The sequence below is a fragment of the Acinetobacter chengduensis genome (genome assembly GCF_003664645.1).
Lineage (GTDB): Bacteria > Pseudomonadota > Gammaproteobacteria > Pseudomonadales > Moraxellaceae > Acinetobacter > Acinetobacter chengduensis.
This window is the reverse complement of record NZ_RCHC01000004.1, coordinates 1-115,343: the sequence shown is the minus strand read 5'-3', so window position 1 is coordinate 115,343 and position 115,343 is coordinate 1. Positions and strand designations below refer to the sequence as shown.

Genomic DNA, 115,343 nt, shown 5'->3' with positions numbered 1-115,343 from the left:
CGAGCGGGTGGATTTTTTGGTGCATGCACAGGAAGACGAACTTGATCCAGCATTGGAAAACTTACCTAAAATTCCGCGTATGACCCAAGTGAGTATACAAAAGTAACAGTTATTACTCTTTCTTCATCTTTAGGACGGCCTAAATGATGTACTACAGCGTTGGACGGCCAACTATAGAGGAATTGAAGATGAATGAATCTTATGTTTTGCCTTTGGTTGATATTTCCAAAATGCAGAGCGCAGACCTATCAGACCGTTTAGAAGTAGCCAATGCTCTGGATCAGGCTTGTAAAGATGTGGGTTTTCTTTATTTAAAAGGTGACCAGTTCAATTTTGATTTTGCACGCGCTCTAATTCTGGTGGCTCAGCGTTATTTTCAGCAAGATACTGCCACTAAAATGCAACACTATATTGGGCTATCTAAAAACCACAGTGGTTATGTGCCCATTGGTGAAGAGCAATTTTCAGGTAACAGCTATGATTTGAAAGAAGCCTATGACGTCAATTATGACTATTGTGGCGAAATGACTCAATTTCCTTTACTCGGCCCAACGCTATGGCCCAATGATGAAGTGTTTAAACAGACGGTCAGTGCTTACTACCGTCATTTGCGTGACATTAGCGAGCAGATCTTTCAAGCTTTTGCTTTAGCCCTAAATGTGGATGAGCATTTTTTTGATGCCAAAATTACTCATGCCACTAGCCAACTTCGCCTCATTCATTACCCCTATAACCCTGAAGTGAAAGATGCGGAAGGGATTGGCGCACATACAGATTATGAATGTTTTACCTTGCTATTGCCCACCGCGCCTGGCTTACAAGTGTTGAACAAGCAAGGTGAATGGATAGATATTCCTTTAATTGAAAACACTTTAGTGATGAACATTGGCGACATGATGGAAATTTTGTCGAATGGCAAATATTTAGCCACTAAACATCGAGTTAGAAAAGTGGCTGAAGAACGTTACTCTTTCCCATTATTCTGTGCTTGTAATTATGACACGGTTATTGAGCCTGTACCTTCTCATGAACCAGCTCAATATCAGCCTTTAATTGGTGGTGAACATTTATTTAACCAAACTGCGCAAACCTTCAATTATCTTAAAAAACGTGTCGCTTCTGGTGAACTCATTTTAAATAATGCTGTGCCACTGTCTTCTTTTGGTCTGTGTGAATCTATCAACGATAATCGGGGAGAAACGGTGTGAATTTATTCCAAGCCTTAGAACAGCTCCCGCCAAGCCAACATATTTCGGGTTGTATTCCGAACTATTTATATGGCGCTTTCCGCCGTAAAAGCATTACTTTTTTTAATGGCTTAACGGATGAAAAAACCATTGTGTATTGGTTTCAATCACGTAGTTTTACTATCGATCTACGTTTAAAAAAGCGCATAGGCACGCCTATTCATGAGCGCCAGGGCTGGATTGGCAATACTGAATGGGATGCTACGCAGCAATTGTTATCTTGGCAGGTTCATCCCTATTCAAATTATCAGAATCATGTTCAATGGCCAGAACCTGCCAAACTTCACGCGATTGGTAACAGCATTTTAGAATTCTCTCCAAGTAATGTGTATGTCGAAGATTGGCGTCAGCAAGCGCGTGAAGGCTTATTTTTAGGCCTACGTTTGAAGTCAGTGCTCAACGTTGAAACCGATCAATTATTACAAATGGACGGAGGTTTAATTATTTGCGGTCATCAGATGGCTTTTGCACTCAGCCGTTTACCTGAAGATCAACAAACCGTGTCCACCATAGACATGCAAACAGCATCTTCTATTGAAAATGCCGTGATTGAAAGCTTTGAAGTATCAATTGCGCTCGGTGGTAGGCATAAACATTACAGCACGACTTCTGCTCAGCAAGATCAACCGTTTAATTTTGAAAGTTTTAAAATCATTGATGAATCCCACTTAATGCAAAGCATTTTGATTGGCGGTTATGAACACCAACTCGTTTTTGAAGTGGATGTTTATGTGCCTGATTATGTATTTCAACATACTACAGATACCACCATGCAAAGCGCCGATTGGCTATTAAATGAAAAACAGCACCTGATGCATCATGCAGTAGAATGTTTATAGGAATATCATGTCGTTTTTGTATTTAGTAATTGCGATAATTGCTGAAGTAATTGCAACCTCGGCCTTAAAAGCCAGTAATGGCTTTACAGAACTTGTGCCAATTATTTTTACCATATTCGGCTATGCCATTGCCCTATTCTTTTTAGGCTTAACGTTTAAATCGATTCCAATGGGTTTGGCCTACGCCATGTGGTCTGCTGCAGGTATTGTGCTCATTTCATGTGTCGGCTGGATTGTATTTAAACAGAATCTTGACCTACCCGCCATGATTGGTTTGGCCTTTATTTTATTCGGTATTGTGATCATCAATGTTTTTTCTAAAAGCACAGAGCTTTAAAAAACAAATCTTTTTAAGGTTTTAATTATTTAATCGTTATCAATAAAAACGCTCTAATATGCGCATACATATTAGAGCGGATTTCAATGAGCTATTTAGGCCAATTCAGTTTTATAAAATACCTTTAACTAGGAAAAAACAGCCAACTACACACAGCAATACAGCAAAACATTTTTTGAGTACTGCTGGAGAGAGTGCGTGCGCTGTTTTCGCACCAAATTTGGCGGTAAAGAAACTCATCACACTAATGCCTAAAAAAGCATAGATATGAATAAAGCCAATAGTATTTGGAATTTCAACATGCTGTTGCATACCAAAAAACATAAAGCCCAATGCACCCGCAATTGCAATAGGTAAGCCACATGCTGCAGAAGTACCAACCGCTTTTTGCATCACTACGCCATTGGCTGTTAAATACGGCACAGTAATACTTCCGCCACCAATTCCAAAGATGGCTGAAGCCACACCAATACCAGAACCTGCTGCAATTTGCTTAGCTGTAGATGGTAGTTCTTTGCTTGAATCTACTGGCTTTTTTGCCCCCATAAACATGGTATAAGCCACCCACAATAAAAACACCCCGACAATCATTTGCAAATGCAAACCTGAAAGCCAGCCTGCAATACCTGCCCCTGCAAAACAGCCAATCGCCATAGGCGGTGCTAAATTTTTAAACACAGGCCAAATTACAGCACCATTTTTATGGTGTGCCATTAATGAGCTAATTGAGGTCACCACAATAGTGGCCAAGGACGTCCCAAGTGCCAAATGCATAATCACATCAGGGCTATAGCCCATTTGACTAAACACAATATATAGCAGCGGTACAATGATGGTGCCGCCGCCAACGCCAAATAGCCCTGCGGCAAAACCAGCAAATGCACCAATAATTAAGAAAGTAATGAGTTCCACGAAATAGGTACTTTTAAAGAGTTGTGTTGAAGAAGTCTGGCTGGTTTAAGCCAACTCCACTTGACCAACAGCATGATAAGCACGGTTGAAATACACCAAACTTTCTTCCTGCTGACTTTGCTTAATTGCGACCACACGGCACATAAATACACTGTGCGTACCCACTTCTTGAATTTGTTCAATCTGACAATCAAAACTGACTAAAGCATCTTTTAACACCGGCGAACTTGTTTCTAATGTGGTCCAAGAACCGAGTTTGAAACGTTCTTCGGAATTAAATTTACTTGAAGCAAATGCATTTGAAATGTGTTCATGCTGTGCACCCAATACATTCACAGACAGAACTTTATTTTCAAGAAAATGCGCATGAGAACGAGATGATTGATTCATACAAACCAGCAATGTTGGCGGTGCATCTGTCACACTGCATACTGCTGATGCTGTAAATCCATGCATGCCTGCTTTACCTTCAGTCGTAATCACATTAACTGCAGTGGTTAATAAAGACATTGCATTTCTAAAATCAGTTGCTTCAATCATCTCTTTCATCTCAATGGTATATATGGCTTGACTCATGATCATGTAAGGTTTGAGAAAACTTAAATTTCTCTTAGCCTGACATGAAATTGAGCCAGCTCAGAATTTATGCTGTCAGTTCTTGACGAACGATGGCAGCACCTGCACTTAAAGCATTCAATTTGCCTTGTGCGACTTGGCGAGATAACGGTGCCATACCACAGTTTGTTGAAGGATAAAGCTTATCTGCATCTACAAACTGTAATGCTTTGCGTAAAGTATTCGCTACTTCTTCAGGTGTTTCAACTTGATTGGTTGCAACATCAATTGCACCCACCATTACTTTCTTACCACGGATCAGTTCAATCAAATCCATAGGTACACGTGAGTTTTGGCATTCTAGCGAGATAATATCAAGTTTAGACTGTTGTAGTTTAGGGAATGACTCTTCATATTGGCGCCATTCATTACCTAAAGTCTGTTTCCAATCTGTGTTGGCTTTAATGCCATAACCATAACAAATGTGTACTGCTGTTTCACACTTCAGGCCTTCAAGCGCACGCTCTAAAGTCGGAATACCCCAATCATTGACTTCATCAAAGAATACGTTAAATGCAGGCTCATCAAACTGGATGATGTCTACACCAGCTGCTTCAAGCTCTAACGCTTCTTGGTTAAGGATTTTAGCAAATTCCAAAGCCAATTTTTCACGGCTCTTATAGTGACCATCGTAAAGCGTATCAATCATAGTCATTGGGCCTGGAAGTGCCCATTTAATTGGCTGATTGGTTTGGGTACGTAAAAATTTAGCATCATCTACAAACACAGCTTTTTTACGAGATACTTCACCAACGACTGAAGGCACGCTGGCATCGTAACGGTTACGAATACGCATTGTTTCACGTTTTTCGAAATCTACACCTTCAAGATGTTCAATAAACGTGGTTACAAAGTGCTGACGAGTTTGCTCACCGTCACTCACAATATCAATACCAGCACGAACTTGCTCATGCAAAGATAGTTTTAACGCATCACGTTTTGCTTCAAGAAGCTCTTCACCTTCTAGCTTCCATGCAGACCATAATTTTTCAGGTTCTGCCAACCAAGATGGTTTTGGTAAGCTTCCTGCTGTTGAAGTTGGGAGTAAAATAGCCATGTCTAATCTTCTATCTAAAATTCAGTTTAAAATTGTGTTTAAGCAACTTCTGTGTTTGAAATGCTAAAGTTTGCAGCCCATTCATCAAGAATGTTTTTATACGGCTGAATGAAGTTTTCTTCTGTCCATTTACCTTGCTTAACAGCCAACTGACCACGTTCAACACGGTCATACACAATACGAGTAAGTGAATAATCCTGATAGTTCAAGCTCGGTTGATACACTAGGCCTGCAGTTGCATTAGTGTTATAAATTTCAGGACGATAGATTTTTTGGAAGCTTTCCATTGTACTGATTGCACTGATCAGTTCAAAATCTGTATAGTCGCTCAGCAAGTTATTCGCAGAATAGAATGCCAATGGCGCAGTTGCATTTTCAGGTTTGAAGTAACGAACACTTAAGCCCATTTTTGCAAAGTAGTCATCAGTACGTGAATAATCATCATTGGTGTATTCCACGCCCAAGATTGGATGCACATTTGCAGTACGATAATAAGTTTTTGTAGTTGAAATACTTAAACAAATCACAGGTTGCTTTTTAAATTCAGCTTTAAACACTTCAGAGTTCACAAGGTGCTTGTACAACTTACCGTGTAAGTCACCAAAATCTTCAGGTTTTTCATTAAATTTACAACCCAGTGCAGGCAATACCACACTGAAATCATAATCACGTACGTATGATGAAAAGCTATTGCCGATCATGCCTTCAATACGTTCATTGGTTTTGTGATCGATGATTGTACTTTTTAATGTTTCGATGAATGGGAAAGTTTGACCATTACCTTCAACATCTAATTCCGCAGAAATAATATCGATTTCTAATGAATAACGATCAGCATTTGGATTATCACAGCTTGCCAAAGTATTGAAACGGTTATTAATCATTGCCAATGTACGACGCAAGTTTTCTTCACGGTGCTCACCGCGTGCCAAATTAGCAAAGTTAGTCGTTAAACGTGTATTGTTTGCTGGTTCGTAATTCTCATCAAAACGAATGCGTTTGATTGAACATTCAAATGCTTTACTCATGGAGATCGCTACCCAAATCTAAAAAAGTTAATATTTCTCAATGAGTGTATTTAAGCGTGAATAAGAACATGAGTAAAACGATATAAATTCAACTAAAGATGAAAAATACTAATGTTTAAGTTGTTTGGCTGTAAGTGCATGTAGAGCCAACACATCAGCATTTCTGAACATCTGGATATATCGATTTAATTTGATAATGACTATAAGTTGATATTTGTAAGTTTATCTTTTGAAAAAAGATGCAGTACTTTTAGATCAGTTATAAAAAAGCAGTGCACAGTCGGTGCATATTTAAAGTTGATGAAAACCGAATCACGACTTTATCGATACGATATAGATTTGAGCGAACAAAAGGCTTATTCACTATAGATATGAATAAGCCTGCCTATCATAAATTTATAAGATTAATTAGCACATAATGTCATCATCTTTCGTTTCTCGAATACAAACAAAGGCAAATAATGATACAGCTGCAGCAATACATAAATAATAACCCACTGCATATAGACCATAAGTTTCTGCTAATTTTGTTGCTATTAATGGTGCAAAAGATGCGCCTAAAATGCTACCGAAATTATAGGCTAAAGCTGATCCTGTATATCGAACAGAGACTGGAAAGATCTCTGACAAAATCGTGCCAAGCGGTCCATAGGTTAAACCCATAATACCTAAACCAAGGCACAGAAAAATTAAAACAGAAACTGCATTTTGTGCAACAAAGAAGGTGGAGAAAAACAAACCAAAAATAATTGTCAGAATACAAATCGCGATAGATGTTCTTTTTCGACCAAATTTTTCAGCCATCATTGCTGACAATGGAATACATAAGCCAAAACATAAGGTTGCAACCATTTGCATTTTCAAAAAATCGTCTCGGCTATAGCCTAATACGTTTGTCCCCCAATTCAATGCAAATACTGTCATTAAATAAAATACAACTAAGGTACAAACAGTTGCTAAAGTACCTAGTACAACCTTGCCCAAATGCGTTGATACAACGTCTTTAAAAGGGACTTTAGATGCAGTTTGTTTATTCAAAACATTTTGAAATGCTGGAGATTCATGTAATTTTAAGCGAATATATAGCCCAACAAATACTAATAATGCACTGGCAATAAATGGAATTCTCCATCCCCATGCCATAAATTCTTCATTAGATAAAAAAGCACCTAATAATAAAAATGAGCTTGCAGCAAGAATAAAGCCAATTGGAGAGCCAAGTTGCGGGAACATGCCATACCATGCACGTTTACCCTTAGGTGCATTTTCAGTTGCAAACAATACAGCCCCGCTCCACTCACCACTCAGGCCAAGCCCTTGCCCCAAACGACACAATGCCAATAATATCGGTGCAGCCACGCCAATTTGCGCATAAGTTGGTAGTAATCCAATACAAATCGTAGAAATTCCCATTAATAATAATGCAGTTACCAATGTCGCTTTACGGCCAATTCGATCTCCAAGATGCCCAAAAATTACAGCACCAATTGGACGAGCTACAAACGCAATTGAAAACGTCGCTAAAGATTGAAGTAATGCAGCACTACCGCTACTTTCTGGGAAAAACAGATGTGGGAAAACTAACACTGCTGCCGTCGCATAAATATAAAAGTCGAAAAATTCGATTGTCGTACCCACCAAACTTGCAAATAAGACCCGTGTCTTAGAGTTTGGATTATGGGGTTGTGTTTCGTGTGCTACATATTCCATGGAAAATCATCATAACTTTGAAAACGATAACAAGACATAAATCAAGCCGTTCCCATGCGTTGCAAAAATGACGGCGACTTAGATCTAAACTGAACGAAATATTTTTAAGTGATTGGTTTAATTCTTAAATGCTAAAAAGTCTTCATTTAAAATATGTACTTCAAATTCTAAAATATTTCGGTATAAATCAATTTATACAGCAAGTAATACGTGCATAAAGCGATCTTTACTCACCAAAACATGAATACAATTCACTTTTTTATTTAGATCAATAATTATCTTTATTTGTATCAATAGACATTCTGAATTTTTTAGATATGGCTGAAAAATCAATCAAAAAATAAATTAAAGTTAAATATATCAATATTTTATACTAATTTTTATATATTCAAAACTCTACTTCTTAGTGCTGTGTTTTCAATGAGATTGAAAAAAATACTCAGTCATAAATTTTTATATTTCTAGATTTTGGGCAAATTTTGAGGTCATGAAAAAGCTTCATCCTAACATTAGAATATCTCAGCATATTGAATAATTAAGAGATATTTATATTGCTAAAATATATGGTTTAGATTCAGCTCTATATAACTATGTCTAACAAACTTGAACGTCAAAAACTGACTCTCCCAGCAGGTCATGACAAACTTTTACTGCACTCTTGCTGTGCGCCATGTTCTGGCGAAGTCATGGAAACTTTAATTGAATCAGGTATCAATTTTTCAATTTTCTTTTACAACCCAAATATTCATCCTGTAAAAGAATACGAAATCCGTAAAGAAGAAAATATTCGCTTTGCAGAAAAGCACAACATTCCGTTTATAGACTGTGATTACGATACCGACAATTGGTTTGCACGAGCTAAAGGTATGGAAAATGAGCCTGAAAAAGGTATTCGCTGTACCATGTGTTTTGACATGCGCTTTGAACGCACTGCGCTTTACGCTGCAGAACATGGTTTTAGTTTGATCAGTAGTTCACTCGGCATCTCTCGCTGGAAAGATATGAAGCAAATTAATGATTGCGGACATCGTTCTGCTTCTCATTATGATGGCATCACTTATTGGGACTATAACTGGCGTAAAAATGGCGGTGCTGTGCGCATGCTCGAGATTAGTAAAAAAGAAGAATTTTATCAGCAAGAATACTGTGGCTGTGTATATTCACTCAGAGATACCAACCGCTGGCGCATGAGCCAAGGCCGTGACCGAATTAAACTGGGTGTAAAATTCTATTCAAATGCAATGGATAACGAAGACTAAATATTTAGTCTAGGCTTCCGTCGCTAAGTACCAATTTTTCCAAGAGCTGGTTCCACGCACCTCAATGGGTACGGTTGGAATCAGCTTTTCTTTTAATATTTGTGTTTGCTCGACTGCTTTGGCAAGTCGTGCCTTCACCGAATGAATACACTCACGGTCGCCAAATTCACAGCGGTCTAAACTTGTACCGCCACATGGCCCGTTGGCTAAACCTTTGGGGCAAGTTTCAGGACAAATATATAAGGTATCGCCCAAACGGCACTGTCCACAGCTTTCACATCCAACTACACCATGCTTACTGAGATATTCCGTTTTCAGTAAAGTTTTTGCAGCCCCTGCTCGCTCCCAAAATGGCGCTTTAAAAATAAATCGTCCCATGCCTTTTGCTAATTTTGAATCAAACAATGCATCATGCATTAAGTGCAATTGATGGTATTTAATGAGCTGTTTTGATGAAGGCGGACGGGAAAAAGAGCTCAATTCAGGCTGTAATTCTTTGCCAGTGTGAATCTGCCAAAGTTCATTCCATAATTTTTCAAGCGCATTCAAATCTAAATGGCGATATTGTTCTATATAACTTTCTAATAACGCTTGCTCTTCTGGCTTATGGCATGCCGATAAATCAACACCTGCAAAACCCAACTGCTTACAGATAAGGATTTGCAATGCACAACGTAGGTACACCCGCTCAGACAGACCTGCTAGCTTTTCGTCTTCTAAAACTTTCAGCATATATGGCGTAATCACAATACCCGCGACTTTATGTTTCAGCATAAATTTGGCGCGTGCCAAACTCAGTGGCATCACACACGCTAGTATTTTTTGTGCATAGTCATGCTGTGTTAAAAATGCCTTGGCTTGCTTGAGCGCGTCTATGTCATAGCCCAATTGAGTAATAATAAAATCCGCACCAGCTTTAATTTTTTTATGTAATTTTAAATATTGTGCATCTCGCTCTGCTTCCGCATATTTAAATGGATTAAATGCAACCCCTATACAGAAACCGCCCGCTTTTTTTGCCGCCATAACAGCATTGACTGATTCTAAATATCGGCTACGTTCAGCCCCATGTTGACCATCCTTATGTTCTTTTAGCTTATCACCTGTCAGCAAAAGTAAATTTTGAATATTTATGGCATGTGCTTGTTTTAAAAATAATTCAAAATCATCAATATCTCTCCCTTTTCCGGCAAAGTGCAGAACTTTTTCAACCTTCTGTGGATACAGCTTACTGGCTTCTAGCGGTGCCATATCATGGTCTGAATGCACACGATCAGCCAAAGTCATCACAGATGGATAGCCTGCAAATTGCGTCTTAACTGGAAAAATCTCATTTAATGACGTGAGATATTCCACCAAAATACAAAACTGGTTTTGCTGAAAATAGGAAGATAACGAAGACATAAAATCGTAAAAATTAAATAGATGTGTTTAGAGCATAGATATTATAGTTCCACCGCCTTAGCAATTCATATTACTTTTTCATCATTCCACAACAGGCTTGAAATAAATACGCGGTTTGAATCGTTCTAAGTTATGTATCATTTTAGGCAAAAAATTTTTATACCTAAGAGCAAACCTCAACAGTCAATATCAGCAATATTTCACAATAATCAAAGCCCTATATTTACAGAGCTTTGATTAGAAAGATTTTGGATATCCGACATGTTATGCAGTTATTTTAGCTCTTGTACCAAAGCTGGATAAATTGAGCCATCTACATCCATTTCAGTTTTATAAATGCCATTCGCAACATTAAATTTATTCACGTGATAACTCGATCCATAGAGTGAGTCAAAACCGTCACCTTTGGTGAATACTTTTTTGTTGGCGTTTAAATCTAATAAATGCGTACCACCAATAAACTGTTCATATTGTGCAGGATCGACACCAACGCGTGTGGACATAATTTTTACTGCATCGGCATGAGTTGCAGGATCATTAATGTATTTAACCGTTTTATCCCAGACTTGAATGATCTTTTTCCATTCTTCTTTATTAGCAGATAAATGCGTCATATTTACGGTTAATGTGTCATATATGAGGCCAGGCTTATCTTTAGAGCTATAAATAATTTTTGAGCCTGCAACTGCTTTGAGCGCTTGATTGGCAACAGGTTGCCATACCGCAATTGCTGAAATATCAGGGCTCGCAAATACCTGAGGCAATTCATTGGTCATGGTGTTAACCAATTTCACATCTGATGCTTTGATTTTTGCATCTTCTAGCGCTGTAGCGAGCAGCAAGTGATCGACCAAGCCCTTTTCTGTCGCAATACTTTTTGCCTTAAGATCAGTGATCGATTCAATTCCAGGTTTCGCAATAATGACATCATTACCCGCAGAGTAATCTGTCGCCATAATCATGACACCTTTGGTACCGCCAGATCCTGTGACCAAATTGTCGCCATTGGTCACCAATACGGCATCCAACTGATTCGCTGCAAACGCGGACAACGAAGCAGAATAATCAAACCATTTAAATTCCACATTCACTCCAGCTTCTTTAAGCCAGCCTTTTTCAATAGCCACTTGCCAAGCAACAAAACCCGGCCAGTCACTATAGCCAATGCTAATCGGCTTGCTTACCGTTGTAGCTTCAGCTTTAGTTTGTGGTTCAGGCACTTTTGCCTTGTTATCACAACCACTCAACAACATAGCGCCAATCACTGAAGTAGATAAAAATGCTGTTCTCATCATAGTGCGAGTTCCCCAATGGTATTGCAGTTAAACTGAGTATTGATAGTTAAAATTGAATATGCATCCAGCTTATCGCTTGGTTTAGAAACGTCATTAACAATGTTGGATGCATGCTGATCTGTATTTACAGCATGTTGCTGTTTGCCCATTTCGGCAGAAATATCTGTTTGGCTTTGTGGACGATTGAATTGGCCCATTTTTCAAGCTCCTTTGTTATTTTTCGTTTTGAGGAATAGGTGGCATGACTGCATTCATCAATTCCAAATGTCCTTTGGTCACACCTTTTAAGGCAATAAAGTGTTGGCTAATCGCTTTTAACTCTGTACTTAAGCCTTGTAAGATCATGACTTCTAAAATTTTATGATCATCTAGCTGGATGTGTAGAGAACTCACCACTTGCTCTAAAAATTGCTGTTGCAAATCCAAAAGCTGAATACGTAGCGCTGTAACACTGGCGTCATAAAGCAAGGTAAATGTGCCCACCATCACTTCATTACGTTGCTCTTGATCTGCGATTAAATGCTTATTGATCATGTCAACAATGGCTTGTGATCGGCTTTCATAATGCTGATCAACAATTTTTTGATCTAGCGCATCTACCGTTTTTTCTGGCACAGTAATACTGATACGCGCCAACTTTTGTTTTGGCATCGCATTTACCCTTTATCAGCCTGATTTTGTTTAATATAAAAACCAGCACGTGCGCTAAAAAGGTCAACCATAAATGGCTTGAACAGCTTGAGCATTTGCAACATTAAAGATAGATAAGCGTTTTTCATGCGATGCTCCTTTTAGGTATTACCAAAATAATTTTTCGTAATACCCGTTTAAATGCAGAATGCATGCCAAGTTTTTTGTGGTTGAACTAGCTATTTTTGTATTTTACTGATGAATAATTGCGCAATTTTAATGCGTATGCGCAAACTTAGGGCTTAAACATCATTTTTACTGTGCATATATAGGCAGATCTTTATATCGTTATATATACATGCAATTTCAGAGAAATTAACCTGATCGAGATTAACTGATTCAATATTGGCTACGATGTGGTAATTCACTTTAAGTTCACAAAACACTGCTGTAAGGTCATTTTAATTATGTAAAAATATTGTGCTAACACCTTGTAGTTTGCATTAGTCATATCATTAGGATGGCAACAGTTTATGAAGTATTTCGCATGTAGCACGTGTGGCAATCAGGTGTTTTTTGCCAATTCACACTGTGTAAACTGCAACACAACGCTGGGTTACAGTGCTACAGAAAAAAATATGTGTGGTTTTACCAAACATAGCGATACATTGTGGCTTGCATTAAATCCATCCATAGAAGGTAAGCGCTTTAAACCTTGCTATAACTATCAGCACCATCAAGTGTGTAACTGGGTTATTCCTGCCGAAAGTACTGAAATTTACTGTGAGTCCTGCCTACTCACGCATACGATTCCTTCATTAGACAACCCAGACCATATTGTATATTGGGCACGTTTAGAGCATGCAAAACGCCGTTTTTTATATTTAATGCAACGTTTAAATATCATGCCACGACATAAAAAGCACGATGATGACCGTTTTGGTCTACGTTTTAACTTTTTAATGCCAGTAGCAGATTTCCCCGTGATGACTGGGCATGCCAATGGGGTGATTACCCTCAATGCCAGTGAAGCAGATGTTATTTATCGTGAAACTACACGGGTGAAAATGGGTGAAAACTATCGTACATTGCTCGGGCACTTTCGTCATGAAAGTGGTCATTATTATTTTGACTTAATGCAACATTTGCATCCTGAATTAATAGATGAATTTCGAGCACTTTTTGGTGATGAGCGCCAAGACTATAGTGAAGCTCTGAAACGTCACTATAACGACGGCGCGCCACAAAACTGGGCAGACTTTTATGTCAGCTCTTATGCCAGCACACATCCTTGGGAAGACTGGGCTGAAACTTGGGCACATTATTTACACATGATGGACACCCTAGAAACAGCCTACTATGCTGGACTGGTGGTCAAAACCAATACCTCCGATTTAAATAATTTAGAACTTAAAGAGAATCCTATTGGTGCTCAGGATTTTGACCTTTTGCTTCAACACTGGATGACATTAACCTTTAATTTAAATGCGTTGAACCGTAGTATGGGCTTAGATGATGCTTACCCCTTTACGCTTTCGAGTCCTGTTTTAGATAAATTGAGATTTATTCATCATAAAATGCTGAGTATCGCACTGAATCATTAGCCTAAAAGTATAAATGAAGATCTATTATGTTAGTTTTTCTATAAGTTTGGCGCTGTGAGATATAAGCTTAAGTCATTGTTATCTAATTTATTTAGATTAAATTTATGTAGTTGTATTAATTTTTATTAAGCATAAATATCCCACTAATTATGTTCATAACATAGCTTATATATTAAAAAAAAGATCAACAAAAAGATCCTTATGGATCTTTTTGTTGTGTGCTGTATTTATTGAATATCTGTAACAAACTCTTCACGAGTGATGCGGAATTTTTTCAAATTTAACAACCAATCATTTTCTGAATTACGGCGACCTAATGCCAGTAACACCACTGATTTTAAACCTTTTTCTTTTAGGTTTAGCACTTTATCTAAGCCATCTTTATCAAAGCCTTCCATTGGCGTGGCATCAATACCAAGCTCTGCCGCAGCCGCGATAGCCATTCCAAATCCAATATGTGCCTGCTTTGCAGCATGATGATATTGCTGTTCTTGCGTCATACTGGCAAACAGTTGTTTTAAGCCTGCAACCGTCTTTGCAGTCTTTTCAGAAGATAAATTTCTTAAGGCATTCATTGCATCATAGCGTTGATCAATTTGCACATCAGAAATAGAATCCCATGCAGTAAACACCAATAAGTGTGAAGACTGAATAATTTGTGGCTGATTTAAAGCTACAGGGGAAATTTTTTCTTTAAGTTCTTGATTACTGATTGAAATAATATGAAATGGCTGTAAACCTGCAGATGTTGGTGCTAGACGTGCAGCTTCCAATATTAAATCAACATCCGATTGATCAAGTTTTTCACCCGTCATTTGCTTTGTTGCATAACGCCAATTGAGTGCTTCTAAAAGTTTCATTTTTGTATCCCTATAAAGTAAAAATAAATTAAGAATTTGAGGTGTAAGCCGTTGTTAAATAATCTTTGAGCGATTGTGTTTTGCGTCCCAGTAACATTTCTAAATCTGTACTGGACACTTCATATTGATGTTGCTGAATATCACACACCGTACCATGCGTTAAAAAAACTAAAAAATCTGGTAGACCAATACTTTGCAGTAAGTCCATGTAACTTGAGTCGTCTAAATTTTGATAATTTACCTTTTGATCTGAGATTTCAGACAGCAGATCTGCAATGTCCTGATAGCTATATGCATGGCTACCCACTAGCGAATAGATTTTATTTTCATGACCATCTTGCATAATTGCATTTGCCGTTGCTTCACCCAACTCTGCACGTGTGGCATAAGGAACTTTGCCTACACCACCAGCTAAGGCTAAACCATTGGATACGGCTTGCTCACCTATAATTTGTGGAATCGCTTCGGCATACATGGTATTACGCAAAAAAGTGTAGGTCAGGCCACTGTTTTTTAAATAATTTTCCGTTTGGAAATGACTGATCATTAAGTCTTCTACTGCTGAGGTTTGAATATTTCGAATAGCCAAGCCCGTATATAACACATGTTTAACACCTGCATATTTTGCAGCATCAATCACGTTTTTATGCTGTTCAAAACGATTTTGTTCCATGGTCGAAGTCAACAGCAATTTATCTATACCTTGAAAAGCGTGTTTTAAAGTTTCAGGCTGATCAAAATCGCCATAAATCACTTTAATGCCTTGATTCAAATAATGCTGTGCTTTACTTTGGCTTCTTGCCAAGACTGCAAATTCATTTAATGCCAAATGCTGTTGCAGATGTTGAACGACGTTTTGACCTAAGTTTCCTGTGGCGCCTGTCACCAAAATCATGTGCTGCCCTGTATTTTTTATTTCGTTGTATAAAGTTATACGGTAGGAAAAAACGAAGTTCACTATACTGTTGTATAGTGATTATTATGATCAATACCCTTAAATTCAGTTTAAGATAGGATTGAACTATGAATGATTTTATGGCGAAAGATGCAGACACCCTCAGTGAAGCAGATCAGTGCAACGTGAAGTTTATTGTTGCGCTCAAAAATGCCATGAACGTGATTAATGGCAAATGGAAACTGGCGATTGTCGCGACGATGATTAAACAACCACGTCGTTTTAATGAAATTGAGCGTTTACTACAAGGTATTAGCCCACGTATGATTTCCAAAGAGTTAAAAGAATTAGAACTAAATAATGTGGTACACAAAATTGACTGTATAGACCCTGAATCAGGGCGTACAACGACAATGTATGATTTGACAGATTCAGGACGAAAACTAGAAAAGTTAATGGTGAAAATGGCTGTTTGGGGACAAGAACATAAGGATGCATAATTTCGTTCTACATCTTTTTATAAATGCTATCTCGACAGTCGACATCTAAGAAAAGTACCACAATTTTTGCATCAATGACTTGATAGACCAAGCGATAGCCTGCTGATCTAAGTTTGACTTTATATAAGTCAACTGAGCCACTCAGTTTGTTTTTCGGGATTTTTTGGATTGTCTAAAATGGTTTCGAGTATACGAATGAACTGTTCTGCGATTTGCGGATTCAGCTTATCAAATTTTTTAAGCGCGGTTTTTGTGAAATCGAGCTCGTAGGTCATCTAGGCTTACCTTTACAGTGTCTTCCGCTTGCGCTTCTTCAGCAAGTTTCAGTAGTTCTTTGTCTTCGATCAGATCCATCAAGCGTTCATACATATCCGCAGGGACACAATAGAATGCTGGGTTGTTACGGTTTAAGATCGCGACTGCTTCACCAAAGCCGTTATTGACGACTTCCATTGGGTTCTTTTTTAGATCTGATACGCTTGCGATAAAGTGTAAATGGATAATATTGTTGGTTTTGGCGATGACTTAGATATGTAAACAATAGATAAATAATAACCAATTTAAAGACCTTTTAAAAGACCTGTTAATTGGATGTTTCAAGCATTTTTTTAAACCACTGTATATTTGTTAAAATATCATTAAATATCCAATCAGATACATCTGGGATATCATCATTTTCTTGGCTAGATGTTTTTCGAGACATCATGTCGAGCTTATGATTAACGGCATAAAGAATCTGAGATCGTTCAGATTCCTCTAAACTCTCCCACCAAGTTGGTGAAAAGGCATGATTTTCTGAATTTAAAATCATATATTGAAATAGCGTATGTTCAATTGACCTACCTGTTTCAATTGTTCTCCCTAAACTTATAATAAATGGCTCACATGAAGTATTATCTTTTATATGCCAAGCAAATACATAACCCCACCCACGTTTCATCGGTGCTGAAAAATAAGTAATCAAGTCTCTATCACTTTTAAGATCGCTTAAATCTTGCAATAAATTTCCCTGAAAATCATAATCAGGATAGATTAACGATGAAAATGCTAGATTCATTGGTGTCTCTGAATAAAAAATTAAATATAAAAACTCCCTATCAAATGACTTATTCAGAAAAGTGGCATCATAGTTTTGTTTGATTTTTATTAGTTCTTCATAACCTTTCTGATTACCAAGTAAATGCCAAGTTAAATCTTCTTGATTCTTATTGGGTATCAAAGGTATATTTTCTTTCAATGCATTGATAACCTTGTATTTTTGATAAATTTCTTTACACAAGGAGCGATAAGCATATAGAAAAACTTGTTCTGCATTTGGTTCTAGTTTTGTATTATCAATCGGCTGAAAAATTTCATTATCATGTTTCTTACAAAAGCCTTTAAAAACTGAGGCTTTATTTATCCCTATTTTTTCATATTCCAAATAGGTTTTTGTTTGATGTCTATATTTATGAGTTAGATGATATACATGTCCATCTTTGGCGATAGATGAAAGAGACTGACTATTTTGAATTGAGTGGGCATTAATAATTTTTTTATCACATTCGTCCCCAGCTCTCGGATGTAAACAAAATTGATGTCTATCCATTGAGTTTTTATTCTTCAATATCTGACCAATATCTATTTTTTCCTTAGATTCAAAGTTTACAAATTTTGATTCAGCCAAACTTTCATCTACTCCAAAATAAAAAATAGAGAATCCTTGTTTTTGTGCATTATCAAAATGCTCTAAGCCAATATCTCGGTCTATAAACATTTCACGTGTCACATTTACAATTGACTCATCTAATCCTTGAATTTTAAGATTTTCACCCTTTAAGTAATGAACACATTCTCTATAAGCACTGATTGCAGAAAATGTCTTCACCCAACAGGTTGCTCTAATATTTTTATATTTACACCATTCTAAGTTATTTTTTAAAGCTTTGACTTTGAACGTTAAGAAATAAGTTTTATTCATAAATATTATGATCAATAGGTTTTATATATTCATTTATTTTAATCAAAAAACCGCCCTTATGGACGGTCTTTTTATCTCATCTTTATCAAGCCACTGGCGCCAACGTAAACAATACTTGTCCCGTTTTCACTGTTTGCCCTTTTTCAATGGTAATGGCATCAACACGCATACGCTCAGGTGCAATAATCGGAATCTCAATCTTCATCGCTTCAATCACCGCAAGCGTTGCACCTTCTTCCACAATATCACCCGATTGACATTCAATTTTCCAAATTGAACCCGGCATGTGTGATTCAACGGCACAACCACCTTCAGGCACTTCAACACCTTCACCATCATCTACAGCATCTAGACTTTCAGACACATATTCCGTAAGCCCTGCTTCATGCCAACGCTTACGCTCTGCATCAAAATTGGCTTGTTGCACCGCTTTAAATGTCGAAATAGATTCTTGATTTTCGGTTAAGAAGTTGTTGTATTCCTTTAGGTTGAGTACACCTTCTTCAATGCGTAATTTTAAACGACCTGCTTTAAAGTCCTCACGCATGTGCATGAGTTCCGCTTCAGATACTTCATAAAACTTAATTTGGTCAAAGAAGCGTAATAACCACGGCATACCTTGTTCAAAATCAGGGTTTTTGCGGTAGCGTGACCACATTTGCGAGGTACGTCCGACAAACTGATAACCACCCGGACCTTCCATGCCATACACGCACATATACGCACCGCCGATCCCCACTGCATTTTCAGGTGTCCATGTCCGTGCAGGATTATATTTGGTGGTGACTAAACGCTGACGTGGATCAAGTGGCGTTGCCACAGGCGCACCCAAATATACATCGCCCAAGCCCATGACCAAATAACTGGCGTTATAGACCACATCTTTCACGGCTTGTTTGTCTTTTAAGCCATTAATACGACGGATAAATTCGATATTGTCCGGACACCAAGGCGCATCTGGACGCACAGTTTGCATATAACGTTCAGTCGCCAATTGCGTTTGTGAATCCTCCCAAGCCAGCGGTAAATACACCGTACGTGATGGCACTTGCATCTCGGTGACATCAGGCAGTTGTTCTTCCGCCACTTGAAGTAGACGCAATAAATCAATCTGATCAAGCTGGGTCGAGTCAAAATGGATTTGCAGTGAACGAATACCCGGTGTCAGGTCAATAATGCCTTGAATATTTTGATCTTTGACCCATTGCATCAGCGCATGAATACGGAAACGCAGGTTTAAGTCTAAAACCAATTCACCATATTCAACCAACATATAGTTGTTGCCGGCAGGACGATACACCACATCAGGCGTACCATTCTGACCTTTTAAGGTATCTAAAATGGCAGATTTTAAGGTGCTGATTTCAGGATAGAACGATTCATCAAAAGTGACTGCTTGCGTATTTTCAGCAGTTAATTGTGCATGATATTTTTCATTCAGCAATTTCGCTTGATGATAACTCACAGGTACAAATTTAACTTTATCACCTGCTTTGAGCTGACCTAATTTCCAAAGCTCAGAATTAATCACTACCGCAGGACAGACGAAACCACCCAAACTTGGACCATCTGGCCCGAGAATAATCGGCATATCACCCGTAAAGTCGATTGCACCAATTGCGTATGCATTGTCATGAATATTGGATGGATGCAGACCCGCTTCACCACCGTCCTGACGTGCCCATTCAGGTTTAGGTCCAATCAAACGAATACCGGTACGGCTCGAGTTAAAGTGAATTTCAAACTCGTTGGCAAAGAAAGTATCAATGTCGTTTTTGGTAAAGAAATCAGGCGCACCATGAGGACCATACATCACCGCAATTTCCCAAGAGTTTGAGAATGTCGGGATTTGATCTTCGCTTAATGCATTCACTTCATCGGATATAAATGCCGTGATTGGAAGCATATCGCCAATCAATAAATTACGCCCTGCATGACCGCCAAACTGACCTAAGGTAAAGGTCGCTTGTGAACCTAAATATTCAGGGACGTTTAGACCGCCTTTAATGCCGATATAAGTACGGCAACCAGTGGCGATCTTGCCACATTTCAGCACTTGACCTTTACGCACATTCACGGTTTGCCACATTGGTACAGCCACACCATCCAAAGTCGATGGCATATCGCCACCTGCAAGCACAATTTGGCTATCGCAATGGAATTTTAAGCTTGGCCCCTGTAGGGTACATTCGAGTCCTGCGGTATTCGGTGCATTGCCCAAAAGTTGGTTTGCGACATTTAAAGACAGAGGATCAATCGCACCTGATGGTGGTACACCAACATCCCAATACCCCAAACGTCCTGTGACATCTTGCACGGCGGTTTGAATACCGGCTTGTAGCACTTCAATTTTTTGAGTTTTCCACTCAAAGGTATTTAAGAAGCGTGTGGTTTGCGTGCCTGCTTTAAATACATCACAGTCGATAATGTTTTGTAGATATTCAAGATTGGTTTCAATGCCGGCAACTTGGGTTTTAGCGAGTGTATCGGTCATGGCTTGAATTGCAGAATCACGGGTCTCACTTGTCACAATGATTTTCGCAATCATCGGGTCATAGAAAGACGATACGTTTGAACCTGTTTCTACCCACGTTTCATTTCGGGCATTGGCATCAAACTCGACATGCGTTAAAAGCCCTGCACTTGGTTGAAAATTTTTGATTGGATCTTCAGCATACAAACGCACTTGAATCGAATGGCCTTTTGATTCTAAAGTTGATGTTGGTGCAACCCAATCACCACTGCCTAAGGACACCATCCATTCCACAAGATCGACACCAAAGACTTGCTCAGTGACGCCATGTTCGACTTGTAAACGGGTATTCACTTCTAAGAAATAGAATTCTTGCGTGTCGGTATCCATGACAAATTCAACAGTGCCTGCCGAACGATAATTCACCGATTGCATCAACTGAATCGCGACATTTTGGATATAAGCACGTTGCTCATCGTTTAAGTGTGGCGCAGGCGTTTCCTCAATGACTTTTTGGTTACGACGTTGCACCGAACAATCACGCTCGCCTAAAGCTAAAACTAAGCCGTTACCATCACCAAAGATTTGCACTTCGATATGACGGGCATTTTGCACAAATTTTTCTAGATATAAACCAGCATCTTTAAAGTTGGCTTGCGCTAAATAAGACACGGTTGCATAGGCATCTTTCAGCTCTTCAGCATTCCACACCAAACGCATGCCGATCCCGCCACCACCTGCGGTACTTTTGAGCATGACAGGATAACCAATCCGTTCCCCTTCAAGCACTGCTTCACCTTCATCAGCGAGTAATTGACTCCCCGGAAGTAACGGCACATTGGCTTGAATTGCCAACTCACGTGCAGTGTGTTTCAGACCAAAAGCTTTCATCTGCTCGGCATTAGGCCCTAAGAATACAATGCCTTGTGCTTCACATAGATTACAGAATTCGGCATTTTCAGAGAGGAAGCCATAACCCGGATGAATCGCTTGTGCGCCCGTTTGTTTCGCCACGTCTAAGATTTTATCGACATTGAGATAGCTTTGGCTTGCAGGTGCGTCACCAATAAAGACCGCTTCATCCGCTAAAGTCACATGCAGTGAATCACGGTCGGCTTCTGAATAGACTGCAACCGATTGAATGCCTAATTTTTTCAGGGTACGAATAACATGACACGCAATTGCACCACGGTTGGCGATGAGTACTTTATTAAACATTTTTTATACCTCGCCTTCGCGGACAATCAGTTGAATTTTAGTTGGGTTATAGGCATTACATGGGTTATTCAGTTGTGGGCAATTCGAGATCAGTACGATCAAATCCATTTCGGCTTTTATTTCGACATATTTACCCGGTGCAGAAATACCATCATCAAACTTTAAGTGACCATCGGAAGTCACTGGTACATTCATAAAAAAGTTAATATTTGGCCCAATATGGCGCACGTTTAAGCCATGCTTTTTCGCAATTGGATGTTGTGACAGTGCGATCATGAAATTGTTACGGCAACTGTGCATTGGGAATTTGTCATGGGCATAACGTACCGTGTTACTTTCACATGAACATGCACCGCCTAAAGTGTCGTGGCGACCGCAGTTGTCATCGTTGATGGTGGCGATTTGATTGCCAAAGTTGGTATACAGCGTTGTGCCTTTCTCTAAGTAAATTTGACGGTTCATCGCCAATGTATCGGTTGCGCTATAACGCTCTTCGGGATTGGATGCCGAGATAAATAGCGTATCCACCGCTTGGTTGCCTTCAAGGTCGACAATACGGAAATACTGCCCTTTTTTGACTTCGCACATCCATGCTTCACCAGCAGGACATACTTCACTGAGCACAGATTTTTCTAGGTTGACGAGTGCAGTCATGATTATTCCCCTTATGCAGTTAAAGCGTAGTAGCGATTATTATTTTGGAATGCGCGCTGATTTTGCGGGCACGAATCACGGCAGACATCGGTCTCACCTAAAGGAAGTGCTTTAAAGAGTGAGAGTTGAATATCAGCAGGTGCATATTCAGTCGAATTATCTAAGGCATGTGGTGCTGAAGATAAAAACACCAAGCAATCCATTTCAAAGCGTAGTTCAATTACTTGATCGGTATTGTCAGATGCAACATAAGACAAGTTGCCGTTGTCATCTGGTTGTACTTTTGAGAAGAGATTTAAAGTATTACTCAGATCCGTCGCAGATAAACCGAATTTGGTCATCTCTAAAAGCAAGCTGTCTTTGCCATTGCGGTACATGTCGTTACGGGCATCTTGGAAGGTTTGCGTGCCAAACTGAGTTTCAATTTGCTCTGAGGTACTTGGCGCACAAAAGGCATCATTCCAACCGTGATCATCTTTGACAATGGAAACCATTGCACGTCCAAGATCAGACGCTAAAATATGCCCTGTGCTTAAAAATGCAGTGTGTTGACCTTTGAGACTGTCTGGCATGTTATAGGCTTCAAGCTTATCTTCGCTATTCACACAAAATAGTGAAACATTGGCATTTGCGCCTAAGGATTTAAGTTGTAAAACTGCGCCACGCTGAATGCGTGCTGACCAGTGGTGTCCACCCGGTAAACGTTCAGTCCAGCGGACTTGATCTTCGTGATAAGTTATTGTGCTCATGTGCATCTATCCCAATCTTTTTACGGTTTACCTCCCGGGCTTTTATCCCTCCGTGTAGCTTGGGCTTTATAAAACCTAGCCGTGAACTCTCGGTCGCAGACCTACATGAATGTTCATGTATCGGAACCCTAGATCACTTTATGATGGTGTAGATAGATGCAAAGGCTGTGCCAATTCAGTATTACGATTTTTAAATAATGTATTACTGATAATTCTGCAGATTTTTCGAGATTTAAATCAAACACTCAACTAAAATTGCTCTAATTTTGAACCTTTTCTCTCATTATGGTTGCATCATTCCTGTGCATGCTTGTTCACAAGAACGCATATTTAAATAAAAAAGCCCAATCATAGAATTGGGCTTTTATTTCAGTCTTTATGAAAAAAATATGTAGAAGCTGTTAACTGGCTACTTTATAGAATGGCACAGAGCCATTCACAGTGGCACGGTGCATAATACGGTGCTCATCACCATAGTCAAACAATGCTTTATGTTGCGTACAACGGTTGTCCCAAATCGCTACATCACCTTCTTGCCATTTCCAGCGTAAGTGAAATTCTTCTTTTACGGCATGTTCAAATAAAAATGACAACATTGCATCACTTTCCTGTTCCGAAATCTCATTAATTCGCGTAGTGAAACCTTCATTCACAAAAAGAATTTCTGCACCTGTTTCAGGGTGTATTCGTACCACAGGATGCACCACTGGCGGATTTTTTCGGAAACTATTTTCTAGTCGTTCGCGGTCTTCTACAGTCGTGCCAAAACGCTCCAATGGAAATGATTTGCGAATATCATGTGTTGCCGTTAAGCCACGTAGTTGATGTTTCAAATCTTCACTTAATGCATTAAATGCAGCAGTACCGCTCGCCCAAAGGGTATCACCACCAAATTTTGGAATTTTAATGGCTTGTAACACACAACCTAATGGAGGTGTCTGACTAAACGTCACATCCGTATGCCAAAGATCGTTATCTCTGAGATCTTGCCTGTGGCTATCCAAAACAATCACTTCTGGCGCATCATCCATGGAAGGATAAATGGGATGGATATGTAAAGTGCCAAATGCTTTTGCTAGCTTGACTTGAGACTGTGCAGTTAGCGATTGCTTTCTAAAAAAAATCACTTGATAGTCAAGTAAAGCCTGTTTTATTTCCTGCAACAGCTCAGTATCTGCTTGGTTCAAATCCAAACCTTCAATAACTGCACCAATATTTGAATTAATGCTCTTAATTTGCAATGACATAATGACTTCTTCTTTAATCTCTCAATCTATTTACAACTGTTGGCCATACCAAGGTGCAAGCTGTTTTTGCAACCAACGTAAAAATAATTCAAAACTTACAGCCACTATCGCAATCACAATAATGCCGAGAATCACAGTATCCGTTATTAAGAACTGAGCAGCCGACTGGATCATAAAACCTATACCGCGGTCAGCAGCCACCAACTCTGCCGCAACCAAGGTTGACCAGCCCACCCCTAAGCCAATGCGTATACCTGTCAAAATATGTGGTAATGCCGTGGGTAAAATCACGTATTGTAAGACCTGAAACTTTGATGCACCTAAGGATAAAGCCGCTCGTTCACGGTTTTTTTGATGGCTAATCACACCATGCGCGCTACTAATAATAATCGGCGCTAAAATTGAAAAGAAAATAAGTAATACTTTGGTTGTCTCGCCAATACCAAACCAAATGACCAGTAGTGGTAAATATGCAAGGGGTGGTATCGGGCGGAGCAATTCTACCAGTGGATCAAATACAGCGCGCACCCATTTATTTAGCCCCATCCATAAACCCAGTGGCACACCAACAATAATGGCCACAATCAACGCACTAAATACACGACCAATGCTCTCAGCCAAATGTTGCCATAAAGTGGCTTTCATAAAACCTTGCTGACTGACTTCAATAAACTTTTGCCATACCGCGACAGGACTGGGTAAAAACAGCTCTGGAATAAGTTTTAATGCTGTAACTACAAACCAAAGTATTAAAATGCTGAGTACACTGATCATACTTATCATCAGTGGTAAATTTCTCTTCATTAAAATGATTAATGTATTGGATTGAGATGTAGCGATATTTACATGCTTTTCGCTCAGATTAGCCCTAGCTATTTTTTGAATTTGTGTATTCATATTAGGATTCCAGCGCATGTAATTTTTGCGCTTTTAAACGCTCAAACAATGTTTCACGTAACTCAATAAACTGCGAATCAGATTTAATCGCACGGATAGACTCGCCCGCACGATAGCGCTCAGCGAAATTGAGCTTCAACGTTTCTACAATTGTCCCAGGTCGTGCAGTCATAATGACTAATTGATTACTCAACAAAAGTGCTTCTTCAATATCGTGGGTAATGAGAAAGAAGCCTTTTTTCTGTTTAATCCATAAATTCAGTACAAACTCTTGCATATTTTCGCGCGTGAATGCATCTAAAGCTGCAAAAGGTTCATCTAGTAAAATAAAGGGTGCATGGCTAATCAAGGCACGGGCAATACCCACACGCTGTTTCATCCCACCAGAAAGCTCCCAAATGTTGGAATTCGCAACATGTGACAGCCCTACTGTGTCTAAAATAAATGCCACTTGTGTCTGAATCTCAGCACTTTTTAGACCTTTTAACTTTAAAGAGAACGCAACGTTTTCCGATACATTCAGCCACGGCAATAAAGCATGTTCTTGAAATACCACAGCACGTCGAGCATCTGGGCCAGTTAATACTTCTTCATCAATTTTGACTTGCCCTGCACTGAGTTGCTGAAAACCTGCCAAAATATTCAAAAGTGTCGTTTTGCCACAACCAGATTCACCAAGTACAACCGTTAGAGTCGATTCAGGTACATCTAAATTGATATTTTTCAGTACTGAAATACTTTGATCTGGAAAGGTCAAACTAATATTTTCTGCTTTTAAGATACTCATATTCATATCCTTAAGGCTGAACAAATAAGGCTGTCACATTGCTGTTATAGTCAGATTTAACTTTATCTACTTTGCCTTGAGTTTTTAAGAATGTCGCTGTATCTAAAATATTCTTGGCAAAATCTGTGCTGAAGGTCTTCGCTTGTTGTTGCTGATTTAAGTAAATATTGCCAGATAATAACAATGGAATATCTTTGGCATCTGATCCTGTTAATTGAGCAATGCTGTTAATGTAGACTGCATTAGCTTCAAATGCCTTTGGATCTTTATTGTATTCATCAATTTTCTTTAAAGATGTTTGAACAAAAGATTTTAAAAATTCAGGATTTTTTTCTTCAAAATCTTTGCGTACGACCCATACGTCAAATGTTGGTGCTCCCCATTCACCCACTTGTTTAGAATCGGTTAATACTTTACCAGTAGCACTCGCTTTACTTAAGGCTGGTTCCCATACATAGGTTGCATCAATATCACCACGTTCCCATGCTGCTGAAATTTCTGGTGGTCGCAAATTAATAATTTTGACATCTGATTCTGTCAAATTCCAATGCTTTAATGCTGAAAGTAGACTGTAGTGCGCTGTAGATACAAAAGGAACAGCTATAGTTTTGCCTTTTAGATCTTCAGGCTTTTGAATGCCAGATTGATTACTTACCACTAATGCTTCCGATGCACCAAGTTTAGCCGCTACAAAAAACACTTCAATGGGTAGATCACGGCTTGCTGCCGCAGCTAAAGGGCTTGTACCAATGTTGCCAATGCTAACATCACCAGAAGCTAAGGCATTGACTACATCTGCGCCAGTATCGAATTTTTTCCACTCAATTTGCCGTTGGCTATCTTTTTCATATTCACCCGTAGCCTGTGCAACCTTGCTTGGATCTACACCCGTTTGATAGGCAATCACGACAACTTTTTGATCTGCTTGAGAAATAGCAGCAGTAGAGTTTTCAGACGGATTTTTTTTACTTTGAAAATACACAAAGGCAACTATAGCAATGATAACTACAGCTGTAATAATTAAAGGTTTGGATTTACTGCTCATATATTTTTCAGAAATAATAATTACTGATGAATATGCTAGACAGCCTGCCTTATGATGAAAAATAAATTAATCAACAATGGTTATCACAAATTGGCATTTACCATTTCATGCAATACTTATGCATTTTTATGTCAAGCAAATGAACCGAAGAAATATGATTGATTTTTATCATTTTATCTCATTAATATATCATGGAACATACTGCGTAACCATTGATGACTCGCCTTGTGATGGCAAGACATGTGCCAATATTGTTTAACGCCATAAGTTGGAAAAGCAATTGGCGCATCAAAAATTTTGAGATTACCACGTGAGAGTAACACCTCACTCAGATAGTACGGTACTGTGGCAATGGCATCTGTATCTTGTACCACCAATCCAACTCCTAAATAACTTGGCAAGCGCATTAATATGTCACGTTTGAGCCCAAGACTCATTAATTCATTTTCAATATGGTAATGTCCCATACCTGCATCAATATCAATATGTGATTCTGCCAAATATTGCTCGGTTGTGATATGCTCGCCTGTTAAACGCGGATGGTCCTTGGCGGCAATCACCACATAGTATTGCTCGAATAATTTTTGTTGATAAAAGCCATTTTCCAAATGAGGTAAAAAACCCAAGGCTAAATCAATTTCACCATTGGCCATTTGATAACTGGTTTCTGTGGTAATTGGGCGAACATTGAGGCGAATATGTGATGCATTTTTCTTTAAATATTGCGAAATTTTAGGTAATAAAACCAAATGTGATACATCGGTCATTGCCAAGGTAAATTGCTGGTCTGAAATGGCTTGGTCAAAATCAATACTAAAATTATTGATGGCCTCGATTTTACTTAAAGCTTCGCTGATAAGTGGAAAAAGTTGCTTAGAAAGTTCCGTAGGCAACATTTCATTGCCGATACGTAAAAAAAGCGGATCGTTATAATGCTGACGTATTTTGTTTAAAATATTACTAACCGTTGGCTGACTCATGTCTAGGTGCTCTGCAGCCAAAGAAACACTTTTAAATTTATAAATATATAAAAATACACTTAATAGCTTACAGTCCAGTTCAAACACGTTAGCTTTTGTCCTCAGGTTAAATCACATTAAACAACACATCCCTGTGTTGCTAGTTTAAATAATCTGTTGAAATAGTACTGCGAATAACATGCTTTTTCTAGCATTGTTGCATTTGGTTTTAACTGAATAAACTTATCTTTTTGTACCTATTTAAAGTATTTACTCAGGTACTTAAAACACAAAAAAATGAGCTAAACAATTCATTCAAATCATTTTAAAATACATTGGGCTTTATTCTTATTTGTTGCATGTACACGAGATAATAGTCACAAACATAATAGGATAAACACGTGCTAAAAGATAAAAAATTAACCTGTTTTGATTGAGATGGGGCTTTAATTGATTCCGTCGGGGGATGGAATCAGGTTGATGAAAAGTTGATTCAACAGCATACAATAACAACGTGACCATCAATTAAAAAGGTATAAAAATTGTTTAGACACCTACCTAGAGTACTGTAACTTTCTTAAAGAAAGTTACAGGCTGTCACATCTCAGTGCAGAGCGGTTGCATTAACTACAACAATGAGTTTAAGCAATGTGAAATGCTATGCTCACAATAATCAGGCCATTTTGATTTAGTTTTGACGCGTGAAGATGTGACCAACATTAAGCCATATACTGAAGTGTATTTAAAAGCGCTAAATCATTTTGCCATCAACAGTGCGGAATGCTTAATTGTAAAAGACTCATTATTTGATGTTGAAGTCGTCAATATTGCAGGGATTGATGTCGTTGCCATTCAGGATGAATATTCAATGCATGAAGCCACTCAAATAAAGAACGTGTTAATTACTCTGTCCCTCGTTTTAAAGATCTGTTGCAGTTACTGGATGTAAATACTCATATACGCAAAGCATAAAAAAACATCTGCTTTTAAAGCAGATGTTTTTTTATTGAATATTTACTGATCGCTCAATCCATCCATTTTTAAAATCAAACTGAACTTAAGCATAAAACAACTGATCTAAATGAGCGCTGTATTATTTCGGATATTATTCATTGCATTATACACTTCAGTTTTTCCCACCAAAATCTGCTGATTAATAAAGTGATGTATTCCGTCTAAATCATCAAGTTGCTTAAAGTTATCTCGAATTATTTGGTGAATCGTAACACCATGAATGGTTTCATCTAAAGAAATCAGATTATGGAAGGTATGAATATTCTGCACACCCGAATCCTTACTGCTGGTTTTAACTAAGTGTAAATACCATGCTTTCGGATAATTATAGTGATATTTTAGATTTACTTTTTCCGCAATAATACCAATATCTACTGGCTTATTCACCAATTTTAAATACGCCACAATATCTTGATGAAGTTTCTGAATATCCACGTTTTTATACGCTTTTTGCGGTGTGGTATATTCCAACGCCGCTACACGAACTACAGAACCTGCTTGCATCAGCTCATTTAAGTATAAAGAAGCATGGTTTTGTGAGCCACTGCGGATTTTTTTAGCAATGTCATCACGTGTAAGTGGACGATTACTTTGTTCTAACCAATTCAAAATAGTTTGTAATTGGCTTTGAGGTTTCACCGCTTCATTTAAGCTAATAGTATCTGCACCCGATTTTCCTGTAAAATAGATGCCATGCTCCACACCCCAGTTGCGAATAAGGTGCCGAATTTTAAAGTAATCAAATTGCTTTAAAGTATCGCTCACTTCATAAGCTTCCATACGTAAATGCATAGATTGTTGCTGCGTTTGCTGTGACAAAATTGCTAATACTTCTTTAAAGATCAGTTCTTGATCCGAAAAACTGATATTGAATTCATTAATATGGCAGTACGCACCACGATCAGATTGGTATAGGTAGTTTTCTTCAACCGCTTCATTAATGGAATGATCCAAACGTTGTGTACTAAATTCGACTTTTCCGTAGCCTTCTTGGTTCGCACGTTCCAAAATTTCTTTAAAATTTGCACCCTCTTTAAAATGTAAGGCTGCCTGTACAACCGCATACATTTTATTTAAGTTTTTAGGGTAAATATTTGGTGTTTTAGATTGGTCTGAAAACTGAATATCCGCATTTTCCGCGGCATCATGTAATGCATTTTTAGCAACACGTTCTGTACAACCTGCTAAATCTACAATTTGGTGAATTGCTGTATCCCACGGCATCGGTGCAGTATGGTTTAAAAACCACTCTTGAAGCAGACTATTTACATTAATATTCGGTTTAATAATATGTACCAGCTCATTTTTATCAAATGAACACAGAAGCTCTAAAAAGTTAAGTAAATCATACTGATTAGAAAAATGAGAAGCTAATTTAGGGTATAACTGCATAAATTCGCTGTCTGCATTTTGGTTTAAGTTTTCCCAAATCACATCAACAGATATACGCACCCGTTCACGTAAGTTCTGAAATGCATTTTTTTCGACTTGGCGAATGCGTTCACGTGTGAGGCCTAGGCTTTGCCCCACCTGCTCTAGAGTCTGCCCCACTACACCATCGATGCCACAGCGTGCTTTAATAATGGTGACCGAGCGCTCTTCTGCATGTTTAAGAAATGCCTCTAAATCACGATTAATAAAATCATCCATTTCAAAGGACGTTAAATTACTCGCATCATCTATCATGAAATAACCACTTTCATAAGCTTGAGAAAGTAGATCTTTCGTTTTATCAAAGGCATTCGTCACATCAAGCAATTGCATGATAATTGAGGCTTTGATGGAGTCTGCAGGTTGGCTATTCACTTTGGTGTTAAATGCATGATGCATCACCACATTCATCATGAACTTGAGGTCAATACTTTCATTTTCAATATTTAACCAAACACCCAGTTTATCTAAAAACTTAATCTGATCAGATGAAAAACGTGCCTTGGATAATTTTAGTGCACCAAGTTCTGGATAATCCAACACAGAGTTATTCACGGCTTTTACATCAAGTAATTTACGTAATTTATTGCAAATTTTTTCTCGACGTTGCTGGCAGAACCATTCAAATTGATTTAAATCTTGTGGAATTTGATCAATTAATTGACTGGTTAAATACAGTTGCTGCGAGCTGAGATTGCCCATAAAAAAGCTTTCTAGCCATTGAGCTGGTTGAGTCGCATTTTTTTGAATATTGACCGATGCAGGAATTAACTGCAAATTCACCACTGTATTGGCTAAGTTTTGTAGCTTATTACTACCATCATTTAAAATTTTTAGCTTTTGCATTTTTTTAGCTGTAAAAATGCTTTTTGGATAAATATGGTCAATATGCGTACGCACAAGCTGACTGTCTGGAAAAACCAATAACAACAAGGCTTTAACCTCATTATCCTTGCCATATCTTAATTGACATAAATTCTGTACGTCTTCTTCATTAAAACTGAGAGCCTTATCTTTCTCAAGCATCGCTTTTTTCACCGCTTCATATGGGAAGGCGGTAGATGATTTCCCAATCGCTTTACGAATATGTAAAAGTAGGCTCTCCAAATTGCTCGACCAAATCCCTTTTTTGAGCAGACTTTCAATCAACCAACGTTTCATTAATTGAATATCATTGCTGTCAATTTTGATTTTTGCTTTGTCATCTTCTAAATTGGTGCAATATTTATGATACACAAAATATACGATAGGCAGTATGGCAACATCATGGATCAGCGCTTTATGATCAAAACCAAATTCTTTAAGTAATTCTGAACTACTAAGAAATGCGAGTTTAATTTGTTCCCAATTATTTTCCATCACCCGCATATTATCTTTATTAAAGTTTGATAATTTAAAACTTAAATTATTTACTTCAGATAACATCAGTCCAGCACGTAAAATCAAATCTTTGCTAAATTCAAATTCAGTATTTTCTTCAATTTCTTTTAAAAGTTCATTAATTTCATCTCGTGCATTCAGTTTCGACCACTGCGTCACAGCAAAAGAAAGTAATAAATCTGAATATGATAATGGTGTACCGCCACTGTTCATTCGGATAAAAATATTTAAAACTTTTTCTAAGTTTTGTTCTTTTTCTTCATACGCAAAAATTAAATTTTGCATATTTAATGTACTAATTAAATGTGTTATTTTTTTTGGAATATTCAGCTTTTCAACTTTTTCTGGGTGCTGAGCATATTCAGGATATGTCCCCATAAATTGAGTAATATCCATCAAAATTGGGTAAAACTTGCCATGTGCAGATCCAGGTTCTACGCCATCCAGCATTTCACTGACTAAAATCCAATATTGTTGTTCATTTTTTACGCTGGCTTCTTCTTCAGTTAAAAACTTAAAGTCATAAAGTGCATTATGATCAGGATCACCTTGGCCCAATACATTAAAATACAAAAACATTTCTTTAGTTTTATGACCAACTTGTACCGTATATGATCCACGCAATGCAATATTTAAGGAGGTAATACGTTGTTGGCCATCTAGTACAGCAATATGGTCTTTTTGAGGAATATTGTCATAGACACTACATAAATAATTATTTTTCTCGTCAAAATTTTGCATAAATTGATAAAATTTAAACTCATTAACTTTATCTTCTTTAACTTTCCAAAATAAAAATGTTCCGAAGGGATAACCCTGCATCATCGAATCAAATAATTGACAGATTTGCTCTGGCTTCCATACAAATTCACGTTGAATAGCGGGCAAAATGTATTTTTTATCTTTAACTTCCAATAATAAATTATTAATCGTTCCTACTGATTGATACATATTGCCCTCTGTTCATTTCTTAAATAAGCCTTCTAAATTCGGCTTTGATTTATTTAATTTAAGCTAATATGATGATTTATTTTAATAAAAAACTCAACTTTCGTTTTAAAAGTATTCATATCATCATTTTTCTTCTTCAATACTGCATCAGTTAAGAAGAACTAATTAATACAATAGATAAAATAAATAATTTGCCTCATTTAATAATTTAAACCAGTACTTCACTATATAATCGATGCCGTTAAATACAATAAGTTCATTTCTAGCCATATAAAAAAAGCCCGAATGATTCGGGCTTTTTTATATGTAATGAAACAGTTTAATTAAGCTGTTTTCATGCTACCTGTTTCTTCAAACTGTGCATGCCAAGACAAAGCTTCATGTAATAAATGTGGCGTTTGTCCACCATGTGTACAGGCACGCTCAAAATAACTCAATAGTGCTTCACGATAGTCCGGATGTGCACAGCACTCAATGACTTTACGCGCACGTTCACGTGGTGCAAGTCCACGTAAATCTGCCAAACCTTGTTCAGTGACCAATACATCAACATCGTGTTCAGTATGATCAGTATGGCTGACCATTGGCACTACAGATGAAATTGCACCATTTTTTGCGATGGATTTTGTCACAAAAATTGCAATATGCGCATGGCGAGTAAAATCGCCTGAGCCACCAATGCCATTCATCATTTTGGTTCCGGTCACATGCGTCGAGTTCACGTTGCCGTAAATGTCAAACTCAAGTGCCGTGTTAATCGCAATAATACCTAGTCTACGAATAATTTCAGGGTTATTTGAAATTTCTTGCGGGCGTAAAACGATCTTGTCTTTGTATTGATCAAAATTTTGCATCACTTTCTGAGCGCAAGGTTCTGACAATGTCATCGAACAACCCGAAGCAAAGGTCATTTTCCCTGAATCAATCAATTGGAACGTACAATCTTGTAAAACTTCTGAGTACATTTCTAAATTTTTAAAATTAGAATGTTCAAAGCCTGCAAATACTGCATTGGCAATAGAACCAACACCAGACTGTAATGGCCCTAGATTTTCAGGCAAGCGACTTTGTGCAACTTCATTTTCAAAAAAATGAATCAGGTGCTGTGCAATTGACAATGTATCTGTATCAGGCTCATCCATACCAAACTGCGTATCAGGCAAATCGTTAATGACAATGGCAGCAATTTTTTCTGGATTAACATTAATTCCAATTGTACCAATACGATCACCCGCTTGAGTGAGTGGGATTGGGCCACGATTTGGGCGCGCTTTTGGTAAATAAATATCGTGCACACCTTCCAGCACTGGATTGATCGTATTATCAATTTCGATAATCACCTGATCTGCCATTTCTACAAAGTTGGCTGAATTACCACAAGAACCAGTTGGAATAATTTGGCCATCTTCCGTAATTGCAGTTGCAGCAATCACCGCAACATTAATCGCGGGTAAATTATGATGCCGAATATTATCTGCCATTTCAGATAAATGCTGATCGATATACATCACTTCACCATTATTAATGGCCTTACGTAATGTAGGATCTGCCTGATAAGGATAGCGTCGTTGAATTGCTTTGGCCTGACTTAATCGACCATCAATACTATTACCTAAACTCGCACCTGTTGCCAAAGTAATTCTTAAAGGATGAGCAACCGCATGATCTGCCAAAGCGAGAGGAACTGTTTTTGCCTCACCTGCACCACCAAAACCACTTAAACCAACGACCGAGCCGTCTTTAATTAATTCAATCGCTTGTTGCGCAGACATAACTTTGTCGCGAAGGGAGAATAAGCGAATGCGATCTAAACCGTTCATAATAAAAATCTCATAATAAACATTATTTATTCGACCACCCCAGCGAACTGAGACGGTGTTACAGCTTGCTTATCTAAAAATTTAAAACGATGATCAATTAAACTTAGATCAGTTCAATTGCAATCGCAGTCGCTTCACCACCACCAATACAAAGTGCAGCGATGCCTTTTTTGCCACCTGTACGTTTTAAAGCATGCATGAGTGTCACAATAATTCGTGAACCAGATGAGCCCAATGGATGACCTAAAGCACATGCGCCACCATTCACATTCACTTTTGCTTCATCTAAATTAAAGCCGTCAATTGCAAGCATCGTCACCATAGCAAAAGCTTCGTTGACTTCCCAAAGATCGACCTCTTCCGCTGTCCAGTTAGCTTTTTGTAAGGCTTTTTCAATTGCCCCTACAGGTGCAATGGTAAATTCTGAGGGGTGTTGTGAGTTTGTCGCGTATGCAACAACTTTAGCCATTGGCTTTAAACCACGTGCAGATGCAGTTTCTTCAGATGTAATCAGCAGTGCTGAAGCACCGTCTGAAATTGAACTGGCATTGGCCGCTGTAATTGTGCCGTCTTTTTTAAATGCTGGACGCAAAGTTGGAATTTTTTCTGGTTTAGCACTTAAAGGCTGTTCATCCGTGTCTACAACCACATCACCTTTACGTGATTTTACGGTAACAGGTGCAATTTCAGCCTTGAAATAGCCACTATTTACAGCCGTTACCGCTTTACTCAGCGACTGAATTGCAAACGCATCTTGTTGTCCACGTGTATAGCCTTTTTTATCCGCCATTTCTTGTGCAAGAATACCCATAGAAAGGCCTGTTTCAGCATCTTCTAAGCCTTCTTGGAACATGTGATCGGTAGTTTTGCCATGACCCATACGGTAGCCAGAACGTGCTTTTTCAAGTAAGTACGGCGCATTCGACATAGACTCCATACCACCTGCAACCACAATTTGTGCAGATCCTGCTTTAATCGCATCGGCTGCTTGCATCACAGCTTTCATGCCTGAACCACAAATTTTATTAATCGTGGTCGCGCCTGTTGAGTCGGGTAAACCTGCAAGACGCATTGCTTGACGTGCTGGGCCTTGTTTTAAACCGGCAGGTAAAACACAACCAAAGATCACTTCGTCAATGTCCGTCACTTGTAAGCCTGAACGCTCTACCGTGGTTTGAATTGCAACAGCGCCTAATTCGGGTGCTGTACATGATGAAAGTGAACCCTGAAAACCACCCATCGCTGTACGAACGCCATCAACAATAACAATCATTTTTATACCATCCTGTATTTATACATCTTGTTTACCCTAAGAAGATTAAACTCTTCTTAGGGCTTTTCCATCTATAATCGTAAACAATGTTTTAATTATGCTTGTGCAGTAAAGTAGTCCTGCGGTAATTGCATAATTAAATCAGCACCTGCGTAAATACGCTCAGCACGTGCTGCTAAGTCTGGTAACACTTTTGCTACGTAGTAGTCTGCCAATACCAATTTATGTTGATAGAACGGCTCTGCTTTCACGCGAGCAGCTTCATGAATACGCGCAAACATATAAACAAAGCTGAGTAAGCCTACAACATGTAAATAATCGACAGCGACAGCATTGCTAAAGTTCGGGTTTGATTTCGATTGTTCAACCACAAATTGTGTTAATGCTTCAACTTTTCCACATACATTGACTACAGCTTGTTTGAGCGTTGAATCAGGCATAGTGTTGCTAAATTCTAAAATTTCAGCCATGTATTCTGCAACAAATGCACCTGAACACTTGATAGTTTTACGCCCAATTAAATCAATGGCTTGTACACCATTGGTACCTTCATAGATTTGTGCAATACGTAAGTCACGAATACACTGTTCCATACCCCATTCACGAATATAACCGTGTCCACCAAAGCACATTTGAGCTTCTAAAGTGGCTTGTAATGCAGTATCAGTTAAATAGGCTTTAGCAATTGGTGTAAGCAGTGCAACACGGTCATTAGCTTTACGAACAGCCTCAGCATCGGTTGAATATTTGGTAATATCTAGTTGTTGGCCCACATAGACTGCAAATGCACGTGATGCTTCATTGTTAGCACGTACATTAAGAAGCATACGGCGTACATCGCCATGAACTAAAATTGAATCTGCTGGTTTCTCTGGGCTTTGTACACCTGTTGCTGCACGACCTTGTAAACGATCTGTCGCATATTGCGCTGCATTTTGATAGGCATATTCTGAAGCGCCAATCCCCTGAATACCCATAGACAAACGTTCATAATTCATCATCACGAACATGCCCGCAAGGCCTTCATTTTCTTTGCCGACCATGTAGCCTTTCGCACCGTCAAAGTTCATGACACACGTTGCAGAGCCTTTAATGCCCATCTTATGTTCAATAGAGCCTGCGCCTACAGCATTACGTTCACCTAGTGTACCGTCAGCATTCACCAAAAATTTAGGCACAATAAACAATGAAATACCACGAGAACCTGCTGGTGCATTAGGTGTTTTGGCCAAGACTAAGTGAATAATATTTTCACACAGATCATGCTCACCGCTGGTGATAAAAATTTTAGTCCCAGTAATATTGTATGAACCATCATCATTTGGTTCAGCTTTGGTCTTAATAATCCCTAAATCTGTACCAGAGTGAGGCTCTGTTAAACACATCGTACCAGACCATTCACCTGTATAAAATTTTGGCAAATAGGTTTCTTTTTGTTCTTGTGAAGCACGGTCATTAATGGCCATACCTGCACCCACAGTTAACAGTGGATACAGCATAAATGATGGATTGGTACTCCAAATCATTTCATCTGCCAATACTGTCAGCATTTTTGGCATGCCTTGACCACCCCATTCTTCTGGAGCACCTAGACCAACCCAACCACCTTGCGCAAACTGATTAAACGCATCTTTAAAACCTTCCGGTGTTTTTACTTCACCTAGGTTAAATTGCGCACCACCTGATTCATCAGCACTACGGTTAAGGTCTAAAATGACATTTTTAGAAAATTTAGCCATTTCCTCTAAAATTGCGTTGGCCGTAGCAACATCTAAGTGAGCTAAATTTTCGTTGGCTTGCCAAAACTCATCAGCTTTAAATACATCATTTAAAATGAAGTCCATGTCTTTGAGTGGTGCATTATAAATTGGCATTAAACAATCCTTAATTTATTAGGTGCTGATGCTAGGCTTCAGCTTTTTGCAAATAACATTCAATGATAAGAAAGCTTTGGGCTTTTCTTTGCTTAAAATTTAAATTTCTGAGAGCGGTGCGGTCAGATAAATTGATCTGAAACAGTCATTAAAACGTGCTAAGACAATAAAATAATTTATTTTAAAATGGAATTTTATTTATAAAATATGACCTCAAGGGTTCAGTTTCCTTGACATTAAGCTTTGATACTACAAGATTGTTCACATATTCTTGATATTTGTTTTAAACGGCTATTTTTAATTCAAAATAAGATACTCTGCACGACCTTAGTGTTATTTTAGTCAGTATTGAATCGCCGTAACCTTCTATCACATTCTCCATTGATGTATTTGGAATAAAAATGACTACAGTACGCCAACAAAATTTTCTACAACGCAAAGAGAAAATTTTAGCGATGGCCGAAACGTTATTGCTAGATAACAATCAGGACATTACCTTAAGTGAGCTCGCCTGCGAGTTAGATATTGCTAAGGGCACGATTTACAAACATTTTAAAAGTAAAAATCAGCTGTATTTGGAATTAATTATTTTAAATGAGCAGCGTTTGCTAGAGATTTCCAAAAAATATAATCACGATATTAAAACCTACGTATCACAATATATGCTCTACAATATGCTCAACTCCAATCGAACTATTCTGTTGCATGTGATTGAAGAGCGCCTAACCAATAATGAACGTAAACTGAAAGACTTATTTGAAGAGCTTTATCATATTCGTGAACAACGAATACTCGAAATCAAAGATTTATTTGCAAATCATCTTAAAGAAACCAATAGCATGATGTCGATTCGTGACTATTTATCTTATATTTGGACGGTTACTTACGGCGCTTCACTTTTATTAAATTCGACGCACTATCAAAAATCGATAGGTTCACGTGAGCGTTTAATTAAACTCTATGTTAATCAAGCACTCATGACACCAGATAAAATCGCCAGCCCAAGTCATACTTAAGAACTTAAACTGCACGTTGCATGATGAGCTTTCACTATTGAAAATTTAATCATGCACCATATAAGGCCCAGTTGAACTGGGCTTTTTAAAACTCTGATATTTTAGTTTATGCCACTTGCACAGCAGGAAAACCATCTTCAGCCAAAGTCTCTAAAATTTTTTGTTGCGGTGCTGTACTTTCAATCTCCACAATTTTAGTTGCAACATCAATCTGAACAGTTGCATTAGGGTCAAGGTCTTTAATCGTTGCTGTTACACTACGGGCACATCCGCCACAGGTCATTGCATCTATACGTAGTTTCATTGTCTTTAACTCCTGAATATTTATCGCAATATTTAAAGCTATTACGACCATATTGATTAATGTAAAGCTTCCCATTGAGTGAAGGTCAAGCCTTTAATGAATACCAAGCTCAATTTTATTTAAAATTTCACATTCAGCTTGCTGATTCCCAGCACAGCAATTGACGGACTGCTGTAGGTTATCCACCATGGCTTGTAAGTCTGCAATTTTTTGCTTTAAAGCTAAAATATGTTTTTGAGTTAAAGCTTTCACTTCGGCACTTTGTCGGTCATTATTTTTCCAAAGTTCCAAAAGCTCTTTCATTTGCTCTGTAGAAAATCCAAGTTCTCTGGCATGTCGAATAAAATGCAAAGTTTTTAGGTCGTCTTCGCTATACATTCGATAACCCGCATCGCTACGTTTAGACGCAGGCAATACGCCAATGTCTTCATAATAGCGAATCATTTTTGCAGAAATACCTGAGCTTTTAGCAGCTTGTCCAATATTCATCTTAAGGCTCCAATCTCACTCTATTTATACCACAAGCCTTCACTACTTTATTTTTGCTGGCTGATAACGTTTTAAACGTAAGGCATTACTAATCACAAATACTGAAGACAATGCCATTGCTCCGGCAGCAAACATAGGTGAAAGTAAAATTCCAAAAAATGGATATAACAGCCCTGCCGCCACGGGAATTAAGGCAACATTATAAATAAAAGCCCAAAATAGATTTTGGCGGATGTTGTTCATGGTAGCTGTACTCAAGCCAATTGCTGTTGGCACGGCTTGTAAATTACCAGACATCAATACAACATCGGCGGCTTCAATCGCAATATCAGTTCCTGTACCAATCGCTAAACCGACATTCGCCTGTGCTAACGCGGGTGCATCATTAATACCATCACCAACAAATGCTGTACTGCCATATTCGGCTTGGAGCTGTTTAACTGCTTTAACTTTTTCATCAGGCAACACCTCTGCAATCACATTATCAATCTGGAGCTGTTTAGCAATTGCCTGCGCGGTATGCAAGTTATCGCCTGTGATCATAGCCACTTTTAAGCCTTGCGCATGTAAAGCACGAATTGCACTAAAAGTCGTTTCTTTAATTGGATCTGCTACAGCAATAATGGCAGCAAGTTGTTGGTCAATGGCTACATAAAGTGGTGTTTTACCCTGCTCACCTAAATGCTGTGCCGTGGTCGAAAATACATCTGTATTTAAGCCCAAATCATGCATTAAACGCGCAGCACCAATATGAATCTGTTGTCCTTCTAACTCTGCACGAATACCTGCACCTGTAATCGAATTAAACTGTGTGACTTCCAAAAATTCGAGCTTTAAGTCTTGAGCTGCTTGCACAATTGCGTATACAATTGGATGCTCGGATTTTGCTTCTACAGAGGCTACTAACTTTAAAACCTCATGCTCATTAAAGCCATCCACGACCTGAAAATCTGTGAGTTTAGGTTTACCTTCAGTGAGCGTACCTGTTTTATCCACTGCAACTACTTTGGTTTCTTTCAGTTGCTGTAAGGCCTCGCCTTTACGGAATAAAACACCTAATTCGGCACTACGTCCTGTACCCACCATAATCGACATTGGTGTTGCTAAACCCATAGCACATGGACAAGCAATAATTAGCACAGCCACAGCATTAACTAAAGCATAGCTTAAGCTCGGTTCAGGCCCCACAAAATACCAAGCCGCAAAAGTGAGTACTGCTAGCAACATAACTGCAGGCACAAACCATAAAGTAACTTTATCCACTAAGGTCTGAATCGGAAGTTTTGAGCCCTGTGCTTGTTCGACCATCTGAATAATTTGTGACAGTACTGAGTCTTGCCCCACAGATGTTGCTTTTATTGTTAAGTTACCATTTTGATTGATGGTCCCTCCAACAACTTGTTGCCCAGCTACTTTTTCAACCGCTAAAGGCTCACCGCTAATCATGGACTCATCAATATAACTTGTACCCGCAATAACCTCGCCATCTACAGGCACTTTTTCACCGGGGCGAACCTCAAGCACCATACCAGACTGAACTTGCTCTATTGGCAATTCAATATAAGTACCTTGTTGCATCACACGTGCAGTTTTGGCTTGTATGCCCATTAAATATTGTATGGCTTGCGATGTTTTACCTTTAGCTTTGGCTTCTAAATAACGCCCCAATAAAATGAGCACAATAATAACCGCAGCCGATTCAAAATAAACATGTACCGTACCTTGTGGCAATATCTGAGGCATAAACAATGCGATACACGAAAATAAATATGCAGAGAATGTTCCAACAGCCACCAAAGAGTTCATATCTGGCGCTAAGCGCAATAATGCAGGAACCCCATGCTGATAAAAACGGCGCCCGGGTAATACTAAGACCAAACTGGTTAAAACAAACTGAATATACCAGCTATTTTGTAGGCCAATTGCACCATGAATCCAATGATGAAACGCTGGAATGAGATGACTTCCCATTTCCAATATAAATACGGGAATGACCAATATTAAAGCAATCATCAGATCTCGTTTAAGCTCTAACAATTCTTGCTGTTTTTTTTCTGTACGTGTTTTATCTAACACTTGAGCAAGGCGTGCTTCAAAACCTGCTTTTTTAACTGCATGAATTAATGCTTCGGGTTGACCGCCGTACACAAAAGCTTTTTCACTTGCTAAGTTCACGGTTGCATTCGTTACACCATCAACTTTCATTAAGGCCTTTTCTACCCGTGCAACACATGACGCACAGGTCATTCCAGTCAGGTCTAACTCAATGGGTTGACTAGCAACTGTATACCCTGCCTTTTCAATCGCACGATTTAAGGTCTGGATATTTAGCGAACCCACAGCTTCTACTGTGGCTTTTTCAGTGGCCAAATTTACAGCGCTATGCAGTACACCATCTACTTTGTTAAGCGCTTTTTCCACCCGTGCGACACAAGATGCACAAGTCATTCCTTCAATAGGAATATCGAATTGTTGAGTAACAATATTAAATCCACTACGTTCAACGGCCTGTACCACACAATTCAGCTCAATGGGTTGTGTACTTATAATAGTGGCTTGTTCAGTGGCTAAATTGACCGTAGCATGCTGTATATGCTCAATTTTATTTAATGCTTTTTCGACTCTTACAGCACACGAGGCACAAGTCATCCCCTCAATATCTACGGTGAGTTTATATTGTTCTACGTCGTTTTCAGGTCTTGTAGTCGACATATTTCATGCCTCATAACTTACTCAATTGATGCCTATAGCTTAAACATTGCCATATTGGTAAGGTCAAGCATAAACAATAAAAAACAGGCGCATTCGCCTGTTTTTTTATTGTGCCAATTTAGCAAAAGCTAAAATTAGAGCATCTTAGTCAGCAGAAATATCTTCAAACAACACTGAAGATAAATAGCGCTCGCCGCCGTCTGGTAAAATCACCACAATGTTTTTACCCGCGTTCTCAGGACGTGCAGCCAATTTTGCAGCTGCAGCCATCGCAGCACCACTCGAAATACCCACTAAAATACCTTCATGTGTCGCTGTTTTACGCGCCCACTCAATAGCTTCTGCGCTTTCGATTGCAATCACTTCATCGACTAAATTTAGATCAAGGTTTTTAGGAATGAAGTTCGCACCAATGCCTTGAATTTTGTGTGGCCCTGGCGTTAATGTTTCTCCTCGTTTTGCTTGACCAATAATTGGCGACTCAGCTGGCTCAACAGCCACCGAATAAATCGGCTGATTTTTTACTTGTTCAAAGTAACGTGAAATCCCTGTAATCGTACCACCCGTACCCACGCCTGAAACTAAAATATCGACTTTACCACCAGTTGCTTCCCAAATTTCTGGGCCAGTGGTTAATTCATGAATTTTAGGATTTGCGGGGTTTTCAAATTGCTGTGGCAAATAATAGGTTTCTGGGTGTTCTGCAACTAAGCGCTCAGCTTCTTCAATTGCGCCTTTCATACCTTTTGCAGGCTCGGTTAATACCAAATTTGCACCAAAAGATTTTAAAACTTTACGGCGTTCAATACTCATGCTGGCTGGCATCGTTAGAGTAATATCATAGCCTTTAGCTGCTGCGACAAAAGCCAAAGCAATACCTGTATTGCCACTGGTCGGCTCTACAATATGCATGCCTGCTTTTAATAGGCCTTTTTCTTCGGCATCTGCAATTAAAGCTGCACCTACACGGCATTTCACAGAAAATGCAGGATTACGGCTTTCCACTTTTGCCAAAACCGTTGCACCCGACTGAATCGCACGATTAATCCGTACCAACGGTGTATTACCAATGGCTTCTGCGTTATTGCTATAAACAGCAACACCTAAATTAGTAGGTACTGGAAAAGCACTATCTGTTGTCATGAGAATTCCCTTAGTTTTATACATCACTCAATCTTAAGCATCATAACGCCAATTTTAAAGTGCTGTATATTTTTTGCATAAAATGCATCAATTTGTGCTAAATTTTTAAATATCCTGTATATTCGTTATCCGATGTAATAAATGAATGCATCTTTTTGATACATATAATTTTTATTGATATTTATTTTCACTAAAAACCATTAATTATTGGCATTTTTTTACAGCACCTACGTCAGATAACCGTATACTAATTCCACGCAAAACCTACATGGATACTTTGAAATGAATACGGATCTAGAAATCACCAGTTTGCGTGATTCTGCAGATATCGTCGTCGGTGTTCTAAAATCCTTAGCGAACACAGACCGGCTACTTATATTATGTCATTTAGCGCAAGATGAACTGAACGTTTCACAAATCGAGCAAATGACTGACATCTGCCAGCCTACTTTATCGCAACAACTCATGATGTTACGTAAAAGCGATGTTGTGAATACACGACGAGACGGTAAGCAAATTTACTATTCCATTAAAGATGAAAATTTGATTACCGTACTTAAAACCTTACAGGATTTATATTGCACCGCACCTGAGGTTTAAAAAAGAATACTTGGCTGACAGTACCTAAAAACAATTCTTCATTGACAGCCAATAGCCAGACTTTTCCTTCCTTATATAAGCTCTCTCAATTTATTACAAAATAAGAATTTCAGCACAGCGCCCAATTGGATTAGCTTTATCTAGATCTTTTAAAAATGATCTCTCAAAATTTTGTCAGGACTTCTTAGCATTTTTTATGCATAATATATATTAAATTGTGATTTAGAATTTTTATGTCAGATTTAAAACAGCGCGTCTTAGGTTTTTTTCCTGCTTGGCAATGGCTACAGGATTATCATTCTGAAAAATTTAAATCTGACCTATTGGCCGCCTTGATTGTGATTGCCATGCTGGTTCCTCAAGGTATGGCCTATGCCATGCTTGCAGGTTTACCACCCATCATGGGCTTATATGCCAGCATGCTCCCCATGATTATTTATGCCATGACTGGCAGTAGCTCAACTTTATCCATTGGCCCTGTCGCCATTATTTCGATGATGACTTTTGCGACCCTCAATCCTTTATTTGAGGCTGGTTCACCCGTCTATATTGATGCCGCAATGTTATTGGCTGTGATGGTTGGGGTCATTTCCTTTTTATTGGGCATATTTCGCTTTGGTTTCTTAATTCAGCTCATCAGCCATCCAGTTATCAAAAGTTTTATTATTGCTTCTGCTTTAATTATTGCTTTGGGTCAAATCAAATTTTTAGTCGATGTTCCCCTTAATGGCAATAACATTCCACAATTTATTCAAAGTGCTTGGCAATATTTATCTTTAAGCCATGTGTTTTCTTTATGCTTTGGCGTAGTGGCTATTTTATTTTTAATTTATGTACCCAAATTGCTTAACAGCCAAGCAGTGCAAGGTAGAATTGGCTCGACTAACTTTTTAATTAAAGCCTTGCCATTAATGCTCGTGGTCATCTCAATTGCGCTCACCATCGGTTTTGGCTTAAGCGCTTATGGCCTTAAAACTGTGGGGGAAATTCCCTCTGGCTTTCCCCCTTTACACATGCCATTTTGGACATGGGATTTGGTGCTTAAATTACTTCCTGGCGCAACCATGATTGCCATGATCAGCTTTGTTGAGTCTTTGTCTATTGCACAGGCAACAGCTTTACAACAACGTAGTCACCTCAACAGTAACCAAGAACTAGTTGCGTTGGGCCTTGCAAACTTAAGTGCAGGGTTAAGCTCAGCCTTTCCCGTAACGGGCAGTTTATCTCGTACAGTGGTAAATGCCGATGCTGGTGCCAAAACGCCGATGGCTGGGGTTTTATCCTCAATTTTTATTATTATCGTCACGCTGTACTTTACAAGCTTTTTTAAAGACCTTCCTTTGGTTATTTTGGCGGCAACCATTATTGTATCTATCTGGAAATTGGTCGACTTCAAACCTTTTTTTGATACTTGGCGCTATTCACGTGCAGATGGTATTGCCATGTGGATCACGTTCTTAGGCGTAGTGATTATTGATATTTCAACAGGCTTAATGATTGGTATCATTTCTACTTTTATTCTGATGCTTTGGCGCATTAGTCGACCACACATGGCCGTTATTGGATTGGTCGAAGGTACGCAACATTTTAGAAATATACAGCGCCATCATGTGGTCACTACGGCAGATATTTTGTCTGTACGTATTGATGAAAGTCTAACCTTTTTAAATGCGAACGCTTTAAAGGGATTTTTGATTAATGAAATTAGCCAACACGCTGAGCTACAACATGTGATTTTGAACTGCTCAAGTGTAAGTAGTATTGATTACAGTGCATTAGAGATGCTTGAAGATATTAATGCTGAACTGGCTAAGCTCAATATCCGTTTGCATTTTTCAGAGGTTAAAGGCCCTGTGATGGATAAACTGCAACAATCTAAATTGCTTAAGCATTTAAGTGGCCAAATTTATTTAACTCACTTTAAAGCAATTCAAAGCCTTTCACCTAAAATACTGGAATACCAAATCTAAATAATCAAAAAGCCTCATTTTTATGAGGCTTTCTCATGGTTAAACTCGATATTTTATTCGAAATCCAATGTATTTTTTTAAAAAATGAATTTTTAAATCAATCATTTAATTTTTATATTTATTTTTCTCACAAGCGAATAATTTTTTCAGTATAAAATAGGCGCCTAATTTTCATCATTTTGTCATTGTAATTCTGACAAGGCTCTCCTATGTTCACTGCTTTTACGCGTTTGAGTTTAGTAACCCGAATTATTATCGCTATCATTTTGGGCGTATTGGTTGCTGTGTTTTTTCCAAATGCTGCCCCTTATTTAAGTATGCTTGGTGACTTGTTCATCAAAGCATTAAAATCTGTTGCTCCAATTCTTGTATTTGTTTTGGTATTAGCTTCCATTGCAAACTTTAAAGTCGGCAGTAGCAATGCATACATTAAACCAATTATGTTGATGTATGGCATCGGTATGTTCTTAGCTGCGCTTAGTGCTGTTATTGTCAGTATTTTGTACCCAAGCACACTATTCTTAAATATTCCGCCACAAGCTGATTTAGCACCGCCAGGAAGCCTTGTAGAAATTATGAAAAACTTGTTACTGAGTTTCGTTGCAAACCCAGTAACTGCAATTTCTGAAGCAAACTTTATTGGTATTTTGGCATGGGCTGTGGCTCTAGGGATCGCATTCCGTCATGCTGCAGATACTACTCGCACGTTCCTTACGGATGCTGCCAATGCAGTCAACAGCGTGATTCGTTTAGTAATTAACTTTGCTCCTGTGGGTATTTTTGGCTTAGTTGCTGTGACATTTGCAGATGCAGGCTTAAGTACGCTTGCAAGCTATGCGCATTTGTTAGCCGTGCTTATTGGAACAATGTTTTTTGTGGCTTTAGTCATTAACCCAATTATGGTGGCATTTGTAACACGCGCAAATCCCTATCCATTGGTATTTCAATGCTTGCGTGAAAGCGGTATTACAGCATTCTTTACGCGTAGTTCAGCAGCCAATATTCCGGTGAACTTAGATTTAGCAAAACGCCTTGGTGTACCTGAATCGACTGCAAGTGTTGCTATTCCATTAGGTGCTGCCATTAACATGGCGGGGGCTTCTGTTACCATTACTGTTCTTACCCTTGCAACTGTAAATACTTTAGGTATTAATGTTGACTTTACAACCATGCTAATTTTATCTGTATTAGCCACTGTTTCTGCATGTGGTGCATCAGGTGTTGCTGGTGGTTCATTATTATTAATTCCAGTTGCATGTGGCTTATTTGGTATTACATCAGATGTTGCCATGCAAGTCGTTGCAATTGGTATGGTAATTAGCGTTTTACAAGACTCTACCGAAACAGCGTTAAACTCTTCGACTGACGTATTATTTACTGCAGCCGTAGACCGTGGTTTAAAGTAATATACTTTTTCGTATATAAAATGCGCTGTTTATTATGCCATTTAAAACTTTACCAGCTTGGGTACAACTCGGCGCTTTCTTTCTTGCTTTAAATGCAGGCATGATCAACGTTATAGGCTTGGTCACTGTCCTGCATCAATCTGTCTCTCACATGACAGGCAATGTCAGCATGCTTGCGCAAGCCATTATAGAATGGCAGCCAGAGCATGTATTGTACTTAGCGCTTGTTGTCCTTTGTTATGTGATTGGCTCACTTTATAGTGGGCTCATCTTAGGAAATAGCCACTTTCGCTTAGGGCGCCTTTATGGGGTTCCCTTAAGCTTAGTGGCTTTTTTTATATTAATTTGCTGGATACTGACACCTTATTTTCCACGTTATGCACTGCTATGGGCTTGTGTGGCTATGGGCGTACAAAATGCTATGGTCAGCCACTATAAAGGCACGATTATTCGCACCACACATTTATCAGGCGTACTAACTGATTTAGGTTTAGCACTGGGCTATAGGCTTCGTGGTCTGCCTTTAGAAAAACGCAGAATATTACTGCATGTACTCATCTTAATGGGCTTCTTTTTAGGCGGGATAGTTGCTTCTTTGCTTTATCCTTTATTAAACTTAAATACATTCCTAATCCCTGCAGCCCTAAGTATTTGCATGAGCGCTGTGTACTGGGTCATTTATTTACGCTATCGGCACATTCAACATTAGTTTGGACTTTTTTCATGGTTAAAAATGCATTACAAGCACAGCTACTCAAAGCTGGTTTGGTCGACAAACAAAAGGCAAAAAAACTGTCAAAGCAAGCAGCTCACGAAAAACGTACTGGCGACAGCAATGAAGCTGAAATGAAAGCTAAAATTGCACAAGAGCAGCAGGAAAAGCAAGCGCGTGACCAAGCGATTGAGCAAGAGAAAAAAGCCCTACTACAAGAGAAAGAACTCAAAGCAGCCATTGTGCAAATGATCAATCAACATAAAATTGGTCAAACAGATGGCGATTCCGTGTATCAGTTTATTGATCAAAATAAAATTAAAAAGGTTTATATCAATCAACAAATTTATAATGCCTTGGTTGCAGGCAGTCTGGTGGTTGCTAAAGACAACGACAGCTACGCATTTTTACCTAAGCCATTAGCTGACCGTATGAACAGCAAAATGGAAGGATTTATTATTGTGAATAATTCTGAGAAGAATGAACAAATCACAGAAGAAGAAGATCCATACGCAGCATACGTCATTCCAGATGATTTAATGTGGTAAATCTTCCAGTAAACTGCATAAAAAAAGCCCCAGTTCTTTAGGCATGGGGCTTTTTTTATGCCTTGCATCGGAACTTAGTCCGCCAATAAATCTACAAGTACTTGATCCACTTTCTCCGCTTGTTGCAGGTTTGTTTTCCAAATACATTGGCTTGCTTGCATGGCTTGAGCAAAACTTGAATCGTCATACACAATCGTATTTAAAAACCGCATCCTAGGGATATTGTCTAAAAGCTGGTTGGCTTGTTGAATGGCTTGCAGTTCGGTGTGCATCGGTATTTTATTCAGCAATACATACACGCGAAGTTGTGGGTTGGACTGCTTCATCGCAATGGCTAGCTCGACCATCTCATTTAGCAGTTGTAAATCTTGCTCGTCTATTCCTGTTGGAATAATCATTTTATCAGCATGCTTAAGCACAGAGCGTAGCGCTTTACTATCGTGCCCATCAATATCAACCACAATACTGTCATACTGCTTTTTTAAATGTTGAATTCTTTGATCTAAAGTCGAGGCATCATTTTCTGTAACATCTAGGTGCTCAAAGGCAAGGTTTTTATCATGTTGAAGTGCCCATTCAAAATGATCAGTCGTTAAATCTGCATCTAACAGCACAGTACGATGGGTTGGTTTTAAATATTCACACAAATGCATTGCAAGAGTAGTTTTACCAGCACTCGCCTTTAAACTGGTAATGACATAAATATTTGTCATTATTTTTCCACCTTTATTTATTTTCATACTAGAGCCAGCAGATGGCATGATCATTTGTTTTATTTCTATATTTTCGTGTTACAGCATTCAAAAGTGAATCTGATTGACTGGTCATTCATCTTGTTTAATTGGTTTATTTACTACATTAAAAGATTCATTTTCTTAAGATAACAACGCCAATCTATACAGTGTTTAAATCCGTCTTGGCTGTAGTTACAACTGCCATAAGTAGCTCAATTTCAGTTAATATAGACTGGTAACTTAGCGAATAAAGGTGGCGGTAGGATGTTAAAGTGGTTTGAAAAGTTGGTAGATCCCTATCCAACAAAAGGTTTGAATGAACCCTTACCCACTACTTTCTTTGCCTTTGTATGGAAAGCTGCAGATGGTGTAAAACGCTATTTATTGCTTTTAGTGTTGTGTACCGCAGGTGCTGCCAGCTTTGAAGCATTGCTGTATGCCAAAATTGGCGATTTGGTCAATTGGCTGAGTCAAAGCCAGCCTGACACATTTATGGCAAATCACCAGCAAAACTTGATTATCTTGACCAGCATTTTATTAGCCAATGTGTTCTTTTCTAGTTTACAAACCATTGTAAAACATCAAATGCTTTATAGTAGCTTTCCCATGCGATTGCGCTGGCGCTTCCACAACCTTTTATTGCAACAAAGCCTCGATTTTTTCCACAATGATTTTGCTGGTCGGTTATCTGCAAAAGTCATGCAAACTGCATTAGCCGTACGCGAATTTTGGATTATTTTAGGCGACATGCTGGCCTATGTTTTAATTTATTTCGTCACCGTTAGCTTAGTATTTGCGGCTATTTCACCAATGCTCCTGATTCCGCTCATGCTGTGGTTGGTGCTGTTTATTGCTTCAGCAGCTTACTTTATTCCCAGACTCAGCAAAATATCTAATAAACAAGCCGATGCCCGTGCGGTAATGACCGGCCGAGTTACAGACGCCTATACCAATATTCAAACTGTCAAACTCTTTGCGCATGCAGGCCGTGAAAGCCAATATGCCAAAAGCTCTATGCAAGAATTTATGGTAACAGTGTTTAAACAAATGCGTTTAGGCGCTCGCTATTCTATTAGTATTAGCATTTTAAACATTGTGCTTTACGGTGGTGTAATTGGTACAGCCGTGTATTTGTGGTTACAAGGCCAAGCCGAACTTGGCGTAATTGCAGCTGCAACTGCCATGATTTTAAAACTCAGCAGTATTGCAGAATTTATTATGTGGCAAACTTCTGCACTGTTTGAAAATGTCGGAACCATTCAAGATGGTATGAAAACCTTAGGGCGCCGTATTAGCATCCAAGACAAAGATAATGCACAAGATTTACAAGTCCCACGTGGTGAAATCAAATTTGAAAATTTAAGCTTTGCTTATAATGATAAAAAAGTGATTGATCAACTTAATCTGACCATTCAACCGGGTGAAAAAATCGGTATTGTCGGTCGCTCTGGTGCAGGTAAATCGACGCTTATTCAATTACTTTTACACTTTTACTCTATTAACGAAGGTCGTATTTCGATTGATGGCCAAAATATAGAAGATGTAACTCAAGACAGCTTAAGAAAAAATATTGCGCTTGTAACTCAAGATACTTCGCTATTGCATCGAACCGTTGAAGAAAATATTAAATACGGCCGACCTGATGCATCTAATGAAGAAATGTTTGAAGCCGTACGTAAAGCTAAAGCTGAAGAGTTTATTCCTCAATTGGTCGATTTACGTGGCCAAAAAGGCTATGACGCTTTTGTTGGTGAACGCGGTGTAAAACTTTCTGGCGGACAGCGCCAACGTATTGCAATTGCACGGGTATTTTTAAAAGATGCGCCTATTTTAATTTTAGATGAAGCCACCAGTGCATTAGACTCTGAAGTTGAAGCTGCAATTCAATCGAGTTTAGATGACTTAATGCAAGGTAAAACCGTCATTGCAATTGCACATCGCCTATCCACCATTGCACAAATGGATCGTTTAATTGTGCTTGACCAAGGGCGCATTGCAGAACAAGGCACACATGATGAACTGGTGGCTTTAAATGGCATTTATGCACATTTATGGCAACGTCAAACAGGTGGTTTTTTACTTGAGCAGTCTTAAGTGATAACTACTCATCTATGTTGTAAATAAGGAAATTTTAAGCAATGCTGTATTTGGAAGATATAAAAATTGGCGATCGTTTCATCAGCCGTGAATATGAAATGACACTTGCAGAGATTAAACAATTCGCACAGGCCTACGATCCGCAGCCCTTTCATACCGATGAAGCACTTGCAGATCAGCACCCAATTTTTCAAGGCATTGCAGCCAGTGGATGGCATACAGCAGCAGTCACTATGCGTTTATGGACAGAATGTTTTCCTATTGCGGATGGATTGATTGGTTCTGAAACGAGTATCCGTTGGCCACGTCCTACTAGACCGGGCGATAAAATCCATGTGGAAGTCGAAATTGTTGCCATTACACCATCTCGCAGTAAACCTGACCGTGCCATTGTGACTTATATCACGCAAGCACTGAATCAAGCACAGGATGTCGTCTATATTTCCAACACAAAAATTGTGGTATTTAAAAAAGAAAAACTTTAAATTCAATAGATCAGATTCATTGTTTTGGCGCTTTTTGGGGCCCAACCACCTGAATGTAAATTGTCCAACAATTTTAATGGGCTTATATAGGATTTCATGCCAATATAAGTCCGAATATAAAAATATAAAATGATTGCAATGGATCGCGCATGAAAACAAACGCCACACGTCAAGATCAAGGTATACCAGGTGTTTATGGCTTACTTCTTTTAGATGTTGTTTCTCGCTGGGGTTACAATGACCAAACCCTATTTTCGCCATTTGACCTCAATAGCGAACAACTTGCAGATCCTGATTATCGCATTCCCACAGCTGTTGCCAATCAATTGATTCAACATGCCTTACGATTAACTGGTGAACCAACATTGGGTTATCACCTCGGCAATCAAATGCGTATCTCAATTCATGGTTTTATTGGCTATGCCATTATGACTGCAGAAAGTATTACCGATGCCCTCATATTGGCAAATCGTTTTATACAACTACGTTTACCGTTTTTACAGTTATTTTTTTCTACCTTTGGCAACAAAGCCACCATACAATTACAAACCGATATTGAGCTTGAGCCAATACGTTCAGAAATCTCAATTGCACTCATGTTTGGCCTCATTAGCATGGGTAAAGCCATTACAGGCGTAGAGGATTCTGCGGGGGAAATTGATTTTGATTTTCCACAACCTGAAGGTTTTGAACGCTTCATGGCTAAGTATCCAAATCATACCTTCCGTTTCGATCAACCTCATCTGCTCCTGAGTTTTAACAAAAGTTATTTAACGAATAAGCTGGTGAATGCTGATCCAATCGCCAGCCAAATTGCGATTAATCAATGTGAGGCTGAACTTTCTGCTTTAGGTGAGCGCCATCGAATTGCTATGCGCGTACGTGATATTTTAACCAATTCAGAGCAACATTATTTAAGTATTGAAGCCGTTGCTGAACGCTTATTTATGTCGGATCGAACGCTAAAACGCCAATTAGCTGCTGAAGGCACTTCATTTTCGACCTTAGTGGATGAAGTTCGCTATCGTCATGCCACATCTTTGTTGTCTCGTACTGACTTTACCTTAGAGCAAATCGCAGATGAGCTTGGCTATAGCGACGTTGCAAATTTTAGTCGTGCCTTTAAGCGTTGGAGTGGCCGTAGCCCAAGTAACTGGCGTAAAGACCCTTATTTATAATTCTGACTGATTATGGCTTTTTTTTTTAACTAAAAGCATGTATAAACATGCAAAAATGACTTTCACAGCTTTAAGGAGTTATCCATGAATCATCCTTCAGAACTAAAATATGCACGTACACACGAATGGGTGCGTATTGAAGGTGATCTTGTTGTAACGGGTATTTCAGACCACGCGCAAGACGCATTAGGTGATTTAGTTTATGTTGAAGCGCCTGAAGTAGGTCAAAAAATTATTGCTGGTGAACAAGCGGGCGTGGTTGAGTCGGTAAAAACGGCATCTGATATTCATGCACCTATCACGGGTACTGTTGTAGAAGTTAACCCAGATTTAGAAGATGATCCTGATTTTGTCAATGATTCACCTTATGACAAAGGTTGGATTTATAAAATCAAACCAGACAATATGGCAGATATTGAAGCTTTACTTAGTAGTGCGGATTATGAAGCAGGTCTTTAATTTGATTTTTTAAATTCGAAACCTTATAAAATCAGCCATCTGGCTGATTTTATTTTCTGTGTAATAGTTAAAAATAAAAGTTTATCCAATAAATACCCTAGAAAGAATAAAAGCACGATTTTCGTCGTGCCTTTTGAGTAATGCTTAATATAAAAATTACAGTCGATTAAGACGCTTGCTCATCTTCTAAAGACTCTTCTTCTTTGCTTTCACTCAGCATACTAAAGCTAGAAGTTGATTCTAATGCTGGATTTGCACGGCTACTTTTGAGCTTAATTTGCAAACGTAGCTCATTGGTCGAATCGGCATTTCTAAGTGCTTCATCATAAGAAATTGCACCTTCATTATACAAATCAAATAATGCCTGATCGAACGTCTGCATACCAAGTTCACGTGACCTTGCCATAATGCCTTTTAGCTCATGGAATTCACCTTTTAAAATCAAGTCCGAAATTAAAGGCGTGTTCAACATAATTTCAACAGCAGCACGGCGCCCTTTACCATCTTCAGTACGAATTAAGCGCTGCGAAATAATCGCCTTCATATTAGAAGACAAATCCATAAGCAACTGATTTCGACGTTCTTCTGGGAAGAAGTTGATAATACGATCGAGTGTTTGGTTGGCATTATTGGCATGTAAAGTACCTAAACATAAATGCCCTGTTTCAGCAAAAGCAATTGCATGTTCCATAGTTTCCGTGTCGCGAATCTCACCAATTAAAATAACGTCAGGTGCTTGGCGTAAGGTATTTTTCAAGGCGTTATGCCAAGAATGACAATCCACCCCCACTTCACGGTGAGTAATCATCGATTTCTTATGTTTATGTACATATTCAACAGGATCTTCAACCGTAATAATATGACCTGCTGAATTTTCATTTCGATGGTCAATCATTGCTGCCAAAGATGTCGATTTACCAGAACCAGTACCACCCACAACCAGTACTAATCCACGTTTTTCCATAATCACATGCTTAAGTGATTCTGGTAGCTTTAGCTGTGTAAAAGTTGGAATTTCATTGGTAATGGTACGAATCACCATCCCAACGTGCAATTGCTGCTGAAAGACATTCACACGGAAACGCGAAACTTCTGGAACGCTAATTGCGAAGTTACATTCAAGTTCTGCATCAAATTCTTTGCGTTGCTTTTCATTCATTAAGCTATAGGCAAAAAGCTTGGTTTTGTCTGGTGTTAAGGCTTGTTGACCAAAAGGTTTCATTAAACCTTGATGCTTAATACTTGGTGGAAAATCCGCCGTAATAAATAAGTCAGATCCCCCGTACTCAACAACTTTGGTTAGCATGTGGAACATTAAGCGACGTGCTTCTTCAAGCAACTCAGCTGAGTACATAGTGGATTTCCCCAAAATTGAACAGCAATAGGTCTATAAAAAGTAAGACCTACTTCATGATTATTTTTAATTGGATAATTGTGCATGCTTTTTACATCACACTCAATTATAAGCATCTAATTTTAAAACATTTTCTTATAAAAAATGTGTAGTGATTCATGTTTATATGAAAAATTTTGAATTTTTACGTTTTATGATAATTTTTTAAACAACATAAAAAATGGCCAAGTTCTACACATGGCCATTTAAAACAGTCATAAATCTTAGTATTGATCTCAATTAAGCACTACGTTTTAAGCTTTGCGTGCGTAATTGCGCTGCAACTTCATTTAAAAGTTGATCAGTTTTAGTCCAACCCAAGCAACCATCTGTCACAGATTGACCATACGTCATCTGGTCAGAAATTTTCTGTGCACCATCAACCAAGAAGCTTTCTAACATCACACCGCGCACATTGCTTAACTGACGCTCCAATACAATCGTACGTAATACTTCAGGTTGTAGCATCGGGTCTTTTCGGCTGTTACCATGACTACAATCAATTACTAAAGCAGGCATTTCAGTTTTAATTTTCGCTTGGATTTTTTCAATTTCATCCAAAGCATAATTTGGGCCAGTATTTGAACCACGTAAGATTAAATGTGCCTTAGGATTACCCTGTGACGCAATAATACTTGGCAAGCCAGACTGGCTCAATCCCATGAATTGATGTGGATTTGATGCAGATTGAATGGCATCTAAAGCAATTTGAATAGAACCATCTGTGCCATTTTTGAAGCCAATACTGTAAGGCTGATGGCTTGAAATTTCACGGTGAATTTGCGATTCACTGGTACGTGCGCCAATTGCACCCCATGCCAATAAATCATCAAAATAAGCTGTCGCCATCGGACTTAAAATTTCAGATGCAATAGGTAAACCCATCTCTATAATTTGGAGGTAAAGTTCACGCGATTTTTGCAGACCTAGCTGCATATCTGAAGAATTATCTAAATTTGGATCATAGAGAAAACCTTTCCAGCCCACTGTAGTACGTGGTTTTTCTATGTATGCACGCATTACAAGGAAGATTTGGTCTTGAACCTGTGCCTGAATTTTTTTAAGTTTTTCTGCGTATTCGAGTGCTGCAACAGGATCATGAATTGAACATGGGCCAGTAATGACCATTAAACGGTGATCTTTGCCTTCTAGTATATTTTGTATTGTTTGGCGCTGTGCCACAATTTGAGTAGCTAATGTCGCACTCAGTGGTAATTGTGCTTTGAGCTGGTGCGGTAAACTTAATGCCGTTTCTGTTGTAACAGTTTTTTCTAATGTGATATTTAAAGCGTTCATTGGTCTTTCCTATGGACTGTGTACAAAACAGTCCGATCTTTTATTTGAGCGTTATGGGTCTAATGGATTGCTGGCTGAGTGTCATAAACTGACTAAAGTAAAACCAATATGAGCTGCTAAAATATGAATAGTTAAATGTCATCATGGCGAATCTTCCAAAAGTGTTATAAAAAATCGAGATATAAAAAAACCTGATCAGGGTTGCCGATCAGGTATAAACTTGGTGGGCAACCATTTTCCGTGCCCGAACGCGTTCAGGCAATTATCTAAATTGCCAAAAATAATAGTAAGCGTTTGAGATTAATGGTTGCTTTAACATCTTGATTTCATCAAAAGGTATCTGTCTGAAAATCAAAATACGCTGTATTCAATGCTTTGACAATAGCTTTATGTAAAATTATTGCTAAATATTTACACTATTTATTGCACAAACGCATATTTAGGCACTATTTATACTTCAGCTCGTATTTTCAAGATTTAGATGATTTTCCAAACCATTCTAGATGCATGAAAACCCATATTCATCTTAGCCCCCATACCTTTCTATATATTTAGCCTAAAAAAAGCATCAACCCAAGCACTTTGAATTGATGCCTTTCTATATCATTTCAGCTTATCCAGCGTTTAGATTTAACCAAATAAATTTTGCAAACGCGCTTTGGCTTTACCTGCATAATGTTTTGCTTCAGCCTTCCAATCATTTGGAAGTGAGCATTTTGCTAAACGCACCCACACACTTGCAAACTGCTTCATAAAGCTGGCTTCGTTGTAGTGAATACCGTACTCAGCGCATAAAGCTTTAATTTTTGGTGCGACTTCTGCATAACGATTGGCTGGCATATCTGGAAATAAATGATGCTCAATCTGATGGCTTAAGTTGCCACTTAAGATATGCAACCACTGCGTGCCCGTAAAATTGCTAGAACCACGGATTTGGCGTAAATACCACTCAGCACGTGTTTCATTATCTGTATTATCCATTTCAAAAGTTTCAGCATCTTCAGTGAAATGTCCATTAAAAATAACCGCAGATGCCCATAAGCTACGAATCACATTGGCTACTGCATTACCTGCAAATACTGGAAGTGCATTAGGCCCTGCAATGAGTGGGAAAAATACATAATCTTTTAGAATTTGGCGTTTCATTTTTTTACGCACGTCTGCTGCTTCTTCCCAAACTTGAGCCCAAGTTTTGGTTTTATACGCAATCACATCTTCTAAATGTAAGCGTTGGATCCCTACATACCATTCAAAAAACACCATCAGTTGAATTGCAAGTGGAATATTAAACAAAAAACGGGGTTCCCATTTTTGCGAATCACTGACTCGAATCAGTCCATAGCCAACGTCATGATCCATACCGACAATATTGGTATAGGTATGGTGCACGTAGTTATGTGTGTATTTCCAATCATCACCAGTGGACATGGTATCCCAATCATAATTGACACCATTTAAACTTGGATCATTCAGCCAATCAAATTGACCGTGCATGACGTTATGGCCCAGTTCCATATTCTCAACGATTTTAGAAATACCCAATAACCCTGTACCTACTAGCCATACTGGCGGTACCCAGCCTGCAAACATGAGCATGCCACGAGATGCAATTTCGCTGTAACGAACAAAGTTACGAATTTTATAGATATATTGCGCATCTTTCTCATTGAGGCTTTCCATCACTTCACGACGGATGGCCTCAACTTTTGCACCAAATTCTTCAACTTGCTCTGTGCTTAAATAGTGAGACTTACTATTTTCATTAAAAAATACGGGTTTATTCATTTTTATTACTCCCCTTAATGCATTATAAGTTAATGACAACTGGACTGACGGCCTGAGAAATACACAATTTAATTTGTGTGTTATTGCCTTGGTCAATTTCTCCAGTTAACACATTACGTACAGCACCTTGAACTTTAGTACATGAACAAGTATTACAGATGCCAATACGACAGCCATGTGCAGGTTTTAAGCCCGCTTTTTCTGCACTTTCTAGCAAGCTTGCATCCGCCATAAAAGTTTGCTGAGCCCGTGCAAAAGTCACTGGTTGTGCATCTAAGGTTGGATCGATGCTTAACTGAAAATATTCAGTTTTCAGCTGGTTTTGTAATTCACGTGATTCATAAAGTGCATGTAAATCTTGCATCATGCCTGAAGCGCCACATGCATAGCAGGCACGGTTTTCATAATCTGGCACCATGTGCTTAAGTAATTCTTCACTAAAATGCAATTTAGTTTTGCTGGTATCAACCAAATGATAGCTAAAGTGATCAAACTGTTGATGCAGGCTTTCAATTTCATGATGATAAGCACAATCACGGCTAAAGTAGATCATCTCAATGGATTGATTCTGCTTTAGTGCTTGCTTAAGTAATGAATAAATAGCAGTAATGCCACTTCCCGATGCGATGAATAGCAAAGGCTGTGTAGTTTGCGTATTTAAAGTAAATTCACCTTGAACTTGTGAAAGCTCAATCACTGAATGAATAGGTAGTGCAGCCAAAGCATTTGAAACTAAGCCTTGTTGTTTTACCGCAATATGAATGCCATATTCATCAATATGAATAATGCTATAACTTCTTTGCTGACGTACGCCTTTTACCACAACGGTGACTAAAAGCGACTGTCCTGCCTGAAATTGAGTGGCATCAAAATTATGGTTTGGGCGCAATATAAACTCATGAAAATTTGGACTTAAAGTACGCTTTGAAACAAGCTCCGCTTTGACCTTTTTCCATGCCCATGTTGGATGAAATTTTTCTGCAACAAAGTCAACAAAATCTTCGCGAACCCATTCAGGTGTATAGACTGCTGTGTTCATATTGCCCCCTGTAATATTATTAATATACATTTGTTCTTTTATTGCTGGATACAATATAGTTGTTCGAAAAATTGGACTATGTCATTTCAGGTCAAATCAGGTCTTTTTCACTCATTTTATTATTTTTGTCTAACAATTTAGATAAAAAACCAAGCCGAAGCTTGGTTTTTAATTTTGACTAAATTACTAAGATTTAAGCTTATTCTGCAAAATTAACTACTGAACGAATAGATTTCCCTTCGTGCATTAAATCAAATGCTTCGTTAATTTTATCTAGGCCCATGGTATGGGTCACAAATGGCTCAAGTTGAATGTCACCAGTCATTGCTTCTTCTACCATACCTGGCAATTGTGAACGACCTTTTACGCCACCAAAAGCAGTTCCTTTCCAAGAACGGCCAGTCACCAATTGGAATGGGCGCGTTGAGATTTCTTGACCCGCGCCCGCCACACCAATAATAATCGATTGACCCCAGCCACGGTGTGCACATTCAAGTGCAGAACGCATTACATTGGTATTGCCAATACATTCAAATGAATGATCTACGCCCCAGCCTGTCATTTCTACAATCACTTCTTGTACAGGACGATCGTGCTCTTTTGGATTTACAAAATCCGTTGCACCGAACTCTTCAGCCAGTTTGAATTTTTCTGGATTGGTATCTACTGCAATAATACGGCCCGCTTTCGCCTTTTTAGCGCCTTGTACCACAGCAAGACCAATACCACCTAAACCAAATACAGCAACTGTGTCGCCTTCTTGCACTTTGGCTGTATTTTTAACTGCACCTAAACCTGTGGTTACGCCACAACCCAGTAGACAAACATGCTCATGATTTGCTTCTGGATTAATTTTTGCCAAAGATACTTCAGCAACAACCGTATATTCAGAGAAGGTTGAACAGCCCATATAATGGTAAATTGGTTGACCATTATAAGAGAAACGAGTTGTACCGTCTGGCATTAAACCCTTACCTTGAGTTGCACGTACAGCAACGCATAGGTTGGTTTTACCCGATTTACAGAATAAGCATTCACCGCACTCTGCTGTATAAAGTGGAATCACATGATCACCCGGTTGAACACTAGTTACACCTTCACCCACCTGCACAACAACACCAGCGCCTTCATGACCTAAAACGGCAGGAAAAACGCCTTCTGGATCATCACCAGACAAAGTAAAAGCGTCTGTATGGCAGACGCCTGTATGACTAATTTTAACCAATACTTCACCAGCTTGAGGCGGTGCAACATCAATTTCCACAATTTGTAAAGGTTGACCTGGCCCAAATGCAACAGCAGCACGTGATTTCATAAGGATAACTTCCTGTAGAGGCTAAATTAACAGATGAGCTACAGTAACCGCTTTTTATTCACAGAAGCAACCTTTAACATGATGATATTCTGATCATAAAATTTATAGCGAAATAAATCATTTATGTATAAATGCTTAATGCTAAAGCCCATTACACTTTCCATCATGCTGTTACCATTAGCGGGGTGTAGTTTACCTATGAATCAATCGGCAAAAGATAAACCGATTTCTGTTGCATCAACACATTGGTTCAATGATGAAAATAGCGCTGTGGCACTATCAAAAGGGCAAACTGCATTTTTACCATTAGATGATGCTTTTATGAGTATTGCCTCTCGAATACATCTCATTCGAAACGCTAAAAATCATATTGATTTGCAATACTATATTTGGAAAGATGATTTTATTGGCCATATGATGCTGCAAGAATTATTAAGAGCAGCAGATCGTGGGGTAAAAGTTCGCTTATTAATTGATGATCAAAATGGTACTCAGCTAGATGACACGCTAAAAGTACTGGCATTACATCCTAATTTTTCGATTAAGATATTTAACCCTTATAAATATCGTCATTTTCGTGCGATTGACTATGCCTTCCGCTTAAAGCATGTTAATCACCGTATGCACAATAAATTAATTATAGCCGATGGTGCTATTGCAGTAACAGGTGGTCGCAATATTAGTCGTGAATACTTCGATGCGAGTGAAAATTTTCAGTTTACCGACTTAGATATTTTGTTTTATGGTACCGCCGTACAAGAAGCCAATACCGTTTTTCAACAATTTTGGAACGATGATCTAAGTTACGGCGTACCACAGCTTTTAGGAGAAAGTTCTACAGAAGATTTGCGTGAATTAAGACGTCTTTATGAACTTGATGCTGTTCATAAAAATAATGTGGAAAATAGAATTGAATATGCACAAAAGATCCTATCGAAGAATTTAGAACAAAAACAAATTCGATGGGCACCTGCCCACTTTATCGCAGATAACCCAAATAAAATTCGTGGAGAAGCTCAAGGTCAGCAACTGATCTATAAGCAAATTCAACAGTCAATGGGCATTCCCAAACAGAATATGGAATTGGTATCGGCCTATTTTGTACCAACACAAAAAGGAACAGACTATTTAAGTGCTTTAGCGCAGAACAAGGTAAAAGTTCGGGTGTTGACTAATTCTTTAGCGGCCAATGATGTGGCCATCGTGCACTCTTTTTACCAAAAATACCGTCAAGATTTACTCAAAAATGGCGTAAAAATGTATGAATTTAAACCCTATATCGAGCGTAATAAACGTACATGGTATGAAGTGATGACAGGTAATATTATTCCAGCCAAAGGTAAAAATGCATCGAGCTTACATGCAAAGTTCTTTGATATTGATGGAATGGTGTTTATTGGTTCATTTAATTTTGATCCACGTTCAGCAAATTTGAATACTGAAGTTGGTTTAGTTGTTGAGTCCGAACAACTGCAAAACGAAATTTCAGCTTCTTTAGATCATTATCTTCCGCATATTGCCTATGAAGTCAAACTCGATCAAAACAATAATTTAATTTGGTTAGAACAAAAAAATGATGGTTCCATTAAAGAATGGAAACACGAACCTGAAACAACCACATTACAAAGATTGAGTATGAAATGGGTATCTTACTTGCCTATTGAATGGTTAATGTAATTACAAATGAATGGCAAATTTAACTTAATTTGATAAAAACTGCATATTCACAGCTGTGCTCTAAACAAAGCCAAGCCATTTAAATTTTTTATGAATGAAATATACTGAAATCCTGCTTGTTTCAAAGCATTCTGATGCTCATCAATAGACATATAAAGCTCATTATTTTGCATCGCATCAGGCGCAAAAATATGGTCGCATACAAAATAACTGCTCTGTTTATGCATAAGCTTTTTGATGACTTGATGAAATTGAACCGCATGATGTTTATGACGGAGTTCATGTAAGGCTTGATGGATAATGATAATGTCAAAACCACTTAGAGATTTTTGGATAGAATCTGTTTCTATATTGCAGGATCTATTTTGCTGTTGCCCTAAAATATTCAGCAATGTATTTTCCCAACGTTCTTCTTTAAAATCTCCAGTTATAAATTGGATTCGTTTAAGTTCTACAGCAGACAGTTTTGCTTTTGCCAAAGTATGCATGGCTTCTGAGAAATCAAAGACTGTATAATGAATATTCGGGCAATGTTTTAGTAAATGCGTCGCAAGATAACCTGGCCCTGATCCGAGTTCAAGAATATGCCCTTTAGGCGCATGCTGGCGAATATAAAAAGCATAATCTTCAAATATTTCGTAACGCCACGGGCGTTTTATATTGACTTCATTGGTCCATTGTACAGCATCGGCTTCATTTCTCAGGTCTATAGGGCTTAAAACATCTTTCACGACTGAACACCTTCCTCATGGCCATTGAATGCTGACTGATATTTAAATGTTTATTCTTTATACAAAATAAAGATCAGTCTATGCAATTGTTTTACAGCTATATTGCATTGCTTTAAAATTGTATTTTTCCAGTACCCGCAATTATTGCGCTTCTCCCTGCTATGCAATTTTTTGATTTAAGTCGCCAGTTTAATTTAAGTGACATTTTAACGCCGAATAAGACTTTAAACGACTTAGAAAAGCAAGAATGGATGCTCTCGAAAGTTCGTGTTGAGCATGATTGCCTATCTGATAATGAGCTGATCGAAGGCCAAGCTGTTTTAAAGTCGAGCCAAAATATTCAGATTGAATTGGAATGGCTCATTCAAGACACAGGTTATGAACTGCAAGTGTTGTTTAAAGGTATTGAAACAGCGGCTTCAAGTGAAACACTGGTGTTAGTGAAAGGTGCACAGTTGATTGATGCGGATGAACAGCAATTGTCTGCTCAAGCACTCAGCCTCTGGATTGACGGTACTTTACTGCCTATGATGCCCAACATTCGTAAAGACATTAAAGCCCGTTTAAATCTATGGGATTATGTTGAATATGACGGCTAATAATGTATTAAACAGCTTGACCTATTTCTTGTTCTTTTAGGCATGTTGCCAAAACATCGTAAACTTTTTTCTCGATGCACTGCGCCACATTAAAACGCATAAATTGACGTGCATTTTTGGCTTGGCTAAAAGAATTGCCGGGAGCAAGTATAATACCGCTGGCCAAACAGCGTTTAGACAATTCCGCAGCATCAATATGCGCAGGCAACTGACACCATAGAAAAATCCCTGCCTTGGGCATCGATACGGGATGGATATCCAAGAATGCCAATTGTTTCACAGTGGCTGTCATGTGTTTTTGCAATTGTTTCTTAATCCATTCAATATGTCGAGCATAGCTACTATCCATCACACTTTGGTAAATAATTTCGGCATTTAAATGGCTGGTATTAAAATGTGTCGCAATGTTCAAATCAATAAGCTGATCAATCATATTTTCTTGCGCGATGATGTAACCACAGCGTACAGCAGCAGATAGCGTTTTGGTAAAACTACCGATCTGTATTACCTGTTTTAGACCCAATAAGGTTAAATAGCGCGGCGCATGAAAATATTCCAGTTCTGCAAAAATGTCATCCTCAACAATCATTAAGCTATTTTGTTCAGCCAATTTAGCGATCTCAAAAGCTGTTTGTATAGATAGCGTTGCACCCGTTGGATTATGAATACCTGAATTGGTTAAATAGAGTTTAGGGTGAAACTGTAATGCTTGCTTGAATGTGTCTATCTCTGGGCCATGCTGACCAAAAGGTACTGCAATGCAATGTAGCCCATGTGCCTTAGCCAAGGCTCTAAAATTAAAGTAGCAAGGGTCATCAATAATGATCGTGTCACCAGCTTGCAATAAATTCCTAAAAATCAAATTAATAGAATGGGTCGCAGAATCAGTGATTAAAATCTGCTGTAGATTTAAATGCACATCGTAAGCTTCACGTTTACGTGCGATATAACGCCTTAAATCAGCATGTCCATGTGGCGTAGAATAATCCAATAAAAAATGATTTTCCGATTTAGCAACATGTTTGAGTGCTTTACGAATTGTTTGCTCGGGTAGCCATTCTTTAGGAAGCCAGCCACAGCCAGGTTTCAGCATATTGTCATGTGCATCTAGGGATTGGCGTGAAATCCACAATGGGTCTACTTCTCGGCTATATTCAATCGCCTGCTCAGCCATTAGTGTATGTGTGGCCGAACTTTTACAAATATAATAGCCAGCCCCAACACGAGACTCTAATACGCCTTGGCTCACCAGCCTCGCATAGGCTTCCACAATGGTTGAAACTGAACAATCTAGCTGGTTGGCAAATTGACGTACGGAAGGCACACGGCTTCCTTCAAGCAGTATTTTTTGATCAATCAGCGTAGTAATTTGCTGCATTGCCCACTCAATTTTTGTCATATTCCTTTTCCAGCCTTGAATTTTTAATATTCGTTCATTGTGCTAAATCTATAAAAACACGCGCTTCAATGCAAATTGTATGGGTCTTTATGGCATAACAGTTACTTTAAATTGTACTGGACTGTATGTGTTTTATCTCAATCTAATCAATTAAATTTTGCTGATCTACTTTGGCTTAAAAGAAGCAAGGCAAACATGCAAATTAAAATTAAACACCTGCAAACAGGATGGTTGCACGGCTTTATCGGTGTCGCTATTTTTGCAGGGTCTATGCCTGCAACTCGGGTTGCTGTAGAAGGTTTTAGTCCTGAGTTTTTAACTGGGGCACGTGCCTGTATAGCAGCAATTTTGGCATTCATTTTATTGTGTTTGCTTAAACAGCCTAAACCGTCCCTAAAGCAACTTAAATCTTTATGTATTGTGTCTGCTGGCGTTGTCATTGGTTTTCCATTATTCACTGCATTAGCTTTACAAACGCAGACCGCAGCAAATTCACTCATTTTTGTAGCATTACTTCCCTTAGCAACTGCATTTTTTGCAGTAATTCGTGCAAAGGAAATGCCTAAGTCTTCATTTTGGTTATACGCAGGCATTGGGAGCGCTTTAGTGACTTTCTTCATGCTATGGCAATCTGGTACATACGGCGTTTCACGCAGTGATCTTTATATGATTATCGCAGTATTGCTGTGTGGTTTAGGCTACGCCGAAGGTGGCGTGCTCTCTCGAACCGTGGGAGGATGGCAGGTCATCTGTTGGGCACTCATTATTGCTCTTCCACTCATGCTTCCGATTTGTTGGTTGTATTTACCCAGCAGTTTTCAACAGATTCCTACATCGGCCTATCTGGGGTTGGCATACGTCTCTATTTTTAGCATGCTGATTGGTTTTTTCTTTTGGTATAAAGGCTTGGCTTTAGGTGGAATTGCTAAAATTGGCCAAATTCAGCTGATTCAACCGTTTATTGGATTAATGCTTTGTGCATTTCTGTTGAATGAGCAAATTAGTCTTTTGATGATCGTCATATCTTTAGCCGTTATGGGCTGTGTGGTGATGGCAAAAAAACATGCTTAAAATGCATCGTTAATTTATATAAAAAACAATAGCATGACTGACCAATGCAATTGCTTTGTTCAGTCAATAAACTGTTTTAAATTTTTGATAAATTAAAATCAAACACAAAATAATTAACCAAAATAATAAAAAAGGAAAAAATTATGAATGCTCAAACTTGGCACCAAATAAAAACCGTTGTTTCACATGCTCAACGCGTTGCGATGCATTGTTCCATTGCTACTGTTGATGTAAATATGCAACCCAGTATTACACCCATTGGTACGATATTTTTGCATGAAAAAGACTACTCTGGCTTTTTCTTTGATACGTATTCTGAAACTCTGGAACAAAACTTAGTACTTCATCCACAAGCTTGCATACAAGCAATTAACAGTGGCAAACTGTTTTGGCTAAGTTCGTTGCTGAAAGGTCAATTTTCAGACTACCCAGGTGTACGTTTGTACGTGACTATTGGCGAGAAAAGATTAGCAACTGATGAAGAACTAAATTTAGTGCAGCAACGTATCCGCATGTTGAAATGGACCAAAGGAGCTCAGCTCATTTGGAATGATTTTAATCAAATCCGTGAGTTTCAAGTGCACACTTATAAATGGGTTGAATATCCTCACATGATGCCCTGACAAAACCATCATTCAGTTAAGAACTCAGTTTAAAACTTACGATTAATAAGTTTATTTCAAATAGTTGTTATTTAAATAATCTTGATTCGACTCATTTTTGCTATAGTTCAAATAAAGCCAACATCTTTAAATAATTGTCTATACGCTTCTGCCTTTTTTTCCAGTGCTAATGGATAAGCTCTGGAAGATGACGGCATTCTGTATAGCCTAACAGTCCGATCTGCAAAAAATGTCTCAACTGCTTGTCCAATTTGCGGTTTGTCAGTTCCTTCAGGCATAGACAGCATTAAAGTATCTGTCGCTTTATCGCCTGTGGTCATAATATTTTGGCAATTGGGCATCTGCTCCAACATGTTTTGAATGTTCGATGCTTGATGGATTTGTAAAAATTTATCCGATGCATTGCCTTTTAAACGAATCACTTGATACGCCGTATCAAAAATAGCAATGCCTGTATGGATTAAAAAATCACGAATCTGCTGTTCTTTAAAAGTTTTATCCGCTGTATTTAAAAAATAGTTTTTATCTTGAAAAAAGCATAGCCCAAATATTTTCCACATATCATTTTGAAAGTTTGGATAGTAAAAATCCATTTTCCATCGATTCTTAGGTGGTGGAAAACTACCAAGCATGAGCAATTTTGCATTTTTAGGCAAAAAAGGTTCCAGTGGGTGAGTTTCAATACAATGTTCAGAATCAGACATAAATTAGATAAATATCCTATAGAAAGTTGTTATTTTAAATGGCCTGAAAGATTTTCTCTGCAACCTGAGAACCCCAAATTTGATACACCTCTTTGCTGGGGTGAAAACCGTCTTCAGCCATACTCAAATTGAGGGCTCTATATTGTGCTAAATCATATTCAATTAACTGCATATTAGGGTGTAGCTGAACCCACGCTTTGAGTTTTTGATTCATTTGTGCAGCATATTGTCCAAAGAGCCAGCCGAGTGGATTTGGAAGTGCAGGAAATTCATTCATCGGTGGCACACCTGTGACGATCATCAATTTAGGGCTAAATTTTGATTCAATCAATGCATACAGTTGCTTCTGTTTAGCGATCCACTGCTTTGCACCCATAAATTGAGTTACATCGTTTACCCCAACAGATGTAATCACCACATCATAAGGCGCATTTTGCAACTTTTCTATGTTCTGCATTATTTTACTGCTGTTATCACCAGATTTAGCATGCAAACACCAGTTCACGCTAAAGTGCTTTTCTAATATGTGTAAAATTGCACCTAATAAAGCGTCTTGCTGGGTTTCAACGCCCACACCTGCAGCAGCTGAGTCACCCACAATTAACAGTGATAATTTTGGGCCAGTCCCTTGCTGACCTTGGCGTTCGCCCGTGGCTTCAGGTAACCGTGGTGTATTTTTTTTAACCTTTAGACCTTGTACTACAATGGCTGGGAGCAAAGCTAAAGTGGCTACGCGTAAGAACATAATACCGGCCTATACAAAAGTGTGGATGCTTAAATTATTGACATCTATTATGGCATAAGTGTCTATTTATACTTTAGATATTTATCTAGTTCAGCCTGAAATACAAATGAAGCTTTGAGCACTCTAGCTTGTGAATCCTTGTGGAACAAAGCCGAATTAAGTCTTTCAAAACTGAGGCTTGGGTGTGTGTTCAATACAACGAAAAGTTAAATTAATTCTTGCACCTATGCTACGTTTGGTGGTCGGTAAATGATGGAGCCAATGACTTTGTGTCGTCCCTTTCATTAAAAGTAAGCTCCCATGCGCTAATTGTATTTCTACTTTTTCATGGCTCAATTTATGCTTAAATAAAAAACGTCGACTTTCCCCTAAACTAAGCGATGCAATAGTACCGTGTTGTTTAAGGTCTTTTTCGGCATCGCTGTGCCAAGCCATACCTTCACTGCCATTATGATATAAATTTAATAGACATGAATTAAAACGTTCGCCACTTTGTGCCTCTACAATTGCTTTAAGTTCTAACAGCACATCTGTCCAAGGGAGCGCTTTTTTCTCTATACCAGAATAAGTATAAGAATATTCAGCATCGCCGTACCAAGCAACTTTACGTTTCGTTTGTATGCGTCGGCCAAAAATCATGGCTTGATCGTGTTGCCAATCAATCTCATTCAATAAAACTCTAAAATACGCATCTGCATATTCAGTACTTAAAACTTCACCTAAGTATTCAACGTATCCATCATAAGGCAATAAATTAGAATGGGGTTCAGCTGTGCGGTATGAGTCAAAATTAAATTCTGCCTGCTGGCCTGTATTTAAGCTTTTCATGTTATCGATTCATGGGTTTTTACCCCTTCCCAGCCAATGATTGCTGTTTTACGCGACGCGCCCCAACGGTATTCCCCCATAATACCTGTAGCACGGATTACTCGATGGCATGGAATTAAAAATGCAATCGGATTACGACCAATCGCTGTACCCACAGCTCGACTTGCTGTCGGTTGTTGGATCTGCTGTGCAATATTGCCATAGGTACTTAGTTGACCCATCGGAATTTTGAGTAAACTGGCCCATACTTTTAACTGAAATGCCGTGCCTTTTAAATGTAATTTAATTTGAGCCAAACTCTGATCTTGGCTAAAAATACCCAAAGCATCCTGTTGAAATTGATCTGATTGCGCAATGAATGTGGCCTTTGGAAATGCCTGCTGAAGTTCTAATAATGCAAAATTTTGATCAGATTCAAATGCCATCCAACACACGCCTTTATGTGTCGATGCAATAATGATTTCACCAAAAGGGGTCGCAGAAAATTGATAATGAATGACTAAGTTTTGCCCTTGGTTTTTATACTCAGCAGGTGTCATACCTTCAATCTGAATAAACAAATCATGCAAACGACTTGGGCTAGAGAGTCCTGTGTCATATACAGCGCCTGTTAAAGAATGCTGATGCAAGACAGACTTTGCATGCTCTACACTAATATATTGCAAGAATTTTTTTGGGCTCACGCCAACCCATTGTTTAAACTGTTTTTGAAAATGAATTGGACTAACATGCACAGCAGTGGCAATCTGCTCTAAACTTGGTTGCTCTCTAAAATTTTGATGGATATAGTTAATCGCGTCTGCAATACGGTCATATTGAATCGTTTGTGCAGAATTTTCATCATTCATCGCATTTGTCTCTTTCACTCGCCTTATATTGGCATCAGAACATATTCTGTCTAAAGAAAAAATCTGAATCTTGTGTTTCTATGACGAATTGAGTTTTTGAGTTTAAGGCAGGCATATACGTCAATATTAATTTTAAGCGTAGCCTACACTTTCATTATCTATGATTTATCGGTGCATACATAAAAAAAGCACCTCTATGGGTACTTTTTATTTTAAGCTTGATGGCTAAGGCGTTTAACCAAGTTTGTTGACAATTTTCAAAGGTAAAACTTTCATTGCTAAACCTAGTGGTAGCCATGGCCATTTTGGCACATAAGCTTTAACAGGTGCTTTTTCAATTTCAGCTGCCAATAAACGTGAACCTGTTTTTTCATCCACTTCAAAAGGTAATTTTTTCGCACCTTCATTAATTTCTGTACGAATATAACCAGGAAAAATCGTAGTGACTTTAATTGGAGTATTAATTAGCTCAGCACGAATTCCTTCAGCCAAAGCCGCTACACCTGCCTTACTTGCGCCGTATGCAGTTAAATGTTTAGGCATACCACGCATCGCACTCATTGAAGAGATCACCACCAAGTGCCCTGAATTTTGTGCACGAAAAATTTCAACCGCCGCTTCACATTGCGCCAATGCAGAAATGAAGTTGGTTTCTACCGTTGCACGGTTAATATCGAAATTACCTTTACCAATACGACGGCCATCGCCAACACCAGCATTCACAATCACACGGTCAATGCTACCAAAATCCGCTTTAAATGCGCGAAACACTTCAAATACTTGATCATAGTTGGTTACATCAAGCGTTTTAGCAATCACTTGAATGCCATATTGGCTTTCTAATTCTTGCTTTAATGTTTCTAAACGCTCTAAGCGACGTGCGCAAATTGCAAGGTTGTAGCCCTTTTGTGCAAATTCACGTGCCATACCTGCACCAATTCCTGAACTTGCACCTGTAATTAAAATTGTTTTTGCCATGATCATTCCCTAAATTATTATATCTCTGACATGAGTGCTTAAATCCAAGTCAGTAAGTTTGAGTCTACTGTTTTAATAAAATGATGTTCATTTAAACTCAATAGCTGTGGTTCATTACCCACTAAGCGTAAGGTAGTCATACTCGCATTGGCAATTGCCCAATTCAGTGCGAAGGTTTTTTCAGGGCTTAGACCTAAAATTTTACCTACAGCCACTGAAATGACACCACCTGAGGTAAAGACCACAGCATAACGTGGTTTAGACTCTGCCAACTGACCACATAAATTAGCCAATGCCGTTTCTACACGATTTTTAAAATCTGGCCATGACTCATCATAATCATGATGAAAATCTCCGCCTGTCCAGCGCTCAATAGCACCTTCAAAAATTTTAGATAAATACGCACGTGGATTTGCATGCTTGACTACATCGGCTTTAAGCAAATGAGGTTCATTAAAGCGGGGCTCGTAGCGTGAAAATACTTGTTGATGATTAAATTCGTTCCAAGCTGAATCCGTGATGATCTCACTTTCAGGGAAACTTTCATCTAAACACAGATGTGCCGTCTGTTGATGACGTTGCATTGAAGCTGCAACTACTAATGGGGCTTCTTTTAAAATATCATTAAAATAATGCCCAAGCACAATGGCTTGTTGCTCACCATTGGGTGAAAGCTTGTCATAGCTTTCTGCACCAAATGAAGCTTGCCCGTGACGGACTAAATAAATCGTGGTCATTTGCCTAAAATATCCTTCATTTTTTCAATATATTTTTGTGCCACGTCATTGGCTTCAATTTTTTGCATGCCAATCAACTTTAATGCACGAATATGTAAGGCATGTATGACGACCCAAAAATCCTTAAATGCTGGATTATTGGTTTGCTTATGATAATAGCGGTAATAAATTTGTTGTGCGATAACCGCCAAACGGAAAATACCGAATACTTCGTAAAAAGCCCAATTTTCAGTTTGTAAGCCAGTTTTTTCCAAGTAATAATCAACCACTTCTTTACGAGTAAACATACCTTTTAGGTTAGTCGGCTGACGGCGCGTCGCTTTAAAAATGGCATTATCACCTGCTTCTACCCAATATGCTAAAGCAGAACCTAAATCCATCAATGGATCGCCCAGCGTTGCCATTTCCCAATCGAGTACCCCAATCACTTGGGTTGGATTGTTTGGATCTAAAATAACATTATCAAAACGCCAGTCATTATGAATGACGCAGGTTTTAGAATCGGCTGGAATATTGTCTTTAAGCCAATTACGTACATATTTAAATGATGGAACATTAAGTGTTTTTGCTTTGTCGTAACGCTTGTCCCAACCTTCAACTTGACGGCGACAGTATCCGTCGCCCTTGCCTATTTTTTCTAAATCTGTGCCTTCATACGGCACTTGATGTAGTTCAATTAATTTATCTATCACATTGATACATAATTCACGAACTTGGCTTTCATCAAAGTTTAGTTCTTTGGGTAAGTTAGCACGCGGAATAATACCTTCAACGCGCTTCATAACGTAGAAGTCGCAACCGATAATCGATTCGTCCTGACACAGTGCAACCATTTCTGGCAATACAGGATAAAACTCAGACAAAGCCCTTTGTACGTGATATTCACGTGCCATGTCGTGTGCTGATTTGGCTTTGGTACCTTTAGGCGGACGACGTAAAATCAAGTCTTCATTGCTATATTTTAAACGGTACGTCCAATTTGAAGCACCACCTGAATATTGAGTTACTTCCACCGGACCAGAAATTTCTGCACCATGCTCAATCAGCCAATTGCCTACGGCACGTACATCCAGCTCTTCTCCCTCGCGAACTGAACCACCTACATCAATCACTGACATGATTTTCTTCCTAATTTTGAATCGATTACACGCTTAAAATTTATTTTCAATCTGTTTATAACATGGTCTATGTAATGTGCGCCATGTTATAAACATTTCTTCTCATTTGATTATTTTTTTCGTCGGCTACTATAACCACGTTTTGCCAACTCTAATTTTGCAATCATACCTTTATGTACTTCATCTGGCCCATCGGCTAAACGCAATGAACGCGCTTGAGCAAAGAAAGCTGTGAGTGGTGTATCACGTGAAACACCAGCACCACCATGAATCTGCATTGCCATATCGACGACTTTTTCTAATACACTTGGCGCAACCACTTTAATTGCAGAAATTTCTGTAAGCGCGGCCATGTTACCCATAGTGTCCATTTTATAGGCTGTATACAGCGTAAGTAAACGTGCTTGATCAATTGCAACACGTGCTTCTGCAACGCGTTCTAAATTACCACCGAGTTTTAAAATCTCTTTACCAAAAGCAGTACGGCTCATACCACGGTCAATCATGAGCTCTAATGATTTTTCAGCAGCGCCAATACAACGCATACAATGGTGTATACGACCTGGGCCTAAACGACCTTGCGCAATTTCAAAACCCTGACCTGCGCCACCAATAAAGTTAGCAACAGGCACACGCACATGATCAAAACTCACTTCACCATGGCCATGCGGTGCATCATAGTCACCCAATACAGGCAACATACGTTCGATTTTCACACCTGCAGTATCAATTGGTACAAGTACCATTGAATGTTGATGGTGGCGGTCTTTGCTTTCGTCTGGTGTATGAGCCATAAAAATAATAATTTTGGCATTTGGATCACCTAAACCTGACGACCACCATTTGCGCCCATTGAGTACAATTTCGTCACCATCAATCACAGCCGTTGCTTGCATATTTGTGGCATCACTTGAAGCCACAGCAGGTTCCGTCATACAAAAAACTGAACGGATTTTTCCCTCTAGCAAAGGTTTCAGCCACTGATCTTTTTGCGCTTCTGTACCATAACGCCAAATTAATTCCATGTTGCCACTGTCTGGCGCATTGCAATTAAATACGATGGGTGCAATTAAGCTACGCCCAGACAGTTCTGCAATGTGTGCATATTCTTGTACAGATAAACCTTGGCCTAATTTTTCACAAGGTAAAAACATGTTCCATAAATTAGCGACTTTTGCCTTATTTTTAAGTACTTCAAGTTGTGCTGGCCATTGCCATTTGGTCCAATCTCCACCTTGGTTTAGCTCATGAACTTCATGCCAAAATTCAGTTTCTACGGGCTCAATCTCTTCTTGAATAAATCTTTTTGTTCTTTCCACATAGTCTTGTGCGCGTGCTGATAGTTCAAACATGGCATGATCCCTTTTCAATATTATGTTTAATGCTTTACAACAACATAGCGCAAATTCTATTATGAATAAAATGATTTAATTCCATAGCAAAATATGAATATGATGCATAGTAAAAAAAGTATAGATATGAGTTCTTTTCATCGTATTGATATGAATTTATATCCTTTATTTATAGCGATTTATGAGCAACAAAGTATTTCTAAAGCAGCTCTGCTCATTTGCATTACACAATCTGCAGCAAGTCATGCTTTGCAACGACTTCGAACACATTTAAAAGACGATTTATTTGTGCGGACAGGCAGTAAAATGCTACCTACGCCTTTTGCTGAGCAAATTTATCCTGAGATCAAAGAAGCTTTGTTTAGTATTCAAAAAATATCCCACCAAAATCAAAAATTTGATTCAAGCCAATTACAGACTTTAAAAATCGCCGTACATGATGAAATTGAACCTTTGATTTTTCCTAAGCTTGTCGCCCACTTTCAGCAAAGCCATTTTAATATTCAATTTTCTAGTATTAAATTAGACCGTAAGAATATTGTGGCAGATCTAGCCTCACAACAAGTCGATTTTGTAATTGACTTAGAACAAAATTTTGGTGATAAAATTCAGTTTCATTGCTTACAACAGGATCATTTTGTTGCCTGCTCACAACAAAAAAGCATGAATAAAGATGAATATATATCGGCCGAACATATTGGTGTTTCTTCTCGACGTACAGGTACTTTAGTTGAAGATATTTTTTTGAACCGCAAAAGATTATCTCGTAATATTCGTTTACGTTGCCAGCATTATTCAACTGCTCTACAAATTTTAGAAATGCAGCCTCAAGCTGTTTTAACGATTCCACAAAATATTCTTTCGCATTTACAAATGCATGAATCTTTGAATGTTTTTAAAGTACCTGTTGAATTACCTTTAATGAGTCTAGGGATTTTTTGGCATAAAGATCTAGAAATGAATGCTCGGCACAATTTTTTACTTGATGAAATTTTTCAAATTTTTGCTTAGGCTATTTATTAGATGTTAGCACATATTTGCTTAGGCTATTTTAATATTTATCATGTGACAAGTAATTTGAATAAAGCGTTATTCGATATTGTGAGTATTTTCTAATCTATTGTTTTATTTGTTATTAGGTGAATAATTAAGCATTATGAATTGGCACTTTCATTTATAATTCAACTCAGTTTTAGCGCTGTTTTTCTTTATATTTGTAGTGCGTATATCTCCTATTTATGATGCTTTCTCAATTATCTTCAGGCTGGCTCATTGCTTTAGGCATGCTGCTTTGTCTTATTCTGCTGTATCTACTTCGTAAGCTTTCTCAGTTTCTCACAGAATTATTTAAGCCATTTAAAAAAGGTAAACGCTATTGGTGCCGTGTCGTACATGTGAGTGATGGTGATACCCTCACCTGCACGCGCTTTAACTTACGTCGCTCTGAAACTAAATTGCGTTTTGCCTATGTTGATGCACCTGAATCCAAACAAAGTTTTGGTAAAGAGTCACAGCAAATGGTTAAGAAAATGGTGTACCGCAAGCTAGTACGCGTTGAAATTACCGATGTTGACCGCTATGGCCGTTGTGTCGGATTTATCCGTCGATATGGTAAAAACATTAACCAAGAATTGGTTAAGCTCGGTGGCGCATGGGTATATGAAGAATATATTCGTAATCCAAGCCAAAAACAGCAATGGTTAGCACTGCAACAACAAGCGAAAAAACAGAAAAAAGGACTTTGGAAAAATCCCAATGCCATGCGCCCAAGCACTTATAGAAAGCAAAGTAAATAAAGCTCGGCTTTTTTAGCCCTCATCACTTTATCTATAGAATCTATAGACATTTTATTTCCTAAAATTTTCTTATTGAATTTAGAATGAATTCGTAAAGCTGTATGGTATCTTTTTCATGCAAACTTGAAGTTTTGATATTATTGCCATTAAAACGACTATCTACATAAAGCTATATAGCTGGATCTAACGCATTTTGAACTGTACTAGCATGGTCGCTATATACCGTTTTGACCTTGCATAGGCGCTTGTGACAACCACTCTTGCCCTGTGAGTAGATCACCGCCAGTTTCATTTTTATTGCCCTTGCGGATAGTTTTAAAGCTTATAGTGGTAAGACTATAAATTCCACGTTCTTTGAGATTGCTTTTCATTGTAGTGATTAAGTCGGCTTGAGGATTTAACAATTCTTCTGCCTCTGAACTCATTTTTACTGATGGGTAGCCAGATAAATCAAAAGGGACAGTATTTTTACTTTTTCGGTATTCTTTTCCATCATCTTGAATAAATCCATTGGCGATACAAACCCCTTTTTCTTTTGGGATACTGTTATTTGATCTAGTGCAAGGGCATTTAAAAATCTCGATTCACTGCCTTGTGAGATTGAACACTCCTAAAAATCTGCACGTTCACTACAGTTAATTTTAGATAAAACAGTCTTAATTTAAAGCTTGAATATTAAACTTGATCGGCGTAAAGTTTCATTAATTTAGTTACCCTAGTTAACCAAAATGAATTCCCATTTAGGTTTCCGCTCTTCTTTATTGCGTTCATCACGCATGATTTGTGACGAAATCAATACCCTTTTATTGCCCTACCAGCTGAATTATTCATTATGGCAAGTCATGTTTGTTATACATGAAAAACAAAGTTGTACATCCATAGACATTGCAACTTACCTTAATGTATCAAAACCGTCTATTACCAAACGCACGCTAATATTGAGCCAATTGGGTGTTCTTACACAACTAGAAACCCAAGACAAACGCCAAAAGAAATTAGCACTCAGTGATTCAGGCCTTGCACTTTATCAAAGCTGTGCTGCTGTCATCGATGAGTTTGAAGATAGCATGATTCAACAATTTGACCGTGAAGACATTTTACGTAGCACAGCAATGCTAAATATTCTGATTGATAAGCTCTCAACAAAAAACCTCGGGAAGTGATCATGCCTAATTCAGCCCCCTTATGGACCAAAAATTTTATTTTAGTGAGCGCTATTAACTTTCAATTGGTTCTCACTTTTTATCTGTTAGTCGTGGTTATTGTTGGTTATGCAGTTACAGAATTAGGTGCAAGTACAGCTCAAGCAGGTTTAGTCTCGGGCCTATTTATTGTAGGTACTTTAGTCGGACGCTTACTCGTTGGGCAGTTTTTAGAACGTTTTGGTCGAAAAATTACATTGCTAGTCGGTTTACTCGGCTTTTTACTATTTTCCTGCCTCTACTTTATTCGTTTTGACATTGGCATGTTACTTTTTGTACGCTTTATGCATGGTTTTATGATGGGGATTGCATCGTCCGTATTAGGAACAATCATAGCGCAAATATTGCCTGCTTCACGCCGTGGTGAAGGTATTGGTTATTACAGTATGAGCAGTACTTTAGGTACAGCTATTGGCCCCTTCCTTGCGATTTGGATGATGCTAAATATTGGTTATCATGCCATTTTTGTTGTTTCAAGCGTAATTGCTCTAAGCTGTTTAGTGGTTGCTTTATTTATTCAAGTCGCCAATATCATGCCTGCTAAAGTGTCTAAATTGAATGAAGCCCAAGCAATAGATAAGCAGCAGAATTTTATTTCTCGTTTTATTGAGCCTAAAGCCTTGCCCATTTCCATGATTATGCTTTTAGCATCTATCTGTTATTCAGGTGTACTATCTTTTATTAATTTTTATGCCAAGGAAATTAATTTAGTCGAAGCTGCATCTTTCTTCTTTTTAATGTATGCGATTGCTATTTTAATTTCACGTCCTATTACTGGTCCACTGATGGATCGTAAAGGTGCAAATGTAATTATGTATCCTGCATTTATGATTATGGGCGGTGCACTATTTATTTTAAGCATTGCGCACAGTGCATGGATGTTGCTCCTTTGTGCGGCTTTACTTGGCTTTGGTTATGGCAATATCCAATCCATTTGCCAAACCATTGCAGTAAAAAGTTGTAGTATTGAACGGATGGGGTTTGCAACCTCTACCTTCTTTATTTTCTTAGATGCTGGTTTGGGTTTTGGGCCGTACTTTCTTGGAAAATTACTCGATCACTTAGGCTATTCACAGCTCTATCTATATAGTGCTTATGCAGCCTTTGCCTGCATTGTGGCTTATTATTTTGTGTATGGTCGACATCAGCGTACTCAAGTTATTTCAGCTTAAATGATGTTTGTAATTGAGTTTTCCTATCGCTTATTAAACTTGAGGTATAAAAAAATCCCCCATTAATTGGGGGATTTTTTATCTAAATACAGTATTTGTGCCAAAGCCAGATTTATTGAAATACTTTAAAGCGTGTAGCATCATCAATATAGCCTTTATCTTTGGCTTCACCTTCAACAGAACCAAAAACGAGTTGCGCACGTAATTTCCAATGTGCAGGAATGCCCCACTCTGCATGAACTTGCTCATCTACAATAGGGTTGTAATGTTGCAAAGACGCTCCTAAACCTTCCGTATGTAAAGCTGTCCATACTGCAAATTGTGCAATTGCAGTAGAGTGTTCTGCCCAAATTGGGAAGTTTTCTGCATAAGATGGGAACTTCGCTTGTAAGCCTTCTACCGTCTCTACATCTTCAAAAAATAAAACTGTACCTATACCTGCTGCAAAGGTAGCCATTTTAGCGGTGGTTTTAGCCGCACTTTCTTCGTCTTTTGCATAGGCTTTTAAAGCATCTGCAACAAAGCCCCAAAATTTTTCGTGCTGTGCATTCAACAAAATCACTGCGCGTGAAGACTGAGAATTAAATGAAGACGGACTTTGCTTGATAGTGTTTTGAATCAAATCAGTTAAATATTCAGGTGTTTGCGCTACATTTTTGCCAATTGCATATATGGTGCGACGTTTTGTAATTAAATCTAAAAACTGATTTGACATCTATTTTTTCCTTTTGAACAGATTAGAAAGTGAAGTAAGCCGAGATTCATTGAAATGATATAAAAAGCTCAGCTGAACGGCATATTATTGGACCTAACATTATGCAAAAATAGTTCCATTTACTATCATGTTTTGCCAAAATTTTAACCAGTTGTTCAAATTTTTACGCATATTTTCTTATATTTAAATGTCTAAATCGGATATATACGTAAAAAAAGCCCCTTACGAATGGAGAGGCTTTTTAAAATTTGTCAAATTCCTTCAGTGCGTATCAACGCAAAATACAATACTTAGAAATTTGCTTGTAATACTTTTGCCGAAACTTTATTTTTCCACAAATCACGAAGTGTTGGTAGGTAGAATTTTTCGCCTAATTCTATGAGTTCAGCATCGATTAAACCGTGTACTTCATGCATAAACAGATAATCAAGCTCAACTGTCGACAACATTGGCTGTGATTTAGAGAAGTCTTTACGCTTTTGTTGTGCTTGTTTCACAAGGTTATCTGCATAGTTGCGGTCTTTGTATTGAGCAATCGCATTCAAGCGTAATTCAATTACACCCCAACCACTTAACAATAATTTAAAGGTTTCAAAATCAGCCGTAGTCGACTCCCAAGACATCTCTTCCAAGTTTTCATTTTCAGGCAATACAGGAAGCATAAGCTCCATAACACTTGGAAAAATTTTCTTGAAATTTAAAACAAATTTAACAGGGTGCTCACCAGGATAATCCTTAAATTGAACTTTCTTTTTTACATCTGTTAAATAAATATCAAACATTTAAACAACCTTTAATTAAAACACTGTTTTTTATATTTTATTTTTGAATTACACCATCAAATGTAAAACTTAAATAAAGCTCAAAACAGAAACAAGCCAGCATTTTATCAAGTATAGGGATTTATTCAATGCTCACTAGAATATTAAAGATACGTTGCTACCCCGTAACATATATGTACTCGTTAGCTAACTTAAGCATAGTTTAAAGTGCTTAAATGAGTTCTTCGAGCATTTTATATCTCAAGCTTTTTCTCTATTCTCTTTCTTCACAGAACTTAAGAAAATTTATCAGTGAAGTACCAATCATCCACTCAATTAAGCATATAAAAATAAGTAGGATATAAACCTGCTTATACATCTACTTTTATACCGCTATTTGTGGCCTGTTACTTTGGTTAATCTCTACAGACACATGCACAATTTCTTCATGTACAGACAGCGCTTGACGGACTTCATCTGCACTGATGTTTTGAGTACCTTGATTTAATGAAAGAATGCAAGAAAATTTGCCCCTCCCCACCTTCCATACATGAAGATCCGTAATCACAATTTGATGATCTAAATCTTCAATCACTTCTTGAATTTCTTGAACGACGGGATGCTCCATTTCAGCATCAAGCAAAGTTTTTCCTGTTTCACGAATGAGTCCCCAAGACCAATGAGCCACTAAACATGCACCGACAATTCCCAGTACCGCATCCAAAAAATCCCAACCAAAATACTTCGCGACAATCAATGCAATGACGGCCAAAACAGATGTTACTGCATCAGCTACAACATGTAAAAACGCTGCTTTTTGGTTTAAATCATGATGATGATACTCATCTTCAGCATGGTGATGATGTGCATGGCCGTGATCGTGCTCATGATGGTGATGGTTGTGCCCACTATCATGCAATAACCAAGCGCAGACAAAGTTAACCACTAAACCAATGACTGCAATAGATATCGCTTCGTTATAATGAATATTTACAGGATTAAAAATACGCTCTATAGATTGTGCGCCCATCAATAACGCAACTACCATGAGTAAAATTGCACTCGAATATCCCGCTAAAATTTCTATCTTCCATGTACCAAAACAAAAACGCTGATCTTGCGAATATTTACGCGCCATACGATATGCAAAGTAAGCCAACCCCAAAGCCAACATGTGTGAACTCATGTGCCAACCATCTGCCAGCAAAGCCATTGAATTAAAATACCAGCCACCAAAAACTTCAAAGACCATCATCACACCCGTCAGGATCGTGGCAATTAAAATTTTCTTTTGCGCTAAGGGGTTTCCCTCATCAAATTGATGAGTATGGTTACTTTTCACATTATTTAGATATTGCATTTTTTTGGCTACAAATATACTCCCCCATAGTATATTTAATTCAAAAATAATTTCTATCCCTCGTGATAATTTATAGATAAAAAATCGCTGATCATTCAGTTTCATGAGTGTCGAATGCAATGCATACCTAATGGGGTCGGATATTCAAAACTTGATTTATTAACTAGATTGAATTTAATTTTTTAGTCATTGAAACATTTCAATTTGGTTTGATGTAAAGACTCAATTCTCTATTTCGACTCTCTGTGGCTGCTTACAGACTTTGTTTAAAGTCTAATAAGTATGCCGAATAGATCAGATAGCACCACACCCTATATAGATGATGCTCATGACACATAGCACTCCAGACACACCATTTTTAAGATCAAAATACAAATGCCATCATTCCACTAAGGAAGAACGCCAAGCCTTGGAAAGATCTGTAAGCAAGGTCTATAGAGGAATGAGTTATTGAAAATAATCAAAGGGCAAACAATTTTTTCTAGTCAGGTGAATGAGATTCACGCGCCTGTCGCTGTATTGAATAAGCATACATAAATAGGTCACGCTCAAATTCTTACTTGGACTTAGCTCAACTAAGATTGCTGCGTCTTTCAAAGCTTTGTGTAACCAAGCCTTTTGGAACTGAGTAAAAATGATTTATGAAACAAATCTATTAAAAAAAGAATTTATATATTTTCATCAAAAATATTGAATAGTTAAATAAATTTTATAAATGCATTTAAAGTCAATTGATTAATTTTAATCAATAGAAAGCCTTTCTTAAAAAACCAAATTCCTTGCGCGAATTGACAATTTTAGCTGTTTAATATGCTAAGAATCACTTAAATATTAATTGGATAATACTCTCGTATTACAGAGAAATGACTTTTTTCATTTCACATTTAATTTTATAAATCATAGAGGGTATGTATCATGAAACTTAACAAACTAATTCTTGTTGCTTCTTTATCTTTAGCGCTTCCTGTGGCGGCTTTAGCTGCACCAACAGTGACTTTCCAAGGTGAAGTAACTGATCAAACGTGTAAAGCATCTATTAATGGTCAGACTGATTCTACTGTTTTATTACCTACAGTACCATCTGCTGAATTATCAGCTGCAGGTATGAAAACAGGCTTAACACCTTTTTCAATCAGTGTTGAAGACTGCCAAGTTGACACAGCAGACGTTGAAATTGCCACTAAATTCTTAGGCCATAACGTGACTGCTACAGGCAACTTAGGAAACATTGCAGAAGCAAATGCAGCGCAAAACGTTTCTATTCAGCTAACAACTGATGCTGCAGGCCAAACACCAGTAGAACTTAACGGCGTAACCGCAGTAAATGGTCTAGTTTTAAACGCTGGTGAAACATCTGCAACACATCAGTTCGGCGCGCAATACTATGCTGAAGATGCAGCAACAGCGGGTGCTGTAACAGCAGTAGCTGAGTACACTTTAAGCTACAACTAAGAATAATAAAAAGAAAAAGGCTTAAAGCCAAAATTCACTAGCCAATCCTTACGCTGCTATTGCTTTTACTTCAGTAGCAGCGTTTTTTTCATCAGCACGAGTAAGCATTCATGAAGTCTAAAAACAACGTATTATTCTCCATCAGCGCTTTGGCGCTTAGCTTTTCAGTCCTCTTCAGTGCAACAGCCCAAGCGTCTGTTGTCATGACAGGAACTCGTGTCATTTTTCCCGCTGGGCAAAATGAAAAAACTGTACATTTGCAAAATAAAGACAGTAATCCAAATATCGTTCAGGTTTGGCTGGACAATGGTGATGAGTCTTCGACACCCGATACTGCAAATGCGCCTATTATGGCAAGTCCGCAAATTTTCAAAACTGCGCCTAATCAAGGGCAAATGGTTCGCCTAATTTTTACTGAAGATAAATCTGCTTTACCGCAAGATCGGGAAAGTATCTTTTATATGAATTTTTCTGAAATTCCTGCGACTAAAAGTACAGATGCTGACAAAAATAAATTAATGGTGGTCTTTAAAAACCGCGTCAAGGTGTTGTACAGACCAGAACGCTTAGCTTATCCATCACATGAGATGGGCAAGCATATTCAGTATCAATGGGTTGGAAACGGTGCAAATTCTAAAATTCAGTTGCATAACAACAGTCCTTATTATGCAAGCTTTGCTGACCTAAGTATTACTAGCGCTGGCAAAAGCACAGTGATCCAAAAAAATAAAATGATTGCACCCTTCAGTTCTGCTGAATGGCCTGTATTTATGCAAAACATTAACACAGCGAATGCAAAAATAAGTCTGAATTTAATTAATGACTATGGCATTGCGGTCGCAAATGAATTAAGTCCTAAACAGGAGTAATGCCACCATGCGTTCAATGCCATGCGTTTATTCAAATTTCTTGCCTCAGCTTCCTATTCTGCTCGGTCTTGTCAGCGTTGTTCCTGTACTTAGCTATGCGAATACCACAACAACTATACCTGCATCCCTACAGACAGAAACTCAGGCTTCCACGCAACAACAAGATGAGCTGATTTTCGACAGCGCATTTTTCCGTGGCTCAAAAATGAATCAAAAAGCATTGCAACGCTTAAGTGAAGGCAGTGACATCACTCCCGGCATTTATAAAGCTGATATCTATGTGAATAATCAGTTCATCGAAAATGCCAGCGTACGCTTTATTGAAACTGATGCACATCAGGTACAGCCGTGTTTTCGAATTGAGCAACTCCAAAATGCTTCTATTTTAACTCAGAATGCACCAGCTGACCGTTGCGGTACGCTTGAGAGCTTAGTCGGCGCTGGTAGTAGCCAATTCGATTTAGCACGCCTGCGCCTAGATTTAAGTATTCCACAAAGTTTAATCAAGCAAATACCACGTGGCTATGTGCCACCTGCCCAACTTAACAGTGGTGAAAGCATTGGATTCGTTAACTATTATGCCAATTACTATCACAATAATTTTGACAGCCTTGGCCAAAGCTATCAAAAAGATTCTGCTTATGTATCACTCAATGGTGGCGTGAACTTTGGCAACTGGCAATTTCGCCAGCAATCCAGCCTAAGTAGCAACGATGCTCATACCGAATGGAATAACATTCGTAGTTATGTCAAACGCCCAATTGCATCTATTCAAAGTGAATTTTCTGCAGGACAGCTGACATCTTCAGGTCGCTTTTTTTCAGGCCTCAGCTATAACGGTGTAAACCTCAGCACAGATGACCGTATGCTACCTGACTCTATGCGTGGCTACGCGCCTGTAGTTCAAGGCACGGCCAAAACTACCGCCAAAGTTTCTATTTTTCAAAATGGTCGTGAACTGTATCAAACTACGGTAGCACCTGGCCCATTTAGAATTTCGGATCTATACCCAACTAGCTATAACGGCGATTTGAATGTGGTGGTTACTGAAGCTGATGGTAGTCGCTCTGAATTCCGTATTCCCTTTTCAGCTGTACCCGAATCCGTTCGTCAGGGTGCGTTTAAATATAATATTGATATCGGTCGTACCCGTGGTATTGGGGAAGATACAGATTTTACCAATATCACTACACAATATGGCTTAAATAATGCGATTACGCTCAACAATGGTCTGCGTATCGCTGAAGGCTATCAAGCAGCAATGCTCGGCACTGCCTATACCAATCAGCTAGGCGCTTTTGGTACAGAAATGACATATTCGCACGCCAAAGTTCCCAACGAAGGTAATGTTCAAGGTTGGATGTTCGGTGCAAACTACAGCAAAACTTTTCAGTCGACAGATACAACTGTCGCTTTAGCGGGTTACCGTTTTTCAACTGAAGGCTACCGAGACTTATCTGACGTTATTGCACTACGTGATTCTGTTCATGATGGCAGTTCATATCAGTCTGCAACCTACAAAGAACAATCCCGCGCAACAGTAATGCTAAATCAGTCTTTTGGGGATTTAGGCATGGTGTATGTATCGGGCTCAGCATCTAGCTACCGTGATGACAAACCAGATGATTACCAATTTCAGCTCGGCTATGGCAAAACTTTCAACAATGGTGTGAGCCTGAATCTCTCAGCATCACGCCAAAAAACAGCTGCCCTAAATTATGCTGACACTGCAATTGGGAAGTTCAACAAGGACTTTAAAAACGACAATGAAACAACATTTGGACTTTCTGTCAGCATACCACTACAAAAAACCAAATTCGCACGCGACCTGCTACTAAACTATAACGGTAGCTCAGATCAAAATAGCTATCAAGCGAGCCTACAAGGCGATATTGAAGCCGTTAAAGACTTAAGTTATAGCGTAGGTGTCAGCTATGATGACCAATCCAATGTCAATGTATGGAATGCTGGCCTAAATAAACGTTTCAACTATGCGAGCACAGCACTTACAGCCTCTAAAGGTGACCAATACTGGCAAGCTTCTGCCAACATTCAAGGTGCTTTGGCGATTCATAGTGGCGGTCTAACTTTTGGACCATATTTAAGTGAAACATTTGCGCTGATTGAAGCTAAAGATGCTCATGGTGCTCATGTATTAAATGCGCAAGGTACCAAAATTAACAAATCAGGTTTTGCACTGGTTCCTGCCCTAACCCCTTATCGTTACAACACTATTGCACTGAACCCTGAAGGCATGTCGGCAAAAACAGAATTGCAAGTAGGTGACGCAAAAATTGCGCCATACGCTGGCGCTGCAGTCAAAGTTAATTTTTCGACTCGTCAGGGCCATGCCATGCTCATCCAAAGCAAATTAGAAAATGGTATTGCTATTCCTTTAGGTGCAGAAGTCATGAATACTGAAAACGAAAGCATTGGTATTGCAGGACAAAACGGACAGATTTATTTAAGAGCGACTAATACTACTGGAAAAGTCTATGTAAGTTGGGGCGATGAAGCCGAAGATCGCTGTTCTATTGACTATCAAATTCCTCAAGATCAAATAAATGAACCGCTTGTACGTTTAAATGAAATTTGCAAAATTGAGAACTAAAATATGAAACAGCTATTCAAATTATTCCTACTGCTGATATCTATCATTGTAGCAACAGCATCACATGCGCGATGCGAGCGAACCTACACAGCGCTGAATGCGTCGGATTCTTATGCAACACCTTTAAATTTTGGCGCCTTAAATTTAAGTTCAGCTTATCTTCAGCCTGTAGGTACAGTACTCGGTCATACGGTTGTGCCACCTTCACATCGCGGTATTGCACCCTCTACAGTCATTTGGACTTGTGACGAGGCAGATTTAGCAAATGCCTATTTTTTGGTGGCAACCAATGGCGATGAACCTTTTGGTGGCCACGTCGAAGTTGGTGTAGCTGATGGTTTAGCTGGTGTTTATGCAACATGGTGGCAATATGTTGGCTTAAAACAATCTATGGATAACGTCGTATTTTCACGTTATTGGAAACGCTTGGATATCAAAAACTACAATTTGGTCAATGGCAGAGCAGAAATACGCTTAATGGATATTCCACCCTTGGAGGCCACTTTATATAAAGTGAGCTCATTGCCTTATTATAGTCGTGGTTCATTTTGTAATACCAACATGATTAAAAGCGGAACTTATCAACGTGGTCTACTGTCAAATTCGACGGCTTCATATACATCCTGCAATCAGCCGAGTGCGTATATCCAGCTCGGTGGTAACAGCAATGTCACCTTTTATGGCTGGACACCAGATAAAGAAGGTGCAGATTCCAATAGTAGCTTTAACTTCTGGGCTGGTTTCGGTATTGGTTATGGTCTAAATACAAGCTCATCGACCTTAACTCAAGCTCAAACTTGTGTAGCGCGTAATGCAACACCAACCGTCAACTTTCCATCTATTGCAGCGGCACAACTCCGAAGTGGTGCAACAGCCGAAGCTCAATTTAATGTAGAAATTGAATGTAGTAATACGGCAGTTTCAGGCACTGCAACGGACCAAGTCGCTATTGGCTTTCAACCATCAAATTCAGCCTATGTAAATGCACAAAATTTAAACTTGACCAATGCTAATGGCTCTAGTAATTATTTAATTTCAGATGATTATACAAATACTCAATCTGCTAAAGGCGTAGGTATTAAATTGCAAAATGCCAATACACAGACTGATATGCTTTTTTTAAATCAATATGCTATCAGTGGCGGTGGTCAATCTGCAGGTTGGTATCCAGTTTTAGATGGTAATCCATCTCAAACAGGTTCACAGCAAGCGGGCTATACCAGCTATATGCAGCAATACCGAGCTATTTTGCAAAAGTTGCCCAATGAAGATCCAAAACCAGGAAAAGTCAAAGCATCCGCAACTGTAGTGGTGAAAGTCCAATGAATAAATTCATTCAATTTTCTATGATATTTATCCCTGCGCTTTGTTGCGCGGGGATTTCTCATGCTGGTTTACTGGCATCTGCAACCCGCGTGATTTACCAACAAAATAGTAATGAAAAAAGTCTGATATTGGCGAATACCAATAGCTACCCTGTTTTGACACAGATATGGGTGGATGATGGACACACTGGGCCAGAATTTCAAAATTCGCCATTTGCAGTACTTCCGCCCGTATTTAAATTATCGGCTAAGGAAAATAAAGGCATCCGCATTATTTATAACGGTATGACACTTCCAGCAGATCGTGAGTCACTGTATTGGCTGAATTTATACGAAATTCCTGCTGTTAAAAAAGATAATCCAGCAAATGAATATTTGAATCTGGCCATGAACACCCAAATGAAGATTTTCTATCGACCTGAGGGTTTAAAAGACTACAACGTAGATGAACTGCAACAACAAGTGCAACAAACACTCATTCACAATGAAAAAGCTTTAAAATTAGAACTAAAAAATCCGACACCGTATTATTTAAACTTTACCAATTTAAGCATTTCTAATGATCAGGCTGTTTCTAAAATTGCTCATGAAGAAGATAACATTTTAGCGCCATTTTCAACCAAAGCTTATACACTACAAAATTTACATTACCCTGAATCACCTACCAATATTTTGAAATATCAGTTAATTGATGATTCAGGAAATTCTCATCACTATTCAACCATTCTCAAATAGCTCAAGTTTTATTTTTGATTATGCAGGTCACGCCAGCGCATTGGGCTATGGCCTGTCCATGTTTTAAATCCGCGATTGAATGACGTCTGTTCTTGATAGCCCAACAGATTTGAAATCTCAATAATGCTTTTATCACTCTGACTCAAATATTCTTGAGCTAAATTCAAACGTACATTGTTGAGTAAATCTTGAAATGTGACGCCTTGCTCTTTGAGCATACTTTGCAATGAACGTGAGCTCAGATTTAAATATTCCGCAACAGTACCAATCTTTGGATCTTGAAGATTAATTGATTTTATAATTGCCTGATTCACATTTTCTAAAAATGTTGAATTTTTGGGCATTTTCTTCATCATTTCTTCTGCCTGCTTTTTGAGTAACTCAAATAAAACAGGATCTTCACTACTAAGTGGCATTTCAATCACATGTTTACATATATGAAATGAAGTGAGTTCAGCATCAAAAATAACAGGACAACCAAAATATTCTTCGTATTTACGCGTATTTTTAGGTTTTGGGATCGCTAAAGTCACGCGATTAAACACGTTCGTGTTTTCCCCCGTAATTTGCTTCACTCTTTGAAAAATAATGCCTACTTGAAGTTCTTCAGAAATTGCTGTTTCACGCACAAAAATATTGGCACGGTAATAAGCAGGTTTGCCCCAAGAAATAATAATTTCATCATCTGAGAAATAAACCTCTTTATACATATAGTCATACCAAATCGAAATATACTGAATTGGCATGCCAATATAACTAGATAGGTTTTTACATGAAGTTGCAAGATAAGCGCTAATACCTATATAGCTGGCATTACTTAATGATGCGATATCTAAACCTAAACCATCTTGTTTATATTGTTGATCTACATACTTTAGTTTTTTAAACCATCTGTTTAATGGTATTCGATCATCAATATGATAAATATGTTTTACTGGAGATCTTAAATGATTTTTCTCACAAAAAAAATCTAACAAGTGTGCCATACCGCTACCCACACTTTTGGTTTTTAGAAATGATTTCATTCATTTCCCCCTGAATTTCATTACAAGCATTGCTCTAAGATTTTTAATTGATAAAAATCCTTCTGGCGTCAAGCTCCACATAAACCCTTAATTATTTTATGGATTTATGAAGCGATATTTTGACTAATGAAACTATTATAATAAAAAACAGATTATTATTAAATAAATTTAATAAAATTAAACAATTAAGTAATTTTTATTTACTTTTCTCTCTTGCTTTTTCTGTATAATTTTTCTCTATTTCAACTTACTAAAGTTGCAATTTTTGTATACAAATTAACCTTATATTTGCATTATTTTTCATCTATATTTTTACCACTTATCGAAAAAATCACGCATCTTAACGACCTGAAACTCAATAATTTTTTATTCCACTTTTCACGAAATAGCTAATTCACGCAACTTATAGATAGATTATAGAAATTTAATAGCAAAAAAAATGGACGTGAAAAACTCTTAAATTAATAAAAATTTAAGATAAAAATACACTAATTTGTATTCTTAAAACCACTTAAAATAATAATAAATATATTACATTTAATACCAATTAAATATATGAATTAATAAAAATTAAATAATTTTTTAATCAAAAAAATATCAAAAGTTCAATTTATTCTCTATATATCTATATTATTTCACCAACATAATAATCATATTCTAATGATTTTAAATAAAATATTTATTTTATTGTGAAAGATTATATTTCACCTTTCCCGACACAGATAAAGCTATCACTTTAGTCTTTGATTAGGCTTCTGTTGAGGAAAACATTTATACAGAGTAAGCAATATTATTTGGGTATTTTTACCAAATAATTTAAATTATGACTGAATGAGCTACTTTAAATTTGCAACAAATAGTATAAAGATAATAAATTCAAAAATCTTATTTTTATAAAACCTTAGAATTCTATAACTATAAGTTTTATCCCCATAATCTGCTTATCTAATTTTAATATCTCCACTAGGGGTTGTTATATATACTGTATCAGCAATACCAATCCATGCATCATACATTATATTTGATGATTTTTTGTATGCAATAAGTACATTAAAGTTTTCGTAAAATGACATCCTCAATCCCAAAATATTTTCATCACTTTTCTTTGAAATTTGATAAAAAAACACCTTTGGATTTCGTCCAAATATATCTTCTCCTTCAACTTCTTTAGTTATTTTTTCAACTATAAATTGGTTGAATTTTTTTGAATTTTCATCATTGTAAAGTAATGATTCAAAATATACTTTTATTTCCCCATCAAAATTCTGCTTAAAGTGATGCCTGTAAAGCCCATAAGCAATTGTTTCAAATATATCAGATAATCTCTTTAAATCTGGAGTACCAAAAATAATACTATTGTGATGATCTATTTTTATCTCTTTCAGCTTCCCTTTGTTTATAAATAGTTCCCTGATTTGCTTACCAGCACTCCTTACCAAAGTTCTAGAAACCTTACCTCTAAGATGTTGAGAACCTATTTCATTATTAAAAAAATAAGATGCCAAAAAAACTAATAGAAATTCATCTTCACCAGATTTAGAATTATTATGCTTTCTACAAGATGGTACTTTGATTAAGTTTTTCCTTAAATCTTGACCAATATCTTTAATTTCAGGAAAAATACACTTTGGTGGAACATGCTCACTCGTATTTCCAATCCCACTGCACATATAGCATTGTTCTATAATTAAGTGCTTCATTACTACTCCAATTATTCTATAATATGAAATATACTTTTTATAATTAACTCTAGATCAAGTTGATCAAACATCAAATTTTTATACATATATTATGATTTTGTACATAAATCCTATTATATTCTTAAAAAAAATAAGGGCTGATTACTCAGCCCTTACTTTTGACTCAATTTAATTTATTTCTCAATAAATTAGCTTAGTTGAGCAGCAGCAATTTTCTTAGTATCAACGTCTTTAGAAGCGTCAGTGTACGCTTCCATTTTGTCAAAGCTTAAGTATTGGTAGATGTCAGCAGACATACTATCAATTTGAGCAGCATATTCTTGGTACTCAGCTGGAGTTGGTAATTTACCAAGTACAGCAGCAACAGAAGCAAGCTCAGCAGAAGCTAAGTAAACGTTAGCACCTTGACCTAGACGGTTCGGGAAGTTACGAGTAGAAGTCGAAACACAAGTTGTGTTCGGAGCTACACGTGCTTGGTTACCCATACATAATGAACAACCTGGCATTTCTGTACGAGCGCCAGCTTTACCATAGATGTTATAGAAACCTTCGTCCATTAATTGACGTTCGTCCATACGAGTTGGAGGAGCCAACCATAGACGAGTAGATAAAGAACCACCAGGAACTTTGTCTAAAAGTTTACCAGCTGCACGGAAGTGACCGATGTTAGTCATACATGAACCAACGAATACTTCGTCAATTTTCACGCCTTGAACGTCAGATAACAATTTCGCGTCATCTGGGTCATTTGGACAGCAAAGAACTGGCTCAGTGATTGTTGCAAGGTCGATTTCATACACTTTAGTGTATTCAGCGTCAGCATCAGCTTTAAGAAGTGATGGGTTAGCCAACCATTTTTCCATGTTTTCAACACGGCGCGCCATAGTACGAGCATCGCCATAACCTTCAGAAATCATCCATTTCAACATTGTAATGTTTGATTTAAGGTATTCAGCAACTTTCTCTTCAGAAAGAGTAATCGCACAACCAGCAGCAGAACGTTCAGCAGAAGCGTCAGAAAGTTCGAATGCTTGTTCAACAGTAAGGTCAGTTTCCATTTCTGTTAAGTCGATTTCTAGAATACGACCAGAGAAGATGTTTTTCTTACCTTTCTTCTCTACAGTTAAGTCGCCTTCTTGGATCGCTACATAAGGAATCGCATGTACTAGGTCACGTAGAGTGATACCAGGTTGCATTTTACCTTTGAATTTCACAAGAACAGATTCAGGCATGTCTAATGGCATAACACCAGTTGCCGCAGCGAATGCTACAAGACCAGAACCCGCTGGGAATGAAATACCAATTGGGAAACGAGTATGTGAGTCACCACCAGTACCTACAGTATCTGGAAGAAGCATACGGTTTAACCAAGAGTGAATAATACCGTCACCTGGGCGTAAAGACACACCACCACGGTTCATGATGAAATCAGGAAGCGTGTGTTGCATTTGAACGTCAACTGGTTTTGGATACGCAGCTGTGTGACAGAAAGATTGCATTACTAGGTCCGCAGAGAAACCTAAGCAAGCTAAGTCTTTAAGTTCGTCACGAGTCATCGGACCAGTTGTATCTTGAGAACCAACAGTCGTCATTTTAGGTTCGCAGTAAGTACCTGGACGAACACCTTGGCCTTCAGGAAGACCACAAGCACGACCTACCATTTTCTGAGCTAAAGAGAAGCCTTTGCCAGAGTTTTCAGGTTGTACTGGAGTACGGAACAATTCAGATGGAGCAAGACCTAGAGCTTCACGCGCTTTAGTAGTCAAACCACGACCAACGATTAAGTTGATACGACCACCAGCACGTACTTCGTCTAGAAGAACTGGAGTTTTAAGTTCAGATTCAGCGATTTGCGCGCCATCTTTGAACGCAGTAACTTTAGCAGCAGCGTGATCGATCTTAAGAACGATTTCGTCGCCCATGTTCATGTTCGCAACGTCGATTTCAACTGGTAATGCACCAGCATCTTCCATTGTGTTGAAGAAAATCGGAGCGATTTTAGAACCTAAGCAGTAACCACCGTCTTTTTTGTTCGGGATGTGAGCAATTTCGTCACCGAAGAACCAAAGTACAGAGTTAGTTGCAGATTTACGAGAAGAACCAGTACCAACAACGTCACCAACATAAGCAACTTGGTTGCCTTTCGCAACAAGTTCTTTAATTTGGTTTAATGGACCAACTTCACCTGGTTTTTCAGGGTTAATACCATCACGTTCGTTTTTCAACATTGCATTTGCGTGCAATGGAATATCTGGACGGCTCCAAGCGTCTTGTGCAGGTGACAAGTCGTCTGTGTTTGTTTCGCCAGTTACTTTGAAAACTGTAAGTTTGATTTCTTCAGGAACGTCTTTACGGCTAGTGAACCATTCAGCGTCAGCCCAAGATTGCATAACTGCTTGTGCATTTGCATTACCCGCTTTTGCTTTATCAGCAACGTCATGGAACGCATCAAATACAAGAAGAGTTTTCTTAAGTGCATCCGCTGCAAGTTCTGCAAGCTCTGCATCATCAAGAAGAGCAACTAAAGGAGCAACGTTATAACCACCAAGCATAGTACCTAGTAGGTAAACCGCACGTTCTTTAGTTACAAGTGGAGAAGTCGCTTCACCTTTAGCCAAAGCAGCTAAAAAAGCAGCCTTAACGTAAGCAGCTTGGTCAACACCTGCAGGAACACGATTTTCAAGCAAATCAACTAAGAATGCTTCTTCGCCCGCTGGTGGATTTTTTAATAATTCAACTAATGCAGCTGTTTGAGCGTCATCAAGTGGCTTCGGTGGGACTCCGAGTGCGGCACGTTCTTCAACGTGTTGGCGGTAAGCTTCTAGCACGGTGTTATTCCTCTTTTTTAAAAAATTACTCGCGAATTCCTGCTTTGTATAAAGCTTCACAAGCAATATGGACTTCTAAATTTTACTAAAATTCCAGTTAAAAGTTAATGCAACTAAAGTGTTTCTTTGTGATGCCCATTATTTTGTAAATAAATGGTGCTGGTTTTGTTTAATCCACAATCAAATTCAACACTTATTGCATGCTTTTTACGCAAATATTAACTTTGAAATGAAATTCACCCCGTAAAAAAAGGCAACTAAATGTTGCCTATCTTTTTTAAGCATGGATATTACACCTTAGTGTACTGTAGTTAAGGAAATATATTGATTTAATTCTGTACGGTTGCCACTAAATTTAATTTGGCATTGGTCTTCAAATAAGCCACAGTGCTGATTACTTGCAAAGGAAATGTCTACTTCACAGCGCTGTATTCCCTGTTCAACATTAGATTTAAAATAAACCTTATCGCCTATACTGAGTACATAGTTTAGGCGCCCAATAATTACAACACCCTGTTCATCTTCTAAAAGTAAATCTGCATGGTTCATATAGCCAACAACATCCATTTGCTACTCCTTCTAATGCGGACCCTTAAAATCATTATTCATTAAAAAGATAAGCTTTTCTATATTTCAGAAATAGGATTTGTGACAATTTGTGATCATCTTATGCTTAGGCTATTTGTAGTTTTCGTAATTAATGCCAATAAAAAACCGCTCAAATGCGAGCGGTTTTTTGGTCAAACTACAACTTAAAATGGTTTGTAATCTGGCATTTCATCATGCGGTGTTGCAATACATTTTTCTGTAAACTCAGCACGAATTTTTTCGCGTGAAGCTTCTACATCATTTTTAATGGCATCTTCAGGCAAAGCATATACTTCATCAATAATGCTGATCAAAAACTTTTTCGTCGTTTCATCTTCAATTTTTTCAGCATGTTCTACAGCTTTGTCTTTTTCAATCGAATTTTGACGATCTAACATTACCGTACGTGCAGCATTACCCACACTACGACAGTAACCATGCCATTGCTCTTCAGGTGTTAATGGTTTCTTTTCAGCACAGCCAGCCAAAGCCACCAAAACAGATAAAGCGAGTAACTTTTTCATGAATTTCTCCTTACGACAGGCAATATAAAAGATCGCTTGGCTTTTGTCATGTAAATAATGAGTGCATTCCACCAAACAAAAAGCCCTTTCGGGCTTTTTGAAGACTTTCACTTAACCACAAGTGGCTGCCGTAATTTTTTGAGTATTTGGATCAATCGTTACGGTTACACGCTCTACACGGTAATCCATAGTAACTGGTTGCCCTGGTTTTACCATGCGGACAATTTGAGCTTTACTTAAGGCTTTAATTTGATCTTCAGAAAGTTTGGCCTGCCCAACTAAACGTTGTGCGTCTTCAGCTGAACAAGTGGACTGACTCGACCTAAACAGTGCCCATTCTTCAACAACGCTGCCATTCGCTAAATGGCAATATCCAACCTGACCATGACCTTCATTACGTATTTCAAGCTTTCCGCCCTGATCCACACAATATTGGCTTGCAGGATTAGTCATCCCCACTTTTGGCACTGTGCTTTGGTTATTAGGCGTCGCACAACCTACAAGCCCAGCCACCATCAAACTTATCCAAACAATATTTTTCATTGATTTGTCCTTCATTTTTCTTTCATCTCTAACTTAACAGTTATTTCAAGGCTAAATCTGCTTTGTTGCAAAGCTTACACAACTCTATAAAAAACATTGAAAAACAGCGCTTAATTTACCGAATGAATATCCAGCTCTTCATTCGTCGCCAAAACCACAGAAGATAGAATAGGCACACCTAAAATGATTGGCATTGCAAAAATCCAAAGAATAACCGTCGCACCTGGATTAAAGAAGAAATGAATGGCGATTGCTGTAAATAACAGTACAAACAATAAAATCATTGCAAATCTTAGCGTAAATTTAGTTGACATAGTCCTGAACTCAAATAAAAAAGTACTGCCTTTCAATATACACATACTTTTAGTATGGCTTTATCGATTTTCAATGAGTATTTGCCCTTTACTATTGATTATTCTCATCTTAAAGCCAGTATTAAAGCTCATCCATAGCCTCAATATGCTTTATTTTAAACGTCCTAAATTGACGTGCTATTGATTTTTAAGGCTTTTAAAATTTGAAAATCGAACTAAGCAAGCCTTATGCTAAAAAGAGAAATTTCTTCAAACACGCCTCGTAGCGTAGGAGCAAATATGTCAAAAAAACTGCCGATTTATTTTTCGGATCAGGCTTGGTCGTCTTTACAACAGCTTATGGGCGAACATGGCAAGCCGAGTCCAACGATTAATGCTTTGCTCGAACAGCAAGATCCTAACGATGCGTTCTTGCAATCAAATCTAAACATACAAGCTATCAAACGTACATCCAACATTCAACTTCCTGTAGCACTAGAACGAATCCCTGCTGGGCCTGCTTTTGCTAACAAAGATGTCTTTGAAAAAGCTTTAGACCTAAATGATTATTTGGTGCTTAATCCATTAGCTACCTTTATTGCACATGTAGACAGTGAATCACTACTGAATGCAGGCTTTGAAATTAACGACACCTTTTTAGTGGATCGCAGTTTAGAAGCCAAGCATGGTGACATTGTGGTGGCGCTCATAGATAACCGCGAAATCACCTTAAAGCGCCTTATGATTAGTGCAAAAATGTCGAAAGATGAAATTGCAGATATTTTTGGCGATCCCGAGAGAGTCCTACCTAAAATGTGGTTAAAAGCAGAAAATCCTGCTTATGCGCATATTATCCCAGAAGACTCACAAACCATTAGCATTCAAGGCGTAGTAACGTTCAATCTTAAACAGCTCTATAAACGTCTGTAAACGATAGAGCTTACCTATGAAAGCCGAAAATAAAATATTTGCGTTAGTCGACGTGAACAATTGTTACGTCAGCTGTGAACGTGTGTTTAATCCAAAATTAAATAATGTACCTGTTGTTGTGCTCTCCAACAATGATGGCTGTGTGGTGTCGCGTAGCGCAGAAGCCAAAGCTTTGGGCATTAAAATGGCTGTACCTGTATTTCAGATTCAAGACTTAATTCAACAACACAATGTGCAAGTACTCTCGAGTAATTACGGTTTATATACCGAAATGTCTAAACGTTTTATGAACATCTTAGGGCAGTTTGTGAGTGAAGATGAACGTGAAATTTATTCGATTGATGAATGCTTTTTAGATTTTACAGCCTATGAAAGTTTATTTGACCTCACTGAATATGGGCAAAAAATTATTCAAACTGTAAACAAATGGTTGGGGATTCCCTGCTGCATTGGTATTGGACGCTCAAAGACTGAAGCAAAAATAGCGAATCATATTGCTAAGCAAAAGACTCACTTAAATGGTGTTTGTAATTTAGTCACTATGGATCCTTGCTCCTCAGAACAACTACTGGCCCAAATGCCTGTAAATGAGATTTGGGGGATTGGACGTAAGCACCACAAATCCTTAAATCAGCTGAGTATTTTTAGTGTTTTAGATTTAATTGAAAGCAATCCCAAAGATATACGCAGGCTGTTTAGCGTCGTTATGGAAAAAACGGTGCGTGAACTGCAAGGTATATCTTGCATAGACATCGAACAGGACGTGCCATCTAAACATCAGATTATTAGCAGTCGCTCTTATGGACAACCCATCTATGAACTTGAAGATATTAAAGCATCCATACGGCTTTATATTGCTCGTGCTGTCACACGCTTAAGAGAAGATCAGTCCTTATGCCGTATGGTGGGTGTATTTATTCAAACTGGACGCTTTGGCAATAGTGAAAAATACGCACCTTATATCGCTATTACACTCAATGAACATACCGATGATTTGCTTAGCATTACACAAGCAGCAACGTACGCAACAGAACACATATTTAAAGCGGGCTTTAAATATAAAAAAGCAGGCGTGGTTTTATTGGAGTTACAGCCCAAGCAAAACTTTGTGCCTGATTTATTTTGTGATCAAGCACATCGCCAAGACCGTGCCAAACTGTCCGATACGCTAGATCATATTCATAAAAGATTTGGCCACCACTTTGTTTCTATTGGTCTCACCCAAGATGATGCTGCCACATGGCGTATGAAACAAAACCATTGCTCTCCTGCTTATTTAAGCAACTGGAATGAACTCTTAAGGGTCAAATAGTCTTTAAAGATATCTGAAAAATTACACCTCAAAGACAATTGTGATGATTAACACTAAAATCAAAATAGCTTGACAGCGACAAAATAATTGCCAGCTGTAAAGCCACTATCAGGAAATTGGTCTCATCTAAATAATCAATACATTAGAAAACATGGGTCTACAGAGCAGGACGACATTAACAATGAGTGATAATTTCAGTTTTTTGGCTAATTGCCTCAACTATTTTCTTGATAGAATATAGGAGCTGACCTAAAAGTACGTTCTTTGATGTTAGCACCACCAAAACCATCGGATATTTGGCATTTGGAATTGCGGTTAATACCACTTTGCCATTATTAGCATCCAAAGTTAAGCTTTGACAACCTTCCAAATTCATCTCACCCATAAAAGCCTGCACCATCGCCAATATAGAACTGCTCACTGCAGCCAATTTACCTGCATTCTCAATACGCTTTTTAGAGGCTGAAGTGAGTTCAAAACCGTCAGTAGAACACAACATGGTAAATTCAACTTCTGAAATGTCTCTCAGCAATGCATGAAGATGGCCATGAGCATATTCTACAAGCGCCTCTGGTGCTTGACGATTCAATTGATGAGCTAACATACTTTTACCTTAAATATTTAAATTGAAAATCGAACTTCTGCGTTGGCAATCAATGCTTCAATAAGTAAAAGCACATCATTTTTTTCACGGGCATCAATAAAGAAAAGCGGATAATTCACATCTTTATTCTTTTGTTCCCACTCTCTGTATATTGAAGCGGTATAAGGAGATTTCACATCTAAATGGGTAATGCCAATAATGATATTGTCGCTCACCGGTTTAAAACGTTCTAAATAAAAGTTGAGTTGCTCAATAGGATTGGCCAGACTATTATCAATTAAAATGATCGTGCCCAATGCACCATTGCATATCGTATTCCAAATAAAATCAAAGCGTTCTTGGCCTGGTGTGCCATATAAACCAACCTTGGTGCCATCGTCTAAAATTAACTCCCCATAATCAATGCCTACGGTGGTGAACATTTTAGTATGCGATGCTGTATCCGTATTCATCGCCTCAGTAGAAACCACGTCTACATTAGATAATGATTTAATCGCTTCGCTTTTACCCGCACCCATGGTTCCCGCAAATACAACTTTATACTGCTGTAAAATCATAAACTTTCACTATAAACCTAGCTTTGCACGTAGACTGCTGAAAAAACTACGCACTTTACTTACTTCTTGAATTTCTACAGATACAGCGACAGCATCAAGCGACTCTGTAACTGAAATTTCTTCCATCATTTGAGCAATATCACAGGCATATAGATAACGATGTATCGTATGTACACTGATATTGGTTTTTTCATGGATATACGCCACAGTACAGCCTTTACTTAAATAGGCCGATATTTTGAGTAGCTCAGTGCGCTGTTTTAATAAAGATGGCTGTGGCCAGTGTTGCAATTTATAGGCATTGCCATAGTTGGGGACATGGTCTGGCGCATGATCCCAAATAAACTGCCAAATTCCATGGCTCAGTTCTTTACGTTGAAAATATTTCTTAAACTGCACCACCGTATTCAGATTTGCTGGCACAATATCAAAATGACCTTCTGCGATGAAATTAAACTCAGGGTTTTGGTAAAACTCTTTATTTTTCAAGTCAAAACAAGCCATGATATTTTGATTATTCTCAAGCACAAAATGGCGGATACCTGCATATTCTTCATGCACCTTATGGAAGGCATTTGCCAGCGCTTGATGAGAAATTTTTTTAGGTACTCGGTGCTCATTTTCAAAGCCTAGAGTTGAAGCTGTCTGTGCAATAACAGCCATATTCACTTTATCTAAAGCTTGTTCTATCCAATCATATAAAGTTTCTGGCGACTTTACTGGCAGATAGAGTGTTTCATCAATTAATTCACCTGAACAATCGTGATTTTTCTTTAATTTTAAAATCTGTATATTGGATTTACTTATTTTCTCAACATGATCAATATCTGCAAAATCATCATTAATTAACAATAGTTGCAATCTTGTATCAGTGATATGTGTCCATTGAATCTGATATTGATTGAAAAAATGAGAGTATATGATGTTTTTTAAATCATTGATGGTGGAGAGACTTAAACCAAATATAGAAATATAAATTGATTTATTCATGATGATTCATTTCATATATTTTAGAAAATAAGGTTACTACCTGAGTAATAACCTTATTTTTATGACATTAAGAGAAATCTAACTCTTTTTCAAAGTGTTTTAGCTCGTGGCGTGCCATCGCTAAATTTGCTTTACTGCGATCTAATACAAGATACAGGAACAATGTTTCATTTGAGTCCAATGGACGGATCAAATGGTATTGTTTACCCAGTGTAATTAGAATATCTTCAATAGAATCATTGAGATTAAGTGCACGAGCAACTTTACGCTTAGCGCGGATAACTTCTGTGTTACCAGCAGCTGCCAATTCTAAATCAATTGTGTTATTGCCTTGAGTAGCGAGTGCTAAACCGCTTTCGCTATCAACGAGTGCGCTTGCAATAAAACCATCAATTTCCAATAGTAAATCTAAAGAAACTTTAGCCATTTTTCATTCCCCAATTATGATTGGATAATTTCTTATGAACATAAATTATCACATAAAAATTAGCACCATCATTTAGAGCAAGCATTGGCAAATTGTATCTTTTCAACATCATAAAAAAGCTAAAAAAATGATCGTTTTATCTAGGCTAAATGAGTCATCAATTCCAATCTATTCAGCAATAAAAAATGTTGCTTAATATAAAAGCGAATTGATCTTTTCGCCTCGACATTATTCAAAAAAAAGGTTAACTAGCTTACTGTTTTTTATTTTAGCGTCTTAATCCAAATCGACTTATCCAAACACCACATCATCAATCCATATTGACAAAAACAGACACCACGACTGGCATTTAATACCAAATTGACCAGAAATAAATCATAAATTCCTTTTAAAAACAGTATATTTTGCCTGTTTTTTATTTAGCTATTGGCATAAATGACCATTAAATAACACACTATCGCTGTTTGATTCCATAAGAAGATTGATTGAATAGCATATCTATCTCCTACAAACGCTCTCATCAAGGAGCTAGATTATGAACAAAATCGCTGTTTTGTAATCACTATAAAGCCTCTATACTTTAATGAATAATTTCATGAAATGTATTTCAAGCTCACATGTCCGATTTACAGCTCTCACTCAGCGACTATCTATCAGCAGTTCAAGAAGTCATCAAACTGACTTTTGATGATGCCGTATGGGTTAAGGCAGAGATTCGTAATTTAAACATCAAAGGCGGTCATTACTACTTAGAACTGGCAGAAAAAGATCCAGATAGCGACAAAGTGATCGCCAGCTGTAAAGCCACCATCTGGAAATTTACAGCCTCAAAAATTGTTGGTACTTTTGAAAAAGAAAGTGGCATCGAACTTAGTCGTGATTTGAATGTGCTTATTAAGGTTCGTGCCCGATTTGATCCGCAATATGGCTTTTCCGTTAATGTAGAAGAAATTGACTCTAGCTTTACGCTGGGTGACTTAGCCAAACGCTATCAACAAATCGTGGTTAAATTAACAGAAGAAGGTCTGATTGAACGTAATACACGATTAGCTTCCCCATTTGATATTCAGCGCGTGTTGGTTATTGCACCCGAAAATGCAGCAGGCTTAGGCGACTTTAAAAAAGATGCCGATGCGCTATCGAAGGCCCAAGTCTGTGAATTTATTTACCATTATGCGACCTTTCAAGGAAATACAGCACCACAAAGCATTCGAGATGCTTTGGCTTTAGGGTTAAGGCAATGGGCGAGCCAATACGACACTGCTCCCGATTTAATCGTAATTATTCGCGGTGGCGGTGCGGTGAATGATTTAGCCTATTTAAATGACTATGACTTGGCAGCTTTACTTTGTAAACGTAGTGTTCCTATTTGGGTCGGCATCGGTCATGAAAAAGACCGTACAATTTTAGATGAAATTGCGCATCGTTCTTTTGATACGCCAAGTAAAGTAATCGCTGGTATTCGAAACCATATTGTAGAGCGCGTACAAGAAGTGAATGAATACCTACAAAGTATTCAACTCATGTCACAACAGCACATTAGCCTCTATCAAAGCCAAAATGACCAATTATTAACCCTAATTCAAACGCTTGCACAAAGCCAGCTACAAGATGCTAACAAGCAACTCACGCAGCTCATTGGCTTGACTGAAAACTATGCCAACCAGCAACTGAAATTTGCCAAACATCAAGTTGAAGCATTAATGCGTGAAGCCCTACTTCAAAACCCACGCACTGTGCTTTCTAAAGGTTTTGCCGTTATTCGCCAAGATGGTCACAGTATTAGTCGCGTTGAACAACTTCAGGCCTCACAGCCTATTCAAATTGAACTTCAGGATGGCATTGTAGATGCCGAACTGAGCCATATTCACCCGCATACGGGAGTATTACTATGAGTAATGAATCAATCAGCTTTAAGCAAGGCTATGATGTTTTAAAGAAAAATGCTGAATTGCTTGAATCGCAACAAGAGCCAGATATTGATAATTTGATGAAAATTGTTGAAGAATCTATGCAAGCTTATAAAGCTTGTAAATCACGTGTAGACGCCGTTCAAAATGCACTCAATGAAACGTTCAAAGAATAAAGTATGTAAACGGCGTACATACACTGCAAAATAAAAAAGTAATCCTAGGATTACTTTTTTAAATCTATTTTGCTTGAATTAACGAGCCCCTAAAAACTCAAATGGTTTAGTCACTTTGAATGAATCATTGGCTTTGCCAGCATATACTTTGGCTTGATCTGCACCCAGCTCCAGCTTCTTAGCTTGACCATCTTTAAAGTTAATATCTTTTAAATCCACCCAAAAGACATTTGGTGAAACAGCCGACTCAAAGAAATACAAACCACGCTTGTGATCTACAACGGTACGCCAGCGAGTAGATGAAATATTTGGTTCTTCTTCTGTATTTAAACCAAAAGGTACCGAAACATTTCGAATCACGCTAAATACGCCTGCCAAAGAATGTTTTTGATCTGCATTTTTTGGAATAGCGTTGGTATAGAACGATGCACGAGCAAAACGGTCAGCCGCACGGTTTGTTCCTGGTAGCATGGTTGTGCCACCAATTTGTTGCCAATATGTGTTGAGCGCCAATTGCTGGTCAAAGGTAGGTGAATTGGTCATCACTTGATACTTGCGGTTATGATGAATGACCTGCTTACCATTAATATATTCAATAATGGCACTGTCACCTGTTTTATCTGAAATTGATAAATGGAGTGTCGCTAAGCGATTTTCACCCGGCACTTGATCTGATACGACCACAAAAGGTTCTTTTTCTAAAAACTTGATCGCTTCATCTACCGAGCTAAAATTATCCAATACATATTGAGCCCATAGCGAAATACTTAAGGTTGCTTTAGTATTTTTTTGCACTGCCGGATATTCAGACTCTACCAGCCACAATAAATTTGCCATCAGGCCTTTTTCATTGACGCCATCAGTCGTAGCAATATCATAGCCCGTTGCAACCACACTGCCGTATTTTGAAGTCCATTGCACAGATTTTGGACCTGCCAAACCGCTACGCTTAACGTCACTTGGTAAAATCCATAGGTTTGTGCCGACATCACTTTTCCAATCCATTGAACGGGCCGTCATGACCTCATTATCGCCATGAAAAATAACACGCGTACATGCCGAAGCCATTTCAGCAGCCAACATCAATCCTGCTGCAAATAACACTTTTTGTAATGCTTTATTCATGAAAAACCTCTATTTAAAAAATTGGTAAATTTATGCCCACTACAGGTCCGTGTTCTTTAATATCCCACTTGAAATCACCACTTGTATAATCTTGCTCAAAATAACGGTAGCCCCCACGAATATTCAAGTGGCGGTTAAATACAGGAATACGGTAACCGACATAAGCCTGTACAGAACGGGTATCTTCGACCCCAAAAGTGATCTCTGAAGCAAAATTCCATGCTGAGTCAAGGTTATATTTAAAGCGTGCACCCCAAAAAAACTCATCCCAATCTGTAGAAGCTCTAATCTTATGATTCAACGCACCAAGCGTTGCACTCGCATCTGTATGATGCATACCTACAGTGGGCTCAACGATGAATTTAGCATATTGGTCTTTGGTCTGTTCTGGCGATACATAGGCCTGATAATAAATACCGTAACTAATTTGGTCTAACTTAGTGTCTAAAGCCAAAGGGATATGCAAAACCTGCTTATCTTGAGAAGTTTTCACATATTGACGATCCGCATAAATCCCCCACTTGCCTTTGCTCAAATCCAAATGTGCCATATAAGATTTATCCAACTCTTTTAAAGTGTCTTTAAAAGGCTGTTCAACTTCATAGGAAATAGGACCTTTGCTAATATCACCATCAATATCCGCGGCAAAAACATAAAGATTCAGATTAAGTTTAGTCTTTCCTTTAAATGTATCAGAAAACTCATTAGCAGTTGCTGATTGACTCGCGATTAGTGCTAGACCCACTGAAAAGTTTATTAAAGTTTTCAAGTACATTTTATTATCCTAATGTGTTCTGTCTCATTTTTAGCATACTTTTGTCAGTTTCTACTATTAAATTGTGTCAATCTATTCGTCAATATTTATAAACTTTACATTTCTATCATCATAGACTAAATCACTTTGGTCAATTTAACCCAATCAATCAAAAATAAATGCCACATGATTTAATTTTCGCACCATTTAAAATGCACTCAGATAAAAAACGCCTAAATGGTTTTTACATTTAGGCGGATATTTTTGACTTCCAAAACAGATAGAACTAAAAGCGCCAGTTCTTGAACCATAATTTAGAATTAAATGGATTTAGTAATAAATACTCATAAGCAACTGTAAATAAAGATATTAGACACAGCTGACACTTCGCACTAACAATATGTAGTTGTCTACAAGTGCAAATCAACAGTCTACATATCAGTCTACATTTTTTATTCGCATATAAAGGTTGGATCTTTAAAAAACATAGCTGACTACTTGTTAGAAAATTTGATTCATCTAAGAGAGAACTAACTAAAAAATCAAAAACTCTCAAGTGAGGGCTTTTACTTATTATGGCCAAGTATCACTTAATCGCTTTGCATCAGTTGCGTGTTCATCAGCTCATTGCACCACTGTTCTATATTCATTGACGCATTTTTCGAGTACGGATAAGCATTTGGTGCCAAATGAGGAATGAAATTTCCTATTTTATTTGATATATGTTCTATCTTTTATAAATGTGATGTGCGTCACAAAATTATAAATTAAACCATCATTATTCAAATTTTATAGGCTTAGATATAATCGTTATATCAATTTCATAAAATTACATAATAATAAAATTGTTATAAACCTGTAATTAAAAATAAATATTTTATATATTAATTTCAACTACTAAAAATATTATTAAACATCAATTAACCTATTTTAATGAAAGTTAACATACTAAAAATTCAAATAAATATTTTATGTGCTAATAATAATATCCGTCCACTCACAATGTGTTTGGATTTCTTTTTAATTAATTGAGGTACATCAAAATGACTAATATTTCTGAAAAGAATCAAGAAAATCGTGAAAATCAACAACCTGGTCAACAGCAACAGCAAAATGACCAGCAACGACAACATAACCAACAAAACAATCAGCAAGGTCAGCAACAACAGCAGCAAAACGACCAACAACGACAACATAACCAACAAAATGATCACTCTGGTCAGCAACAACAGCAAAATGACCAGCAACGTCAACAAAACCAACAGAATGATCAACAACGTCATCAACAGCGCTAATTCATATTCTGAAAAACTCGCACCATCTCATTTAATCTATTAATCAAACTAAGAGCTTCTTATATTTAAGATGTTCTTTAGTTTGATGCAATTGGAGATCATCATGACTATTAATGACCATCAAAATGAAAACCCAATCAAACGTGATTGGCAAAAAGAATATTCAAATCGTCCGTATTATCAAGATATTCACCGTGAAATACCTGATGTAGATTATGACAGGGATTTTCGTTCAGCATATGAATTGGGTTTAAATGCTCGTAATGAGCGTGGTGATAATGCCCGTTTTGAAGATTCAGAAAGCGATCTAAAAGTTAAATGGGAAGAGCTCAAAGCCGAGTCTCGACTTAAATGGGAACAAGCGAAGCATGCTGTAAAAGACGCTTGGGACAAAATTTAATTTTGTATCCCTAGCATTGCAAAGGACTTTTAATAAATCTAGATTATAAGAATTATAATTAAATAGAGCTTGAAATGGATTTCATTAGAGTCTTGTTGCATGACACTACGCTCAGCTTTGCTTTGGAGATTGTTCTTCGTTGCATTGTGATGTATGTCTTGATTATTTTAGTTTTAAGATTTTCAGGCAAACGTGGTGTCAGGCAACTTTCAATTTTTGAAATAGCAATTATTTTAAGTCTAGGCTCCGCTGCTGGCGATCCTATGTTTTACGATGATGTTCCTTTAATACATGCTGTTATCGTCTTTACCGTTATCCTCCTCCTATATCGTTTCACTACATATCTGATGATGAAATCTGATGTAATCGAAACAGTATTGGAAGGCCGTCCTATGTATATTGTCAGAAACGGATTACTTATTGTTGAGGATATAAAACAAGAAAAATATTCATACGATGAATTTTTTGCAGAAATGAGGCAACAGAAAATAGAGCACCTTGGTCAAGTGAAGTATGCATTACTTGAAACTGACGGTTGTTTGAGTGTGCTCCCATACTCAAAGGAAAATATTAAATGGGGACTACCCATATTTCCTGATGACTATAAACAAGCAGAAGAATTAATTGTTAATCACCATTATTCATGCATGTTATGTGGTCAAACTCAATTACTTAGCTCTCTTGATGTTCAATGTTCACGCTGTAATTGTAAGCGCTGGGCTGAATCAAAATTAGATTGTGAGCATTAAAAAAACCGCCCGAAGGCGGTCTATTTATTACTTCAACAATCTGTATCGCTCATGCGGTAGTGTTTTAAGTTCAAACATGTGGTCGTAGTCATAGTTTGGCATGGTGAATCCGCATTTTTTACTCACGCTGGATATAGCACTACTCATAGAAAACATATTGTCATGGAGCATGCTCACCAGTGCTGGATTGAGTTTGGCCAATGCCGGGCTATGTGTATACCACCATGCCTGAAAGAATCGAGCATGTACGCACAGCATTTCTAGTGATTGTTTTTCATCTATATAGATGTTCCCTTTTGACTTGATTTCTAGAGTCTCTAGATAATTTACAGCATCTTGGAAGTGAATGGCTAACAGATCGCTATAGCGTGTAATGCGGAAGTGTTTGTTATGGCGTGACCACATTTCTGCATGAAGTTTACGTTCGCCATGAGCACGTCGGTCGACGATTTCTTTGAGTTCAGCTTGTTGCTCTGAGTTGATTTTTACTCGAGTGTCGATTTGCTGTTGCAGAACTTCTTTTTCCAGTACGTCGAGTACCCATTTGCGGAATTCTTTGGCGACTGGTGTTCGGGCAAACATGGCTATGAGATGTGCCCCACGTAGTGAGAAAATACGCATACCCAAATTGGGTAACTGGGGATTTTCTATAACCTGTGTCATTTTTGATGTAAATTCATCAGCTTTACGATTATAAATTTTACTAACAGCATTTTCCTGCTTATACCCTAAAGCATGGGCAAGCTCAGTAGATGTAATCCAAACAACTTGTTCATCATTATGTTGTACTGGATGAAATTGTATTGCATTAAATGATAGACTGTTCATATCAATTTTTTCTCGAAGAAGATTGGTAACTCGCCCCAAGATCCGCCAAGATTATTTGGGGCGTTTTTATTTAAAATAATGTCCACTGGACATATTGCAAATATATATGTCCACTTGATACCATGTCAACAGGATTTTTCAGGACAATGTCATGGGTAAACATTTAGGCGTTGCTTACAATTTACGCTTGCCACAAGAATTAAAAGATAAAATTGCAGAGTCAGCTAAGGAGCTGAATCGCTCTATGAATGCGGATATTGTTGCAAGATTAGAAGATAGTTTTTTATTAAATGACAGTTCGGCTCCTACAAATGCTGATGTAAAAGTCCTTCATTTAAAGAGTGGGAAAAGACGTGTTATTTTTGGAAAACTTTTAAATAACCTTAGCCTAGACTACACACAAGAACTTGATCAACTTCGTGACGATATTCATCTTGCTCTTGAGGTATTAAGTGGTTCTTCTTTTTGGAATTCATTAAAGTTTTTAGGTAAAGATGTTTTAGTCTACAAAGGCGATAATCATATAGATGTTGTAGATAACGGTAAAAGTAGCTTAGGTTGGTTAACTGTCGAAGATCATTATGTTGTTAAAGATAGTAGCAATGATTTAATTTAGCGTATCATTCCAATCTAATATTTCTGAATAAATTATTAATAATTTATATTTTTTATTAAAATTAAGTTGCTAATTTTAAAATATTTAATATAATCCCATCATGTTCTAAAAGAGAGATACCGCCTACCTATTTGAGTATTTATACTCATGGAGCTTGTCTCTAACTATTTTGCGGCTCATGCTGTACACGTACAGCCACAACCCGCGAAAGCGCGCATTCGGGGCGACACCCGAATGCGCGAAAGCAGAAGGTTAAATTGTTGATCACTCTCATCCAATGAATAACGGCGACACCCTAGTACAATTCCGTCCTAGGGCTATTCAAAGGAGCATATTATATGCAAAAAAATTTAGAACACGATCAACAAGCATCTAGTGAATTACAGAAGAAGGAACTAAAGAGAAAATATCGATGGGCAGTTTTTAAAGGGTGTCTTACTCTAGCGAAATTGCTGTACAAGGCATGTAAATTTCTTTTTTTTGACGATGAAACTGTAGAGTAACTAGATGTCCTTTTGTTTTTTTGGAGAGTCACTATGATTGCTAAAGCATTAAGATTAATACGTCAATTTCATGAGTTGGATCGTACTCAAGCTGCTGAGAAATTAGGATTCACAAAAGAATTTCTTATAGCTATAGAAAGCGGTAAAAAGCCCATAGATCAGTCACTTCTTAAAAAGTATTCTAATACTTTCGATATTCCAGTGTCATCTTTGTCTTTTTTTATCATTGAAACTAACAAATCAAATAAAGACAAAACAATTTCAGCAGTCGCGAAAGAAAAAATGGCTGGAAAAATTCTACAAATTCTTGAATGGTCTATTAATAAAAATGATTCAAAAAAATTCCAAGCCTAAACTTGTAACTAAGAATAAATCATATAGCATTCAAGATAGTGCTCTCTATATGATAAAAACTAAAAAACACTTAGCACGAGTACTTTTGATTGATGTAGAAAAACTTAAAAATATTAAAGATATTTGTACACAATATAATGTTTTTTCCACAAATGGAAAATCAAATAAGCTAAGAGAAATCCAAACACCTATCAATGTGTTAGAAACAATACATAACAGAATTGCAAGCCTATTATGTAGAATTAAAACACCTGACTTCCTTCATTCTGGAAAAAAGAATCACTCCAATATTTCTAATGCAAAAGTTCATTTAGGAGAAAATTTAAAAATTCTAACTATAGATATTGAAAAATTTTTTCCATCTACTGCATCTAAAAAAATATATGAGTTTTTCCTATATGGAATGAAATGCAACAAAACTGTATCTAAAATACTAACACAGCTTTGTACATACAACGAGTGCCTACCTACAGGTAGTCGCATTAGTATGCCTCTTGCATATTTTTCAAATATGTTAATGTTTCAAGAAATGGCATTATTAGCTAGCAAACATCAAATAAATATGACAGTTTATGTTGATGATATAACATTTTCTGGATCTAATATTTCTACATTATTTTATAAACTAGTTAAGAAAATCACAATACGCCATCAGCATTCAATTAACGATGATAAAACAAGATTCTATACTGAATATCAACCTAAATTGATAACTGGTGCAATATTAAAAGGAAATTCGTTATTAATTAGAAATAAACATCATAAAGAACTTTATGAGTTTAAGGAATTATATTCTTTTACTAAAGATAATAATCCCACACAACTTTCGGAAGTTCGCAACAAGCTGATTGGTAAATTGTATTCATGTGGGGTAATTAACGTAAAATATAAAAGCGAAGCTAAGGTATATCAGAATTATCTATAAGTAAGCGCCCTTAGGCGCTTTCTTCTACAAGTTTAGGAGTTTTTGGTTTTCTCGGAACTATAATTTATGCAACCTTATGTATTTCATCAATATCCTGTTCTTTGATATTCTCTAACTTAAAAGCATATTTATAAAAGTCATTCCTGAATATACTTGCATCAGCACACCTCTCAACATACTTAAGACATAGAAATGCAGCGGCTAAACAAATAGCATGTAATGCAACAATGATAAAAATACTTAAGAGCATTCCTTTGTCGTAAAAGCTTAGTATCCAATCCATATACTTCTGGGCTTTATAAAAAGGGATCAACCCTACAAAGGCAAAAGCTATATACCCAAAAAGTGCTAGCACAATCGTGTACCACTTAGCCCTAGCTTTAAACTCTTTTAAAGTACCGTCTTCATCCCTTTCACGTTTCAACCTATTCCTTACTTTTACGTATTCGCCTACCCACAGATCTGCATTTTCATACTTGGTAAAGAATTTAGCCTCACTATATGTAAGAGCTTCATTGTTAAAAAGTGATTTGGCTAGCCTATCCTTATACAAAGTTGAACGCATTTCTAGCTGAGATGATTCAAACTCATCTGCTAGTTTCAACGCCTCTGCTTTACTCTCTTTTGAATGTTTTAGATGCGCTAATCTATTGTTCAAATGCGCCAAAAATATCGGTACAACGAGAACTGCCAACAACCCACCAATTTTTATTAAAGTTTCCATTATCATGTTTTTATAAAATAAATGTTTGATTTAGGACTATTTTAAGGTTTTGTCAACCAACTTTTAAGACTCAAACTCGGATTTGTCAACTAAACCCTTATTCATACGACTTTCTAACTAGATTCATTGAGTAAATAAACTGAGAGTTGCTAGACTTCAGCTAATGTTTTGACTTTAAAATAATTTATGAAATTTTTACTCATTTTAGTTTTTGGGTTCACTTCTATCCAAGTTTATGCAAAAAAATGTGCTGACTTTAGTACACAGCAACAAGCACAGAAGTGGTATGAACAACGTAAAAAATCAGGGCAATCAGGCTGGAAAAGTTTAGACCGCGACGGCGATGGTCAAGCGTGTGATTGCTTGCTGAGTGGAAATGGGAAGAAGAGGAAGTAAAGTTGAAATCTCCTGTAGATAAATTAAGCCTAAATTATTTGCGGTAATTTTTTAATTTTCAACTTGTTAAAGGCAAAAAAAAGTATATTATTCAAGAACTTTATATAAATACAAACTGTAGGGGGAGCTTATGTCAAGCAATTTTAAAAAAGAGTTAAATGCAGAGTTTGACTCACTGAAAAAAAATATAGAAAAACCAAATATTTTATTAGTTGGCGGTACTGGTGTGGGTAAAAGCTCTTTACTCAATTTATGCTTTGGTGAAGATATAGCAACTGCTGGTGTGGGGAAACCAATAACACAGCATATAAATATGTACACATCACCCAATATTCCTATAGTTCTTTTTGATAGTAAGGGATATGAAATTGGCTCTGAGCAAGAGTTACAGTTCCAAAATGAAGTTATTGAGCTATGTACAGCTTCCCAAGATAAAATTAGCAATAAACCTCATTTAGTATGGTATTGCATACAAACTATAGGTTCACGCATCACCGATTTTGATATTAAAACTATTAATAAAATAATATCTTCAAATATTCCAATTTCGATTGTTTTAACTAAGGCTGATTTAGTTAGTGATGATGATGCAAAGTTGTTAAAAGAAGCAATTTTAAAAGAGTTTTCAAATATTCAAATTTTTGAAACAACAATTAAAGACAACTTAAATGGAATGGATTTGGATAAACTTATTGCATGGAGCATTAATGAGTTACCAAATGCATTAAAGACTGCATTTATTTCTGCTCAAAAAGCAAGCTTAAAGGAAAAAAGAGAGCATGCAAAAAATGCCATCATTCAGCACACAACTTTAGCTTTTGCAACAGGATTTGCTCCAATTCCTGCTTCTAGCGCCCCCCTTTTATTAGCTAATCAATCAAAGTTATTAGCTCGAATTTTGTATATCTATAATCTAGATCGTGCTGTAGATAGTGTATCTGCAATTATTCAAACAGCTATAGCATCATCTTTACCAATGGCTGGAAAATATATAGTAAGTCAAATCTTAAAATTCTTCCCTGGGGTTGGAACAGCTTTAGGAGGCACAATTAATGGTTCTGTAGCAGCATCTATAACTACTGCATTTGGTTTTGCTGTTTCAGAAGCTTGCGCTAAAGTGATCGAATTAGGATTGGATAATTTTGATAACAACACATTTATGCAAAATTTTGATGAAAACCTAATGAAAATCTTTATGGAGTATTTAAAGCAAGCAAAAGGAAATAAAAATGACTGATACTAATTATAATATTGCAATTATTGGGCAAACTGGGGTTGGGAAAAGCAGTTTAATCAACTATTTATTTGGTGATAAGGTAGCTAAATCTGGTGTCGGTCGACCAGTTACTACCAATGGCTTTCATGAAATTAATCATAAAATTAAAGATATGCAGGTAAAAATATATGATTCTTGGGGGTTAGAAGTTGGCAAAGAAGAACAGTGGTTTAAAGAGCTGAATAATGAACTGAAAAACAGAGGTATTGACAAACCAGCATCAGATTGGTTCCACTCAATTTTTTACTGTATTGCTGCTGCTGGAGGCCGAATACAAGATGCTGACTGTAAGATTATTAAAAAACTTATTAGCGAAGATTATAAAGTTAGTGTGGTTCTTACAAAAGCAGACTCTTTAACCGAGGATGAGGAAGCCGAATTTATTAAAGTCATAAGTAATGAGCTAGGAAATAATATTGCAATCATTCCAGTATGCAGTGAGCATAAAAAAACACGTGGAGGGGAAATATTCCCTTTTGGTAAAGAGGAAATTGAAAAGCAATCATTAGTTGACTTAGTAGACTCTTTGGTACTCCGTATACCAGAGCACTGTAAGAACTTAATGCTTACTAAATTAAAAACTTGGAAAGTAAATATAGACGAAGAAATCAAAAAAGAACTTGGTTTTTTCGGTGTCAACTCATCTGAAATGCAAAATAAACTATCAGCGTCATCTAAAGATATTGTCGAAAGCATCAATAAAAAAGGCAATGATGCTGAGAAAAGTGCACTGCATCACTATAATTTTATTGCGCAACAACTTGGAAATCAGATAAAAGTTCATGCGAAACATAAAGACATAAAAATTGATGGTCATAAGGAAACTGATTTTGACTGGAAAATGATTCCGTTCTTACCTTTTATATTAGTTGCACTCCCATTTGCTATGCCTTTCATGAGAAAAGGTGACTTCGCGAAAATGCAAGATGAAATCCAGAAATTTAGTGCTCAAGTAGAAAATATGATTAACAGCAGAACCCATGATTTAGAATTGTCATTACAAAGTATCAAGGAAAAAATATCTAAAGACTTGCTTTAAGTAATTGTAAAAAATTAATGCTTATAAAAAATCCCTCACTTGAGGGATTTTTCTTATTATGGCCGAGCGTCACTTAATCGTTTTTCATCATTTGCGTGTTCATCAGCTCATTTCAATTTCCTTTAGATATAAAGCATTACACGGCGCTATTTTTTAGAAAAACGTATCTGCAGACACGTTAAAGCGTTCGGATAGCGCCTTAATGTGGCGAATATTCAACTGACGTTTACCGCTTAAAATTTCTGAAATGACCGATTGAGTTGCAACTTCTGCTAAATCAGATTGCCCTAATCCGTGTTGCTCCATCAAAAAAGCTAAAGCCGCCCGACCATCACCTTTAGGCATTGGTAAGTGCTCACTCTCATAAGCAGAAACTAAGTCACCAAGTTGATGAATAAGCCCCATGAGAGGATTTGATTCATCATCACCAACCGTATCCAAAAGGTCATCCAATGCTTCAACCAATGTATTGAAATCATCTTCATTTTCAGGCTTGCTGAGTAATGGTGCAACATAATGCCAGTGATCTACTGCCTGTTTAATCATTGCATTCATATTAACCCTCCTTCCAGTGACCTTTGTCATATTCTTTATGGGACAAGACATAACGAATGTATACGCGCTTTGCCTGATACATTACGACCGCTATTAACCGTATCTTATTTCCGCCAATATCAAATACATGCAACTTTCCGACTTTATCTACAGCGGGAAAGAGTAGCTTCATTTCAGCAAAATCTTTAGGATCATTGGCTTTCATAATTCGGTACCAGCCATCCAATGCTGTCTCAGCCTGTGGCCACTTATTCTTTGCTTCTATGATTCGAGCGTGGGTGATCACATGCATACTAATTATCGCATTTTGCTATAAAACAAGTATAGCCAATTTATCGCATTTTGCAATAAAACAATCTTATTTTCCACACCACCAGTTATGACAACTTTTTATACGCGTTAGCCAATTTGATGTTATAGCTATTCTTTGCGTATTCGACGCCGTTATAGCCACGTGCAAAGGATTTCCAGTCTTTATTCTTCAGAGCATTCACCAAGCCATTCACTTTGATATAGCGACACATTGCTTCAAGTTGTGAAGCCTCATTTTTATACATAGCATTTACAAAGGCCTGTAATGATTCATAGCCAAGCACTTTCCAGTGATAACCCATCACCTGTCCAATGCCCCATGATGCAGACTCTAATGCAGATGCACGATGGTATTGTGCTGCAGCATTTAAACGCCCGTGTTGGGCTGAATATAATCCATAGCCACCAGCCTTTTTACTACATAAATCTGGTCGCTTAATCATCATTTGATCTGCAATCATTACATGGCCATTCGCAATTAAGCGCTGTCGCATCACATGACGTTCAAATAGAATCACTGGAGTGCCATCAGCATTAAAGCCTGAGCCTTTGCATTCTACTTCGATCACTGCACGTAATACGGCGCTTTCAACGCCTAATTTTTTGGCTTGATCTTCAATTTGGGATGGGATTAATTTTTTACTCATTTCACTTTCCTTTAGACATAAAAAAAGCGCCTTATGGCGCGCACAGACAATAAAAAACCGACCTCGTATTGGGTCGGCTTAAGCTTTAATTGCTGATACTAATTCAGGGGATTTCCATGCAAGTATCATTAATATGATGATGAGTGTTACTTTCCAGAAACCATATTTATCCATGATTGCCTCTACAAATTTAATAATCACTGTTATACTTTCAGGCATAGATACATTTCCTCTTTGCTCGCTCTGTAGATTGGAAAAAATAAAACCCCGATGCTTCCAACGTCGGGGTTTTTCTTTAGGCATAAAAAACACCTTTCGGTGCATAGAAAATAAAAAAACGACCTCTTATTGGGTCAGATTAAGCCTTGATTGCTGAAATAATTTCAGGCAGTTTCCAAATTAGAATTGGGATAGAAAATAAAACC

At 37.8% G+C, this 115,343-nt stretch carries 113 protein-coding genes, 1 pseudogene and 1 riboswitch (1 of these 115 running past the window's edge); of the genes and pseudogenes, 44 read left to right on the top strand and 70 right to left on the bottom strand.

The genetic code is table 11. The annotated features are described in order from the left end of the window. The 4 genes from D9K81_RS04955 to D9K81_RS04940 all read left to right on the top strand — a co-directional run. On the top strand, positions 1-106 hold the final stretch of the coding sequence (locus D9K81_RS04955) for an ABC transporter ATP-binding protein (RefSeq protein ID WP_120374068.1). The gene continues 776 nt to the left of window position 1, outside the view; the window shows 106 of its 882 coding nt (coding positions 777-882); its start codon lies beyond the left edge, outside the window; the stop codon is at positions 104-106. A gap of 82 nt (positions 107-188) precedes the next feature. After that, positions 189-1,208 carry an isopenicillin N synthase family dioxygenase gene (locus D9K81_RS04950; RefSeq protein WP_120374067.1) on the top strand — a complete coding sequence of 340 codons (1,020 nt, stop codon included), beginning with the start codon at positions 189-191 and terminating at the stop codon, positions 1,206-1,208. Next, complete coding sequence (locus D9K81_RS04945; protein ID WP_120374066.1) at positions 1,205-2,086, top strand: hypothetical protein; 882 nt, start codon at positions 1,205-1,207, stop codon at positions 2,084-2,086. The genes D9K81_RS04950 and D9K81_RS04945 overlap by 4 nt, the downstream gene beginning before the upstream one ends. Positions 2,087-2,093: 7 nt before the next feature. After that, positions 2,094-2,423, top strand: coding sequence for a DMT family transporter (locus D9K81_RS04940; protein ID WP_120374065.1), 330 nt, complete (start codon positions 2,094-2,096; stop codon positions 2,421-2,423). A gap of 111 nt (positions 2,424-2,534) precedes the next feature. On the opposite strand, the gene D9K81_RS04935 is transcribed toward D9K81_RS04940, so the two are convergent. The 5 genes from D9K81_RS04935 to D9K81_RS04915 form a co-directional block, all read right to left on the bottom strand. Next, positions 2,535-3,335 (bottom strand): sulfite exporter TauE/SafE family protein, encoded by an 801-nt coding sequence (locus D9K81_RS04935; RefSeq protein ID WP_120374064.1) that lies wholly within the window; start codon positions 3,333-3,335, stop codon positions 2,535-2,537. Positions 3,336-3,380: 45 nt separating this feature from the next. Next, positions 3,381-3,875 (bottom strand): flavin reductase, encoded by a 495-nt coding sequence (locus tag D9K81_RS04930; RefSeq protein WP_120374171.1) that lies wholly within the window; start codon positions 3,873-3,875, stop codon positions 3,381-3,383. Positions 3,876-3,978: 103 nt separating this feature from the next. Then, positions 3,979-5,007, bottom strand: a complete 1,029-nt coding sequence (locus D9K81_RS04925) for a methionine synthase (RefSeq protein WP_120374063.1) — start codon at positions 5,005-5,007, stop codon at positions 3,979-3,981. 38 nt (positions 5,008-5,045) lie between these two features. Further along, positions 5,046-6,035 carry a putative oxygenase MesX gene (locus D9K81_RS04920; protein ID WP_120374062.1) on the bottom strand — a complete coding sequence of 330 codons (990 nt, stop codon included), beginning with the start codon at positions 6,033-6,035 and terminating at the stop codon, positions 5,046-5,048. A 408-nt stretch (positions 6,036-6,443) separates the two neighbouring features. Beyond that, positions 6,444-7,745, bottom strand: a complete 1,302-nt coding sequence (locus tag D9K81_RS04915) for an MFS transporter (protein ID WP_120374061.1) — start codon at positions 7,743-7,745, stop codon at positions 6,444-6,446. A 590-nt stretch (positions 7,746-8,335) separates the two neighbouring features. On the opposite strand from D9K81_RS04915, the gene D9K81_RS04910 reads away from it, so the two are divergent. After that, positions 8,336-9,004, top strand: coding sequence for an epoxyqueuosine reductase QueH (locus tag D9K81_RS04910; protein ID WP_120374060.1), 669 nt, complete (start codon positions 8,336-8,338; stop codon positions 9,002-9,004). Positions 9,005-9,013: 9 nt separating this feature from the next. Here the strand turns inward: D9K81_RS04910 and D9K81_RS04905 are convergent, their stop codons facing one another. The 5 genes from D9K81_RS04905 to D9K81_RS18760 form a co-directional block, all read right to left on the bottom strand. Then, positions 9,014-10,408 carry a methylenetetrahydrofolate reductase C-terminal domain-containing protein gene (locus D9K81_RS04905; RefSeq protein ID WP_120374059.1) on the bottom strand — a complete coding sequence of 465 codons (1,395 nt, stop codon included), beginning with the start codon at positions 10,406-10,408 and terminating at the stop codon, positions 9,014-9,016. 272 nt (positions 10,409-10,680) lie between these two features. Next, complete coding sequence (locus D9K81_RS04900) at positions 10,681-11,703, bottom strand: ABC transporter substrate-binding protein (RefSeq protein WP_120374058.1); 1,023 nt, start codon at positions 11,701-11,703, stop codon at positions 10,681-10,683. Continuing rightward, positions 11,700-11,900, bottom strand: coding sequence for a hypothetical protein (locus tag D9K81_RS04895; protein WP_120374057.1), 201 nt, complete (start codon positions 11,898-11,900; stop codon positions 11,700-11,702). Before D9K81_RS04895 ends, D9K81_RS04900 begins: the two co-directional genes overlap by 4 nt. A 16-nt stretch (positions 11,901-11,916) precedes the next feature. Then, complete coding sequence (locus D9K81_RS04890; RefSeq protein WP_120374056.1) at positions 11,917-12,354, bottom strand: CopG family ribbon-helix-helix protein; 438 nt, start codon at positions 12,352-12,354, stop codon at positions 11,917-11,919. A 5-nt stretch (positions 12,355-12,359) separates the two neighbouring features. Next, positions 12,360-12,482, bottom strand: coding sequence for a hypothetical protein (locus D9K81_RS18760; RefSeq protein ID WP_265091329.1), 123 nt, complete (start codon positions 12,480-12,482; stop codon positions 12,360-12,362). 384 nt (positions 12,483-12,866) lie between these two features. Here D9K81_RS18760 and D9K81_RS04885 point away from each other — a divergent pair, with 384 nt between their 5' ends. Then, positions 12,867-13,937 (top strand): zinc-binding metallopeptidase family protein, encoded by a 1,071-nt coding sequence (locus D9K81_RS04885; protein ID WP_120374055.1) that lies wholly within the window; start codon positions 12,867-12,869, stop codon positions 13,935-13,937. 227 nt (positions 13,938-14,164) lie between these two features. Here the strand turns inward: D9K81_RS04885 and D9K81_RS04880 are convergent, their stop codons facing one another. Both D9K81_RS04880 and D9K81_RS04875 read right to left on the bottom strand, forming a co-directional pair. After that, on the bottom strand, positions 14,165-14,797 hold the full coding sequence (locus D9K81_RS04880; RefSeq protein WP_120374054.1) for a nitroreductase family protein: 633 nt from the start codon (positions 14,795-14,797) through the stop codon (positions 14,165-14,167). 28 nt (positions 14,798-14,825) lie between these two features. Further along, positions 14,826-15,692 (bottom strand): SDR family oxidoreductase, encoded by an 867-nt coding sequence (locus D9K81_RS04875; RefSeq protein WP_120374053.1) that lies wholly within the window; start codon positions 15,690-15,692, stop codon positions 14,826-14,828. A 128-nt stretch (positions 15,693-15,820) separates the two neighbouring features. Between D9K81_RS04875 and D9K81_RS04870 the strand changes: the two genes are divergently transcribed. Further along, positions 15,821-16,192, top strand: a complete 372-nt coding sequence (locus D9K81_RS04870) for a winged helix-turn-helix transcriptional regulator (protein ID WP_198488400.1) — start codon at positions 15,821-15,823, stop codon at positions 16,190-16,192. Between the two features lie 7 nt (positions 16,193-16,199). On the opposite strand, the pseudogene D9K81_RS18645 reads toward D9K81_RS04870, so the two are convergent. The 11 genes and pseudogenes from D9K81_RS18645 to D9K81_RS04815 form a co-directional block, all read right to left on the bottom strand. Then, positions 16,200-16,467 (bottom strand): annotated as a pseudogene (locus D9K81_RS18645) (type II toxin-antitoxin system RelE family toxin). Next, positions 16,430-16,645: a type II toxin-antitoxin system Phd/YefM family antitoxin gene (locus D9K81_RS04860; RefSeq protein ID WP_198488401.1), complete on the bottom strand. Its 216-nt coding sequence runs from the start codon at positions 16,643-16,645 to the stop codon at positions 16,430-16,432. The pseudogene D9K81_RS18645 and the gene D9K81_RS04860 overlap by 38 nt, the downstream one beginning before the upstream one ends. Before the next feature lie 130 nt (positions 16,646-16,775). Beyond that, entirely contained in the window at positions 16,776-18,152 is a 1,377-nt protein-coding gene (locus D9K81_RS04855) for a hypothetical protein (protein ID WP_120374051.1), read from the bottom strand. Between the two features lie 85 nt (positions 18,153-18,237). Next, positions 18,238-21,843, bottom strand: coding sequence for an urea carboxylase (uca, locus tag D9K81_RS04850; RefSeq protein ID WP_121523142.1), 3,606 nt, complete (start codon positions 21,841-21,843; stop codon positions 18,238-18,240). 3 nt (positions 21,844-21,846) lie between these two features. Continuing rightward, positions 21,847-22,497, bottom strand: coding sequence for an urea amidolyase associated protein UAAP2 (locus tag D9K81_RS04845; protein WP_120374049.1), 651 nt, complete (start codon positions 22,495-22,497; stop codon positions 21,847-21,849). Positions 22,498-22,508: 11 nt separating this feature from the next. Beyond that, positions 22,509-23,246: an urea amidolyase associated protein UAAP1 gene (locus D9K81_RS04840; protein ID WP_120374048.1), complete on the bottom strand. Its 738-nt coding sequence runs from the start codon at positions 23,244-23,246 to the stop codon at positions 22,509-22,511. A gap of 29 nt (positions 23,247-23,275) precedes the next feature. Beyond that, a riboswitch (guanidine-I (ykkC/yxkD leader) is annotated at positions 23,276-23,389 on the bottom strand. 258 nt (positions 23,390-23,647) lie between these two features. Beyond that, positions 23,648-24,493 (bottom strand): taurine dioxygenase, encoded by an 846-nt coding sequence (tauD, locus tag D9K81_RS04835; RefSeq protein ID WP_120374047.1) that lies wholly within the window; start codon positions 24,491-24,493, stop codon positions 23,648-23,650. Positions 24,494-24,523: 30 nt separating this feature from the next. Beyond that, positions 24,524-25,390 carry a taurine ABC transporter permease TauC gene (tauC, locus tag D9K81_RS04830; protein WP_120374046.1) on the bottom strand — a complete coding sequence of 289 codons (867 nt, stop codon included), beginning with the start codon at positions 25,388-25,390 and terminating at the stop codon, positions 24,524-24,526. Between the two features lies 1 nt (position 25,391). After that, entirely contained in the window at positions 25,392-26,177 is a 786-nt protein-coding gene (locus D9K81_RS04825) for a taurine ABC transporter ATP-binding protein (RefSeq protein WP_120374045.1), read from the bottom strand. Between the two features lie 10 nt (positions 26,178-26,187). Then, positions 26,188-27,222: a taurine ABC transporter substrate-binding protein gene (tauA, locus tag D9K81_RS04820; RefSeq protein WP_120374044.1), complete on the bottom strand. Its 1,035-nt coding sequence runs from the start codon at positions 27,220-27,222 to the stop codon at positions 26,188-26,190. 173 nt (positions 27,223-27,395) lie between these two features. Beyond that, on the bottom strand, positions 27,396-28,289 hold the full coding sequence (locus D9K81_RS04815) for a LysR family transcriptional regulator (protein ID WP_120374043.1): 894 nt from the start codon (positions 28,287-28,289) through the stop codon (positions 27,396-27,398). A 586-nt stretch (positions 28,290-28,875) separates the two neighbouring features. Between D9K81_RS04815 and D9K81_RS18835 the strand changes: the two genes are divergently transcribed. Then, a complete protein-coding gene (locus tag D9K81_RS18835; protein ID WP_407923620.1) occupies positions 28,876-29,130 on the top strand; it encodes an HAD hydrolase-like protein in 255 nt (84 codons plus the stop codon). A gap of 128 nt (positions 29,131-29,258) precedes the next feature. Here the strand turns inward: D9K81_RS18835 and D9K81_RS04805 are convergent, their stop codons facing one another. From D9K81_RS04805 to D9K81_RS04790, 4 genes are all read right to left on the bottom strand, one after another. Then, a complete protein-coding gene (locus tag D9K81_RS04805; protein ID WP_120374042.1) occupies positions 29,259-32,957 on the bottom strand; it encodes a GmrSD restriction endonuclease domain-containing protein in 3,699 nt (1,232 codons plus the stop codon). A 323-nt stretch (positions 32,958-33,280) separates the two neighbouring features. Then, positions 33,281-34,777 (bottom strand): acetyl-CoA hydrolase/transferase family protein, encoded by a 1,497-nt coding sequence (locus D9K81_RS04800; protein WP_171406875.1) that lies wholly within the window; start codon positions 34,775-34,777, stop codon positions 33,281-33,283. Between the two features lie 103 nt (positions 34,778-34,880). Further along, positions 34,881-36,056 carry a thiolase family protein gene (locus D9K81_RS04795; RefSeq protein ID WP_120374040.1) on the bottom strand — a complete coding sequence of 392 codons (1,176 nt, stop codon included), beginning with the start codon at positions 36,054-36,056 and terminating at the stop codon, positions 34,881-34,883. A gap of 89 nt (positions 36,057-36,145) precedes the next feature. After that, the gene (locus D9K81_RS04790) at positions 36,146-37,924 is read right to left on the bottom strand and encodes an acyl-CoA dehydrogenase C-terminal domain-containing protein (RefSeq protein WP_121523140.1); all 1,779 of its coding nucleotides are present in this window, start codon (positions 37,922-37,924) and stop codon (positions 36,146-36,148) included. Positions 37,925-38,325: 401 nt separating this feature from the next. Between D9K81_RS04790 and D9K81_RS04785 the strand changes: the two genes are divergently transcribed. Then, a complete protein-coding gene (locus D9K81_RS04785; protein ID WP_120374038.1) occupies positions 38,326-38,940 on the top strand; it encodes a TetR/AcrR family transcriptional regulator in 615 nt (204 codons plus the stop codon). A 106-nt stretch (positions 38,941-39,046) separates the two neighbouring features. Here D9K81_RS04785 and D9K81_RS04780 read toward each other — a convergent pair whose 3' ends face one another. The 4 genes from D9K81_RS04780 to cysK all read right to left on the bottom strand — a co-directional run bounded on the left by D9K81_RS04780 (position 39,047) and on the right by cysK (position 43,588). Next, the gene (locus D9K81_RS04780) at positions 39,047-39,244 is read right to left on the bottom strand and encodes a heavy-metal-associated domain-containing protein (protein WP_120374037.1); all 198 of its coding nucleotides are present in this window, start codon (positions 39,242-39,244) and stop codon (positions 39,047-39,049) included. 93 nt (positions 39,245-39,337) lie between these two features. Further along, positions 39,338-39,733, bottom strand: coding sequence for a Cu(I)-responsive transcriptional regulator (gene cueR / locus D9K81_RS04775; RefSeq protein WP_120374036.1), 396 nt, complete (start codon positions 39,731-39,733; stop codon positions 39,338-39,340). A gap of 42 nt (positions 39,734-39,775) precedes the next feature. Continuing rightward, positions 39,776-42,445 (bottom strand): heavy metal translocating P-type ATPase, encoded by a 2,670-nt coding sequence (locus tag D9K81_RS04770; RefSeq protein ID WP_121523138.1) that lies wholly within the window; start codon positions 42,443-42,445, stop codon positions 39,776-39,778. Between the two features lie 144 nt (positions 42,446-42,589). After that, positions 42,590-43,588, bottom strand: coding sequence for a cysteine synthase A (gene cysK, locus D9K81_RS04765; protein ID WP_120374034.1), 999 nt, complete (start codon positions 43,586-43,588; stop codon positions 42,590-42,592). Between the two features lie 282 nt (positions 43,589-43,870). Between cysK and D9K81_RS04760 the strand changes: the two genes are divergently transcribed. The 5 genes from D9K81_RS04760 to D9K81_RS04740 all read left to right on the top strand — a co-directional run bounded on the left by D9K81_RS04760 (position 43,871) and on the right by D9K81_RS04740 (position 48,824). Continuing rightward, the gene (locus D9K81_RS04760; protein WP_120374033.1) at positions 43,871-44,188 is read left to right on the top strand and encodes an ArsR/SmtB family transcription factor; all 318 of its coding nucleotides are present in this window, start codon (positions 43,871-43,873) and stop codon (positions 44,186-44,188) included. Positions 44,189-44,421: 233 nt separating this feature from the next. Next, a complete protein-coding gene (locus D9K81_RS04755) occupies positions 44,422-46,158 on the top strand; it encodes a SulP family inorganic anion transporter (protein WP_120374032.1) in 1,737 nt (578 codons plus the stop codon). A 209-nt stretch (positions 46,159-46,367) separates the two neighbouring features. Then, positions 46,368-47,564: a serine/threonine transporter SstT gene (gene sstT, locus D9K81_RS04750; protein ID WP_120374031.1), complete on the top strand. Its 1,197-nt coding sequence runs from the start codon at positions 46,368-46,370 to the stop codon at positions 47,562-47,564. 34 nt (positions 47,565-47,598) lie between these two features. After that, the gene (locus D9K81_RS04745; protein WP_120374030.1) at positions 47,599-48,273 is read left to right on the top strand and encodes a YoaK family protein; all 675 of its coding nucleotides are present in this window, start codon (positions 47,599-47,601) and stop codon (positions 48,271-48,273) included. A gap of 14 nt (positions 48,274-48,287) precedes the next feature. Next, the gene (locus tag D9K81_RS04740; protein ID WP_121523136.1) at positions 48,288-48,824 is read left to right on the top strand and encodes a DUF2058 domain-containing protein; all 537 of its coding nucleotides are present in this window, start codon (positions 48,288-48,290) and stop codon (positions 48,822-48,824) included. Positions 48,825-48,898: 74 nt separating this feature from the next. On the opposite strand, the gene D9K81_RS04735 is transcribed toward D9K81_RS04740, so the two are convergent. After that, positions 48,899-49,537, bottom strand: a complete 639-nt coding sequence (locus D9K81_RS04735; protein WP_171406874.1) for a nucleotide-binding protein — start codon at positions 49,535-49,537, stop codon at positions 48,899-48,901. 285 nt (positions 49,538-49,822) lie between these two features. On the opposite strand from D9K81_RS04735, the gene D9K81_RS04730 reads away from it, so the two are divergent. The 4 genes from D9K81_RS04730 (at position 49,823) to gcvH (ending at position 53,777) form a co-directional block, all read left to right on the top strand. Continuing rightward, the gene (locus tag D9K81_RS04730; RefSeq protein ID WP_120374027.1) at positions 49,823-51,652 is read left to right on the top strand and encodes an ABC transporter ATP-binding protein; all 1,830 of its coding nucleotides are present in this window, start codon (positions 49,823-49,825) and stop codon (positions 51,650-51,652) included. 44 nt (positions 51,653-51,696) lie between these two features. After that, complete coding sequence (locus tag D9K81_RS04725; RefSeq protein WP_120374026.1) at positions 51,697-52,140, top strand: MaoC family dehydratase; 444 nt, start codon at positions 51,697-51,699, stop codon at positions 52,138-52,140. A gap of 149 nt (positions 52,141-52,289) precedes the next feature. Beyond that, entirely contained in the window at positions 52,290-53,318 is a 1,029-nt protein-coding gene (locus tag D9K81_RS04720) for an AraC family transcriptional regulator (RefSeq protein WP_120374025.1), read from the top strand. Between the two features lie 84 nt (positions 53,319-53,402). Then, on the top strand, positions 53,403-53,777 hold the full coding sequence (gene gcvH / locus D9K81_RS04715) for a glycine cleavage system protein GcvH (RefSeq protein ID WP_120374024.1): 375 nt from the start codon (positions 53,403-53,405) through the stop codon (positions 53,775-53,777). A 166-nt stretch (positions 53,778-53,943) separates the two neighbouring features. Here gcvH and D9K81_RS04710 read toward each other — a convergent pair whose 3' ends face one another. The 5 genes from D9K81_RS04710 to D9K81_RS04690 all read right to left on the bottom strand — a co-directional run bounded on the left by D9K81_RS04710 (position 53,944) and on the right by D9K81_RS04690 (position 60,605). Then, on the bottom strand, positions 53,944-55,131 hold the full coding sequence (locus D9K81_RS04710; RefSeq protein ID WP_120374023.1) for a PilT/PilU family type 4a pilus ATPase: 1,188 nt from the start codon (positions 55,129-55,131) through the stop codon (positions 53,944-53,946). A gap of 279 nt (positions 55,132-55,410) precedes the next feature. After that, complete coding sequence (locus D9K81_RS04705) at positions 55,411-56,466, bottom strand: 3-deoxy-7-phosphoheptulonate synthase (RefSeq protein ID WP_120374022.1); 1,056 nt, start codon at positions 56,464-56,466, stop codon at positions 55,411-55,413. A gap of 630 nt (positions 56,467-57,096) precedes the next feature. Then, positions 57,097-58,251 (bottom strand): fatty acid desaturase family protein, encoded by a 1,155-nt coding sequence (locus D9K81_RS04700; protein ID WP_120374021.1) that lies wholly within the window; start codon positions 58,249-58,251, stop codon positions 57,097-57,099. A 22-nt stretch (positions 58,252-58,273) separates the two neighbouring features. Continuing rightward, the gene (locus D9K81_RS04695) at positions 58,274-59,290 is read right to left on the bottom strand and encodes a flavin reductase family protein (protein WP_120374020.1); all 1,017 of its coding nucleotides are present in this window, start codon (positions 59,288-59,290) and stop codon (positions 58,274-58,276) included. 199 nt (positions 59,291-59,489) lie between these two features. Continuing rightward, complete coding sequence (locus tag D9K81_RS04690; protein WP_120374019.1) at positions 59,490-60,605, bottom strand: S-(hydroxymethyl)glutathione dehydrogenase/class III alcohol dehydrogenase; 1,116 nt, start codon at positions 60,603-60,605, stop codon at positions 59,490-59,492. 123 nt (positions 60,606-60,728) lie between these two features. Between D9K81_RS04690 and D9K81_RS04685 the strand changes: the two genes are divergently transcribed. Continuing rightward, complete coding sequence (locus tag D9K81_RS04685) at positions 60,729-62,282, top strand: phospholipase D family protein (protein ID WP_198488403.1); 1,554 nt, start codon at positions 60,729-60,731, stop codon at positions 62,280-62,282. Between the two features lie 47 nt (positions 62,283-62,329). On the opposite strand, the gene D9K81_RS04680 is transcribed toward D9K81_RS04685, so the two are convergent. Continuing rightward, the gene (locus tag D9K81_RS04680) at positions 62,330-63,013 is read right to left on the bottom strand and encodes a class I SAM-dependent methyltransferase (RefSeq protein WP_120374017.1); all 684 of its coding nucleotides are present in this window, start codon (positions 63,011-63,013) and stop codon (positions 62,330-62,332) included. Between the two features lie 161 nt (positions 63,014-63,174). Between D9K81_RS04680 and D9K81_RS04675 the strand changes: the two genes are divergently transcribed. Then, positions 63,175-63,612 carry a hypothetical protein gene (locus D9K81_RS04675; protein WP_120374016.1) on the top strand — a complete coding sequence of 146 codons (438 nt, stop codon included), beginning with the start codon at positions 63,175-63,177 and terminating at the stop codon, positions 63,610-63,612. Positions 63,613-63,619: 7 nt separating this feature from the next. Here D9K81_RS04675 and D9K81_RS04670 read toward each other — a convergent pair whose 3' ends face one another. Further along, positions 63,620-65,011, bottom strand: a complete 1,392-nt coding sequence (locus D9K81_RS04670; RefSeq protein ID WP_120374015.1) for an aminotransferase-like domain-containing protein — start codon at positions 65,009-65,011, stop codon at positions 63,620-63,622. 207 nt (positions 65,012-65,218) lie between these two features. Between D9K81_RS04670 and D9K81_RS04665 the strand changes: the two genes are divergently transcribed. Both D9K81_RS04665 and D9K81_RS04660 read left to right on the top strand, forming a co-directional pair. Continuing rightward, entirely contained in the window at positions 65,219-66,082 is an 864-nt protein-coding gene (locus tag D9K81_RS04665) for a DMT family transporter (protein ID WP_120374169.1), read from the top strand. Between the two features lie 140 nt (positions 66,083-66,222). Then, positions 66,223-66,705 carry a pyridoxamine 5'-phosphate oxidase family protein gene (locus D9K81_RS04660; protein ID WP_171406882.1) on the top strand — a complete coding sequence of 161 codons (483 nt, stop codon included), beginning with the start codon at positions 66,223-66,225 and terminating at the stop codon, positions 66,703-66,705. A gap of 107 nt (positions 66,706-66,812) precedes the next feature. Here D9K81_RS04660 and D9K81_RS04655 read toward each other — a convergent pair whose 3' ends face one another. From D9K81_RS04655 to D9K81_RS04620, 8 genes are all read right to left on the bottom strand, one after another. After that, the gene (locus D9K81_RS04655; RefSeq protein WP_120374013.1) at positions 66,813-67,409 is read right to left on the bottom strand and encodes a uracil-DNA glycosylase family protein; all 597 of its coding nucleotides are present in this window, start codon (positions 67,407-67,409) and stop codon (positions 66,813-66,815) included. A gap of 34 nt (positions 67,410-67,443) precedes the next feature. Next, a complete protein-coding gene (locus D9K81_RS04650; protein WP_120374012.1) occupies positions 67,444-68,154 on the bottom strand; it encodes an SGNH/GDSL hydrolase family protein in 711 nt (236 codons plus the stop codon). A gap of 165 nt (positions 68,155-68,319) precedes the next feature. Further along, complete coding sequence (locus D9K81_RS04645; RefSeq protein ID WP_120374011.1) at positions 68,320-68,982, bottom strand: alpha-ketoglutarate-dependent dioxygenase AlkB family protein; 663 nt, start codon at positions 68,980-68,982, stop codon at positions 68,320-68,322. Further along, entirely contained in the window at positions 68,979-69,830 is an 852-nt protein-coding gene (locus tag D9K81_RS04640) for a bifunctional transcriptional activator/DNA repair enzyme AdaA (protein ID WP_120374010.1), read from the bottom strand. The genes D9K81_RS04645 and D9K81_RS04640 overlap by 4 nt, the downstream gene beginning before the upstream one ends. A 234-nt stretch (positions 69,831-70,064) precedes the next feature. Continuing rightward, positions 70,065-70,808 (bottom strand): SDR family oxidoreductase, encoded by a 744-nt coding sequence (locus tag D9K81_RS04635; protein ID WP_120374009.1) that lies wholly within the window; start codon positions 70,806-70,808, stop codon positions 70,065-70,067. 38 nt (positions 70,809-70,846) lie between these two features. Next, positions 70,847-71,545, bottom strand: a complete 699-nt coding sequence (locus tag D9K81_RS04630; protein ID WP_120374008.1) for a histidine phosphatase family protein — start codon at positions 71,543-71,545, stop codon at positions 70,847-70,849. Then, positions 71,542-72,663 carry a phosphotransferase family protein gene (locus tag D9K81_RS04625; protein WP_120374007.1) on the bottom strand — a complete coding sequence of 374 codons (1,122 nt, stop codon included), beginning with the start codon at positions 72,661-72,663 and terminating at the stop codon, positions 71,542-71,544. Before D9K81_RS04625 ends, D9K81_RS04630 begins: the two co-directional genes overlap by 4 nt. 110 nt (positions 72,664-72,773) lie before the next feature. Next, complete coding sequence (locus D9K81_RS04620) at positions 72,774-74,015, bottom strand: acyl-CoA dehydrogenase family protein (protein ID WP_120374006.1); 1,242 nt, start codon at positions 74,013-74,015, stop codon at positions 72,774-72,776. Between the two features lie 93 nt (positions 74,016-74,108). On the opposite strand from D9K81_RS04620, the gene D9K81_RS04615 reads away from it, so the two are divergent. Together D9K81_RS04615 and D9K81_RS04610 are read left to right on the top strand one after the other, a co-directional pair. Further along, the gene (locus D9K81_RS04615; protein WP_120374005.1) at positions 74,109-75,026 is read left to right on the top strand and encodes a LysR family transcriptional regulator; all 918 of its coding nucleotides are present in this window, start codon (positions 74,109-74,111) and stop codon (positions 75,024-75,026) included. A gap of 230 nt (positions 75,027-75,256) precedes the next feature. Beyond that, positions 75,257-75,811 (top strand): thermonuclease family protein, encoded by a 555-nt coding sequence (locus D9K81_RS04610; protein ID WP_120374168.1) that lies wholly within the window; start codon positions 75,257-75,259, stop codon positions 75,809-75,811. Positions 75,812-76,026: 215 nt separating this feature from the next. Here the strand turns inward: D9K81_RS04610 and D9K81_RS18390 are convergent, their stop codons facing one another. Further along, the gene (locus D9K81_RS18390) at positions 76,027-76,353 is read right to left on the bottom strand and encodes a T6SS immunity protein Tli4 family protein (RefSeq protein WP_228199820.1); all 327 of its coding nucleotides are present in this window, start codon (positions 76,351-76,353) and stop codon (positions 76,027-76,029) included. A gap of 186 nt (positions 76,354-76,539) precedes the next feature. On the opposite strand from D9K81_RS18390, the gene D9K81_RS04600 reads away from it, so the two are divergent. Together D9K81_RS04600 and D9K81_RS04595 are read left to right on the top strand one after the other, a co-directional pair. Then, positions 76,540-76,974, top strand: a complete 435-nt coding sequence (locus D9K81_RS04600) for a MarR family transcriptional regulator (protein WP_171406872.1) — start codon at positions 76,540-76,542, stop codon at positions 76,972-76,974. 2 nt (positions 76,975-76,976) lie between these two features. Further along, a complete protein-coding gene (locus D9K81_RS04595) occupies positions 76,977-78,185 on the top strand; it encodes an MFS transporter (protein ID WP_120374003.1) in 1,209 nt (402 codons plus the stop codon). Positions 78,186-78,297: 112 nt separating this feature from the next. Here the strand turns inward: D9K81_RS04595 and D9K81_RS04590 are convergent, their stop codons facing one another. The 3 genes from D9K81_RS04590 to dmeF all read right to left on the bottom strand — a co-directional run bounded on the left by D9K81_RS04590 (position 78,298) and on the right by dmeF (position 81,021). Beyond that, positions 78,298-78,900, bottom strand: a complete 603-nt coding sequence (locus D9K81_RS04590) for a nitroreductase family protein (protein ID WP_120374002.1) — start codon at positions 78,898-78,900, stop codon at positions 78,298-78,300. A 290-nt stretch (positions 78,901-79,190) separates the two neighbouring features. Continuing rightward, positions 79,191-79,682 carry a hypothetical protein gene (locus D9K81_RS04585; protein WP_120374001.1) on the bottom strand — a complete coding sequence of 164 codons (492 nt, stop codon included), beginning with the start codon at positions 79,680-79,682 and terminating at the stop codon, positions 79,191-79,193. A gap of 364 nt (positions 79,683-80,046) precedes the next feature. Then, the gene (gene dmeF / locus D9K81_RS04580) at positions 80,047-81,021 is read right to left on the bottom strand and encodes a CDF family Co(II)/Ni(II) efflux transporter DmeF (RefSeq protein ID WP_120374166.1); all 975 of its coding nucleotides are present in this window, start codon (positions 81,019-81,021) and stop codon (positions 80,047-80,049) included. Between the two features lie 915 nt (positions 81,022-81,936). Between dmeF and D9K81_RS04575 the strand changes: the two genes are divergently transcribed. From D9K81_RS04575 to D9K81_RS04555, 5 genes are all read left to right on the top strand, one after another. Beyond that, positions 81,937-82,473 (top strand): fimbrial protein, encoded by a 537-nt coding sequence (locus D9K81_RS04575; RefSeq protein ID WP_120374000.1) that lies wholly within the window; start codon positions 81,937-81,939, stop codon positions 82,471-82,473. A 110-nt stretch (positions 82,474-82,583) separates the two neighbouring features. Next, positions 82,584-83,342 carry a fimbrial biogenesis chaperone gene (locus D9K81_RS04570; protein WP_120373999.1) on the top strand — a complete coding sequence of 253 codons (759 nt, stop codon included), beginning with the start codon at positions 82,584-82,586 and terminating at the stop codon, positions 83,340-83,342. 7 nt (positions 83,343-83,349) lie between these two features. Next, complete coding sequence (locus D9K81_RS04565; protein ID WP_120373998.1) at positions 83,350-85,953, top strand: fimbria/pilus outer membrane usher protein; 2,604 nt, start codon at positions 83,350-83,352, stop codon at positions 85,951-85,953. Positions 85,954-85,956: 3 nt separating this feature from the next. Beyond that, complete coding sequence (locus D9K81_RS04560; RefSeq protein WP_120373997.1) at positions 85,957-87,279, top strand: fimbrial protein; 1,323 nt, start codon at positions 85,957-85,959, stop codon at positions 87,277-87,279. After that, the gene (locus tag D9K81_RS04555) at positions 87,276-88,013 is read left to right on the top strand and encodes a fimbrial biogenesis chaperone (RefSeq protein ID WP_120373996.1); all 738 of its coding nucleotides are present in this window, start codon (positions 87,276-87,278) and stop codon (positions 88,011-88,013) included. Before D9K81_RS04560 ends, D9K81_RS04555 begins: the two co-directional genes overlap by 4 nt. Positions 88,014-88,021: 8 nt before the next feature. Here D9K81_RS04555 and D9K81_RS04550 read toward each other — a convergent pair whose 3' ends face one another. From D9K81_RS04550 to D9K81_RS04520, 7 genes are all read right to left on the bottom strand, one after another. Beyond that, complete coding sequence (locus D9K81_RS04550) at positions 88,022-89,038, bottom strand: helix-turn-helix domain-containing protein (protein ID WP_121523134.1); 1,017 nt, start codon at positions 89,036-89,038, stop codon at positions 88,022-88,024. A 941-nt stretch (positions 89,039-89,979) separates the two neighbouring features. Continuing rightward, complete coding sequence (locus D9K81_RS04545) at positions 89,980-90,738, bottom strand: hypothetical protein (RefSeq protein ID WP_120373994.1); 759 nt, start codon at positions 90,736-90,738, stop codon at positions 89,980-89,982. Between the two features lie 188 nt (positions 90,739-90,926). Further along, on the bottom strand, positions 90,927-93,566 hold the full coding sequence (locus D9K81_RS04540) for a bifunctional aconitate hydratase 2/2-methylisocitrate dehydratase (RefSeq protein WP_120373993.1): 2,640 nt from the start codon (positions 93,564-93,566) through the stop codon (positions 90,927-90,929). A gap of 297 nt (positions 93,567-93,863) precedes the next feature. Further along, positions 93,864-94,133, bottom strand: a complete 270-nt coding sequence (locus D9K81_RS04535; protein ID WP_120373992.1) for a hypothetical protein — start codon at positions 94,131-94,133, stop codon at positions 93,864-93,866. 185 nt (positions 94,134-94,318) lie between these two features. Next, positions 94,319-94,678 carry a hypothetical protein gene (locus tag D9K81_RS04530; RefSeq protein ID WP_120373991.1) on the bottom strand — a complete coding sequence of 120 codons (360 nt, stop codon included), beginning with the start codon at positions 94,676-94,678 and terminating at the stop codon, positions 94,319-94,321. Between the two features lie 111 nt (positions 94,679-94,789). Beyond that, positions 94,790-95,194, bottom strand: a complete 405-nt coding sequence (locus tag D9K81_RS04525; protein ID WP_407923621.1) for an I78 family peptidase inhibitor — start codon at positions 95,192-95,194, stop codon at positions 94,790-94,792. A gap of 137 nt (positions 95,195-95,331) precedes the next feature. Next, the gene (locus D9K81_RS04520; protein WP_121523132.1) at positions 95,332-95,535 is read right to left on the bottom strand and encodes a hypothetical protein; all 204 of its coding nucleotides are present in this window, start codon (positions 95,533-95,535) and stop codon (positions 95,332-95,334) included. Between the two features lie 279 nt (positions 95,536-95,814). On the opposite strand from D9K81_RS04520, the gene D9K81_RS04515 reads away from it, so the two are divergent. Together D9K81_RS04515 and D9K81_RS04510 are read left to right on the top strand one after the other, a co-directional pair. Beyond that, a complete protein-coding gene (locus tag D9K81_RS04515; RefSeq protein ID WP_120373988.1) occupies positions 95,815-96,444 on the top strand; it encodes a LexA family protein in 630 nt (209 codons plus the stop codon). A 16-nt stretch (positions 96,445-96,460) separates the two neighbouring features. Then, on the top strand, positions 96,461-97,756 hold the full coding sequence (locus D9K81_RS04510) for a Y-family DNA polymerase (protein WP_120373987.1): 1,296 nt from the start codon (positions 96,461-96,463) through the stop codon (positions 97,754-97,756). Between the two features lie 175 nt (positions 97,757-97,931). On the opposite strand, the gene D9K81_RS04505 is transcribed toward D9K81_RS04510, so the two are convergent. The 4 genes from D9K81_RS04505 to D9K81_RS04490 form a co-directional block, all read right to left on the bottom strand. Beyond that, positions 97,932-98,360, bottom strand: a complete 429-nt coding sequence (locus tag D9K81_RS04505; RefSeq protein WP_120373986.1) for a roadblock/LC7 domain-containing protein — start codon at positions 98,358-98,360, stop codon at positions 97,932-97,934. A gap of 17 nt (positions 98,361-98,377) precedes the next feature. Then, positions 98,378-98,917 (bottom strand): GTP-binding protein, encoded by a 540-nt coding sequence (locus D9K81_RS04500; RefSeq protein ID WP_120373985.1) that lies wholly within the window; start codon positions 98,915-98,917, stop codon positions 98,378-98,380. A 9-nt stretch (positions 98,918-98,926) separates the two neighbouring features. After that, positions 98,927-99,907 (bottom strand): hypothetical protein, encoded by a 981-nt coding sequence (locus D9K81_RS04495; protein ID WP_121523130.1) that lies wholly within the window; start codon positions 99,905-99,907, stop codon positions 98,927-98,929. Positions 99,908-99,974: 67 nt separating this feature from the next. Beyond that, complete coding sequence (locus D9K81_RS04490; protein ID WP_120373983.1) at positions 99,975-100,334, bottom strand: roadblock/LC7 domain-containing protein; 360 nt, start codon at positions 100,332-100,334, stop codon at positions 99,975-99,977. A 617-nt stretch (positions 100,335-100,951) separates the two neighbouring features. On the opposite strand from D9K81_RS04490, the gene xseA reads away from it, so the two are divergent. Next, entirely contained in the window at positions 100,952-102,229 is a 1,278-nt protein-coding gene (gene xseA, locus D9K81_RS04485; RefSeq protein ID WP_120373982.1) for an exodeoxyribonuclease VII large subunit, read from the top strand. Beyond that, positions 102,226-102,420, top strand: coding sequence for an exodeoxyribonuclease VII small subunit (gene xseB / locus D9K81_RS04480; RefSeq protein ID WP_106984856.1), 195 nt, complete (start codon positions 102,226-102,228; stop codon positions 102,418-102,420). The genes xseA and xseB overlap by 4 nt, the downstream gene beginning before the upstream one ends. Positions 102,421-102,498: 78 nt before the next feature. On the opposite strand, the gene D9K81_RS04475 is transcribed toward xseB, so the two are convergent. Then, a complete protein-coding gene (locus D9K81_RS04475; RefSeq protein WP_120373981.1) occupies positions 102,499-103,545 on the bottom strand; it encodes a linear amide C-N hydrolase in 1,047 nt (348 codons plus the stop codon). 13 nt (positions 103,546-103,558) lie between these two features. After that, positions 103,559-104,320 carry a hypothetical protein gene (locus tag D9K81_RS04470; RefSeq protein ID WP_120373980.1) on the bottom strand — a complete coding sequence of 254 codons (762 nt, stop codon included), beginning with the start codon at positions 104,318-104,320 and terminating at the stop codon, positions 103,559-103,561. A 1,022-nt stretch (positions 104,321-105,342) separates the two neighbouring features. Here D9K81_RS04470 and D9K81_RS04465 point away from each other — a divergent pair. The 3 genes from D9K81_RS04465 to D9K81_RS04455 all read left to right on the top strand — a co-directional run bounded on the left by D9K81_RS04465 (position 105,343) and on the right by D9K81_RS04455 (position 106,743). Continuing rightward, positions 105,343-105,594, top strand: a complete 252-nt coding sequence (locus tag D9K81_RS04465) for a hypothetical protein (RefSeq protein WP_120373979.1) — start codon at positions 105,343-105,345, stop codon at positions 105,592-105,594. Positions 105,595-105,697: 103 nt separating this feature from the next. Beyond that, positions 105,698-105,994 (top strand): hypothetical protein, encoded by a 297-nt coding sequence (locus D9K81_RS04460; RefSeq protein ID WP_120373978.1) that lies wholly within the window; start codon positions 105,698-105,700, stop codon positions 105,992-105,994. Between the two features lie 74 nt (positions 105,995-106,068). Beyond that, positions 106,069-106,743 carry a DUF421 domain-containing protein gene (locus tag D9K81_RS04455; protein WP_120373977.1) on the top strand — a complete coding sequence of 225 codons (675 nt, stop codon included), beginning with the start codon at positions 106,069-106,071 and terminating at the stop codon, positions 106,741-106,743. A gap of 27 nt (positions 106,744-106,770) precedes the next feature. Here D9K81_RS04455 and D9K81_RS04450 read toward each other — a convergent pair whose 3' ends face one another. Continuing rightward, complete coding sequence (locus D9K81_RS04450) at positions 106,771-107,571, bottom strand: BRO-N domain-containing protein (protein WP_120373976.1); 801 nt, start codon at positions 107,569-107,571, stop codon at positions 106,771-106,773. Between the two features lie 151 nt (positions 107,572-107,722). On the opposite strand from D9K81_RS04450, the gene D9K81_RS18830 reads away from it, so the two are divergent. The 3 genes from D9K81_RS18830 (at position 107,723) to D9K81_RS04435 (ending at position 109,969) form a co-directional block, all read left to right on the top strand. Then, the gene (locus D9K81_RS18830; protein WP_120373975.1) at positions 107,723-108,187 is read left to right on the top strand and encodes an Arc family DNA-binding protein; all 465 of its coding nucleotides are present in this window, start codon (positions 107,723-107,725) and stop codon (positions 108,185-108,187) included. 536 nt (positions 108,188-108,723) lie between these two features. Next, positions 108,724-109,044: a helix-turn-helix domain-containing protein gene (locus tag D9K81_RS04440; protein WP_120373974.1), complete on the top strand. Its 321-nt coding sequence runs from the start codon at positions 108,724-108,726 to the stop codon at positions 109,042-109,044. Next, on the top strand, positions 109,019-109,969 hold the full coding sequence (locus D9K81_RS04435) for a reverse transcriptase family protein (protein WP_120373973.1): 951 nt from the start codon (positions 109,019-109,021) through the stop codon (positions 109,967-109,969). Before D9K81_RS04440 ends, D9K81_RS04435 begins: the two co-directional genes overlap by 26 nt. Before the next feature lie 64 nt (positions 109,970-110,033). Here the strand turns inward: D9K81_RS04435 and D9K81_RS04430 are convergent, their stop codons facing one another. After that, the gene (locus tag D9K81_RS04430; RefSeq protein ID WP_120373972.1) at positions 110,034-110,693 is read right to left on the bottom strand and encodes a hypothetical protein; all 660 of its coding nucleotides are present in this window, start codon (positions 110,691-110,693) and stop codon (positions 110,034-110,036) included. Between the two features lie 186 nt (positions 110,694-110,879). On the opposite strand from D9K81_RS04430, the gene D9K81_RS04425 reads away from it, so the two are divergent. The 3 genes from D9K81_RS04425 (at position 110,880) to D9K81_RS18640 (ending at position 113,404) form a co-directional block, all read left to right on the top strand. Continuing rightward, a complete protein-coding gene (locus D9K81_RS04425; protein ID WP_120373971.1) occupies positions 110,880-111,089 on the top strand; it encodes an excalibur calcium-binding domain-containing protein in 210 nt (69 codons plus the stop codon). Between the two features lie 130 nt (positions 111,090-111,219). Further along, complete coding sequence (locus tag D9K81_RS04420; protein WP_120373970.1) at positions 111,220-112,326, top strand: GTPase; 1,107 nt, start codon at positions 111,220-111,222, stop codon at positions 112,324-112,326. Further along, a complete protein-coding gene (locus tag D9K81_RS18640; RefSeq protein WP_228199819.1) occupies positions 112,319-113,404 on the top strand; it encodes a GTPase in 1,086 nt (361 codons plus the stop codon). The genes D9K81_RS04420 and D9K81_RS18640 overlap by 8 nt, the downstream gene beginning before the upstream one ends. Positions 113,405-113,557: 153 nt before the next feature. On the opposite strand, the gene D9K81_RS04410 is transcribed toward D9K81_RS18640, so the two are convergent. The 4 genes from D9K81_RS04410 to D9K81_RS04395 form a co-directional block, all read right to left on the bottom strand. After that, positions 113,558-113,959, bottom strand: coding sequence for a helix-turn-helix domain-containing protein (locus D9K81_RS04410; RefSeq protein WP_120373969.1), 402 nt, complete (start codon positions 113,957-113,959; stop codon positions 113,558-113,560). A 1-nt stretch (position 113,960) separates the two neighbouring features. Continuing rightward, entirely contained in the window at positions 113,961-114,251 is a 291-nt protein-coding gene (locus D9K81_RS04405) for a type II toxin-antitoxin system HigB family toxin (protein WP_117007098.1), read from the bottom strand. Positions 114,252-114,336: 85 nt separating this feature from the next. Further along, positions 114,337-114,918: an N-acetylmuramidase family protein gene (locus tag D9K81_RS04400; protein WP_121523128.1), complete on the bottom strand. Its 582-nt coding sequence runs from the start codon at positions 114,916-114,918 to the stop codon at positions 114,337-114,339. A gap of 78 nt (positions 114,919-114,996) precedes the next feature. After that, entirely contained in the window at positions 114,997-115,221 is a 225-nt protein-coding gene (locus D9K81_RS04395; RefSeq protein WP_120376196.1) for a hypothetical protein, read from the bottom strand. Positions 115,222-115,343 lie beyond the last annotated feature (122 nt).

Excerpts from the sequence above, each read along its gene's own strand:
- D9K81_RS04950 (WP_120374067.1), top strand. The coding sequence starts at position 189 with ATGAATGAATCTTATGTTTTGCCTTTGGTTGATATTTCCAAAATGCAG.
- D9K81_RS04940 (WP_120374065.1), top strand. The coding sequence starts at position 2,094 with ATGTCGTTTTTGTATTTAGTAATTGCGATAATTGCTGAAGTAATTGCA.
- D9K81_RS04930 (WP_120374171.1), bottom strand. The coding sequence starts at position 3,875 with ATGATTGAAGCAACTGATTTTAGAAATGCAATGTCTTTATTAACCACT.
- D9K81_RS04925 (WP_120374063.1), bottom strand. The coding sequence starts at position 5,007 with ATGGCTATTTTACTCCCAACTTCAACAGCAGGAAGCTTACCAAAACCA.
- D9K81_RS04920 (WP_120374062.1), bottom strand. The coding sequence starts at position 6,035 with ATGAGTAAAGCATTTGAATGTTCAATCAAACGCATTCGTTTTGATGAG.
- D9K81_RS04915 (WP_120374061.1), bottom strand. The coding sequence starts at position 7,745 with ATGGAATATGTAGCACACGAAACACAACCCCATAATCCAAACTCTAAG.
- D9K81_RS04910 (WP_120374060.1), top strand. The coding sequence starts at position 8,336 with ATGTCTAACAAACTTGAACGTCAAAAACTGACTCTCCCAGCAGGTCAT.
- D9K81_RS04905 (WP_120374059.1), bottom strand. The coding sequence starts at position 10,408 with ATGTCTTCGTTATCTTCCTATTTTCAGCAAAACCAGTTTTGTATTTTG.
- D9K81_RS04900 (WP_120374058.1), bottom strand. The coding sequence starts at position 11,703 with ATGATGAGAACAGCATTTTTATCTACTTCAGTGATTGGCGCTATGTTG.
- D9K81_RS04895 (WP_120374057.1), bottom strand. The coding sequence starts at position 11,900 with ATGGGCCAATTCAATCGTCCACAAAGCCAAACAGATATTTCTGCCGAA.
- D9K81_RS04890 (WP_120374056.1), bottom strand. The coding sequence starts at position 12,354 with ATGCCAAAACAAAAGTTGGCGCGTATCAGTATTACTGTGCCAGAAAAA.
- D9K81_RS18760 (WP_265091329.1), bottom strand. The coding sequence starts at position 12,482 with ATGAAAAACGCTTATCTATCTTTAATGTTGCAAATGCTCAAGCTGTTC.
- D9K81_RS04885 (WP_120374055.1), top strand. The coding sequence starts at position 12,867 with ATGAAGTATTTCGCATGTAGCACGTGTGGCAATCAGGTGTTTTTTGCC.
- D9K81_RS04880 (WP_120374054.1), bottom strand. The coding sequence starts at position 14,797 with ATGAAACTTTTAGAAGCACTCAATTGGCGTTATGCAACAAAGCAAATG.
- D9K81_RS04875 (WP_120374053.1), bottom strand. The coding sequence starts at position 15,692 with ATGATTTTGGTGACAGGCGCCACAGGAAACTTAGGTCAAAACGTCGTT.
- D9K81_RS04870 (WP_198488400.1), top strand. The coding sequence starts at position 15,821 with ATGAATGATTTTATGGCGAAAGATGCAGACACCCTCAGTGAAGCAGAT.
- D9K81_RS04860 (WP_198488401.1), bottom strand. The coding sequence starts at position 16,645 with ATGGAAGTCGTCAATAACGGCTTTGGTGAAGCAGTCGCGATCTTAAAC.
- D9K81_RS04855 (WP_120374051.1), bottom strand. The coding sequence starts at position 18,152 with ATGAATAAAACTTATTTCTTAACGTTCAAAGTCAAAGCTTTAAAAAAT.
- uca (WP_121523142.1), bottom strand. The coding sequence starts at position 21,843 with ATGTTTAATAAAGTACTCATCGCCAACCGTGGTGCAATTGCGTGTCAT.
- D9K81_RS04845 (WP_120374049.1), bottom strand. The coding sequence starts at position 22,497 with ATGACTGCACTCGTCAACCTAGAAAAATCTGTGCTCAGTGAAGTATGT.
- D9K81_RS04840 (WP_120374048.1), bottom strand. The coding sequence starts at position 23,246 with ATGAGCACAATAACTTATCACGAAGATCAAGTCCGCTGGACTGAACGT.
- tauD (WP_120374047.1), bottom strand. The coding sequence starts at position 24,493 with ATGTCATTGCAAATTAAGAGCATTAATTCAAATATTGGTGCAGTTATT.
- tauC (WP_120374046.1), bottom strand. The coding sequence starts at position 25,390 with ATGAATACACAAATTCAAAAAATAGCTAGGGCTAATCTGAGCGAAAAG.
- D9K81_RS04825 (WP_120374045.1), bottom strand. The coding sequence starts at position 26,177 with ATGAGTATCTTAAAAGCAGAAAATATTAGTTTGACCTTTCCAGATCAA.
- tauA (WP_120374044.1), bottom strand. The coding sequence starts at position 27,222 with ATGAGCAGTAAATCCAAACCTTTAATTATTACAGCTGTAGTTATCATT.
- D9K81_RS04805 (WP_120374042.1), bottom strand. The coding sequence starts at position 32,957 with ATGTATCAATCAGTAGGAACGATTAATAATTTATTATTGGAAGTTAAA.
- D9K81_RS04800 (WP_171406875.1), bottom strand. The coding sequence starts at position 34,777 with ATGAACGGTTTAGATCGCATTCGCTTATTCTCCCTTCGCGACAAAGTT.
- D9K81_RS04790 (WP_121523140.1), bottom strand. The coding sequence starts at position 37,924 with ATGCCAATTTATAATGCACCACTCAAAGACATGGACTTCATTTTAAAT.
- D9K81_RS04785 (WP_120374038.1), top strand. The coding sequence starts at position 38,326 with ATGACTACAGTACGCCAACAAAATTTTCTACAACGCAAAGAGAAAATT.
- D9K81_RS04780 (WP_120374037.1), bottom strand. The coding sequence starts at position 39,244 with ATGAAACTACGTATAGATGCAATGACCTGTGGCGGATGTGCCCGTAGT.
- cueR (WP_120374036.1), bottom strand. The coding sequence starts at position 39,733 with ATGAATATTGGACAAGCTGCTAAAAGCTCAGGTATTTCTGCAAAAATG.
- D9K81_RS04770 (WP_121523138.1), bottom strand. The coding sequence starts at position 42,445 with ATGTCGACTACAAGACCTGAAAACGACGTAGAACAATATAAACTCACC.
- cysK (WP_120374034.1), bottom strand. The coding sequence starts at position 43,588 with ATGACAACAGATAGTGCTTTTCCAGTACCTACTAATTTAGGTGTTGCT.
- D9K81_RS04760 (WP_120374033.1), top strand. The coding sequence starts at position 43,871 with ATGAATACGGATCTAGAAATCACCAGTTTGCGTGATTCTGCAGATATC.
- D9K81_RS04755 (WP_120374032.1), top strand. The coding sequence starts at position 44,422 with ATGTCAGATTTAAAACAGCGCGTCTTAGGTTTTTTTCCTGCTTGGCAA.
- sstT (WP_120374031.1), top strand. The coding sequence starts at position 46,368 with ATGTTCACTGCTTTTACGCGTTTGAGTTTAGTAACCCGAATTATTATC.
- D9K81_RS04745 (WP_120374030.1), top strand. The coding sequence starts at position 47,599 with ATGCCATTTAAAACTTTACCAGCTTGGGTACAACTCGGCGCTTTCTTT.
- D9K81_RS04740 (WP_121523136.1), top strand. The coding sequence starts at position 48,288 with ATGGTTAAAAATGCATTACAAGCACAGCTACTCAAAGCTGGTTTGGTC.
- D9K81_RS04735 (WP_171406874.1), bottom strand. The coding sequence starts at position 49,537 with ATGACAAATATTTATGTCATTACCAGTTTAAAGGCGAGTGCTGGTAAA.
- D9K81_RS04730 (WP_120374027.1), top strand. The coding sequence starts at position 49,823 with ATGTTAAAGTGGTTTGAAAAGTTGGTAGATCCCTATCCAACAAAAGGT.
- D9K81_RS04725 (WP_120374026.1), top strand. The coding sequence starts at position 51,697 with ATGCTGTATTTGGAAGATATAAAAATTGGCGATCGTTTCATCAGCCGT.
- D9K81_RS04720 (WP_120374025.1), top strand. The coding sequence starts at position 52,290 with ATGAAAACAAACGCCACACGTCAAGATCAAGGTATACCAGGTGTTTAT.
- gcvH (WP_120374024.1), top strand. The coding sequence starts at position 53,403 with ATGAATCATCCTTCAGAACTAAAATATGCACGTACACACGAATGGGTG.
- D9K81_RS04710 (WP_120374023.1), bottom strand. The coding sequence starts at position 55,131 with ATGTACTCAGCTGAGTTGCTTGAAGAAGCACGTCGCTTAATGTTCCAC.
- D9K81_RS04705 (WP_120374022.1), bottom strand. The coding sequence starts at position 56,466 with ATGAACGCTTTAAATATCACATTAGAAAAAACTGTTACAACAGAAACG.
- D9K81_RS04700 (WP_120374021.1), bottom strand. The coding sequence starts at position 58,251 with ATGAATAAACCCGTATTTTTTAATGAAAATAGTAAGTCTCACTATTTA.
- D9K81_RS04695 (WP_120374020.1), bottom strand. The coding sequence starts at position 59,290 with ATGAACACAGCAGTCTATACACCTGAATGGGTTCGCGAAGATTTTGTT.
- D9K81_RS04690 (WP_120374019.1), bottom strand. The coding sequence starts at position 60,605 with ATGAAATCACGTGCTGCTGTTGCATTTGGGCCAGGTCAACCTTTACAA.
- D9K81_RS04685 (WP_198488403.1), top strand. The coding sequence starts at position 60,729 with ATGTATAAATGCTTAATGCTAAAGCCCATTACACTTTCCATCATGCTG.
- D9K81_RS04675 (WP_120374016.1), top strand. The coding sequence starts at position 63,175 with ATGCAATTTTTTGATTTAAGTCGCCAGTTTAATTTAAGTGACATTTTA.
- D9K81_RS04670 (WP_120374015.1), bottom strand. The coding sequence starts at position 65,011 with ATGACAAAAATTGAGTGGGCAATGCAGCAAATTACTACGCTGATTGAT.
- D9K81_RS04655 (WP_120374013.1), bottom strand. The coding sequence starts at position 67,409 with ATGTCTGATTCTGAACATTGTATTGAAACTCACCCACTGGAACCTTTT.
- D9K81_RS04650 (WP_120374012.1), bottom strand. The coding sequence starts at position 68,154 with ATGTTCTTACGCGTAGCCACTTTAGCTTTGCTCCCAGCCATTGTAGTA.
- D9K81_RS04645 (WP_120374011.1), bottom strand. The coding sequence starts at position 68,982 with ATGAAAAGCTTAAATACAGGCCAGCAGGCAGAATTTAATTTTGACTCA.
- D9K81_RS04640 (WP_120374010.1), bottom strand. The coding sequence starts at position 69,830 with ATGAATGATGAAAATTCTGCACAAACGATTCAATATGACCGTATTGCA.
- D9K81_RS04635 (WP_120374009.1), bottom strand. The coding sequence starts at position 70,808 with ATGGCAAAAACAATTTTAATTACAGGTGCAAGTTCAGGAATTGGTGCA.
- D9K81_RS04630 (WP_120374008.1), bottom strand. The coding sequence starts at position 71,545 with ATGACCACGATTTATTTAGTCCGTCACGGGCAAGCTTCATTTGGTGCA.
- D9K81_RS04625 (WP_120374007.1), bottom strand. The coding sequence starts at position 72,663 with ATGTCAGTGATTGATGTAGGTGGTTCAGTTCGCGAGGGAGAAGAGCTG.
- D9K81_RS04620 (WP_120374006.1), bottom strand. The coding sequence starts at position 74,015 with ATGTTTGAACTATCAGCACGCGCACAAGACTATGTGGAAAGAACAAAA.
- D9K81_RS04615 (WP_120374005.1), top strand. The coding sequence starts at position 74,109 with ATGAATATGATGCATAGTAAAAAAAGTATAGATATGAGTTCTTTTCAT.
- D9K81_RS04610 (WP_120374168.1), top strand. The coding sequence starts at position 75,257 with ATGCTTTCTCAATTATCTTCAGGCTGGCTCATTGCTTTAGGCATGCTG.
- D9K81_RS04600 (WP_171406872.1), top strand. The coding sequence starts at position 76,540 with ATGAATTCCCATTTAGGTTTCCGCTCTTCTTTATTGCGTTCATCACGC.
- D9K81_RS04595 (WP_120374003.1), top strand. The coding sequence starts at position 76,977 with ATGCCTAATTCAGCCCCCTTATGGACCAAAAATTTTATTTTAGTGAGC.
- D9K81_RS04590 (WP_120374002.1), bottom strand. The coding sequence starts at position 78,900 with ATGTCAAATCAGTTTTTAGATTTAATTACAAAACGTCGCACCATATAT.
- D9K81_RS04585 (WP_120374001.1), bottom strand. The coding sequence starts at position 79,682 with ATGTTTGATATTTATTTAACAGATGTAAAAAAGAAAGTTCAATTTAAG.
- dmeF (WP_120374166.1), bottom strand. The coding sequence starts at position 81,021 with ATGCAATATCTAAATAATGTGAAAAGTAACCATACTCATCAATTTGAT.
- D9K81_RS04575 (WP_120374000.1), top strand. The coding sequence starts at position 81,937 with ATGAAACTTAACAAACTAATTCTTGTTGCTTCTTTATCTTTAGCGCTT.
- D9K81_RS04570 (WP_120373999.1), top strand. The coding sequence starts at position 82,584 with ATGAAGTCTAAAAACAACGTATTATTCTCCATCAGCGCTTTGGCGCTT.
- D9K81_RS04565 (WP_120373998.1), top strand. The coding sequence starts at position 83,350 with ATGCGTTCAATGCCATGCGTTTATTCAAATTTCTTGCCTCAGCTTCCT.
- D9K81_RS04560 (WP_120373997.1), top strand. The coding sequence starts at position 85,957 with ATGAAACAGCTATTCAAATTATTCCTACTGCTGATATCTATCATTGTA.
- D9K81_RS04555 (WP_120373996.1), top strand. The coding sequence starts at position 87,276 with ATGAATAAATTCATTCAATTTTCTATGATATTTATCCCTGCGCTTTGT.
- D9K81_RS04550 (WP_121523134.1), bottom strand. The coding sequence starts at position 89,038 with ATGAAATCATTTCTAAAAACCAAAAGTGTGGGTAGCGGTATGGCACAC.
- D9K81_RS04545 (WP_120373994.1), bottom strand. The coding sequence starts at position 90,738 with ATGAAGCACTTAATTATAGAACAATGCTATATGTGCAGTGGGATTGGA.
- D9K81_RS04535 (WP_120373992.1), bottom strand. The coding sequence starts at position 94,133 with ATGGATGTTGTTGGCTATATGAACCATGCAGATTTACTTTTAGAAGAT.
- D9K81_RS04530 (WP_120373991.1), bottom strand. The coding sequence starts at position 94,678 with ATGAAAAAGTTACTCGCTTTATCTGTTTTGGTGGCTTTGGCTGGCTGT.
- D9K81_RS04525 (WP_407923621.1), bottom strand. The coding sequence starts at position 95,194 with ATGGTGGCTGGGCTTGTAGGTTGTGCGACGCCTAATAACCAAAGCACA.
- D9K81_RS04520 (WP_121523132.1), bottom strand. The coding sequence starts at position 95,535 with ATGTCAACTAAATTTACGCTAAGATTTGCAATGATTTTATTGTTTGTA.
- D9K81_RS04515 (WP_120373988.1), top strand. The coding sequence starts at position 95,815 with ATGTCAAAAAAACTGCCGATTTATTTTTCGGATCAGGCTTGGTCGTCT.
- D9K81_RS04510 (WP_120373987.1), top strand. The coding sequence starts at position 96,461 with ATGAAAGCCGAAAATAAAATATTTGCGTTAGTCGACGTGAACAATTGT.
- D9K81_RS04505 (WP_120373986.1), bottom strand. The coding sequence starts at position 98,360 with ATGTTAGCTCATCAATTGAATCGTCAAGCACCAGAGGCGCTTGTAGAA.
- D9K81_RS04500 (WP_120373985.1), bottom strand. The coding sequence starts at position 98,917 with ATGATTTTACAGCAGTATAAAGTTGTATTTGCGGGAACCATGGGTGCG.
- D9K81_RS04495 (WP_121523130.1), bottom strand. The coding sequence starts at position 99,907 with ATGAATAAATCAATTTATATTTCTATATTTGGTTTAAGTCTCTCCACC.
- D9K81_RS04490 (WP_120373983.1), bottom strand. The coding sequence starts at position 100,334 with ATGGCTAAAGTTTCTTTAGATTTACTATTGGAAATTGATGGTTTTATT.
- xseA (WP_120373982.1), top strand. The coding sequence starts at position 100,952 with ATGTCCGATTTACAGCTCTCACTCAGCGACTATCTATCAGCAGTTCAA.
- xseB (WP_106984856.1), top strand. The coding sequence starts at position 102,226 with ATGAGTAATGAATCAATCAGCTTTAAGCAAGGCTATGATGTTTTAAAG.
- D9K81_RS04475 (WP_120373981.1), bottom strand. The coding sequence starts at position 103,545 with ATGAATAAAGCATTACAAAAAGTGTTATTTGCAGCAGGATTGATGTTG.
- D9K81_RS04470 (WP_120373980.1), bottom strand. The coding sequence starts at position 104,320 with ATGTACTTGAAAACTTTAATAAACTTTTCAGTGGGTCTAGCACTAATC.
- D9K81_RS04465 (WP_120373979.1), top strand. The coding sequence starts at position 105,343 with ATGACTAATATTTCTGAAAAGAATCAAGAAAATCGTGAAAATCAACAA.
- D9K81_RS04460 (WP_120373978.1), top strand. The coding sequence starts at position 105,698 with ATGACTATTAATGACCATCAAAATGAAAACCCAATCAAACGTGATTGG.
- D9K81_RS04455 (WP_120373977.1), top strand. The coding sequence starts at position 106,069 with ATGGATTTCATTAGAGTCTTGTTGCATGACACTACGCTCAGCTTTGCT.
- D9K81_RS04450 (WP_120373976.1), bottom strand. The coding sequence starts at position 107,571 with ATGAACAGTCTATCATTTAATGCAATACAATTTCATCCAGTACAACAT.
- D9K81_RS18830 (WP_120373975.1), top strand. The coding sequence starts at position 107,723 with ATGGGTAAACATTTAGGCGTTGCTTACAATTTACGCTTGCCACAAGAA.
- D9K81_RS04440 (WP_120373974.1), top strand. The coding sequence starts at position 108,724 with ATGATTGCTAAAGCATTAAGATTAATACGTCAATTTCATGAGTTGGAT.
- D9K81_RS04435 (WP_120373973.1), top strand. The coding sequence starts at position 109,019 with ATGATTCAAAAAAATTCCAAGCCTAAACTTGTAACTAAGAATAAATCA.
- D9K81_RS04430 (WP_120373972.1), bottom strand. The coding sequence starts at position 110,693 with ATGGAAACTTTAATAAAAATTGGTGGGTTGTTGGCAGTTCTCGTTGTA.
- D9K81_RS04425 (WP_120373971.1), top strand. The coding sequence starts at position 110,880 with ATGAAATTTTTACTCATTTTAGTTTTTGGGTTCACTTCTATCCAAGTT.
- D9K81_RS04420 (WP_120373970.1), top strand. The coding sequence starts at position 111,220 with ATGTCAAGCAATTTTAAAAAAGAGTTAAATGCAGAGTTTGACTCACTG.
- D9K81_RS18640 (WP_228199819.1), top strand. The coding sequence starts at position 112,319 with ATGACTGATACTAATTATAATATTGCAATTATTGGGCAAACTGGGGTT.
- D9K81_RS04410 (WP_120373969.1), bottom strand. The coding sequence starts at position 113,959 with ATGAATGCAATGATTAAACAGGCAGTAGATCACTGGCATTATGTTGCA.
- D9K81_RS04405 (WP_117007098.1), bottom strand. The coding sequence starts at position 114,251 with ATGCATGTGATCACCCACGCTCGAATCATAGAAGCAAAGAATAAGTGG.
- D9K81_RS04400 (WP_121523128.1), bottom strand. The coding sequence starts at position 114,918 with ATGAGTAAAAAATTAATCCCATCCCAAATTGAAGATCAAGCCAAAAAA.
- D9K81_RS04395 (WP_120376196.1), bottom strand. The coding sequence starts at position 115,221 with ATGCCTAAAGAAAAACCCCGACGTTGGAAGCATCGGGGTTTTATTTTT.